The sequence below is a fragment of the Thermodesulfobacteriota bacterium genome (assembly GCA_034189135.1).
GTDB lineage: Bacteria > Desulfobacterota > Desulfobacteria > Desulfobacterales > JAUWMJ01 > JAUWMJ01.
The window spans coordinates 1-100,764 of record JAXHVO010000125.1; the positions used below are offsets into that span (position 1 = coordinate 1).

At 45.3% G+C, this 100,764-nt stretch carries 81 protein-coding genes; 48 read left to right on the forward strand and 33 right to left on the reverse strand.

What is annotated here, in order from left to right; genetic code table 11:
* Positions 1-114: 114 nt before the first annotated feature.
* The 4 genes from SWH54_17735 to yqeC all read right to left on the reverse strand — a co-directional run bounded on the left by SWH54_17735 (position 115) and on the right by yqeC (position 4,833).
* Positions 115-768, reverse strand: a complete 654-nt coding sequence (locus SWH54_17735) for an NAD(P)/FAD-dependent oxidoreductase (GenBank protein ID MDY6793111.1) — start codon at positions 766-768, stop codon at positions 115-117.
* Positions 769-1,004: 236 nt separating this feature from the next.
* Positions 1,005-2,456 (reverse strand): PLP-dependent aminotransferase family protein, encoded by a 1,452-nt coding sequence (locus tag SWH54_17740; GenBank protein MDY6793112.1) that lies wholly within the window; start codon positions 2,454-2,456, stop codon positions 1,005-1,007.
* Positions 2,457-2,972: 516 nt separating this feature from the next.
* Complete coding sequence (locus SWH54_17745) at positions 2,973-4,034, reverse strand: XdhC/CoxI family protein (GenBank protein MDY6793113.1); 1,062 nt, start codon at positions 4,032-4,034, stop codon at positions 2,973-2,975.
* Between the two features lie 10 nt (positions 4,035-4,044).
* Positions 4,045-4,833 (reverse strand): selenium cofactor biosynthesis protein YqeC, encoded by a 789-nt coding sequence (gene yqeC, locus SWH54_17750; protein ID MDY6793114.1) that lies wholly within the window; start codon positions 4,831-4,833, stop codon positions 4,045-4,047.
* A gap of 194 nt (positions 4,834-5,027) precedes the next feature.
* Between yqeC and SWH54_17755 the strand changes: the two genes are divergently transcribed.
* Positions 5,028-5,678 carry a nucleotidyltransferase family protein gene (locus tag SWH54_17755; protein ID MDY6793115.1) on the forward strand — a complete coding sequence of 217 codons (651 nt, stop codon included), beginning with the start codon at positions 5,028-5,030 and terminating at the stop codon, positions 5,676-5,678.
* Between the two features lie 341 nt (positions 5,679-6,019).
* Here the strand turns inward: SWH54_17755 and SWH54_17760 are convergent, their stop codons facing one another.
* The 4 genes from SWH54_17760 to SWH54_17775 form a co-directional block, all read right to left on the reverse strand.
* Positions 6,020-7,324 carry a TRAP transporter large permease gene (locus tag SWH54_17760; GenBank protein MDY6793116.1) on the reverse strand — a complete coding sequence of 435 codons (1,305 nt, stop codon included), beginning with the start codon at positions 7,322-7,324 and terminating at the stop codon, positions 6,020-6,022.
* Positions 7,325-7,813 (reverse strand): TRAP transporter small permease, encoded by a 489-nt coding sequence (locus tag SWH54_17765; GenBank protein MDY6793117.1) that lies wholly within the window; start codon positions 7,811-7,813, stop codon positions 7,325-7,327.
* A gap of 138 nt (positions 7,814-7,951) precedes the next feature.
* On the reverse strand, positions 7,952-8,974 hold the full coding sequence (locus tag SWH54_17770) for a TRAP transporter substrate-binding protein (GenBank protein MDY6793118.1): 1,023 nt from the start codon (positions 8,972-8,974) through the stop codon (positions 7,952-7,954).
* A gap of 365 nt (positions 8,975-9,339) precedes the next feature.
* Positions 9,340-10,632 carry a phenylacetate--CoA ligase gene (locus tag SWH54_17775; protein MDY6793119.1) on the reverse strand — a complete coding sequence of 431 codons (1,293 nt, stop codon included), beginning with the start codon at positions 10,630-10,632 and terminating at the stop codon, positions 9,340-9,342.
* A gap of 31 nt (positions 10,633-10,663) precedes the next feature.
* Here SWH54_17775 and SWH54_17780 point away from each other — a divergent pair, with 31 nt between their 5' ends.
* Positions 10,664-10,864: a hypothetical protein gene (locus SWH54_17780; protein ID MDY6793120.1), complete on the forward strand. Its 201-nt coding sequence runs from the start codon at positions 10,664-10,666 to the stop codon at positions 10,862-10,864.
* A gap of 87 nt (positions 10,865-10,951) precedes the next feature.
* On the opposite strand, the gene SWH54_17785 is transcribed toward SWH54_17780, so the two are convergent.
* Positions 10,952-12,136 (reverse strand): Xaa-Pro peptidase family protein, encoded by a 1,185-nt coding sequence (locus tag SWH54_17785; protein MDY6793121.1) that lies wholly within the window; start codon positions 12,134-12,136, stop codon positions 10,952-10,954.
* Between the two features lie 468 nt (positions 12,137-12,604).
* Here SWH54_17785 and SWH54_17790 point away from each other — a divergent pair, with 468 nt between their 5' ends.
* From SWH54_17790 to SWH54_17900, 23 genes are all read left to right on the forward strand, one after another.
* A complete protein-coding gene (locus tag SWH54_17790; GenBank protein MDY6793122.1) occupies positions 12,605-14,164 on the forward strand; it encodes an acyl-CoA carboxylase subunit beta in 1,560 nt (519 codons plus the stop codon).
* A gap of 362 nt (positions 14,165-14,526) precedes the next feature.
* On the forward strand, positions 14,527-15,672 hold the full coding sequence (locus SWH54_17795; protein ID MDY6793123.1) for an acyl-CoA dehydrogenase family protein: 1,146 nt from the start codon (positions 14,527-14,529) through the stop codon (positions 15,670-15,672).
* A gap of 176 nt (positions 15,673-15,848) precedes the next feature.
* Positions 15,849-17,708 (forward strand): thiamine pyrophosphate-dependent enzyme, encoded by a 1,860-nt coding sequence (locus SWH54_17800; protein ID MDY6793124.1) that lies wholly within the window; start codon positions 15,849-15,851, stop codon positions 17,706-17,708.
* 21 nt (positions 17,709-17,729) lie between these two features.
* A complete protein-coding gene (locus SWH54_17805; protein ID MDY6793125.1) occupies positions 17,730-18,299 on the forward strand; it encodes an indolepyruvate oxidoreductase subunit beta in 570 nt (189 codons plus the stop codon).
* Between the two features lie 40 nt (positions 18,300-18,339).
* Positions 18,340-19,530 (forward strand): CoA transferase, encoded by a 1,191-nt coding sequence (locus tag SWH54_17810; protein MDY6793126.1) that lies wholly within the window; start codon positions 18,340-18,342, stop codon positions 19,528-19,530.
* Entirely contained in the window at positions 19,530-20,216 is a 687-nt protein-coding gene (locus SWH54_17815; protein ID MDY6793127.1) for a GntR family transcriptional regulator, read from the forward strand. The genes SWH54_17810 and SWH54_17815 overlap by 1 nt, the downstream gene beginning before the upstream one ends.
* Positions 20,209-21,192, forward strand: coding sequence for a methylmalonyl Co-A mutase-associated GTPase MeaB (meaB, locus tag SWH54_17820; GenBank protein MDY6793128.1), 984 nt, complete (start codon positions 20,209-20,211; stop codon positions 21,190-21,192). The genes SWH54_17815 and meaB overlap by 8 nt, the downstream gene beginning before the upstream one ends.
* Before the next feature lie 15 nt (positions 21,193-21,207).
* Positions 21,208-21,606, forward strand: coding sequence for a cobalamin B12-binding domain-containing protein (locus SWH54_17825; protein ID MDY6793129.1), 399 nt, complete (start codon positions 21,208-21,210; stop codon positions 21,604-21,606).
* 47 nt (positions 21,607-21,653) lie between these two features.
* On the forward strand, positions 21,654-23,291 hold the full coding sequence (locus SWH54_17830; GenBank protein ID MDY6793130.1) for a methylmalonyl-CoA mutase family protein: 1,638 nt from the start codon (positions 21,654-21,656) through the stop codon (positions 23,289-23,291).
* Positions 23,292-23,449: 158 nt separating this feature from the next.
* Positions 23,450-25,555 (forward strand): hydantoinase/oxoprolinase family protein, encoded by a 2,106-nt coding sequence (locus SWH54_17835; GenBank protein MDY6793131.1) that lies wholly within the window; start codon positions 23,450-23,452, stop codon positions 25,553-25,555.
* Positions 25,552-27,285 (forward strand): hydantoinase B/oxoprolinase family protein, encoded by a 1,734-nt coding sequence (locus SWH54_17840; protein ID MDY6793132.1) that lies wholly within the window; start codon positions 25,552-25,554, stop codon positions 27,283-27,285. Before SWH54_17835 ends, SWH54_17840 begins: the two co-directional genes overlap by 4 nt.
* Before the next feature lie 353 nt (positions 27,286-27,638).
* Positions 27,639-28,520, forward strand: a complete 882-nt coding sequence (locus SWH54_17845) for a xanthine dehydrogenase family protein subunit M (protein ID MDY6793133.1) — start codon at positions 27,639-27,641, stop codon at positions 28,518-28,520.
* A gap of 13 nt (positions 28,521-28,533) precedes the next feature.
* Complete coding sequence (locus tag SWH54_17850) at positions 28,534-29,013, forward strand: (2Fe-2S)-binding protein (protein ID MDY6793134.1); 480 nt, start codon at positions 28,534-28,536, stop codon at positions 29,011-29,013.
* Positions 29,006-31,303, forward strand: a complete 2,298-nt coding sequence (locus tag SWH54_17855; GenBank protein ID MDY6793135.1) for a xanthine dehydrogenase family protein molybdopterin-binding subunit — start codon at positions 29,006-29,008, stop codon at positions 31,301-31,303. The genes SWH54_17850 and SWH54_17855 overlap by 8 nt, the downstream gene beginning before the upstream one ends.
* Positions 31,284-32,288 (forward strand): FAD binding domain-containing protein, encoded by a 1,005-nt coding sequence (locus SWH54_17860; protein ID MDY6793136.1) that lies wholly within the window; start codon positions 31,284-31,286, stop codon positions 32,286-32,288. The genes SWH54_17855 and SWH54_17860 overlap by 20 nt, the downstream gene beginning before the upstream one ends.
* A gap of 24 nt (positions 32,289-32,312) precedes the next feature.
* Positions 32,313-32,810: a (2Fe-2S)-binding protein gene (locus tag SWH54_17865; protein ID MDY6793137.1), complete on the forward strand. Its 498-nt coding sequence runs from the start codon at positions 32,313-32,315 to the stop codon at positions 32,808-32,810.
* Between the two features lie 3 nt (positions 32,811-32,813).
* Positions 32,814-35,129 carry a xanthine dehydrogenase family protein molybdopterin-binding subunit gene (locus SWH54_17870; GenBank protein ID MDY6793138.1) on the forward strand — a complete coding sequence of 772 codons (2,316 nt, stop codon included), beginning with the start codon at positions 32,814-32,816 and terminating at the stop codon, positions 35,127-35,129.
* A 20-nt stretch (positions 35,130-35,149) separates the two neighbouring features.
* Positions 35,150-36,169: a molybdopterin-binding protein gene (locus SWH54_17875; GenBank protein ID MDY6793139.1), complete on the forward strand. Its 1,020-nt coding sequence runs from the start codon at positions 35,150-35,152 to the stop codon at positions 36,167-36,169.
* A 179-nt stretch (positions 36,170-36,348) separates the two neighbouring features.
* Entirely contained in the window at positions 36,349-37,158 is an 810-nt protein-coding gene (gene yqeB / locus SWH54_17880) for a selenium-dependent molybdenum cofactor biosynthesis protein YqeB (protein ID MDY6793140.1), read from the forward strand.
* A gap of 248 nt (positions 37,159-37,406) precedes the next feature.
* Positions 37,407-38,549, forward strand: coding sequence for a saccharopine dehydrogenase NADP-binding domain-containing protein (locus SWH54_17885; protein MDY6793141.1), 1,143 nt, complete (start codon positions 37,407-37,409; stop codon positions 38,547-38,549).
* 20 nt (positions 38,550-38,569) lie between these two features.
* Positions 38,570-39,823, forward strand: a complete 1,254-nt coding sequence (locus tag SWH54_17890) for an aminotransferase class III-fold pyridoxal phosphate-dependent enzyme (protein MDY6793142.1) — start codon at positions 38,570-38,572, stop codon at positions 39,821-39,823.
* Positions 39,824-40,269: 446 nt separating this feature from the next.
* Positions 40,270-41,646, forward strand: a complete 1,377-nt coding sequence (locus SWH54_17895) for a TrpB-like pyridoxal phosphate-dependent enzyme (protein ID MDY6793143.1) — start codon at positions 40,270-40,272, stop codon at positions 41,644-41,646.
* Positions 41,647-41,712: 66 nt separating this feature from the next.
* Entirely contained in the window at positions 41,713-41,988 is a 276-nt protein-coding gene (locus SWH54_17900; protein ID MDY6793144.1) for a hypothetical protein, read from the forward strand.
* Positions 41,989-42,255: 267 nt separating this feature from the next.
* On the opposite strand, the gene SWH54_17905 is transcribed toward SWH54_17900, so the two are convergent.
* The 16 genes from SWH54_17905 to SWH54_17980 form a co-directional block, all read right to left on the reverse strand.
* A complete protein-coding gene (locus SWH54_17905; GenBank protein MDY6793145.1) occupies positions 42,256-42,975 on the reverse strand; it encodes an AAA family ATPase in 720 nt (239 codons plus the stop codon).
* Positions 42,976-43,113: 138 nt separating this feature from the next.
* Complete coding sequence (gene trpD / locus SWH54_17910; GenBank protein MDY6793146.1) at positions 43,114-44,193, reverse strand: anthranilate phosphoribosyltransferase; 1,080 nt, start codon at positions 44,191-44,193, stop codon at positions 43,114-43,116.
* A gap of 677 nt (positions 44,194-44,870) precedes the next feature.
* On the reverse strand, positions 44,871-47,165 hold the full coding sequence (locus tag SWH54_17915; protein MDY6793147.1) for an ATP-binding protein: 2,295 nt from the start codon (positions 47,163-47,165) through the stop codon (positions 44,871-44,873).
* A 20-nt stretch (positions 47,166-47,185) separates the two neighbouring features.
* Positions 47,186-48,355 (reverse strand): amino acid ABC transporter substrate-binding protein, encoded by a 1,170-nt coding sequence (locus tag SWH54_17920; protein MDY6793148.1) that lies wholly within the window; start codon positions 48,353-48,355, stop codon positions 47,186-47,188.
* 132 nt (positions 48,356-48,487) lie between these two features.
* Positions 48,488-48,823, reverse strand: coding sequence for a hypothetical protein (locus SWH54_17925; protein ID MDY6793149.1), 336 nt, complete (start codon positions 48,821-48,823; stop codon positions 48,488-48,490).
* Positions 48,820-49,161: a hypothetical protein gene (locus tag SWH54_17930; protein ID MDY6793150.1), complete on the reverse strand. Its 342-nt coding sequence runs from the start codon at positions 49,159-49,161 to the stop codon at positions 48,820-48,822. The genes SWH54_17925 and SWH54_17930 overlap by 4 nt, the downstream gene beginning before the upstream one ends.
* Before the next feature lie 238 nt (positions 49,162-49,399).
* Positions 49,400-49,972 (reverse strand): isochorismatase family cysteine hydrolase, encoded by a 573-nt coding sequence (locus SWH54_17935; GenBank protein MDY6793151.1) that lies wholly within the window; start codon positions 49,970-49,972, stop codon positions 49,400-49,402.
* 241 nt (positions 49,973-50,213) lie between these two features.
* Positions 50,214-50,432: a hypothetical protein gene (locus tag SWH54_17940; protein ID MDY6793152.1), complete on the reverse strand. Its 219-nt coding sequence runs from the start codon at positions 50,430-50,432 to the stop codon at positions 50,214-50,216.
* A 2-nt stretch (positions 50,433-50,434) separates the two neighbouring features.
* The gene (locus tag SWH54_17945; protein ID MDY6793153.1) at positions 50,435-52,474 is read right to left on the reverse strand and encodes a 3-hydroxyacyl-CoA dehydrogenase NAD-binding domain-containing protein; all 2,040 of its coding nucleotides are present in this window, start codon (positions 52,472-52,474) and stop codon (positions 50,435-50,437) included.
* 193 nt (positions 52,475-52,667) lie between these two features.
* On the reverse strand, positions 52,668-53,438 hold the full coding sequence (locus SWH54_17950) for an enoyl-CoA hydratase/isomerase family protein (protein ID MDY6793154.1): 771 nt from the start codon (positions 53,436-53,438) through the stop codon (positions 52,668-52,670).
* 134 nt (positions 53,439-53,572) lie between these two features.
* Positions 53,573-54,007 (reverse strand): Zn-ribbon domain-containing OB-fold protein, encoded by a 435-nt coding sequence (locus tag SWH54_17955; protein ID MDY6793155.1) that lies wholly within the window; start codon positions 54,005-54,007, stop codon positions 53,573-53,575.
* Between the two features lie 3 nt (positions 54,008-54,010).
* Complete coding sequence (locus SWH54_17960; GenBank protein ID MDY6793156.1) at positions 54,011-55,177, reverse strand: acetyl-CoA acetyltransferase; 1,167 nt, start codon at positions 55,175-55,177, stop codon at positions 54,011-54,013.
* A 202-nt stretch (positions 55,178-55,379) separates the two neighbouring features.
* Positions 55,380-56,129 (reverse strand): SDR family NAD(P)-dependent oxidoreductase, encoded by a 750-nt coding sequence (locus tag SWH54_17965; protein MDY6793157.1) that lies wholly within the window; start codon positions 56,127-56,129, stop codon positions 55,380-55,382.
* Positions 56,130-56,409: 280 nt separating this feature from the next.
* Positions 56,410-57,117 carry a hypothetical protein gene (locus tag SWH54_17970; GenBank protein ID MDY6793158.1) on the reverse strand — a complete coding sequence of 236 codons (708 nt, stop codon included), beginning with the start codon at positions 57,115-57,117 and terminating at the stop codon, positions 56,410-56,412.
* Positions 57,118-57,137: 20 nt separating this feature from the next.
* A complete protein-coding gene (locus SWH54_17975) occupies positions 57,138-58,019 on the reverse strand; it encodes a MurR/RpiR family transcriptional regulator (protein ID MDY6793159.1) in 882 nt (293 codons plus the stop codon).
* A 24-nt stretch (positions 58,020-58,043) separates the two neighbouring features.
* Positions 58,044-59,732 (reverse strand): ASKHA domain-containing protein, encoded by a 1,689-nt coding sequence (locus SWH54_17980; protein MDY6793160.1) that lies wholly within the window; start codon positions 59,730-59,732, stop codon positions 58,044-58,046.
* A 430-nt stretch (positions 59,733-60,162) separates the two neighbouring features.
* Here SWH54_17980 and SWH54_17985 point away from each other — a divergent pair, with 430 nt between their 5' ends.
* Genes SWH54_17985 through SWH54_17995 form a run of 3 tightly spaced genes read left to right on the forward strand, consistent with a single transcriptional unit; the run spans position 60,163 to position 63,093 of the window.
* Positions 60,163-61,614: a trimethylamine methyltransferase family protein gene (locus SWH54_17985; protein ID MDY6793161.1), complete on the forward strand. Its 1,452-nt coding sequence runs from the start codon at positions 60,163-60,165 to the stop codon at positions 61,612-61,614.
* Positions 61,615-61,638: 24 nt separating this feature from the next.
* Positions 61,639-62,271 (forward strand): corrinoid protein, encoded by a 633-nt coding sequence (locus SWH54_17990; GenBank protein ID MDY6793162.1) that lies wholly within the window; start codon positions 61,639-61,641, stop codon positions 62,269-62,271.
* Positions 62,272-62,292: 21 nt separating this feature from the next.
* On the forward strand, positions 62,293-63,093 hold the full coding sequence (locus tag SWH54_17995; GenBank protein ID MDY6793163.1) for a dihydropteroate synthase: 801 nt from the start codon (positions 62,293-62,295) through the stop codon (positions 63,091-63,093).
* Positions 63,094-63,354: 261 nt separating this feature from the next.
* On the opposite strand, the gene SWH54_18000 is transcribed toward SWH54_17995, so the two are convergent.
* On the reverse strand, positions 63,355-64,245 hold the full coding sequence (locus SWH54_18000) for a MurR/RpiR family transcriptional regulator (GenBank protein MDY6793164.1): 891 nt from the start codon (positions 64,243-64,245) through the stop codon (positions 63,355-63,357).
* 353 nt (positions 64,246-64,598) lie between these two features.
* On the opposite strand from SWH54_18000, the gene SWH54_18005 reads away from it, so the two are divergent.
* The 14 genes from SWH54_18005 (at position 64,599) to SWH54_18070 (ending at position 80,782) form a co-directional block, all read left to right on the forward strand.
* A complete protein-coding gene (locus SWH54_18005; protein ID MDY6793165.1) occupies positions 64,599-65,822 on the forward strand; it encodes an FAD-dependent oxidoreductase in 1,224 nt (407 codons plus the stop codon).
* Positions 65,823-66,028: 206 nt separating this feature from the next.
* Positions 66,029-66,286, forward strand: coding sequence for a sarcosine oxidase subunit delta (locus SWH54_18010; GenBank protein ID MDY6793166.1), 258 nt, complete (start codon positions 66,029-66,031; stop codon positions 66,284-66,286).
* 368 nt (positions 66,287-66,654) lie between these two features.
* Complete coding sequence (locus SWH54_18015; protein MDY6793167.1) at positions 66,655-69,579, forward strand: FAD-dependent oxidoreductase; 2,925 nt, start codon at positions 66,655-66,657, stop codon at positions 69,577-69,579.
* A 43-nt stretch (positions 69,580-69,622) separates the two neighbouring features.
* Complete coding sequence (locus SWH54_18020) at positions 69,623-70,261, forward strand: sarcosine oxidase subunit gamma SoxG (protein ID MDY6793168.1); 639 nt, start codon at positions 69,623-69,625, stop codon at positions 70,259-70,261.
* An 80-nt stretch (positions 70,262-70,341) separates the two neighbouring features.
* The gene (locus SWH54_18025) at positions 70,342-71,991 is read left to right on the forward strand and encodes an ABC transporter substrate-binding protein (protein ID MDY6793169.1); all 1,650 of its coding nucleotides are present in this window, start codon (positions 70,342-70,344) and stop codon (positions 71,989-71,991) included.
* 103 nt (positions 71,992-72,094) lie between these two features.
* Positions 72,095-73,036: an ABC transporter permease gene (locus SWH54_18030; protein ID MDY6793170.1), complete on the forward strand. Its 942-nt coding sequence runs from the start codon at positions 72,095-72,097 to the stop codon at positions 73,034-73,036.
* A 50-nt stretch (positions 73,037-73,086) separates the two neighbouring features.
* On the forward strand, positions 73,087-73,911 hold the full coding sequence (locus tag SWH54_18035) for an ABC transporter permease (protein ID MDY6793171.1): 825 nt from the start codon (positions 73,087-73,089) through the stop codon (positions 73,909-73,911).
* 3 nt (positions 73,912-73,914) lie between these two features.
* Entirely contained in the window at positions 73,915-74,178 is a 264-nt protein-coding gene (locus SWH54_18040) for a hypothetical protein (protein ID MDY6793172.1), read from the forward strand.
* 41 nt (positions 74,179-74,219) lie between these two features.
* Positions 74,220-75,227 (forward strand): ABC transporter ATP-binding protein, encoded by a 1,008-nt coding sequence (locus SWH54_18045; GenBank protein ID MDY6793173.1) that lies wholly within the window; start codon positions 74,220-74,222, stop codon positions 75,225-75,227.
* A complete protein-coding gene (locus SWH54_18050; protein ID MDY6793174.1) occupies positions 75,224-76,231 on the forward strand; it encodes an oligopeptide/dipeptide ABC transporter ATP-binding protein in 1,008 nt (335 codons plus the stop codon). Before SWH54_18045 ends, SWH54_18050 begins: the two co-directional genes overlap by 4 nt.
* A gap of 963 nt (positions 76,232-77,194) precedes the next feature.
* Positions 77,195-77,839, forward strand: a complete 645-nt coding sequence (locus tag SWH54_18055; protein ID MDY6793175.1) for an ABC transporter permease — start codon at positions 77,195-77,197, stop codon at positions 77,837-77,839.
* Between the two features lie 75 nt (positions 77,840-77,914).
* A complete protein-coding gene (locus SWH54_18060; GenBank protein MDY6793176.1) occupies positions 77,915-79,024 on the forward strand; it encodes an ABC transporter ATP-binding protein in 1,110 nt (369 codons plus the stop codon).
* Between the two features lie 3 nt (positions 79,025-79,027).
* Positions 79,028-79,792 (forward strand): ABC transporter permease, encoded by a 765-nt coding sequence (locus SWH54_18065; GenBank protein ID MDY6793177.1) that lies wholly within the window; start codon positions 79,028-79,030, stop codon positions 79,790-79,792.
* A gap of 69 nt (positions 79,793-79,861) precedes the next feature.
* A complete protein-coding gene (locus SWH54_18070) occupies positions 79,862-80,782 on the forward strand; it encodes a glycine betaine ABC transporter substrate-binding protein (GenBank protein MDY6793178.1) in 921 nt (306 codons plus the stop codon).
* Between the two features lie 54 nt (positions 80,783-80,836).
* Here SWH54_18070 and SWH54_18075 read toward each other — a convergent pair whose 3' ends face one another.
* Together SWH54_18075 and SWH54_18080 are read right to left on the reverse strand one after the other, a co-directional pair.
* The gene (locus tag SWH54_18075; GenBank protein ID MDY6793179.1) at positions 80,837-81,766 is read right to left on the reverse strand and encodes a hypothetical protein; all 930 of its coding nucleotides are present in this window, start codon (positions 81,764-81,766) and stop codon (positions 80,837-80,839) included.
* A 1-nt stretch (position 81,767) separates the two neighbouring features.
* Entirely contained in the window at positions 81,768-82,370 is a 603-nt protein-coding gene (locus SWH54_18080) for a metallophosphoesterase (GenBank protein ID MDY6793180.1), read from the reverse strand.
* Between the two features lie 466 nt (positions 82,371-82,836).
* Here SWH54_18080 and SWH54_18085 point away from each other — a divergent pair, with 466 nt between their 5' ends.
* The 4 genes from SWH54_18085 (at position 82,837) to oah (ending at position 91,368) form a co-directional block, all read left to right on the forward strand.
* Positions 82,837-84,159, forward strand: coding sequence for an MmgE/PrpD family protein (locus tag SWH54_18085; GenBank protein MDY6793181.1), 1,323 nt, complete (start codon positions 82,837-82,839; stop codon positions 84,157-84,159).
* A gap of 24 nt (positions 84,160-84,183) precedes the next feature.
* Positions 84,184-88,728: a hypothetical protein gene (locus SWH54_18090; GenBank protein MDY6793182.1), complete on the forward strand. Its 4,545-nt coding sequence runs from the start codon at positions 84,184-84,186 to the stop codon at positions 88,726-88,728.
* 332 nt (positions 88,729-89,060) lie between these two features.
* Positions 89,061-90,167 carry a 6-hydroxycyclohex-1-ene-1-carbonyl-CoA dehydrogenase gene (gene had, locus SWH54_18095; protein MDY6793183.1) on the forward strand — a complete coding sequence of 369 codons (1,107 nt, stop codon included), beginning with the start codon at positions 89,061-89,063 and terminating at the stop codon, positions 90,165-90,167.
* 64 nt (positions 90,168-90,231) lie between these two features.
* Positions 90,232-91,368: a 6-oxocyclohex-1-ene-1-carbonyl-CoA hydratase gene (gene oah / locus SWH54_18100; protein MDY6793184.1), complete on the forward strand. Its 1,137-nt coding sequence runs from the start codon at positions 90,232-90,234 to the stop codon at positions 91,366-91,368.
* A 492-nt stretch (positions 91,369-91,860) separates the two neighbouring features.
* On the opposite strand, the gene SWH54_18105 is transcribed toward oah, so the two are convergent.
* Positions 91,861-93,216 carry a DUF362 domain-containing protein gene (locus tag SWH54_18105; protein MDY6793185.1) on the reverse strand — a complete coding sequence of 452 codons (1,356 nt, stop codon included), beginning with the start codon at positions 93,214-93,216 and terminating at the stop codon, positions 91,861-91,863.
* A 619-nt stretch (positions 93,217-93,835) separates the two neighbouring features.
* Here SWH54_18105 and typA point away from each other — a divergent pair.
* Together typA and SWH54_18115 are read left to right on the forward strand one after the other, a co-directional pair.
* Complete coding sequence (gene typA / locus SWH54_18110) at positions 93,836-95,674, forward strand: translational GTPase TypA (GenBank protein ID MDY6793186.1); 1,839 nt, start codon at positions 93,836-93,838, stop codon at positions 95,672-95,674.
* A gap of 101 nt (positions 95,675-95,775) precedes the next feature.
* On the forward strand, positions 95,776-98,076 hold the full coding sequence (locus SWH54_18115; protein ID MDY6793187.1) for a Tex family protein: 2,301 nt from the start codon (positions 95,776-95,778) through the stop codon (positions 98,074-98,076).
* Between the two features lie 21 nt (positions 98,077-98,097).
* On the opposite strand, the gene SWH54_18120 is transcribed toward SWH54_18115, so the two are convergent.
* The 4 genes from SWH54_18120 to SWH54_18135 all read right to left on the reverse strand — a co-directional run bounded on the left by SWH54_18120 (position 98,098) and on the right by SWH54_18135 (position 100,474).
* Positions 98,098-98,688 carry a methyltransferase domain-containing protein gene (locus SWH54_18120; protein MDY6793188.1) on the reverse strand — a complete coding sequence of 197 codons (591 nt, stop codon included), beginning with the start codon at positions 98,686-98,688 and terminating at the stop codon, positions 98,098-98,100.
* A 409-nt stretch (positions 98,689-99,097) separates the two neighbouring features.
* A complete protein-coding gene (locus SWH54_18125; GenBank protein ID MDY6793189.1) occupies positions 99,098-99,643 on the reverse strand; it encodes a DUF2889 domain-containing protein in 546 nt (181 codons plus the stop codon).
* Positions 99,615-100,013, reverse strand: a complete 399-nt coding sequence (locus SWH54_18130) for a DUF4186 domain-containing protein (GenBank protein ID MDY6793190.1) — start codon at positions 100,011-100,013, stop codon at positions 99,615-99,617. Before SWH54_18130 ends, SWH54_18125 begins: the two co-directional genes overlap by 29 nt.
* Positions 100,014-100,030: 17 nt before the next feature.
* Positions 100,031-100,474 carry a secondary thiamine-phosphate synthase enzyme YjbQ gene (locus SWH54_18135; protein ID MDY6793191.1) on the reverse strand — a complete coding sequence of 148 codons (444 nt, stop codon included), beginning with the start codon at positions 100,472-100,474 and terminating at the stop codon, positions 100,031-100,033.
* Positions 100,475-100,764: the final 290 nt, after the last annotated feature.

A 100,764-nucleotide genomic window follows, 5' to 3' on the forward strand; every position in this document is an offset into this window, starting at 1 on the left:
AAGGTAGCCAAGATTTGATTTACTACTGGCTGCCATCATTTTGAACGGTAGTAATTTAATGAACGAACATAACCAACCGGCTGGCTCGTAAAACCATGACTTTTCGTTCAGGCACTAGATAAGAGCCTCCTTTAAGTTTTCAATACCAACTCGATCAACGAACCGCGCCATTCGCTCTTTTCTTTTGGCTTTATCTTGGTAGTACTGCAAACATCGTTTGGTTAGATCAATGACCTCTTCTTCAGCAAGGTCTTCTTTCAATATATCTCCAATCCGGGGGCGCCTGGCAGAGCTTCCCCCAATGATAAAAGTCCAACCCTTTTTTTTCCCGTAAATTCCTATATCCCGAACAAAGCTTTCACCACAGCAAAAGGGACAACCGGAAACACCGATCTTGACTTTGGCCGGCAGATCCATACCCGAAAAAAAAGTTTCTATTTTCATACCGAGTCCTAAAGAGTCCTGAACGCCGAATTTGCACACTGCCGTTCCCGGACACGCCTGCACATAATGCAAACAAAGTTCAACCGCTTTGCCGACATCCATTCCGAGTTCATCCCAGATATTATCCACATCTTCTTTCTGCATACCGACAAGTGCAAACCTCTGACCGGAGGTGATTTTAATTACCGGTATGTTGTATTTTCTGGCAACTCTGGCGATAGATTCTAAATCAGTCGGTGTTAACATGCCGACAGGAATTCTCGGAACAATTGCGTAGGTCTGTTTATCACGCTGAAGGATTGCACCATTTGGATGGTCTGCCATTTCATATCTCCTTTCAATTTTGTTATCTGTTTTTGCCTCAAATTTCACCATATATTGATAAAACTATAACCAAAGATTTTTACCACATGCTTCAATTGTTGTTATTACATAAACCAGGTGAAACCTAACAAAAATTCCTTATACAGAAAAATTAACAAGGGCACGACATGTGGCGCCCTTCATTTTGTTATAAAAATACAGATTCATTAAAAAGGAAACCATTGATGAAATTATGTTCAGGACTTGCCGGTATCACGCCCCATCCCTTTAATGATACCACCAAGTTGTTGTATTGCATGTTCCATGGTTTTATCCCAACGACCACCATAGCCGATCCGTATGTACTGGTCAAAGCTGTCAAAGCTGGTACACAGAAAGCCGGGTAATATTGAAATCCCCTTTTTCTTAGCTTCCAAATAGACCTCACGGCCTTTGATACCGTTGGGAAGTTCTATCCAGATGGATTGCCCGCCCAAAGGGGAGGTCATCTTAATCGTCTCAGGAAAATGCCTGTTCAGGGCCGCCGCACAATAACTGTACTGTAATCTTATATTTTCTCTAAGTTTCCTCAAATGTCGATGATAAGTTCCTTCTTTGAGGTAGCTTGCCACCAGTGCTTGATTTAATGTGGACGATATCAGGGAAAGATTCAATTTCATTCTTTTAATGGGTTTCTTGAACCGGCCGGAAACCACCCATCCGACCCTCAGACCTGGAGCAAGAACTTTTGAAAATGATGAACAGTATAACACATTGTCCTTTGTATCCCATCTCTTTATGGGATTGGGTCTGTATTCTCCGAAATAAATTTCTCCGCAAATATCATTTTCAATGATGGGAATCTCTTTATCACCAAGCAAATCCAGTAATTTCTTTTTATTATCATCAGGCATGATAAATCCGAGGGGATTTTGGCAATTGGGATTAACGACGCAACAGGCGATTTTTTCCTGCTCAATGATCGTTTTTACCGAGTTTAGGTCAATACCGTTATCCGGATCTGTCGGCATCTCCAATGCATACATATCGGAATCTTTGATGGTTTGCCTCAACCACGGATCCGTGGGCGATTCCACCATAACGGTATCTCCGGGATTGGAAACCGCTTTTAAGCTAAGGCTTAGGGCTTCAGTACACCCATTGGTAACAATGATATCTTCCATGGCCACGGATGGAATAATGGGAAACAGCAGGTTAGAGATTTGATAACGGAGTAAAGCATCTCCTTGGGGATGGCCATATCCGGCAATCACATCGGGTATTTGTTTTTGTGGAATTGACTTTAAGTGTTTATGAAGGCGCTTAAAGGGCAAATGATCAGGCGCGACAGCCACGCTGCCAAGTTTTAATATATGGGGGTTACCCATATCTTCTGTCAATTGATGGATCAGATTATCAAGGTTGACTTTCTTGGGGACCATTTCATGATGCTTCATTTCAGGAGGATGTCGCAACCTTTCCAAACGAGGTTTAATAAAATAGCCGGATCGATGACGGGATTCAACCACCCCCCTTTTTTCAAGTTCAACGTAGGCTTGAAATACGGTAGTCATGCTATAACCGGTTCTCTGGCAAAGCGTTCGTAATGATGGCAGCTTTTCAGAAAGCTTAAAAGCACCTTTTTCTATTTGATTCTGGATCCGATCTGCCAGATCCGCGTACAGAAATTTCCCGTTTTTATTTTTCATTTCTGCTCTGGTTTTTTTTTACAGCTTCTGCATCTGTTATTTTGGTAAATTATAGCTATACTATTTTACAAATGAATCCATTTGCTAACAAAAAATTGAAAAGGAGAAAACAAATGTTTAAAGATGCTTTAATGGTCATTCGGTATCTGGTCTCCGCCGAAGAGTCCCGAATAGGGAGAACGGATTATTGGAATAGTGTTTTTCTGGCAGACAAGACACCATTTAATAGAACCTGTTTAGAAATCTCTAAAGTATTCTTTGTAATGATACTGTCCACCTGTATGATGATGGTGCTATCCCAATTATAATATAGAATTTTTCCCAAAAGCGGTTTGTTATTGAACATATGAATGCCTGGCCAGCACTTCGGTTTGGTAAAGACTACTGAATCAAAAAAACACCTTTTCCAAACCCCTTGGCATCGGTGTAGATGGAAGTATCAACAAAATTATTCAGCTATACTGTTCGCCATAAATATGTTCCGTTTTAAATGAGGTCTTTACAATCCGGTATTTTTCAAGGGTCTCGATCAGATGATGCCCTTGCCTGGATCAATTCCGCCACGATGCTGACCGCGATTTCCTCAGGGGTCTCCGCATCGATATCCAACCCGATGGGGGAATGAACCTGCTTCAATCTTTCATCTGAAACCCCTTCTTCCATAAGCGCCTGGTAGATTTTTTCCCTTTTTCGCTTGCTTCCGATCATTCCGATATACCCATCTGACCTTTTCAGCGCTTCCCTAAGGACATTCAGATCCTGGATATGTCCCCGGGTAATGATTACAATGTAAGATGAGGAAGAAATATGTATTTTTTCAAAAACATCTGAAAACGGAAGGACGATCAATTCATCCGCCTGTTTAAATCTTTCTCTATTGGCAAACTCTTTACGATCGTCGATGACAATTACCCGAAACCCCACCATAGACGCCAGTGAAGCGACAAATGTAGATACATGCCCGGCACCGAAGAGGTATAGAATATCATAAGGCCTGATGGGCTCAACAAAAACCGATTCTTTTCCTTTTTCCATTTCTGTTAACTTCGGTGTCTTGATTTTAAGAAATTGTGCCCATCTTTTTTTATCTCCCCCGGGAATGATCCCTATTTCACCCGTGGTTGATCCATCTTCTTCAATCAAAAGGCGGCTTTTATCATCAACCGGCCCAATTCCATCTGAAACCAGGGTCAGGAGTACCCCTTTGCGACCTTCATTTATCAGGCTGCCGATTCTTTTAAATATTTCCCCTGCAACAGCATTACGGGGAAATAAAGGTTCCAGGTAGACATCAGCGCTCCCTCCGCAAAGCATATCGGTTTGGGCCACTTCATCCCCGGTCAGCTCAAAATGCATGACACTCGATTTCTTCTTTTTTAAACACTCCTTCGCCCTTTCCATAACCCTGTATTCCAGAAGCCCCCCACCGATGGTGCCTTTCAGAGAACCATCTTCCAAAACGAGGCATTGGGTTCCGGCAGCCCGCGGAATGGATCCCCTCTGTTTAATAATCCGCGCCAGTATCAACTTTTTTCCCTGCTGCAAATAGTTACTGATTTCTTCAAAATGGTTTTCCATACAGCTCTCCTTAGGGCTCGCTCACATCATGATATTCTACCACAGGTGATTGGTGTAAGGCTCTTCCGATAACCACTCTTTTCACTCTGTCAGGTCGGATTTTGCAAATGATATTGACAATTTTTCTTCCTGACTCCACCAACATTGTATTATCCGCCATATTCAAAAACACAACTTTTTTTGCATGGGAAGGACAGCCTTTCATAATCCCGTTTTTATCAATCAATGCTGCGGCAACCGACTCTTCGCTAACCGGATCTTTATGTTTGAGTCCGGTGAGTTCGGCAAATAATTCGTGCCTGAACACCCACCTTTCCTCCAGGGGTTTGCCAATGCTCTTCAAACCAATAATTCCCACAATCCAACCTGAAGAGTCTGGAATAACCGGCTCATAAAAAGCAGGCGCTTTCAGAGATTTTCGGGCAGCTCCATCTGCTTCCACCAGTATCCATTGAAAAATTCCTGATTTGCTGATTTCATCAATGACTTCAGGCTCGAACCCACTGATTTTTCCCTCAGGAGTATCTGCTCGTTGAGAAGCGGCAGAGATGTGAAGATGATCTTTTATCAGAAATTTTGTTTGATCCAGCACTTCTTTACAAGAGTCAGACAGGATCACATGAGGCGACTGATCTTTGGAAGGCATCATAATTTTAGTGGTGGTGGTGGTCAAAACCGACTCTCCTGCATTGGAAAGCTCATGGGCAATTCTAAACATCAGGCTCGTTTTTCCACCTGCACCGGTAAAACTGACCACACCGCCTTTTTCAAGAGTCAGCGCTTTCCTCAAGGATACCATGGTTTAGATATTTTCCTTATTAGATCTTTAAAATCTGATTAATATACGATGTTTCCTTTTGCCCTGCAATATGTTATAAATTTTAGCGTGTTTGATGTTTAGGGCCCTGTTTTTCCCCATATTTTTTACCGCTTTTCATAAATATGTTCCGAAATATTAAATTGCGATATATTCGGTTTTAAAAAAAACGTTTTTTGACAACCGATATAGAGGAACTTTATCCGGTGACCTGGAAAAAACCGACAGCAGGAATTATCCTGGCAGCTGGGATTTCAGAAAGGTTTGGAACACCCAAACAGTTAGTAAAAATAAAGGGAAGTTACATGATTGAACATGTGATCCGTGCTTCCCTTGATTCGAATCTTCACCGGATCTTTCTTGTTCTCGGCCACCAGCAAAATAGAATCTATAAAGCAGTGGCGAAAAATATTAAGCGTTTTCATAACAGCCGGCTTGAAATTGTCAGCAACCGCCACTACCGGCAGGGAATGAGCAGCTCCATCCGTGCAGGGCTATCTTCAGCCGGCAATGCATTCGGATCGGTTATGTTCCTGCTGGGAGATCAGCCCATGGTAGATTCCCGCTTAATCAATCTCATGCTTAACCGATTTTACCAATCTGATAAGAACATCTGTGCGCCCGTATATAAGGGAAAAAGGGGAAACCCCACTATTTTCAGCAGTAAATTTTTTAATCTTCTGTTACGAATTGAGGGAGACTCCGGCGGCAGAGATATTATTATGGCCAGTCCCGATGACATGCTTACCATAGATACTGATTCGCCTGCCTGCGTTTATGATATTGATACTCTTAGTGATTTAGAAGAATTAAAAACAATTGTTTAGTATAAGATTTTTTCTCCAATTTGATTGCAGGAAAGGATTCGAGGATTCAAGGGTTCAAGCGTTTCTTTTGTTACCATTTCCTACCCGCGCTAAATTTTCTCTTTACTTTATATATATCATCATCCTTAAGAGACTATATATTTTCTTTATTTACGTAATTTAAATCACTGTCTTTACCCTTTTGACCATCCATTCGGCTCTTTTTAATTCTTTAGAATTATTATCCTCCGGTTCTGCGGCAGACCACTCGAGCCCTTGAATCCCTGAATCCTTTAAAAAATCATCAATTCTTTCGAAGATGATTCTATTATAAAAAATTTCACAGATGATTTGCAGTTAATTCAATATGCCATTTTCGGTATGATCAAAACAATTTGCGGAAATACAATCAGGATGATGATGCTGATCATACATGCGATCAGGAAAAAACTGACGCTTTTGAAGATGGTCTCAAGTGGCACATCCGGAACAAGCGCCTTGACCACGTAGATATTTACCCCCACGGGCGGAGTGATCGCCCCCATGGTGGTGACCATGGTAATGATGATTGAAAACCAAACCGGGTCAAAGCCTAAGGCAATCCCCAGGGGGAAAAAAATCGGAATCGTAAGAACGAGAAACCCCAAGGAGTCCATGAAACAACCACCGATCAGGTATATGATCAGAATGAGTGTAAGCACGATGTATGGAGATACCGGCAGTCCTGCGGCAAAATCGGCTATGATGAAGGGCAGGCGGGTAATCGCCAGAAAACGGCCGAAAATGATGGCACCGGTGACTAGGACAAAAACAAAACAGGAAATCTTCAAGGTCTCACGCATGGACTTCACTATTCCAGACCAGGTCAGTTTCCCGGCCACAGCGGTAATAACCAGCGTGAGAAACACCCCTACCGCACCTGCTTCCGTGGGCGTAAAAATACCGATGTAGAGCCCTCCTATGACAAACATGAATATGACCAGGGCTTCTATCACCCCGATGAGTGATTTTAGTTTTTCCTTAAAGGTTGTTTTCGGCCCTGCCGGACCGTATTCAGGATACAGCCTGCACAATACAAAGATGGTCAGGATAAACAGCAGTCCAAGAAGCACGGCCGGAAGTATTCCCGCCAGAAACAGTTTGATGATGGACTGTTCGGTCTGAAGTCCGATGATGATAAGAACAATGCTGGGCGGCATCACCGTGCCCAGCGTTCCGCCGGTTACAACGGTTCCTGTGCTAAGGCTGTCACTATAGGTATACTTTTTCATCTGGGGCATGGCAACGGCTCCCATGGTGGCGGCTGTCGCTGTATTTGACCCGCATATTGCAGCAAAAAGCTCGTCTGCAGTTATGGTTGCAATAGCCAGTCCTCCCCTCCAGTGACCAATCCATTTGTAAGCAGCATCGTAAAGCCTTCCGGCTATTCCGGCATGAAATGCCAGGTACCCCATAAATATAAAAAGAGGTATGACGGTAAGTCCGTATTTAGAAAAAGTCACCCAGATATCGGTACCCACCATGTTTAAGGCAGCCTTAAATGAAATGATATAGCTAAATCCTAAAAACCCTACGATTGCCATGGCAAAGCTGACAGGCATGCCGAGAAGAAACAAAGCGAGGATCAGTATGACTATTCCGATGATTCCGACGATTGCAGCATCCATCTATCCTGCATCCTTTTTATTGGCAAAGTATTTGAGAAATTCGATCAGCATGGCAAATCCCAAGGCAAAACATCCTAAGGCCACGGCAAAGGTAAATGGGTAGTATACGATTCTCAAGGTTTCCGTTGTTTCGCCCGTTTTCAACAGATTTACCCCAATTTTTGCAATTTGCCAGCCGGCAAGGAAAAAGAAAACCAAACAGATGCCTGAATTAATGCAACCGATGATTTTTTGAATCCTTTCGGAAAAACATTTTACCAGGATATCGACCGCAATGTGACCTTTTTTGATTTGGGTATATCCAAGTGCAAAGGCGGTGATCACCGCCCCTGCATATCCCATGAGCTCAAAAGTTCCTTTGACCGGGATCCAGACCATTCGGCAAAAAATGTTGGCGCATGTCAACACGACCATGCCTGCCAGAAAGACGCCCCCCATGACTATCAATATTTTGTTTAGAGCCAGACTGATTTTATCAAGAGTTTCCATATCAATCCTTTTTTTAAAAAAGAATCATGTCGAAATCTACCGAAAAGCTGGAAAGTATGCGGATTCCAGGTGCTTTTTAAAATGATAGAACCCGAAACCCGCATTAACTATTGCGCTCATTCAAATACGCGTATTGATTTATTTGGAGTATTTTGAAACCAACTTTTTTATGTCTTTTACAATTTTTTTCGCCGGCAACCCTTTCTCTTTCGCACCGGCAATCCACTTGTCGTTTAAAAACTGCAGCTTTTTATCCCATTTGGCTTTTTCTTTTTTTGAAAGCGTGATGAATTCAACATTATGGGTCTTTTTGGACCAGCTTACCGATTCTTTTACATGCTCGTCCATATAATTTCCCGTCCATTCCGATTGTTCCACCACCAATTTGTCCATTACCTTCTGAACTTTTTTCGGTAAGGCGTTCCATTTATCCATGTTCATCACCACCGAAAAAGGATAAATCACCGTGTTGGTCATGGTGACATAACCGCACATTTCAGCAAATTTGAAGTCTTTCATTGTTTCCAGAGATGAATACAGCCCCTTCACCACACCTTTTTGCAAGGCTTCCACAGTGGCCGGCATGGGCATACCCACCGGGTTTGCTCCCCATGCACCCAATATCTGGGCAGCCCCACCTGAAGCTCTCAAATCCAGCCCCTGAATGTCTTTTAAAGTCCTGACAGGTACTTTAGACATGATATTGGTAGGAGCGGTGGTAAACATAGCCAGAACTTTGACCTTGGCAAATGCTTTGGGTTTATACTTTTTATAAATATCCAACAGAACAAGGCTACCCGCCCTTGAATTGGGAATTCCCATAGGCAGGCTGGTGGCATTGGTCACCACAAAACGTCCAGGTTGATAAGCCATGCACAGGCATCCGATATCAGCCTGTCCGGCGATAACACCATCCATCATGGCTTTGGCGCCGAGCAATGTGCCTCCCGGAAAGGTTTGAATTGCAACAGCACCGTTGGTCCGTTTTTCCACCTCTTTTTTCCACCTTTCCATCTGAACGCACGGAAATGTGGGTGCAGGCGGAAAGTTGGCGTAGCTTAGTTTAATCGCACCGGCGGTGGCCGATACCGGCATAAAGATGGTCACAGTAAATGCTGCAATAAGAATTCCGGCAACAATCATTCCTGACTTTCGTTTCATTTCGAAGCCCTCCTTTTATAAGTATTCACATTACGATAATCCCCTTAGCCTCCTGAAATTGTTTGAACAAGACCCGGTTATTTTCTTTGAAATACTCTGTTAAACTTTCACCTCCTTCCATACGATTTGCCAGGCTAGTCGACATACAAAAGCGTTCATTTTTGTAACCCTCAGGTGGATAGGCTTAAGGTCTAAGACTGTTAGAAAAAAGAAAAACCACAACGCATTTTGAAGCCATGCTGGTATAACAATCTAATATTCCCGTCGAGTCATGACAATCGCGCTCTTCCATCCCCTTCAGCCTTCAGTCTAAACGCCTTCAGCCTTACTACGTGATTAGTTGCTTATTACTAACTGTTTATGATTTACTGTGGTCTGTTATCAAATATTCTTTTGGATTTCCGTTCCGATCTCGGAAGGCTGCAGTAATCCACCAGCTCTACCTGGCAACCCACCATGATCTGTTTTTTTATTTCTGTTGAGATTTTTTTCTCCAGCTCCGTTCTGCCTAATGGATCCGTAGTGGTGTTGCACTCCACTTTAAGAAGCATGTAATCTTTTCCATCCGCTTTCCTTTCGAGAAGCACTTGATATTCGCAACTGATATCGGGAATACCGGATAGGATTTCATCTATCTGGCCGGGATAGATATTCACTGCACGGAATATGATCATGTCATCGGTTCGACCCATGATACTGTCATGCATCGGCAGGACATTGCCGCACGAGCACGGGTGATCGATTAACCTGCTTAAGTCCCGTGTCCGGTATCTAATCAAAGGAGCGGCTTGTTTGCTGAGGGTGGTAACGACCATTTCCCCGGCTTCACCCTCTGCCACGGGTTCCATGGTTTCCGGGTCCAGTATTTCCAGAATGTAGTAATCCGCCCAGTAGTGGATCCCCTCATGCTTTGGGCAATCTAATCCTGTACCGGGCCCGTAAAGTTCGGTCATTCCGGTGATATCAAATAAGTCCTCGAGTCCGATGAGTTCTTTAATTTTTTTCCTCATGGCCGCAGAACTTCTTTCGGATCCGAAAATCATTTTTTTCAGTGCAATCTTATCTTTCAAACCTCTTCGGTGTATTTCTTCGGCCATCAGCAGTCCCATGGAAGCGGTGCAGCACATCACCGTAGATTGCAGATCAACCAGAAACTGACACTGCATGTCTATATTTCCCGGTCCCACCGGTATTGCCATGGCGCCAAATTTTTCACATCCCAGCTGAAATCCCACGCCCGCTGTCCAGACACCATACCCCACCGCTATCTGAACCCTGTCTTTCTTGGACAGCTCGGCCATTTCGTAACATCTGGCGAAAAATCGGGCCCAGTCGTCTATATCTTTTTGGGTATAGGCAAGAATTTTCTTTTTCCCGGTGGTTCCGGATGAAGCGTGGATTCTTACCACCTCTGCTTCCGGTACGGATAAAAGCGGCAGCGGGTATCCATCTTTGAGATCATTTGCCATGGTAAACGGAAGTTTTTTGATATCTTCAAGGGAGTTGATATCATCAGGACGGACCTTTACCTCATCCAGCCTTTTCCGGTAAAATGGGCAGCCCTGGTATGCGTGTTTAACCGTCCATTTCAGGCCGTTTAACTGGTGGGCTTTCAATTCTTCTAAATCCTTAAACGTTGGCATAAAAGTTTCTGTCATGTCATGTTCTCCGGTTTAGGAACAGTTTCTGGTGGCAGGTTCTGCGGTGGCACCGGTATCTGTTTTAAAAATGGTGGAATCTAAAATCACTCCTTATTCTTCTGTTGCTGTTTCAATACTCACCCATCCATACAGGGCGTCCTTGGGGAAATTTATAGTGCCACTGGTTTCCAAGAAAGTCAAGCCGCTTGGGAAGGTGACAGATGGACCTGATAAGCAAAGGGTTCCATGATTTCTGCTAGCGTTTTTTTCGTTAGTCATCAATTTTCTCATTAATCTTACCAGACTTCACAAAGCCTTTTAAGAAGTACCGGGTGGCTTAGCAAATAAAAACTTCTACCGGCACCTGACTGATCATCCGATGCCCTTCATCTGTGACCACAAAGACACTTTCAATGCTGGCTGAAAATTTGTTTTTAAACACCATCTTGGGTTCTAAGGCAAAGGTCATTCCCGGTTCAAGCTTTTCCTGTTTATTCTCGGCAATAATCGGCCCTTCTATAAGTTCAAGGCCTATACCGTGACCGATAAAAGACACCTTCTCACCCGGTGGTCCGAGATAGGGCTCTTCATATCCCAAACGCCGGGCACAGGATACCGAATAGCGAAAAAGCTCGTCCACGGTCACTCCGGGTTTTACGATTTTAAGCACGTTATCGTGAATTTCCATGGCACCCTGGCATGCCTTCATGGCGCGTTTCGGCATGGCGCCGATACTGAACATCCTTGTCACGTCCATATGATAGCCGTTTAGCTCAAACACAAAATCAATCATGATCGGTTCATTTGCTGCAAGCCGTTTGCTTCCAGCTCCACACGGAAAGGCGGCCGAGGTACCTTCACCGCTGGCAGGTGAGTCTAAGAGGCCCACCATTCCTCCGCTTTTCCCACTGAGAATATGCCAGGGGTATCCTTCGGTATGGATGTCTCGAACCCGAATAAATGCATCGGGGCTGTGATTTCGCGCAAAGGCTTCCATCATACCGGCGAACTCCATTTCCGAAAGCCCGGGCCGAATGGCGGCTTTTGCATATTCAAAGGTTTTTTTGAAAACACGGCCTGTGTTTTCCATTTGCTCAATTTCCCAGTTTGATTTGATTCTTCTGACTTTAAGAATATATACCGAGCCGTCCACACAATTTTGCTCTGTAAATATCCCACGCAAACGGTTAAAGTTATTGACCGGTAGAACATCCAATTCAAAAGCTAAAACCGATGGCAGTCGACCGTAAAAATCTGAAATCAGGTTGGGGATCTCTCCAATCGATTTAAACCCAACCATATTCTTTACGGCAAATTCTTTTTTTTCAACAAAACGCCTTTGTTTTATTAATAAAAGCGGATCTCCCTCGCAAGGGATATAGAGAAATCCGTTTGAGCGGGTACCCGAAAAATAAAGCATATCCACAGACTGGGTAATCAATAGCCCATCAATTCCGGCTTGTTGAAGCTGCGCCTGTATGTTTATTTTCCTATGGTCAAGTTCGCTCTTAGGTACCTTCAAGGATTGCTCCGGAAAAATTCATCATCATATTGTCTCATCTGAAGATAACGCATATTGGATTGAATGGGGGATCTCTTGCCCCATGAATTTACTACGGATTGATGGGTATTTTAAGCAAAATAGTTATTGACATTGAATATTTGTATACCGTATACAGTATACTGGTTGCTATTGCAATACAATTTTATTTGTTTTTTATGGAGAAGTTTATGAAACTTTGCTTAAACAGCAATATTTTATCCGCTAAACATGCAATCGCTTCCCCTCTTCTCGTCCACTGGCCTGCACTGAATGCTGTCTAGCGCAGATTAAATCAATAGCATCCGTCACCATTGACCCTTTTTCTGTATCAGTATGGCAAAGTGAAAATTTTTAACCCTGACCCATGATTCTGCACTAAAACGATATAAAATAGACAATTTCATGCCCTTATTAAAGCGTATATAAATTTACTCAAGGACATTGATCATGACCATAAAAACACACCAAAAAGAAATTGAAAGATTAAAAAGCCTTCAGCAGAAAGCATTCATGGGGGGTGGCCAAAAATCAATCGATCGCCACCATTCAAAAGGGAAGTTGACCGCCAGGGAACGACTTGACCTGTTGTTTGACCCACACAGTTTTGTGGAGTTAAATGACTTGGCCGAAAGCCAGTGCAGGGATTTTGGGATGGAAAAAAGAAAAGTTCCCGGCGATGGCGTGGTCATTGGGTATGGGACCATTGACGGACGGTGCGTGTTTGCATATGCACAGGATGCAACGGTTCTGGGTGGATCGGTGGGAACTATCCATGGCCAGAAAATCTGCAGGATCATTGATGAGGCCCTGAAAGTGAAAGCCCCTTTGATCTCCCTGAATGATTCCGGCGGGGGCCGGCTTCATGAAGGCTTTTTTGCCTCCAAGGGAGTAGCCGGCATGTTTTTTCGGAATACAGCTGCATCCGGGGTCATTCCTCAGATATCATGCATCATGGGGCCCTGTGCCGGCGTATCCGTGTATTCACCTGCATTGATGGATTTTATCATCATGGTTGAAAAACAGAGCCATATGTTCATCACCGGCCCCAAAGTCATCCAGGATGTAACCGGGGAAACCGTAAACTTCGAAGAGCTTGGAGGTGCACACGTTCACAGTCGCGTAACCGGACAGGCACATTTTATCGCCAAAACGGAGCAGGAAAGCATTTCGCTGATCCGCTACTTGTTAAGCTTTCTGCCGTCTAACCATGACGATGCCCCACCTTCATATAGCTGCAACGATGATCCGGAAAGAAAAAATAACAACCTGACTGAGATCGTCCCGCCGGATTTTAAAAAAGGTTACGACATGCATCAGGTGATTACCGAAGTGGTGGACAATAATGAATTCCTAGAAATCTTGCCTGAGTTTGCACCCAATATCATCACCGGGCTGGCACGCCTTGACGGAAACACTCTGGGAATCGTTGGCAACCAGCCCTCCATTATGGCCGGATGCCTGGATTATCATTCTGCAGACAAGGCAGCGAGGTTTATCAGGTTCTGTGACTGCTTTAATATCCCCCTGCTAAACCTGGTGGATGTACCCGGATACTTCCCGGGGGTGGACCAGGAACATGCCGGTATCATTCGGCATGGTGCCAAAATGCTGTATGCTTACGCAGAAGCCACCGTACCCAAGATCACGCTTGCATTGAGAAAAGAATACGGAGGGGCGGTGATGGCCATGTGCTGTGCTGGAATCGGGGTAGACCTGATGCTGGCCTGGCCGATCGCCCAGCTTGTTGTACTTGATACTGCGGCAGCCATCAATATTGTATACCGTAAGGAAATCCTCGCCGCAGATGATTCGGAAGCATTCAGGAATCAGAAAATCGAAGAGTATGATTACAAGTATTCAAACCCGTTTCATGCGGCCTCCAACATGCTGGTGGACCGGATTATCGAGCCTGCTGAAACCCGGACCCAGATCATCAAGGGTCTTAGAATGCTAAAAAACAAAAAGCGGCCGGAGCCTTTCAGAAAACATGGAAATATACCACTATAACCTATACCGTTTCTCATAATTTTTCATGCCCGACTGGAAACAACGAAGCATGAAACCTAAGGTTCGACCGGGGAATTGCCTATGGGCCCGTTAACAGACATAACAATCTTATCTATAAATGAACGTACGGTCTGCCTGAGGCAGACTTCAATTAGATTTGAGCCAGCTCCAGGGGACAGAATCCCACGGCGGCGATGATCGTCTCTGCCTGTATGGGTTTAACTGAGAAGATAGGGGGCGTGTCACACACCGATCTCATTTGTTAAGTCTGGTAACGGGCCCATAGGCAATTCCCCGGTCGAACCGAGCTAAGATGGAAAAACGACTGTTTGTTTTTAATGAATATTACAGGAGAAAGATAAATGGACTTTTTACTGACAAAGGAACAGCAATACATTCAAAAAGCAGCCAGAGAATTTGCTCTGGGAGAAATGGCACCGGTCGGCCGTGAATTTGATTTGAATGAAACCTATCCGGAAGATATTTTAAAAAAAGCAAGAGAACTCGATCTGATAGGGCTTTTCATCCCTGAAAAATTCGGTGGACCGGGGTTGGGTTTTCTTGAACAAGCTTTGGTTTTGGAAGAGTTCTGGAAAGTAGACCCCGGGATCAGTCAGCAGCTTTGCTCGGTCACATTCGGTGCGGAAGAGTTTATCCTTTTCGGTACCGACGAACAGGGTAAAAAATTTCTCGAACCTATTTTTACCGGAGACGCGGTGATGGGGTTTGCCATCACAGAGCCTGATGCAGGTTCCGATACACTGTCCGCTTCCACATTGGCCGTGAAAGAAGGTAACGAATGGGTCATTAACGGATCAAAAGTCATGATTGGAAACGGGTCCAAAGGAACCTTTATGCTGGTTTTCTGCCTGACCGATCCGGATGCCGAATCCAGGTCCAAGCGACACAGCATTCTTATTGTTGAGACAGACCGGCAAGGATACAAATCCGAGCCCATGCACGGTAAAATGGGGCTACGGGCTTCGGACACGGCAGCCATTTATTTTAACAATGTGCGTGTGCCCGAAGAAAACCTTCTGGGAACCCGTGGGAACGGATTTCATCAACTGATGGCCTTTTTTGACAGAAGCCGTGCTTATGTCAGCGCCCATGGAGTCGGACTTGCCCAGGGGGCTCTGGATATGGCTGTCAAGCATGTCAGGGAACGCAAACAGTTTGGAAGACCAATCGGCAGTTTCCAGGGCGTCCAGTTCAAAATCGCTGATATGGCAGTAAAAATTGAACTGGCCAGAAACCTGATGCACAAGACTGCCTGGTTGCTCGATAACGGTACGCCCGATACGCACCTCACTGCAATGGCCAAAATGTACGCCTCGCGCATTGCGGTTGAAGTGGTTGATGAAGCCCTTCAACTCCACGGCGGATATGGATATTTTGATGATTATGATATCGAACGCTTCTACAGGGCGGCAAAAGTTCTTGAAATCTATGAAGGGGCGAAGGAAATCGAAAAAATGATCATCGGGCGGACAATCGTAGGTAGATAGGCTGAAGGTTGAAGACTGTTAGGGAAAAGTTCATTTTAAAACCATGTTTGGCGTAAGAATCACATTCAACCAAACAACGGCAATCGTGATTTTCAGATCCCTTCAGCCTAAACAGCTTCAGCCTGACTACCTATGTAGTTACTAACTTTCCATTAATCTGGTTTGAGGATCTTAAAATGAAAGAAGAGTTTTTACTAGGAAACGGTGCCATGGCCCTTGGAATTTTGGAAGCGGGCTGTCAGGTTATGACCTCATACCCCGGGACCCCGTCTTCAGAAATCCTTCCCGAGGTGGTCCGATTTTCCCAAGTGTTTAACCTGAATACCCGTATGGAATGGTCCATAAACGAAAAGGTGGCCTTTGACAATGCTTTTGCCGCCGCCATATCCGGTAAACGTTCGGCCTGCTGCATGAAAATGGTGGGTCTGAATGTGGCGGCGGATTCCTTTACGTCCGCGGCCTATATCGGCAATATCGGCGGACTGGTGGTTATCTCCTGTGATGACCCCGGGCCCCATTCATCCCAGACCGAACAGGACTCGCGGCTTATGGCACGATTGGGCAAAGTGCCGGTGTTGGATCCGGCAAACCCTGAAGAGGCAAGGGAAATGATCAAGGCCGCCTTTGATCTTTCCGAAGAATTCCAGGTACCGGTGATGGTCAGACCGGCCATCAGAGTCTGCCACGCAAGGCAGAATATCAAATATGACGTTCTGGAGAGTAATTTAACCAAGGCTGATTTTAAACGCGAGCCGACCCGCTGGGCATCCACGCCGAAGTTCAGGTTCATCCAGCATAAAGCCTTGAATGAAAAGCATGTGAGAATCAGCGAAAAATTTGATATCCTCACCCCTTTCAACAGGCATACCCTGGAAAAAGGAAAATCCTATCCTTTCGGGATTGTCACCGGCGGTGTGCCTTCAAGCGTGGTTGAGGATATGTTTGAAGAGTACGAAAGAGATGATATCCCGGTGTTAAAACTGGGTGCGCCCTATCCTTTCCCGGAAAACCTGGCTGACGAGTTCATGGATGCCTGTGACAAGGTACTGGTCATTGAAGAGACCGATACCTTGATTGAATATATGTTAAGGGACAAGCATAAAACCCTGGGACGGCTCTCCGGTCATGTGCCCATGGAAGGCGAGCTGGTTCCGGAAAAAATTGAAGGACTTCTTAACCAAGCTCTATCCGACTGCGGGCTTTCTCCCTTATCAGACCATGACTGCGGACAGGAAGCCTTCGAACTGACGGCAGGTCTCGGACTACCCATCAGAAAACCGACCTTGTGTCCCGGATGCCCTCACCGGGCGTCTTTTTATTCCATCAGAAAGGCATTACCCAAAGCCATCTTCCCCTCTGACATCGGTTGCTACACCCTTGGCACCAATTTAGGCGTGGTGGACACGGTCCTTGACATGGGTGCCGGTATTACCATGGCATCCGGATTCTGGAATGCCTTTATCCAGGATGATGTAAAAAAACCGATTGTGGCGACCATGGGGGATTCCACCTTTTTTCATTCCGGCACCACCGGCCTGATCAACGCCGTTTACAACGATTCCAGGTTTATTTTGGTAATACTGGATAACAGTATTACGGCCATGACCGGTATGCAGCCGGCCATTACCCAGGAAGACCTGGTGGACGGCAGTAAGGGAAATGCCATCTCCCTGGAAACCATCGTCAAAGGATGCGGCGTTGAATACATCAAAGTGGTGGATCCCTATGACACCAAACATATGATCACGGTAATCAAAGAAGCGTATCAGCATATGACTGACCCTGACGGTGGTATTGCGGTGATTATTTCCCGCCACCCCTGTGTAATCGGGTTCAAGGACGAGGCCATTCCGGAAAAATTCGAGGTGTTGGTTACCGATGAATGCGATGACTGCGGTTTCTGCCATACCAGATTTGAATGCCCGGCCATGTACAGGAATGATCAGACTGAAAAGACCGAAATCAATCCGGTACTCTGTGCCCAGTGTGGTGTCTGCCTGCAGATATGTCCCAGGGATGCGATTGAAAAAGTTTAACCAGATATGGAGAGGATCAATATGAAAACGGTAAATTTTGTTCTTAGCGGTCTAGGAGGACAGGGAATTCTTTTTATGACCAGGGTCTTTGCCACGGCTGCTTTAAATAAGGGATATAATATACTGGGTGCGGAAACACACGGCATGGCCCAGCGGGGCGGGTCTGTGGTTTCCCATTTAAGGATAGGAAATGCAAAATCCAGCCTGATCCGTGCTGGCGCCGCAGACTTTCTGTTGTCCATGGATGAAGCCGAAGCTTACCGCTATCTGCCCTATTTGAAAAAAGGAGGGAAACTCTTTGCCAACGCGCCTGCTGATGCATTCCCCGATATTCGGGTAACCGCATATCTTGATAAAATGCAAATTGCGCCCTATGCCATGGAGGCGGGAAAAACCGCCATGGAACTCGGATCCCCTAAATCCACCAATCTTGCCATGATTGCATTTTATTCCGCCTTTGGGGTGGGACCGCTGAATGCGGATGATTTAAGGTCCACTGTGGATACGATCAGCCCCGGGCCCTTTAAGGAAATGAATCTGAAGATTTTTGAAACCTGCCATGAGACAGGCAGAAAAATGGCTAATATTTAGGGTCTGGTAAATTTTACTTCGCTTATATATGGAGGCCTTTATGGAATTTTTTAAAAACCTCACCGTACTATCACTTGAACAGGCAACAGTCGCCCCGTATCTTACATACAGGCTGGCCCAGGACGGGATGAATGTTATTAGACTGGAACATCCGGTATACGGAGACCCTAACCGTTTCATCGGTGAAAACGTCCTTGATGAAAAAAGGATGAACGCCTATTTTTTAACCATCAATGCCGGGAAAAAAGCACTTACCCTGAACCTGGCTGATCCCCAGGGACGTGAGATATTCAACAAACTGATTCGACGCCTTGAAGTCGATATTTTTATCACCAACCAGTTACCTAAGAATTATGAAAAACTTGGCATTGCGTATGAGTTGATAAAAGAAATCAAACCGGATATCATCTGGCTGGGGCTTACCGGGTTCGGCCCGAACTCCAATGAAGGGGCCTATGACCCGATTTTACAAGCAAGATCGGGCTTAATGGAACTTACCGGTGAAGCAGACGGAGATCCCCAGGTCACGGGTATCCCTTTGCCGGACATGGGAACCAGTGAACACGGATATGGACTGTTGATGAAGGCGCTCTTTAAGAGGGCAGTCACAGGGAAAGGCACCCGTATTGACATGTCCATGCTTGAATCCACTGTATCCTGGCTGACCGTACCCATTGCCCTTTCCAAAAGCTTTGGTGCGACCATCTCCAGGAGAGGGAACACCCACGAATTTTTCAGTCCGGTATCGGTTTATAAGACCAGCAACGGGTTTGTTTACCTGGCTGTGGGCAATGATCGTCAGTGGAAATCCATGGTATCCCAGGACATGTTCAAATCTCTGGCAAAGGAAGAATATAACAAGAACCAGGGCAGAATTGCAGACGTAGTAAACCTCAACAAGGCCATTAATGCCATCACGGAAAAGCACACTTCTGAAGAGCTCATTGAGCTGTTCAACTCCATTACCGTTCCCATTTCCAAGATCAAGAGCGTTAATGAAGTGGTTGAAGATCCACTGGTCGCAAGACGGATCCTTACCTGCACCGACCCAAAAACCGGCACAACAGTAACCCTTGCCCCACCGCCCCACATGACACCCTTTCTGGAAAAATGTGACCGGAAGCTCTCCTTTCCGCCGAGATTCGGTCAACAAAACCAGGAAATCTATGGTGATGTTCTGGGGTATGATGAAGCCACCCTTGCAGGATTCAAGGAAAAAGGGATTATCTAATGAAGCTGGATAACAGTTTTAAACAAAGAAAATCCTTGGGTCATGATGTGTTTGAGTATTTGAAAAACGCCATCATTGACCAGACCATTGAGCCGGGCTCAAGACTGGTGGAAAGCAAGATTGCCGACATGCTGGGTATCAGCAGAACACCGTTACGTGAGGCACTGCACAAGCTTGAAAGAGAAGACTGGATTGAAAAAATCCCCTCAGGCGGATTTAAGGTGGTCACCCTGACCCATGACGATATTGAGCAGACCTTTGGTATCCGAAGTGTTCTTGAAGCATATGCGGCAAGGCTTGCTGCGGAAAATTACCAAGATCAAGACCTTGCCCCCTTGGAAAAAAAGATGAATGAATTTATCAAGTGTCTTGAGACAAAAGACAGTGACAGACTTCATAAAATCAACACCCAATTTCATGATCTTCTTTACAGCCTAAGCAAAAGCCCGAAACTAATCAAAATGATCAACCAGCTTCGCGCTCAAATCTCAATGTTCAGGCAGATTATCCTCAAACAGGAAGAATATGCCCGCAAGAGTAGTAACGACCATGTTAAAATGCTTGAGGCCATTAAAAATCGTGATGGCAGGAAGGTGGAAAAACTGGTGCGCCGGCACATTATCAAAGGAAAGAACGTGGTTTTAAGTGAATTAAAACAAGAGGAAAAAGAAAACAAGAGTGGCTGAAATCAAAGACATACTGGAAGGAAGCAAGATTGCCGGTGCAAGGATGATCCGTCTCATTGAGGACTGCGATCCATCGGCATTTGAGATGTTAAAGCGCCTCTATCCCCATTCCGGCAATGCCTTTATCATCGGCATCACCGGATCCCCCGGCGTGGGCAAATCTTCCCTGATTGATGCACTGATCCTTGAATTTCGTAAACTCGGTATCAAGGTCGCCGTTATTGCGGTGGACCCCACCAGCCCGATTTCGGGTGGCGCCATTTTAGGAGACCGGCTGCGCATGCAGCGCCATGCAACAGATGAAAAAGTGTTTATCCGATCCATGGCGTCAAGGGGCCACAAAGGAGGCCTTTCACGAGCCACCAAAGATGCCACCGTGGTCATGGACGCCATGGGTTATGATATCATTATCATTGAAACCGTGGGGGCCGGTCAGGGAGAATTTGATATCACCACCCTGGCCCATTCAACCGGAATTGTCAATATTCCGGGAACAGGGGACGGCATACAGGCGGTGAAAGCAGGTATTCTTGAAACCGGTGATGTCTTTATCGTCAACAAGAGTGACAAACCTGGCGCAGATGAGTTGGTACACCATCTGACAACAATGATTGACATGTCCAACTTATCGAACACGACCCGGGCTAAAACAAACTGGACCCCCAAGGTGCTGAAAACCAACGCCCGGGATGGAACCGGTGTGAATGAACTGGCCGACACCTTTCTGTCCCATTTTGATTTCATGAAAAACAACGACCTGATTGATCGCAAAAGAAAAGAACTAGAATACCTCTATTTCCATTCGCTGTTAAAGGATTTGACCCTGGAAAAACTGCTTTTATTCCTAAAAGGCTCAGAAGAATACAAAAAAACCGAAAAAAAAATTCAATCCGGTTCATTGGACCCGTTAACTGCGGCAGAACTTATGGTCAATAAGATGAATGCGTTTCAACGCAATGAAAAAAGGACAACATAAAAAGGAAAACGACTTATGGAAGCAACCAACAAAATTCGGGTGCTGATCGCGAAACCCGGCCTTGACGGCCACGATAAGGGTGCAAAAATTGTGGCTTTGGCTTTAAGGGATGCGGGTATGGAAGTGATTTATTCCGGGCTCCACCAGACCCTAGACCAGATTATACAGACTGCCACCCAGGAAACAGTGGATGTCATTGGACTAAGCATCATGTCAGGGGCACACCTGCCCATAGCTGAAAAGCTCATCGGTATGATGAAGGAACAGGGGCTCGATGATATCCGCCTGACAGTGGGAGGGGTCATTCCCTACCAGGATATTCCTACACTCAAACAGATGGGGGTGGCAGAAGTTTTTCCCGGAGGAACCCCTTTTGAGGACATTATTACCGGTATAAACAGCCTGTTTGAATAACCGATTTGAACAACGGGATCATTTCCCAAACATGGAGAGGTAAAACAATGGGTGTTGCTAAATATATCAAGGATGAAAGAGGTGCGATACAAGAGGTAACCTACCAGTCCGGCATAAAAGTAAAACCGGTCTATGGCCCCGAAGATCTAAAAAAGGCGGGATATACCTATGACAAAGATCTTGGAAACCCGGGCGAATATCCGTTTACCCGCAGCCTTCACCCTCTAGGCTATCGCAGCCGGGCATGGACCACCAGGCAGTACACCGGATTCGGCACTCCGGAAGAGACCAACAAACGTTTCAAACTCATGATTGCCAACGGTCAAACCGGCCTGAATGTGGCCTTTGACCTGCCAACCCAGATGGGATACGATTCGGATCATCCTCTGGCACAGGGTGAAGTCGGGCGAGTGGGCATGGCCATTGACTCTTTAAAGGATTTTGAAATCGCCTTTGCCGATATTCCCCTGGATCGAATCGGATCCGGTTTGACCATCAATGCCGTGGCCACCATCATGATGGCGATGTATCAGGCGGTGGCGGAAAATTTCGGGTATTCCAAAGAGCAGATTTCCACCACTCCCCAGAATGATATTTTAAAGGAAATGATCGGCCGGGGGGCCTGGATTTTTCCTGTTGAGCACGGTGTGAGACTGGTGGGTGACAGCATTGAATATGCCGTCAAGGAACTGCCAAGATCCAATCCTGTCAGCATTTGCGGATACCATATCCGTGAATCCGGCGCCACCCCCGCCCAGGAAATCGCCTATGCATTTGAAATTGCCAAAGCTTACATTGATAACGTGGTGCAACGGGATATCAGCCCCGAAGAATTTGTGGGGCGGTTTTCCTTTAACTTTAATGTCTACGGTAACCTGTGGGAGCAGATTGCCAAGTTCAGGGCTGCCAGAAAACTGTGGGCAAAGATGCTGAAAAATGAATACGGTGTCACCGAAAAGAAAAAACTTTTTTTACGGGGGCTTTTTGGCGGCGGTGGTTCCGGCCTTACCAAAGAGCAACCGGAAAACAATATCATGAGAGGTGCTTATTATGCGCTCGGTGCAGCCCTGTCCGGTGCCCAGACCACTGCATTGTGCTCTTTTGATGAAGCCTATACCATCCCCACTCCGCGATCTGCCCTGCTCTCGCTACGAACCCTTGAAATGCTCATGGATGAAGTGGGTTTAAGGGATACGGTGGACCCACTTGCAGGGTCATATTTTATTGAAACGCTGACCCTTAACATGGAAGAAAAAATCTTAGAGGAGATGAAAGAGGTTGAGAATCTGGGCGGAATGATCAAATGCATTTCAAACGGCCTTATCCAGAGAAAGGTATCCAGTCAGGCCTATGCATTTGAAAAAGGACTGCAGTTCGGAGAGTACAGCAAGGTCGGCCTCAATCCGGAAGCAAGGGGTACTGAAGCCGACAAAACCGATGTAGAGCTCCATGAATATAATGAAGCATGGGCTGAAAAATCCAAGGCCAATTTAAACGAACTTCGCCGCACCCGGAACAACAGGGATGTGACTGAAAGCCTCAAGGCTTTGGAGAAAGCTGCCAAGACAGATGAGAATGTCATGCCCCATCTGGTAAAGTGCTGTCATGCCTATGCGACGGTTGGAGAAATGGCAGGGGTGTTCAGACAGACCTTTGGGGAGTGGAAAGAGCCTGATTTTTACTAAAGAGATTAACCATCAGATGTCAAAAAGGTCTCCGGATACCATACATCGGTTTTAAACAGACATGAAGTCATACAGTCAGCATGCCGACTGTATGATTAAAGCCTAAAATGCGGCAGGGGCGCCTTTTTAGCACGACATTACAGTTATGGAGGATTCACTTGGAACAGATAGCTTACCGTCTGGGATGTGACATTGGCGGCACTTTTACCGATTTTGTGCTGGTAAATGATCACACAGGAGAGTTTTATACCAATAAATGCCTCACCACCCCTTCTGATCCATCGGATGCCGTGGAACGGGGTATTCGGGAACTTAATGACATAAAACCGGGATTCATGGATAACGTTGATGAGGTAATCCATGGAACCACCTTGGTTATTAATGCCATCATAGAAAGAAAAGGTGCCCAAACTGCTTTGATCACCACCAAGGGTTTCAGGGATGTTTTGGAACTTGGAAGGGAAATCAGATACGATGCCTATGATATTTTCAGCGAATACCCCCAACCCATCGTACCCAGAACCCTTCGAATGGAAATAGATGAACGGCTCACTGCGCAGGGCAAAATCCTTAAGCCGGTGGATGAAAAAGAGGTGTTGAATGTCCTGAAAAAGCTAAAAACAGCGGGAATTGAATCCCTTGCAGTCTGCTTTATCAATTCCTATGAAAACCCGGTGAATGAAAAAAAAATCAAGGAAATCATTGAAAAAGAATCGCCTGACCTTTTTCTTTCCACATCTTTTGAGGTGCTTCCCCAGATCAGGGAGTATGAGCGAACCTGTACCACGGCGGTGAATGCCTATGTCAAACCGATTACTTACCGATATCTAAAAAAACTGACCTCCAGGCTTGAGTCCATCGGGTTCAGCGGAAAACTATTTATCATGCTGTCTTCCGGGGGAATTACCTCTGTAGATACAGCCAGGGAATTTCCTGTCAGGATCATAGAATCGGGTCCCACAGCCGCTGTTATTGCATCCCAGCATTATGGGAAACTGTTTAATATCAAGGATATGTTCTGCTTCGACATGGGGGGCACCACGGCAAAATCATGCCTGATCCAGAAAGGCCATGCAGGGCTGGTATCCACCTTTGAAGTGGGCCGTGTCCAGCGTTTTAAAAAAGGAAGCGGGCTTCCCATCCAGGTGCCGGTGGTGGATCTTATGGAGATCGGAGCCGGAGGCGGAAGTATTGCCAAAATCAGCAAACTGGGTCTGCTTGCGGTCGGTCCTGAAAGCGCCGGTGCGGATCCCGGGCCCGCCTGTTACAAACAGGGTGGAGAATACCCAACGGTGACCGACGCAGACCTTGTATTGGGATATCTTGACCCGAACTTCTTTTTGGGTGGCGCCATGGCCCTTGACATAGAGCTTTCCAAAAAAGCGATAAAAGACAAAATTGCCACACCACTGGGTACAACCATGGTTGAAGCGGCCTTTGGTATCCATGATCTCATCAACGAGACCATGGCTGCGGCGGCCAAAACACATATTGCGGAAAAAGGCGGCAACCCAAACATTGTCACCATGTCGGCTTTCGGCGGTGCGGGTCCTGTCCATTCTTACGGGCTTGCAAAAAAGATCGGTGCGCCGGCCATTCTGGTACCGCCTCTGGCAGGTGTTGGGTCTGCTCTGGGATTCTTTACCGCCCCCGTGGCATTTGATCTTTCACGAAGCCACCGAGTGACCCTTGATGATGCCGATTTCAAGGAAATTGAACAGCTGTTTAACGAACTTGAACAGGAGAGTGCCGGTATCTTGGAGGATTCCGCCACAGGCCGGAACATCATCTACGAACGAACCCTGTTAATGCGCTTTGTGGGCCAGGGCGCTGAAACAGACCTTGTCATTGAGCCAAAACCTTTTGATACCTTTTCCAAAAAGGATATCCGAAGACTCTTTGACCAGGAATACAAACGGCTATACGGCAGAACCTATCATGAAACCCCGGTGGAGTTTGTCACCTTCAAGGTCAGGGCAAGCCTTCCCAAACGGCCGTTTTCAATTCCTAAGCTCTCAAATGACACCTGTGATATGACGATTTGCATTAAAGGTCAACGCCCGGCATTTTCCATCATTCAAAAAGACTATATTCCGTTTACCGTCTATGACCGGTCAAAACTGTTTGCCAATGCAAAAGTTTCCGGACCCGCCATTATCGAAGAACGTGAATCCACCATTGTTATTGGTGAAGATGCCAATGCCCGGGTTGACGAATTCGGCTTTGTATGGATTGAACTGAACCAATTGGGGGTTGAAAAATGATAAAAAACAATAGGGAAACATTCGACCCGATTACCCTTGAAATTCTGTGGCGCAGACTTGTTTCCATTGTGGATGAGGCAGATGCGTCCGTGGCAAGAACCGCTTTTTCCAGCCTGTTAAGGGATGCCCATGATTATACCTGCATGTTCACCGACAGCCGGGGCCAGGAGTTGGTCCAGGGAACGTTTTGTACGCCTGGCCAGGCCGGTGCCATGGCACTGGGTGTAAAAAAGATCATCAACTCTATACCCATTGAAGACTACCGGCAGGGTGATGTTTTCGTCGTCAATGACCCCTGGCTGCTTGCCGGACACCTCAATGATGTCTGTGTGTTAAGCCCGATATTTTTCAAAGAAAGACCGGTGGCATTCACCGCCTGTGTCTTCCATCATTCCGATATCGGCGGCAGGGTCTCTTCCGATAACCGGGAAGTGTTTGAAGAAGGCATCTATATTCCGGTGGTCAAACTATATGATGCGGGAAAACTGAATGAGGATCTGCTGAACATGATCCGGTGGAATGTAAGAACCCCCAAAGAAGTCACCGGAGATCTTCGCTCCCAAGTGGCGGCCAACCATGTCTGCGCCCAAAAAATCATAGAAATGATGGAAGACGAGGGGCTTGAGCATCTGGATGATCTGGCAGATGAAATTATCGGAAGAACGGAAACCTCCATGCGCTCTGCCATTGATAAGATTACCGACGGCACCTATGCCCATGAAGGCATTATTGAAGGGGCGGGGAAAAGACCGGATATTAAAATCAAGCTGACGGTTAAGGTTGACGGGTCAGATATACAGGTGGATTTTGACGGCACCTCTGACCAGGTGGACTGGGGAGTAAATGTGGTTTATAATTTTACCTATGCCTATGTGTTTATGGCCATCAAATCCGCCTTTGACCCGGATATCCCCATAAATGAAGGGGCGATTCGACCGGTGAAGATGACGGCTCCTGAAGGCTCCATCATCAATTGCAAATTCCCGGCAGCTGTGGCGGCCAGAATGCAGGTCGGGCATTTCATGACCGAAATGGTATTTAATGCTCTGTCGGAAGCCACACCGGATAATATCATTGCAGGCTCCGGCGGGACCCCTGCCCAGACCAATATACTTTACGGCAAACGGGCCAACGGAAAACCTTGGCATACCATGATCATCAGAGGAGGAGGCATGGGTGCTTCTTCCAGGTTTGACGGTCACCACTGTGCCATTTTTCCGGCCAACGGGGCCAACACCCCTGTCGAAATACTTGAAAGCGATACACCGCTGATCATTGAAGAACGTGGACTTATCATGGATTCCGGAGGCCCTGGAAAACAGCGCGGCGGCATTGGTCGTCGGATGATCATACGCTCTCCAGATGACCACGAAAATTCTCCCCAAAGAACCACCATTGCCATCCAGGCCGGTCGGTTTATCTATCCACCGGGAGGTATTTTTTCGGGAAAAGACGGATCAAAGGCCAAATTCCTCAAAAATGGTAAGCCTGCGGATCCAAGCGGGCTGACTTTTTGCGATCCCGGAGACCGGATCTCATTTATCAGTGCCGGTGGAGGCGGATACGGCAACCCCGTTGAACGTGACCCAAAAACGGTGGAACGCGATGTACAATATGGTTATGTAAGCATTGAAAAAGCAAAACAAGATTACGGTGTTATCATTGAGCCCGCCTCACTGACTCTTGACCCGGAGGCAACCCGAAAACTCCGTGAAATGTCTGGCGAGTGATCATTGAAGTACAACATAAAAAAGCTAACCACTCAGATGAACAGACTGAAGACTGTTAGGAAAAAGCGCATTTTGAAGCATGTTTGATATAAGAATCATAATTCGCCAAAGTACGGCACCGTGCGCTTATGATACCTTCAGCCTTCATTCTAAACAGCTTCAGACTGACTACTTAAGTAGTTACGAAAAGTTTTCCGTCGGATGTTGACGATGCTGAGCCATTTATTGAAAACACTTCAACCAATGATTATATTAATTGGTGACGCACACATCCGTTTATATGACAAACCGCCACCGCCTGAAGAAAAAGCCCGGTGTGTCATTGATAACTGCAGCTAATGAAAGGAATATGTATGAAACCATTTAAGTATTTATCCCCTGAAACCGTTGAAGAGGCCATTGCCTTTCATACCCAACACAACCAGACGGCCAAATATATTGCCGGTGGAACAGATGTCATTGTTAAAGTCAAAGATGGCTGGCTGAAACCGGATTACCTGATTTCCCTGAAGAAAATCAAGGAGCTGAGTGAGCTGCATAAAAATGAGAAAACCGGCGAACTTTGCATCGGTGCAACGGTCACCCACGCCACTCTTGAAAAATCGGTCATGATCCAAAATGAATATCCCATTATTTATGACGCTGTGTCCAAAATCGGGTCTTTACAGGTAAGAAATGTAGGAACCATCGGTGGAAACTTAATCAATGCCGTGCCGTCAGCTGATGGTGCCATTCCCCTGATCGCTTTAGACGGAGTGGCTTTTCTTCAGGGGAAAGATGGTGAACGGTCTGTGGAAGTAAAAAATCTGTTTATCGAGCCCTATAAAACCGTTTTAAAACCCGGAGAACTCCTGAAAAAAATCATTATCCAACCGCAGGCCTCCCATACCGGAAGCGCTTATATCAAATTCGGCAGGAGGGCTGCCATGGAACTTCCTCTCATCGGTATCGGAGTGTTGTTGGCCCTGGATGAAGATCTGGTTACCTGTACCAAGGCCAGAATCTGCCTCGGCGTGGCCGCGCCAACTCCGATGAGGGCCTTGGATGCTGAAAATTTTCTCACCGGAAAGAAAATTGACGAAAACGTCCTGACAGAAGCCGGTAAAATGGCTGCAGATGAATCTAAGGTCAGAGACAGTGTCCGGGGAAAAGCCTGGCACAGAAAAGAGATGATACGGGTTCAGGTAAGAAGAATGGGCCTTAAATGTCTGCAAATGATAAGAAATAACAGTTAGGAGGAGTTTTGGCATGACGACAAACATATCTTTTACGTTAAATGGTGACCAGATCTCTTGTGGAGTGAAGGACCATTGGACCCTGTTACACCTTTTAAGGGAGGAGATGGGCCTGATGGGAACAAAAGAAGGATGCGGTAATGGTGAATGCGGTGCCTGCACCGTTATTGTGGATAAACTGGCAATCAATTCCTGTCTGTACCTGGCTGTTGAAGCAGACGGAAAAACAATAGAGACCATTGAAGGTCTGGCTTCAACCGACGGAACGCTGCACCCGATCCAGCAGTCTTTTGTGGAAAACGGAGGTATCCAGTGCGGGTTCTGCACACCGGGAATGATTATGTCTTCAAAGGCACTGCTGGATGAAAACCCGGATCCTACTCGCGAGGAAATCCAGCATGCCCTTGCCGGAAATATCTGCCGGTGCACCGGATATATCCAAATCTTTGAATCCGTTGAGGCAGCTAAAGACAAGGGAGGCCAAAATGAATAATTATCATGTGGTGGGAAAACGAATTCCCAAGCTGGATGCTGCGCAAAAGGCCATGGGCAGGGCAGCGTATATCCAGGACATCAAATTGCCGGAAATGCTATATGGGAAAATTCTTTACAGCAAATATGCCCATGCAAAAATTATTAAAATAGATACTTCAAAAGCAAAGGCTTTGCCCGGCGTCCGCGCGGTTCTCACCGGAGAAGATGTTCCTGAAAAAATGGTCATGGGATTTTACAAAGACAATCCCCCGATTAAAAAAGGCAAAGCATGTTCTTTCCGGGATGAGGTCGCGGCTGTGGCAGCCAAAACTCCTGAAATTGCACAAAAAGCTTTGGACTTGATTGAGGTTGAATATGAAGAGCTTGAGGGTATTTTTGATCCTGAAAAAGCCATGGAAAAAGACAGCCCCCTGGTTCATGAGCATCATAAGTCAAATGTACTTAAGCTGCCATGGAAGCTGCATTATGGAGACGTGGACCAGGCCCAAAAAGAAGCCGCCTTTGTGGTTGAAGATCGGTTTTCCACCACCTGGGTCACCCATTGCTGCATGGGGACCAGCGGTGCGGTGGCACTCTTTGATGCTTATGACAACCTGACCATATACTCCAACACGCAAATTCCTTCCCTGGCGCAAAAGGATTTTCTGGAAGCCCTGAAAGCCATGGGACTGCAAAACAAAAGGGTCAGGGTCATCAAACCCGTTATAGGCGGTGCATTTGGCAGCAAGCTGGATACCTATGCCTATGAACACATTGCCATTCTTCTTGCACACAAGTGCAGGAAGCCGGTTAAGATCACTTTTAACCGGGAGGAAGAATTCAAGGCAACCTCTACCCGGCAGCCTGCCATCATGTATATCAAACAGGGCTGTGACAAAAACGGTAAGCTGTTGTTCAGAGATATCAAAATGGTCCTGGATAACGGTGCACATACCTCGTGGGGCGCCACCACACCTTCGGTGATGATGATGCCCATCACATCCCTTTACCGGTTGAAAAATGTAAGATACAGTGCAAAATGTGTCTATACCAATAATACCTATGCCCAGGCCATGAGGGGATACGGAAACCCGCAGGCGACATTTGCCATCGAAAGCAGTATGAATATGCTCGCACAAAAAGCAGGCATTGATCCCATTGAGTTCCGCAGGATTAACCGTAATCATCCTGGAGATATCACTCCCCAGGATTTCAGAATAACCACCTGTGGCCTGGATTTGTGTCTTGATGCAGTTGAAAAGGAATTAAAAAAGAACGGTTCAAAGGAACAGGGGGTTGGGATCGGTGTGGCCTCACTGATCCATGTCGGAGGCGGTGCCCGCATATATAAGTCTGATGGCTGCGGTGCCATTTTAAAAATGGATGATTACGGCAAGGTGAATGTCTTCACCGGCGGTACGGACATGGGCCAGGGGCTAGACAATATCACCGCCCAGATTGTGGCGGAAGAACTGGGGCTTCATGTCGAAGACATCAATGTGGTACATACGGATACGGATGTCTGCCCATGGGATGTGGGTGCCCATGCCAGCCGCAGTACTTTTGTGGCCGGCAATGCAGCCCTCGGCGCCGCCAAAAAAATAAAAAAGAAACTGCTTAAACTCGGTTCGAAAATACTGGATACTCCTGTTGAGGATCTTGTTTTAAGCGACAGACACATAATGGCTTCCCATGACCCGGAAAAAAGCATGCCCATAGACAAACTTTTACGAAAAGCCCATTTTTCACCCGACGGAACCATGATTGTGGCGGATTGTTTTTATGATCCTGACAATGAAAACCTGAGCAAAGAATTCAAGGGAAATATGTCCATGACTTACACCTTCGGGGTACATGGTGTAAAAGTAAAAGTGGATGAAGAAACCGGCAAAGTAGAGGTGCTTGAATACGTGGCTGCCCATGATGTGGGACAGGCCATCAATCCCCTGCTTCTTGAAGGACAGGTTTATGGCGGGGTGATTATGGGTCTTGGCTATGCCCTGACTGAGGAAGTGATGCATAAAAACGGAGAAATCATGAATGCCAATTTCAGGGACTATAAACTTTTTACCGCCAAGGATTCCGTTAAGATCAAAGCACCTGTCCTGGAAACGGCTGATAAAGACGGCCCTTTTGGGGCGAAGGGAATCGGAGAACCCGGTTGCGTTCCCACGGCTCCGGCCGTGGCAAATGCGATCCATGATGCGGTGGGCGTTAGAATTAAAGATCTTCCCATTACACCTGAAAAAGTGCTGGCTGCTTTACAGGAGAAAAAAAAAGGAGAAAAAAGTGCGGTTGCCAAGATTTGACTATTTAGGACCTGATAATCTTGAAGAGGCTCTTGACCTGCTTGACACCCACAGGGATGATGCCAAAATCCTTGCAGGGGGAACCGATCTTTTGGTCAGGATGAAAAAGGGACTGTTAAAACCAAAATTTCTTATCAGCCTCAAAGCCTTGAACGGGTTATCCTATATCAACCAACAAGATCAGCATATTAAAATCGGTGCCAGAACACCCATTGCAGACATTATTGCTTCAGATCTCATTAAAAAAGAATCCCTGGCACTGGTTCAGGCCTGTGAAAAAATCGGGGCCGTTACTATCCAGCATTACCGGGGAACCATCGGGGGTAATATTCTCCAGGACAACCGGTGCCATCATTACAACCAGTCTGATTTTTACCGGTCCGGACGTCAGCCCTGTCACAAGGACGGAGGAAAAATCTGTTATGCGCGAGAAGAAGCAGACCGGTGCAACTCCACCTGCCAGTCAGACGGTGCCACCGCTTTAATGGCTGTTGACGCCAGCATCACCCTGACAACAAAGGGTGGGAAGAGAACGGTAAAGCTGGCGGACTTTTATACCGCGGACGGCATCATGCCCTTTGCCATGGAATCTCATGAACTGCTAGAGGAAATTATAATACCGATACAGGGTGGTAGCAGTGCCTATAAACGTCTTGCCTACCGTTCTGCCATTGACTATCCCATTGTCTGTGCCGGCGTTCTGTTAAAACCATCCGCCAGTCGAAAAAATGAGATAGATGACGCGCGAATCGTGGTCGGTGCCATGGGCAGGTCTCCTTTGCTCCTTGCCCAGGCATCATCCTCTTTAAAAGGAAAAAAACTGACCGATACGGATGCCTTTAAAAAGGCAGCCGATATCGCCATGGACCATGCCTCCACATTTGCGGTTCATAATGTGGGATCTACCCTTGAATACCGTTGCGCCATGGTGTCACCCATGGTATTCGGCGCACTAAAGCAGTCAGCTGAGGCTGCAAAAAGATAACCACAATAACGGAGTTTGCTTAAAATGGAAAAAATAAAAATCACCCTGAATATCAATAATAAACCCCGCGAGGTGATGGTCTATCCAAACGACACCCTGTTGGAGGTGTTGCGGGATGATCTTGACCTGACCGGTTCAAAGGAAAGCTGCGGCGAAGGGGTCTGCGGGTCCTGTACCGTTCACATGGATGGCAAACCCGTCCGGGCCTGTCTGACCCTGGCCTTGGAAGCACAAGGAACCCAGATCAAAACAGTGGAAGGGCTTGCCCATGGGGATGATCTGTCTGATCTACAACAGTCCTTTATTGATCACGGAGCTGTCCAGTGCGGATTCTGTACCCCGGGCATGCTCATGTCAGCAGATGCATTGCTCAATGATAACCCAAAGCCCGATGAAAAAACCATCCGCAAGGCCCTTGCCGGAAATATATGCCGGTGCACGGGCTATGCAAAAATTGTTGCAGCTGTGGCCCATGCGGGTAACCCGCAGGGCCATTGCCCGGATTGTAAACCAAAGGAGTAAAACATGTCTGATTACACCATCATCGGAAAAAGAATGCCCAGGGTTGATTCCCGGGCCAAGGTTATGGGAAAGGCAAAGTATACTGCCGATCTGAAGCTACCCGGCATGCTGGTGGGAAAAATCAAAAGAAGCCCTTATGCCCATGCACGGATTTTAAATATCGATACGTCAAAGGCTGAGGCCCTCCCCGGTGTAACGTCCGTGGTCACAGGAAAAGATACTGAAGGTGTCAAATGGGGAGTATTTCCCTATACCCGAGATCAGCAGTTTATTCAAATAGAAAAAGCCAGATACATTGGCGATGAAGTTGCAGGCGTGGCAGCCGTAGATGAAGAGACTGCCCTTCATGCCCTTGATCTTATTGAGGTGGAATATGAGGAACTGCCGGCCGTGTTTGATCCCATGGAAGCCATGGCATCGGAAACCGAACTCATCCATGAAGATTTTCCCAACAACATTAATATCCATGTGAATATCGATACAGGGAATGTGGATGAAAACTTTGAGAAAGCATACTATATCAGGGAAGACACCTTTGTGGCATCGGAGGAATCCTATTTTCATGCCGAGCCTTATGCAGTTGTGGCAAGGTTTGACCATGAACACTGCCTGGAAATCTGGATGCCCAATGCCGGACCCCATATGAAATCCAAACCGTTGTCCAACGCATTTAAAATTCCCCTTCATAAGGTAAAGGTCAAGAAAATTTCCATTGGCGGTGCATTCGGGGGCCGCTCAGAGATCTGCCCGGCAGACTATATTTGTGCCCTGCTGGCAAAAAAGTCCAACCGACCGGTAAAAATCGAGTTCACCAGGGAAGAAAACACCATTGCCACCCGACAGGGACACGCCATGATTACCACCCATAAAACAGGGGTGGACAAGGATGGAAGGGTTCTGGCAAGAGAAACCACATGTTATATGGACGGTGGCGCATACTCAAGCACCGGCCCCATTGCCACCAGCGTTCCTTTTCTTTCCATGGAACAGGCTTACCGGATGGAAAGCGTACGTTACAACGGCTACCGGGTTTATACCAATAAACCCATCAGGGGTATGATAAGAACCCACGGACGTGGGTTTGCCTGCGGGTTGGACACCCAGCTGGACATGATTGCAGACCATCTTGGCATTGATCCGGTGGAGATGAGATTGAGAAATAGCAGGCAGCCGGGTGATTATACCAGTACAAAATCCTATGTTGACTCCTGTGCCATGGATGAAACCATTTTAAAGGCAGTTGAAAAATCAGGCTTCAAGAAAAAATGGGGTAAACTGCCCCCCTTCCACGGTATCGGTATCGGCACCAATTCGGTGCAGACAGGCTTTCCCATGGGCATCCGGGGCGGATCTCAGTCTTTTATCAAATTCAACGAGGATGGAGAGGCAACGGTCATGTCCGGGGTGGTGGACAATGGTCAGGGCAATGACAACATGCTGGTCCAGATTGCTTCCGAAGAGCTGGGGCTGCTGCCTGAAGACATCCATCTGGTTTCCGCCGATACCGAGACCACGTCTTCTGATCCGGGATCTTACTCTCAGGTTTCCACCTTCGTGGGTGGGCACGCGGTGAAAATCGCGGCACAGAACTGCCGGGAAAAGCTTTTCCAGGTGGCTGCAAAAGTATTAAAGGTGAAACCCGACCAGCTGGCGGCAAAAAATCGTATGATTTTTGTCAAAGATGACCCGGAAAAATCGATTCCCATTAAAAAAGTGGTGAGAACCAGTCTGTTAAACTTCAACTCGGTGAATGCCGAAGGCGGATACTGGCCCAAGGTGGACATGAACCGCGAATGGGTTAAAAACCCCTATGGCCAAATGTGTGAAGCCTTTTCCTTTGGTACCACCATTGTTGAAGTCAAAGTTGACCCTGAAACGGGTCAGGTTGAAGTGTTAGAGGTCACCGCTGCCCAGGACGTTGGATATGCCATAAACCCCATGGTCCTTGAAGGCCAGTTTGAAGGCGCCCTTACCATGGGTGGACAGGGCGGTATGCTCACCGAATACCATGAATGGAATGACGGCAGGTGTATCAATCCCACCATGCTGGATTATAAACTGCCATTGGCCTGTGATATGCCTAAAATTAATAATATCATCGTGGAATCGGTTGATCCCAAAGGACCTTACGGTGCCAAGGAAGCCGGTATGTCCATTGCCATGTCGGCTGCTCAAGGTTACAGTGCGGCAGTCAGCAATGCCATCGGTGTCTATATGGACTCTTTTCCCCTGACCCCGGATAAGATCCTTGCGGCAATTAAGGAGAAAGAAACTCAAAGCCAACAACAGCAAGATTCAACCAAAACACAGGTTAATTGATCACCCCCTGGATGGAACAGATGAAGAAGATCAGAGTTGAAGAGGCAATCGGAACGGTTCTCGCCCATGACATGACACGGATCATCCCGGGAGAATTCAAAGGCGTCGGGTTTAGAAAAGGACACGTTGTACAAAAGGAGGATATCCCGGAACTGTTAAAGATCGGGAAACACTATCTGTACGTCCTTGATCTGGGAAAAGATCAGCTCCATGAAGATGACGCGGCCACAAGGATCTCAAGGTCTATTTCAGATCAAAACCTGGAATTTTCCGAACCCCGGGAAGGTAAAATCAATATCATCACCCCATATGCAGGCCTGCTAAAAATCAATGTGGACGCCCTGCTCCAGGTGAATAAGATGGAGCGTATTATCGTAGCTACCTTGAAGAATAATTTTCCCTGTAAAAAGGGAGAGATCATTGCAGCCACCCGGATCATTCCTCTGACCATCCCTGCAAAATACATCGAAGGACTTGAAGCGCTGGCGAAAAAAAATAAGACCATTGTTTCGGTCAAACCATACAAATCTTTAAAGGTGGGAGCGGTGGTAACCGGTTCTGAAGTCTATAACGGACTGATTTCAGATGATTTTGACCCGTCCGTGGGGAAGAAAATTACAGCAGCCGGATGTACACTCATTAAAAAAATCATTGCACCTGATGATGTAGAAGCTATTTCCCATGCAATTAAGGAGTTAAAGAAACTCGGAAGTGAACTGATCATTACCACCGGAGGGCTTTCGGTAGATCCGGATGATGTGACCCGCCAGGGGGTTATCACGGCAGGCGCCGATGTTGCCTTTTACGGTAGCCCTGTCCTCCCCGGTGCCATGCTCATGGTTTCAGCGCTCGATCATATCCCTGTCATCAGCCTTCCTGCGTGTGTATTTTACTACAAGCGGACCGTGTTTGACCTGATTTTTCCAAGGGTTCTGGCCGGAGAAAAAATCAGTGAAGATGATATTGCGGCCATGGGTCACGGCGGTTTGTGCATGAACTGCAAGGTCTGTCACTATCCGGTCTGTTCATTCGGCAGATAGCAGACGTTCACAGGCATCGCAGCTGCACGCGATCAGGGCGACCAGCATAGCATAAGTATAGCTGGTCGCCCTGATCGTGCACATCTGCGGCAACTGTGAACGCCTACATAACGAAGATTGTGTGACCTTTTTATTCCGAATGTGCGTGAACGGGTACTATAATTTTAAGAGATACTATTATGACAAAAACGATCAAGGAACTTATCATCGCTATAAAAGGGGCAGGAGAAATGGCCACCGGTGTGGCATGGCGTCTTTTTCAGTCAAATTTCAAAAATATTTTCATGATGGAGATTAAAAAACCCATCGCGGTCAGGCGACAGGTCAGCTTCTGTGAAGCTGTTTATGATGAAAAAAGTATGGTGGAGGGTGTTGAGGCCGTCAAGGTCTTTAATTCGGATGACATCCGAAATGCCTGGAATAACCATATCATCCCTGTCATCGTTGACCCGCATTGGAAATCCATTAAAGCCATCCGGCCCCATGTGGTGGTCGATGCGATTATTGCCAAAAAAAACCTGGGCACCAATCTATCCGAAGCCCCTTTGGTTATTGGACTTGGACCCGGATTCGAGGCAGGCAGAGATGTCCATATGGTCATCGAAACCAACCGGGGTCATAACCTTGGAAGGATTATTTTAACCGGTGGTGCCGAACCGAATACCGGAAGCCCCGGTAATATTAACGGCTTCACCAAAGAAAGGGTTCTTCGTTCCCCCTGTTCAGGTATATTCAAGTCTTCTTTGAGCATTGGTGACCTTGTCAAACAAAATGATGTGGTCGGACATGTGCACAGCAAACCGGTCGTTGCCGGAATAGATGGCGTTTTAAGGGGGCAGATCAGAAATAACACCATGGTGACCGAGCACCTTAAAATCGGGGACATTGATCCCAGGGGAAACAGGCAGAACTGCACCACCATCTCGGAGAAAGCCCGGGCCATCGGCGGCAGTGTGCTTGAAGCGATTTTAAGAAAATACAATCAGTGACAAACGGGGAAGTTTTGGCTACCGAGTAATTATTAAACTTATTAGTAGCTACACATATAGTCAGGCTGAAGCTGTTTAGCCTGAAGTCTGAGGGGTTCAGAAAAAAACGCTTGCCGTACTTTGGCAAAATGTAATTCTTGCATCAAACATGGCTTTAAAATGCGTTTTTTCCTAACAGTCTTCAGTCTTCAACCTAAATACCTGAGCAGTTACAAAACTTTTTAATATAGATTACAGGAGGACAAAGCATGCGTGCAATAGTATTAGGCGGAGCAGGCGGTATGGGACAGGGTGTTGCCCGGGACCTGATAAAACAAAAGCAGGTTACAGATGTTATCCTGGCTGACTTGTATCCGGATCCTGAAAGACTGGCACCTAAATTACGTGACAGTGAAAAAACAACCCTTATCAAGATGGATGTAAATGATCACGACGCAATGGTAAGCAGATTCAAAGAGATCGATGTGGTGATTAACTGCGCAGGCCCCTTTTACAAGACTGCCGTGCCGGTGGCAAAGGCTGCTGTTGAAGCTAAAAAAAACTACATCGATATCTGTGATGATTATGAGGGAACCGAAATTCTTTTTAACTCTGACATTGATAAAATGGCCAAAGAAGCCGGCATTACCGTTTTGACCGGTATGGGTTCTGATCCCGGAACCAACAATGTCCTGGTGAAATGGTATGCAGACCGCCTGGACCAAGTTGATGAGATTTATCTCTATTGGGTGGTCAGTATTGCCGAGCTTGCAGGCGCAGCCTGGGATCATAGCCTGCATATGACCCTGGGAAAAATCCCTCAATATATTGATGGAAAACTTGTCTACGTTGAAGGCGGAACCGAAGAAGTGGCTGAACAGTTTTTAGAACCTCTTGGCACCTGCCATGTCCGCTATGTGGGCCACCCCCAACCCCTGACCCTCCCCAGATACATCAAAGGGGTTAAAAATGTGATCATAAAAGGCGCACTCATCCCATTATGGGTAGATGAGCTGATAAAAGAACAGAAAAATACGGGTCTTTTAAGCACAGAGCCCATGGATATCAAGGGAACCAAGGTCACCCCCTATGACCTTGCCCTTAAACTTTGGGAGACGATTCCCCGAGGGAGGGATAACGGTCCCCAGTCCTCGGGTCTTAAGGTCATTGTCAAGGGAGAAAGAGACGGCAAGAAAATTACTTACACCGCTGACATGGTGGGCAGAATGGCTCCGGGAACCGGACTTCCCGCCTCCATTGCAGCGCTTATGATGGATGCCGGTGATGTCACTCAAAAAGGGGTGGTGGCTCCGGAAGGCTGCATCGATCCAGCCAAATTTCTTGGCGCATTTTTAAAAAGAGGCGCCAGAATTCACCAGACAGAAAAAATTTCATCCATGTTTGCAGTTTAACTCATTACAGGAGATTTTTCATGAAAGAAACAGAAAAATTAAATATCACTAAAAGCCGGGAACTGTTTGAGGAGGCAACCACACTTATTCCCGGCGGGGTCCTGGGTGCCAGAAAGCCGGCCGATTTTATTGACGGAGAATACCCCATCTTTCTTGAATCAGGCAAAGGCTGCCGCCTGATCGATGTGGACGGAAATGAATTTATTGATTTTCTCTGCGGTTACGGGCCCATCATCCTGGGTTACCGTGAAGAAGAGGTCGATGAAGCGGTTTTTAAACAGATCAAAGAGAAGGGATTCTGTTTCACTCTGACGCAGAAATTCCAGAACGAACTTGCTAAAAAGCTGACCCAGATTGTGCCCTCTGCTGAAATGAGCATTTTTTTAAAAACCGGGTCCGATGCAACCACCGCCAGCATCCGTATTGCAAGGGCCTATACCAATAAACTCAAAGTAATGCGTTGCGGTTACCATGGCTGGCACGACTGGTGTGTCGAGATGAAAGGCGGAATTCCGTTAAAATTCTACGAAGATGTGTATGAATTTCAATACAACAATCTGGATCAGCTTCAAGACTTAATGGCCACCCATGGTGAAGAAACCGCTGCCATCATCATGACGCCTTTCGGCCACCCCAACCATCAAAAAATGCAGATCCCCAAGCCCGGATTCCTTGAAGGGGTCAGGGAAATTGCCGACAGGTATGGCGCGGTGCTTGTTTATGATGAAATTCGTACCTGTTTCAGGCTTTCAATGGGTGGTGCCCAAAGGCTTTATGGTGTGACCCCCGATCTGACGGTTCTTGGAAAAGCCATGGCCAACGGATACCCCATCTCTGTTGTCACCGGAAAAAAGAATGTCATGATGGCAGCTGAACACAAGCTGTTTATCTCTTCTACTTTTTTCCCCAACAGCGAAGCTTTTGTAGCCGCGCTTAAAACCATTGAAATCCTTGAACGGGATAATGTGCTGGACGATATCTGGGAAAAAGGTGAACGGTTGATGAAAAATATTCAGCAGGTGATTGATAAGCATGATATAGGCGCTGAGCTGACCGGTGTGGCCCCCATGTTCTATATCACCTTCAAAAAGGACCAAGCAGATGCCTACAAGGGCAAGCGCAAGGATTTTTACACTCAGCTCATCCGAAGGGGATTCTTTTTTACCCCTTTTCATCATGCGTATATCTGTTACCGACACACTCAAGAAGACCTGGATCAGACGGTAAACGCCATTGATGAATCCCTGAATTTTATAAAAGAGAAATATGCATAACACAGCCTGCCGCGGTTAATCCCCCAGAGCAGGATAAAAATGCGCGTTGCGCCTCGTAAGAAATGAAACAGATCTGTTGCCATATATGGTCGAGTATGAACTGTTTGCGTTTGAGTGGTAACCGGAATGCCTTTGCCTTAAGCCATTAGAGCAATTTTTCCATGCTCATGCTATGATTATAGACTTGACAAGTCATTCGCCTCCGTATAATAACTTGGACATGATTATTGTTGTATACTGTATACCAAGCGTTGGATCAGGCAGTCCCCCTGTTTATTAATAAGGCACGCTTATTTAGCATAAGCAGTTTTGTAAAAAACCCAGATTATAGGCATTCCTGGATATGGGTTTTTAAATCGATAACTATCTTATTTATTGGATAAATGGCGGTCCGTGGCTGATGACGCCGCAGGCTAAAACAGTAACCACACAGAAAAGGAGGACGTATGCAAACCAAAAAAATCTTTTTGCCTGAATCTGAGTTGCCTCGCCAATGGTACAATGTCGCTGCTGATATGCCCACGCCGATGGAACCGCCACTCCATCCAGGGACCGGCCAGCCCGTCGGCCCGGAGGATCTTGCTCCCATCTTTCCCATGCCGCTCATTGAACAGGAAGTGAGCCAGGAAAGGTTTATTGATATTCCGGAAGAAGTACTGGAAAAATACCTCATCTGGAGGCCGTCACCCCTGTACCGGGCCTATGGCCTGGAAAAATTTCTCGATACACCGGCCAAAATTTATTTTAAGAATGAAGGGGTCAGCCCTGCCGGAAGCCATAAACCCAACACGGCCATTGCCCAGGCCTATTACAATAAGATATCGGGAACCAAACGAATTCTTACCGAAACCGGTGCGGGACAGTGGGGAAGCGCCCTCTCTTACTGTTGTGCTCTTTTTGGCTTGGAATGCAAGGTCTACATGGTTAAGGTGAGCTACCAGCAAAAGCCTTACCGTCGCATGATGATGGAAACCTGGGGGGGAACCTGTGTGGCCAGTCCCAGCACCGAGACTGAGGCCGGTCGTAAAATCCTGGCACAAAACCCCGATTCACCGGGAAGTCTTGGTATTGCGATCAGCGAAGCCGTTGAAATGGCGGTCCAGGATGATAAAGCCAAATATTCGCTGGGCAGCGTGTTGAACCACGTGATGCTGCACCAGACCGTAAACGGCCTGGAGTGTCAGAAACAGATGAAAATTGCCGGTGATTATCCCGACATCATTATCGGATGCGCCGGTGGTGGCAGCAATTTCGCCGGACTGTGTTTTCCCTATGTCAGAGACAAGGTCAACGGAAAGGATATCGACATTATCGGGGTTGAGCCGACTGCCTGCCCCACCATGACCCGCGGGCCATTTGCCTACGACTTCGGCGACAACAACCAGATGACCCCGCTCCTTCCCATGCACACTCTGGGGCACACCTTTGTCCCCGAAGGGATTCATGCCGGTGGGCTCAGATACCATGGTATGGCGCCTCTCATCAGCCAGCTGATCCTGGACAACATTATCCGCCCCGTGGCCATTCCACAGCTTGAAACCTTTGAGGCCGGCATCACATTCGCCAGGACGGAAGGATTCATCAGTGCGCCGGAAACCACTCACGCCATTGCTGAGGTAATCCGACAAGCCATTCAGGCAAAAGAGGAAGGCAAAGAAAAGGTGATCCTCTTCAACTGGAGTGGCCACGGTTTGGTGGACATGGCCGCCTACGATGCTTACTTGAGCGGGAAACTTGCCGATCATGAGCTGGCCCAGGAAGAAATTCAACGGGCTCTTGATGACATCGAACCGCTTCCCAAACCCAAACAGTATACAGGCTGATCTTTGCTAAACTCATAATTTCTGCCGGAGGCCACTGCGCCTCCGGCAATATTTATATTTCTGCCCATGAAACAAAAACACACACCCCCCGGAGACGAATTTCAGATCCGCTGCCCCAGATTGGGACATCAAATCTCTTTCTCTTACTGCCGCATAGAAAACAACGGCCAGCCCTGCTTTAAAACATTTGACTGCTGGTACCAACACTTTCAGGTGGAAGACTTTCTTAAAAAAGAACTGTCTGAAGAAGAGTTTAATAAGATTTCCAGAAAGCAGGTTAAACCCAAAGTACTTTCTCTGTTGGAAATGATCGAGCAGGCCAAGAAATCAAAGCAAAAATAGGATTGTCAGCGGTTCATCCGGGGAATAGGCTTTCGCCCGTTGCGATTTTTAACAATTTTATCTGAGAACCAACGTACGGCAGCTATCTCGCTGAGATTAAATTTGAACCAGCCCCAGCAGACAGAATTCCACAGCAACGATGATCGTCTCTGCCTGTATAGACTTAACTCAAATGATAGAGGGCGGCTGCGGTGGTTTGAATTTATTTGTTAAAGATCGCAACGGGCGAAAGCCTATTCCCCGGATGAAAGAAAATTAATAAACTCCTCAATCCCTCAAATATTTATTTCTGTCCGCCATAAAATCCCTGTAGATCCTGTAATGTTCCGTCTTCTCATAATCGATTGACTTTACAGGTATTTTATCGAAGCTGTAAATGGTCGCCTCCGGGCATGCCATCAGAATAGGTGAATGAGTTGCAATGACAAACTGGGCATGTCCTGCCTCGCTGTTATCCTTGAGTACCTGAAGCAATTCAAGCTGGCTCCTTGGTGAAAGTGCTGTTTCCGGTTCATCCAGAAAATATAGCCCCCTGAACCTGTATCTTGCTTTGAAAAACGACATGAGGGATTGCCCATGGGACTGTGTCATCAGTGATTTCCCACCAAAGTATTCCAAAATTCCCGGGTCGGAAGCCGCCCATTCATCCAGGCACTGGGCAAAGTTTTTAGATATTTCTGAATCAAAATAAGATCCGGGCACTGTACCGTCACGCCAGCTGACTGAAATGAATTTAAAAAGCATTCCTTCATATGGATTCGACTCAAACCGGGTCCTCTCTATGCCTTCCCATATGTGAATACGGCATTTTTGTGCCAGCGCCTGTAAAAGGCTTGATTTTCCGGTACCATTTTCCCCGGTAAAAAACGTGACAGGTGTGATAAAATCCAGTTGACATTCTTGCTGAAATATATCCAGGTTAAAGGGATAGTATTCACGGGTCGGACATTTCTCCACAGACAGTGCAATGCTTTTAAGATGTATCATAGGGCCTTGTGTATTTTTAATTTTTCACAGTGGTCGGTTCACGGTTCTCCGTATTCAGGTACTGACACCACAAGCAGAGGCAACATTAGTTAAAATGACTCATGGTGTCAAGTGTCAAAACCAGCGAAGTTTTGCCCATCACAGCTCCTTGCGAATAAAAGGTCTGCAGCGGCTGGAAAATTCAACCAGTTGATTCAGTTTTTTTCTGGCAGTTCCGGAGTCAATAATGCTGGCTGCCCGCAGAATACCGTCTTCTAAAATGCTGTCAACACCTGCTGCGACAAACGCAGCCGCCGCATTGAGCACCACCACATCCCTTCTTGGACCTGTTTCGCCATCAAGAACATCATTTATGATCTGTGCATTTTTTCGTGCATCTCCGCCTTTAATTGATTCACGATCCGCTCTCTTCATCCCGTAATTTTCAGGTTCTATAATAAATGATTCCACCTCGCCATTTTTCAAGCGAGAGACAAAAGTCGGGCCGCATATACTTATTTCATCGATGGTTCCCTCACCGTAAACGACAAAAGCCTCTCTGGCGCCCAGGTTCAGCAAAACTTGAGCCATTTTTTCCGTCAAGGATGATTCATATACACCCAGCACATGAGCAGAAGCACCGGTGGGATTTGCCAGCGGTCCGATCAGATTAAAAATGGTACGAATTCCCATTTCTTCTCTAAGGTGTGCCACATTTCGCATCGCCCCTTGGGAAAGCGGTGTAAAAAGAAAACCGATACCCACTTCACTGACACATCTTTCAACATCGGAAACAGGAATATCCAAATTCACCCCCAGGTTTGCCAGCACATCTGCAGCGCCGAAATACATGGAAGCCGCCCGATTTCCATGCCGGGCGACTTTTATTCCTGCCCCGGCAACCACAAATATAGTGGCAGTAGAAATATTAAATGTGCTTGTACCCTCTTGATCTGTATCGGTTGTATTCAGTAAGGTTTCTCCTTCAACGTTGATATCATCCCGATCCAGATTTAACAGATGGTTGCCCAGTTTCAGTTTCAACGCCCTTGATCTCAATGCCTTGGCAGCCCCTGTTATTTCTTCAACGGTTTCTCTTTTCATTCTCAAAGCGGTGACAAACGATCCTATCTGAGATGACGAAACCTTACCGTCAAACACCTCTGCCATTGCCTGTTCCATATCAGCTTCGGATAAATTGTCTCCCCCAATTACCTTTGTTATCAAGTCTTTAATCATTCTGCCCTCCTTTTGTTATTTTCCAAACTTTCATTTTCTAACCGGATTCACCTCCATAAAAAAAGCCGTGGATTTTTGGTTTCCACGGCCTTTTGTAATAATTTGAAAAGAAAAAACCGCGGAACCTCAATAAAAGCGGCCCACGGTTTTTTTAATCCATCATACCTTTTTTTATATTTAAACGGGTGGGCACACCTTTAACACCATGCTGCGCCAACACCAGTTACAATGAAATTTGATGTTTCTTTTTTCTATAAAATTAAACATAGCTTTTCTTAAACCTTACTATAAGCTAAATGTCAACCCATAATCACAAGTTGCACACCTTGAATGCTTTTTGGTTTTAAAAAACGCTCTTTTCAAAAAATAACTCAAGTTTCGCACCCTTGATTTCCGTCATTGTCAGACGGAAAGGGGTAAAAATAATATTTTTAAAGCGAAATCATTTTCTGTTATTTTGCAGCCGGCACCCAGTGGTTTATACCATATGATCAGGCGCAAACAAGATATCACTTATTGGATTGAATAAGGGATTAAGCGTCAATTTTATATTTATGGATGGGCGCCGTCCTTAAAATCACCGGTATTATATTTCACTTTTAAAATTTATTTTTGCCCCTTACCGTCCATTGCTTTAGATAATATTGAGGGTGCGAAACTTGAGTAATAAATTAATCCTATTTTTCCAATTCTTCCTTAACCGCAAGACCCATTTTCCCCAGGGTATACGGCTTCTTGATGTATTTTCCAGCACCCAATTTTTGAGCCTCTTTGACCCGATGTGTTTCAGAAAATCCACTGGCGATGATTGCCCTCTGGTCAGGATGTAACTTAATGATTCTTTTATACGTCTCAAGTCCGTCAATCCCCGGATCCATAATCATATCTAAAACCAATAAATCTGCCGCATTCTTCATCATGTAATCAAGGGCTTCCTCACCGCTTGATACAGTCACCACTGAATAATGCAATTTGTTCAACAAGGTAGATGCAAGTTTTCTTTGCTCTTTGATATCATCCACCACCAATATTGACTCTCCCTTACCGAGATAATCTTCAATGGAAATATCGGATTTATCTGACACGACCTCTTCCCTGGTTACCGGGAAGTAGAGTGTAAATGTGGTTCCTTTCCCTGTAGTGCTTTCAACATTAATATAGCCTTTATGATCCTTCACCGTTCCCCACACCACAGCCATTCCCAATCCGGTTCCGCTCTTTCCCATGACCTTTTTGGTATAGAAGGGTTCAAATATCTTTTCCATATCCTCTTTGGAGATACCTGTTCCGATATCAACGATCTTCAGGGTCACATAATCCCCCTCCTCCACATGGTCACACCCCTTGATGGGTCTATCAATATATTGGTTCTCAGTCGATATAAAAATCTTTCCGCCATTCGACATTGCCTCAGCTGCATTCGAAAGCAGATTCATGACAGTTTTGGACAGATGGGTGGTAGAACCCTTGATATTTAGAAGATCTTTTTCAAAATGGGTCTCCACCATTACGTTAGAGTGAAATGTTGTTAGTTTTTGGAATTCAGCGCTTGTCAATTGATTCGCAACAATATCATTCAAATTCACCACTTCTTCGACAGAAACCCCTCTTCGTGCGAGGGTGAGCAAATCCTGTACGATAATGGCAGCTCTTTCTCCAGAGCTTTGTATGGTTAAGATGGATTCCCTCAAAGGGCTGTCTTCAGGCAGGTCCATTAAGATTAGCTCGGGGTAACTGACAATGCCTGACAGGATATTGTTAAGGTCATGCGCCACCCCCCCTGCCAATGTACCAATGGCTTCCATTTTTTGCGCACGCTGGAGTTCGGCTTCAAGTTTTTTCTTCTCGCTGAGGTCCACAAAACTCTCCAGAAAATATTCCTTACCGCCCAATATGATAGGAACAACCGTCTTTAAGATAGGAATTTTTTCACCATCTGCCTTAAGCAGTATATGCTCTGAGTTATCCACCTTTTGCCCTAAATCGGCGATCGGACATTTTCCCTTTTCCGCAGGGCAGATATGCTTATGACACACGTGACCGATAATATGCTCTTTAAGATCTCCTATCATTTGGGTGGCAGCGGTATTCACCTCAACAATCTTTTTTGTTTCAGCATCGATGGTAATAATTCCTGTTTGTACCGAATCCATTATGGTCTTTTGGCGCTCATCGCTCTTTTTTAAAGCCGCGATCAGCTTGTTGACTTCATCATTCTTTTTGTTGAGGTTTTCTATCATGGAGTTAAAAGAGAGAACCAGCTGTCCGATTTCATCTTTTCGACCGATATCCACCTTACTAAACTTGCCTTCAGCAACCCCCTCGGTTGCCTGTATAATTCTTTTAAGGGGTAAATTGACAAAAATATTGAAGACGATAAACAGTGTGAAAAGCACCAGAATCAGCACCCCAAAGGTACCCAAATACACAATTTTTTTGGCCAAAAAAATGGGTGCCATATAATCTTCTTCGGAAATACAGCTTACCACATGCCAATTCCAGAAAGGAAAGTACTGGTAGTGCATCCTCACCAAAGTATTCCTGAATTTTTGTGTGGTAATCTCGCTTTTACCCTTGGAAAACTTTGGAGGTACCAGGGTTTCGTTTTTTATATCCAAAGATGAACCCAGCACCGTCAGGTTGTCTTCGATAATAAACATATTAATTTTATGTAATTGTTTGCTGATTTCCTTTATTTCTTTGATCGCCTCATTCTTTAAAGCAACGATCATTTCCCTGTCATCTTCCAACCTGAGATCCATCAGATAGTTAAGGTGGTTTTCACAAACTGTGAGCCCAATATTCGAGGCCAATTTAAGCTCCGCATCCGTCCTGTTTTGTATGAAAGCAACTAGAGGAGGGGTAAGGTAGGAAGCGCATATGATAGACAAGAGAAGACCGGCTCCCAGTACAGGAAGCAAAATTGATAAGAGAATCCTGTTTTTAAGAAACTGCAGTCCGTCTTTTCTCATGGGGTTCCTCTTTCCATGAATTAAAACCGGGGTGATGCGGTCTGCATCTTTCTGGGGTATACAATCTCTTTTTTACCATCTTGCCATTGAATGATGATCGGATTATGTCCGATCTGTTTGCCTTTATGATCCACCTTGAAGCGACCGATAACCGTAATTGTATCTAGTGACAGAATAAAATCTCTTATCCTGTCATGATTCAACGACCGGCTATGGTTGATCGCCTTTTCCAGAATCTGGCAGCTGGCATATGCTGATCCGGCATGGTATGAAGGAAGTTTCCGGGAAAATGCCGTAAAGTCACTGATAAACTTTTCGGTTCCCGGGAAAGGAATTCGTTCATCCGGTTCCCACTGGGAAGGTCCAAACACTCCTTCGGACATATCCCCCGCTCGGTGGTAAAAATCAGGGAGGGCCGGTGCAATGGTAAAACCCAGTACTTTTGGTCGGTATTTTGCCTCCTTCATCAAGCGAAGCAGTTCGAAGCAATCAGCGGGATAAGCACACAAAATGATTCCGTCTGGACCCATATCTTTGACCTCTTTTAAGAGTCCCGGAAGTTCTGCCTTTCCTGATTCATAACTCTTTTTATAACAAACCTTTAGGCCAAAGCGCTTGGCCCAGTCTTGGGCACCTTTTGCGGCATAAACATTGAAAGACGTTTTTTCATAAAGAATGGCCGCAGATTCTAAACCGTTGCGGGCCATAAGGTCCATCAGTCCAATGAAATAACGTCCGGCCGGTGAATAAACACCAAAAATGTATTTGTACTGGCGTTCCCATATAATTTCGCCCGATGCACCGGAGGCCAGCATGACAAATTGATGGCGCTCACTGACCTCAGAAGCCACCAGGGTTAATGATGTGGAATAAGGAGAAAATACCAGATCCACCTTGTCCTCAGTAATCAGTTTTTCATAATAATGGCGCACAAGCTCCTTCTTGCTTTTGTCATCGTACAAAATCAGCTTGACCGGTCGTCCCAGGAGCCCGCCCCGCTGGTTGATCTCCTTTTCCCAGAGCCTTATCCCATTTCGAATCATAAAAGAAGCTTCTTTATACTTCCCTTCTAAAGATACTGTTGCTCCAATGAGCACCGGCTTATTTTCCGCGCTAAGAACAGCAAAAGACATGAAATGGATCCATATGAATAAAGAAATAAACACACCCTTGATAAATATACGCCACATGTAGCATCCTCCTTTGGAAAAATCTCCCAGTTCTGCAAGGTGGAATATACAAAACCATCACTATTACTATCGACAGATAGTAAAAAAACTTTAGAAATATAGCAACTATATTGATTTATTTCTGGTTTAAGATCAGGGGGAAAGAAGTACCTGTTCTCCGAATCGATCTGACAGGACTTTTGAAAGGGTGTCTGCAGCGGCTTGATCCTCAAACTCGACCATGAGTTCACCGTTGTCTCCGACAACGGGCTTTCCGTGTGTTTCAACAATCTCTAAAACTTCGGTGGGTTCAACCGTCCACCAGCCACGCGTTCTTAAAAGCAGTTCTTTTCCTTTAAAACGCCTTGGCGTTACCAGGTCGATATCTCTGAACCATGAATCCCAGCCGATTTGTGCCGGTGCTTTTAAGACCGGGCTCACCGGATCGTGGTAGATACGGCAGCGTCCAAACAGTCTTAGTCGGATCATGACAGCGCCTCAGTGATTATTTTTTCCAGCGCCTTGTTATTTGGCAGAACATGATCCGGCACATCAATGCCGACCGGCCTGAGTGCCTGCGCCAGGCAGAAAGCATACAACATCGCAGAGGCTTGTACATCCAGTGTCATGCCCTTTGAGGCAGCAAGCGGAAAAGACTTTCCAAACAGTTCCAGTGCTGTTTTACGGATATTTCGCAGTCTTTGGTCAAAGTGAGTTATTTTCAATTTTTCCAGCATATCCCACTGGCATTTTTCCATGGCTGAAAATATTTTTCGCATCCTTTGAACGGATGGGTCGTGGCCAAAATCGTCGCTTTGAATTACCATAGTGTTTTTTCTTTTGTCGTTAAAAATTTAAGCTGGAAAAATCAGCTCCTTCAATTACTTAATTGCCAGGCATTGAGGCACGCAATTTCGTAACCTGAGGAGCGGACTGATGTCCTTGATAAGCGGCTCTTTGGTTTTTAAAGATTGGCCTTCGGCTTTGTGTTTTTGCCTCGAGCGAAGCGCTCCTCAAACGTTGTGTTCTTCAAGCGAAGCGATCGGTTTTACCGGCTTTTCAGCGTTATGCGTTTAATTCTTCCAAAAGCTCGGTTGATGTGCTGATTTTCAATAACGGGTAAAGCGGATTTCGTCGGTAAATATCCAATGTCTGGTCATGAAGGCTTTGGGTGAAAGCAGTCGAACAGTCTTCAACAATGACTGCCTTGAAATCATGACAGATGGCGTCCATGACCGTGGTCAGGACACAGTAGTTTGTCGCTATTCCACCAACCGCACAAAGGGTAATTCCCCTTTCACGCAGCCAGTCTTCAAGTCCTGTTTTAAAAAATGCGGAAAACCTCGGTTTGGGAAGCCACAGATCTCCATCTTTGCGATCAAGTTCGTCAATCACTTCCGCTCCCTTTGTTCCAGCCAGGGAGTGGGGCGTCATTTTGCTTTTAAATATGAAATCCTGTTTATTAAAGGCATCGGTGGAAAAAACCACCGGCCACCCCCTGCTTCTAAAAGAACTGGTTAGACCGTTAATGGGATCAACAATCTGCCGGGCAAGGGGTGTAATGGGCAAATTCCGTTCATCGATAAAGTTATCTTTGACCATATCGATGATCAAGAGAGCCGGCTTTTCATGATGCATTATTTCGAATGAATCCTTGTTTCATCTGCTTAGAAATTGTTTCAAAACCCATTTTGAGTATCTTTTTTGCCGGCTTTTGCTGCAAATTCTTAGTGAAGCAGAGCGTAAAAATGAAAGCTGTCTGAGTCCCGAGCGAAGCGAGGTCGAGTTCTTTCATTTTAGCAAAGCGAACTTAGAATTTGCCGAAAGCGGCAAACAAATCGAAAAAGGGTTTTTAAACAGCTTCTAAGCACGATACTGCTTAATCAGTTGCCTTCTTCCTGGTATATATCGTTTTATATTTATCCGGCATTGCTTTCATACACGCGATGCAGCCGGACTCTTCATCAGGATTAAACGGTTCAAGGTGAACCTCAAAATCCATTTCCTCATACATTTCAACCACATCTGATAGACGCGGCTCATCATGTGTGGTCTGTTTTTCCCATCCCTGACTAATGAGCTTTTCTTCCCGGGTCAATTTTATTTGCCTTTGAATTCAGGTCGCTTTCTGCCGGCGGAAGAAAGTCCCTCAAGTGCGTCGGCGGTGGAAAATATTTCGCTCAATCTTCCAAGTTCGATTTTCACGGCTTCAGCCATTGTTTTCCCCATCTGCTGGTCGATGATTTCATTTGCAAGTTTCAGCGCAAGGGGCGCCTTGTAACCGACAATCTTGGCTGTTCTGGCACCAAGTTCTTCCGGTACACCTCCCGGGGATTTTCCTGAAAGCAGCTTCTCAACGTTTTCTTTGTTGCATAACTGTGTCATCACTTGAAATTTTTCAGGAATTTCACGCTCAGCATACTTGTCTATCTTCCCTGCGGAAACGAGTTCTTTGATTGCCGATTCAACTTCGGCGGGTTCGACTAATTTGCTAACCACACCCAAATCAAAGGCATCTTTAGCCCCAACGGGGGCTCCGGTGAATGTATAGTATTTAGCCAGTTCAGGCCCTGTGTGTCGGGTAAAACGCAGCATGCCTCCTAAGCCCGGATATATGCCGATTCCGGTTTCGGGAAATGCCATGGATCCTGCAGGGGTGGCAACGATGGCCTGACAGGATAGGGCCAGCTCGCTTCCACCACCAAGGGAAAGTCCGTCTAAAAGTGCGATGGTCAGCTTTTGGGAGTTTTCAATCCTGAGGAAAAGTTCATGCCCTTTTCTGGTAAATTCAACGATGTCAGAAACTTTATCGGCCTTTATGTTTTTAACAAAATAACGGATGTCCGCCCCTGCAACAAATGCCTTTCCTGCACCCTCAAAAACAATGGCATCTACCGCCGGATTTTTCTCCGCTTCGGAAAAACGCGCCTCAAGCTGGGAAACGACCGCCTCGTTTAAAGCATTCATTGCCTCTGGACGGTTTAAGGTGATATATGCGATGTTGTCTTTTATATTGAGATCGACAAAGTTAAAGGCAAACGCCTGCCCCAGCTTCTTTTGTTTTACCAGGATTTGCGGCATGTTAAAATCTGGATAAATTTTGCTAATGGCTTCCACATTTTCATAGGTTTTGTCAATGCCGATCCTGTTCATCAGTTCGAATGGGCCGAAAATCCATCGCAATCCGATTTTTGCCCCACGGTCTGTATCTTCTATGGAGGCAACACCTTCATCCACCAGGGCTGCCGCTACGCCAAGACACACACCGTTGAACCGGTCCACAGCCGTCTGGATCCTGGATTCGTCCACTTCGCCTTCGATATCCCAGTTTTCTCCTTTTTCCATCTGTTTTTTAAGGATTTCACATGGGGCATAAAAAGGGCCAAGCTCATCACCAAGGGTGGTTGCGGTATGCACTGCGATTGGGATACCGGTGACATTCATAAGCAAAAAGGGACCCATGTCTATCTTAAAGGCACGCTTGGCGGCTTCTTCGATAGTGGGGATACCAGCCACACCTTCTTCAAGCATACGGGCCGCTTCATTTAAAAATGGTACAAAAAAGCGATTGACCGCAAATCCCGGTGCGTCTTTTACAAGAATGGAAGTTTTGCCGTGAAGCTTTGCTGCAAGAAGTGATTTCTCAATGGTTTCATCGCTTGTGGTTTGGTGAGGGATGACTTCAAGGAGGCGATTTTTGGCCGGATGAAAGAAATAGTGGAGCCCGATAAAACGATCCGGACGGGAGGTCAGCTCGGCAAAGTCACGCACAAAAAAACTTGAAGTGTTGGTGGCAAGGATCGTCTTGTCCGAGCAAATTTCATCGAGCTTTTTAAAAAGATCGGATTTTACCTTTTTATCTTCAAACACCGCTTCGATCACAAGATCTGCATCGGCAACTTCCTTAAAGTCGATTGTTCCTTTGATTCGAGAGAGTGTGTCTTCAACCTGTTGAGGCTTAAAAATCTTCCGTTCCACCCCTTCCTCGAGCAGGCCTTTAATAATTCCTAGACCGCGCTGAACAAACTCGTCCTTCATGTCTACCATTACCACATTTATGCCTTCCTGAGCTATTTTTTGAGCAATACCGCTTCCCATATTGCCCGCACCTATGACGCCTATTTTGTTAATTTGAGCCATGTGGCCTCCTCTTTTATGTGACTTGTTCCATGTTGCGTGTTACGAGTTTGGAGTTGTGGGTAATGAGTTGAAAATCTATTTGAATATTTTCTGGGCAACCCGAAACGCGTGGACCGTAACGATTTATAAGATACAAAAATAAGTTGTTGCAAAACAAAGCTGATAAGTTAGCTTGTAGGGCTGTTCAACTGTATTATTTGTTTTTCCAGTCAGGCCTGCGTTTTTCTTCAAAACTCATTATACCCTCAAGCGTATCTTCGGTTTTCATCAGAGTATTGAGGAAAAGGTCACTTACCTGCTGCACTGATACTTTAAAGTCCAATCCAAGATTTTCCCTGACTGCAAGTTTGTTCAGGCGGAGAATAAGCGGACTGTTGGTTTTTATTTCGCCAATCAGTTTTTCAAGGTCTTCGGTGAATTGGTCATCATCGACCACCTGGGTAACAAAACCGATGGCGCGGGCTTCATCCGCAGAATAAATCCTTCCTGTGGTACAGACTTCAATGGCCTTTGCCGGGCCCACAAGTTGGGGCAGTCGTATAGCCGCATAAGGGGGAAGGAAACCAATTTTAACTTCCGGCTGCCCGAACTTGGCACTTTTACCGGCAAGAACCATATCACACGCAATGGCATACTCCATTCCCCCGCCAAGGCAGGCGCCATGAACCGCGGCAATGGTCGGTACTTCAATTGCATGGATCAGTTCAAAAGAGCGGTTAAATGTGGCTATCATGTCATGCACCATGTCCGGTTTATGATCACCAACTTCCACACCTGCACACCAGCTTCTTCCCTCGCCAAGAAAAACAACACATTTAAGATCATTGTCATTGGCAAGCTCTTTTAGCATGGCGTTGAACTCATTCATCATTTCAATATTAAATACATTGTGCTTCGGTCTGGCAAAAGTGATTCGCGCAACACCATCAGCGATTTCGACCTTTAAATATTTAGATTCAGACATAATCAATTTCCTTTGAATAAATTATTCCGTAATTTATTGGTTCATGGCTGATAGCTGACAGTCAATCGCCTGTCCGCCGCAGGCGGATTACTATAAGCTATGAGCTAAGAGCTCTTTGCTTTCTGCCTTTCTTTTTAAGCCTTTTGAAAAACATAATTCAACTGCTCATTGGATGTCTTATTCACCACCGTTTTCATTTCCATACCGATTTCGATTTCACTTTCAGCCACTTCTTTAGCAATTCTCCCGAATACTTTATACTTTCCGTAATCCAGCAGTGCAATGTTATAGGGCACGTCATCTTGAAAACCGACCGGTGCAAATTTCAGTTCACTGTAAGTTAATAGTTTTCCTGTTCCTGAAACTTCAAACCATTCCACGTTGCTTGCCAGACACTGATAACAATCTGACCTGGGCGGAAAGAAAACAAGACCGCAGTCCTTGCACCGGGTACCCATAACCTTGCCGCCCTCCAGAAAGTCAATAAAATCATTTGTTTTCGTGATGGAGGTAAAACTTACCGTGCCAAATTTCTTAAACCGATCGTCCACCTCTTTTTTTTTCCCCATTTTCTACCTCCCTAATATGGAAACATTTCCGTAAAGACCCACACCGCCAATATTATGAACCAGTCCGATTTCCGGGTTTTTGACCTGGATATCTCCGGCTTCGTCTCTAAGTTGTAGCACAATGGTTCTGATCTGTGAACCGCCTGTAGCGCCTATGGGATGCCCCTTGGATAAAAGCCCACCATCGACATTCACCGGTATGCTGCCTTCTTTGTATGTTTCTTTACCCTTAATCAGTTCTTTTCCTTCTCCTGGTTTGGCAAACCCAAGATTTTCATAGGCCATCATTTCCGCAATGGTAAAACAATCGTGTACCTCTGCCACGTCAACATCTTTTGGCGAAATCCCTGCCATTTTGTAAGCCTGATCTGCTGCATGCTGAGCGGCAGAAAGACCGGTAAACAAATCCCTTCCCGCTAAATTTACACTGGTGGTCGCCGCACCTAAACCCAGTATCCAGACCGGTTTTTTACAAAGGGCTTTGGCTTTTTCTTCGCTTGCGACGATGACGCATGAACTTCCGTCTGCATTTGCGCAGCAGTCTCCTACCCGAAGCGGACTGGCCACAGGTCCGGCCATCCTGTTTTCAGGATCTGAAAACATTTCAAAGGTTACCGGCTTGCGGTAAACGGCCTTTTCATTAAGCTGGCCGTAAGTGGCTGCTTTTACCCTTATACGAGCCAGATCATCCAGCGTTGTCCCGTATTTTTCCATGTGCGCCTTTGCATACATGGCATAATAGGCAGGCATCATCGTCCCAAACGGGCTTTCCCACTGGATATCAGCGCCACGCCCCATCCGCTCCTGAGATTCAGACGATGATATTTCCGACATTTTCTGAAACCCGATCACCGCCACCACATCATGAAGGCCTGATTTGACAAGGGAATAAGCAAGCTTTAAACCCATACTACTTGATGAACACAGGCTTTCCACATAAAAAGTGGGCTGGGGGTTAAGTCCCAAGTATTCAGCAAAAACTCCCGCAGGTGACCGCTGTTTGTCATACTCAGGAGCGCTGCAGATAACAGATGCATCTATATTCTCTGTTTTTATCTGTGCATCCTTCATTGATTCTTTAAATCCCTCAAAGGCCAGCTCCCTGATTGACCCCGGATAACTCCGGACAAAGCTGCTTTGACCCACACCTATGATTGCTACTTTTCCCATAGATCACCTCTTTTTGTTAACTCAAGTCTTGCACCCTGGACTTCCGTGACTATCAAGACGGTAATGGCTAAAAATAATATTTTTAGTTATTACCGTCTAACGTTTTTGATAAATGAAAGAGTGTGAAACTTGAGTTATAAAATTAAATTTCATAGCTGATTGCTAACAGCAAAAACAAGAAACACTTCTTGCTCTTAATTGATTAAATATATTGTCCTCCATCAACCTTGATCACTTCACCGGTAACATGTTTGGCCTTATCCGATGCCAGGAAAACGACTACATTTGCAAGATCCTCCGGTTGGCCGACACGCTTTAACACGATTTCGTTCATCGCCATATCGATGATTTTGTCACGGGAGTCTGATTCTTTCAGCATGGTGGTCTCAATCAGTCCCGGTGCCACCGCATTGACGTTTACGTTGAATGCGCCCAGCTCTTTTGCTACGGCCTTGGTAAAACCAATGATTCCGGCCTTGGAAGCGGAGTAGTTGGATTGCCCGAATTTACCTCGCAGGCCGTTTATGGATGTAATGTTGATAATTTTCCCGTATTTCCGATTTTTGAAAATCGGGGCGACCTGGCGGGTAAAATTAAAATAGCCTTTTAGGTTGACCTCGATCACGCGGTCCCACTGTTCTTCTGACATTTTCCAGGATACGCCGTCCCAGTTCATTCCCGCGTTGTTTACCAGGATGTCAATTCCGCCAAACTCGTCGATGGCTGTTTTAACAACGCTTTCGGCTTCAGAAAATGAGGAAATGTCGCATTTGACTGCAAGGGCTTTTCTGCCCATTTGGCGTATTTCCTCGGCATATTTTTTAGCCTCGGTATCGTGCTTACGATAGGTCAGGCATACATTTGCGCCTTCGCGGGCAAGTTCTAAAGAAGCAGCGGCCCCAATCCCTTGTGAGCCTCCGGTGACCAACGCATTTTTACCTTCTAAAAGCATTTTTTTCTCCTTGTTTTATCTCTATTTGCCGGTTTTGTTAAAGTTAAATTGAAGCTACATTACAGCTACTTTTTAACTTAGTCAAGAAAAATAGTATTTGACGATTTTAAAGAATTCATTTCTTCGGTTTCTTCTTCAAAACCATCCCATATTATAGCTATGCATTGATGTCTGACGGTCAGACGAAAAAAGCAAAGAAGGTTTTAACGCAGCGCATCGAAGGAAACCCGCAAGATAAAATTACAATAAACAGATTGAAAGTAATACAACATAACGGTTTTTACTTTTTTTTCATTCCATAGCAGTATTGATTGCAAATATCAGCATTGGAACAATATTGGCACATGGTTCCAACTTTATGATCAGGATACTCATGACCCATCCCTATTATGGATGTTACTGATTTAAAAGGCTTTAAAACAGAAGCCTCATTGATTTGAACACCTATTAAACCTGGGTCAAGTATTTTTGTTATCTGTTTTTGACCCAAAAGAGACCAGCCTTTTAAAGAACCAGGACTTAAAATGCCACCCACGCCCCATGATCTTTGCGCGGCTTCTTTCTCTACAATTTTATTTATAATATCTCCTGTTTTCCCAAGCATTAAAACACCGATAGAATCAAGAAGATAAGATTGTAAATAATTACCGGCCTTGTTATTTTTATCACTTTCTTTATCAATGGCTCCACCAATTGTATACAGAAATACAAAAATCATTTGTGCAGGTTTTAGAAGATTGACATTTGAACCTATATTTAAAACATATTCTTCCTTGGAGTTGCTCCCTTTAACCTGTAAATTTGTATGATTTATTTCTTCCACCTGCATTAACTTGTAGACAATTGCCGGGGTGCAAAGTTTACATGCTTTACTAAAAGCTTTTATCGCCTCTTTTTTTACCGCATAAGTTATGTTGGTATCCTTTTTAAGAAAATTTAATAGTTCGTCAATGGAAAAATCAATTTTTATGTTATCTAAAACAGGCATGAAGAATTTTGTTCATGGAGTTATGGGGTCATGTTATCATCTTTTTCAAAATTGAAAAGTATATCATTTTCCAAATAAAGCTGTTCCAGTTTTTCCTGATGTTGTTTCAGCTTATCTCCTCTTTTTTTGGCAAGTGCATGTACAATATAATTTATAAGAAATGTCAAAGATGTAAGATCTCCTAAAAATGGTATTTGACTGGTAGATGCTATAAGGCTGTGGTTGCAAAACTGCATTAAAGGGCATGATCTGCTGTCAGTTAAAAGTATCAGCTTATACCCCAGCCTTCGTACAATTTTACCGGTTTTAATAAGCTCGTTAGGATATCTTGAGGTTGCAATAGTTACAACTACAGCTTTAGGATGTGCAATTGAAAGCCAGTCAAGTGATGTCCTGTCACTCCCCTTAAGAATATTTATATTATTCCTGATTTTTGTCATTGTCCATCCCATATAATAAGCAGGGGCATATGACAGCCGTGAGCCAATAATATAAACAGCACCGGAACTGTCAAGCAAAGAGACAATTTTTTCAAGTTCATCCATATCAATGTTGCACAGGCTTTCAAGGTTGTTGATTTCCCGCATTATAGATTTTTTAAAATCCCTGGGTCCTTTATATCCATCCAATTCTGAAAGCTTACTTCTTTCAGTCAGGGTCAGCTCTGTGTCAATATGACTTTTTAAACCTTTGAGAAACTGGCTGTAACTTTTATACCCAATTTTGCGAACAAACCTTACTACAGTTGCTTCGCTGGCATTGACCTGTTTTCCAAGTTTTCTTGTGGTCATAAATACAGCATCCCCGGGATTTGCAAGAATAAACTTCGCAAGCTGTTTTCCCTTGGATGTAAGTATTGCTTCTCTTATTTTATGCTTTAAGCTTTTTGCTGATTTGTTCATATGATACCACCAACCAATTAATATTTATGGAAAACTGAGGTTTTTAATAAAACTATCCATAAATTCAGGTGAGTTTGCTAGTTCCAGATGTTCCATGGTTTTTAGATTTTTTTCAAGAAAGTAGCGTTGATTAACGTCTGTTAAAAGGGTTATGCTCCCGTCTATAGACGCATTTCCAATAAAAACCAGTTTTTCTGCTGTGTGTTCAGGGATAATACCTATTCTTTCCATATTATAAGGATTTAAATATTTCCCAAAGCCTCCTGCAAGATATAGTTTATCAATCTTGTCAGGGCTTATATTCCCCTTTTTAAGAATAATATCAATGCCGCTTCTGATTGCTCCTTTTGCCATCTGAATCTGGCGGATATCTTTCTGGGTAAGATAAATACCCTTTCCATATAAAAAAGATTTTTTATTATTAACCTGTACAACCCGAGCCTTATTCTCTTGCTTTGGGGAATCAGTATCTTTATTTAACAATAATTTTCCTGATGAATCAAGAGCACCTGTCTTTAAAAGTGCTGCAATAAAGTCAACAATGCCGCTTCCACATACGCCCCTGATTTCACTATTCCCAATTGTCTGAAATTTAAAATGTGAATTTACTATTTCAACATGCTCGATTGCTCCATATTCCGCTCTCATGCCTGAAGATATACTCATACCTTCAAAAGCAGGGCCTGTTGCAGTTGCTGTAGTATAACGTCTACCGCGGGCATTGAGACATATTTCACCATTAGTCCCAAGGTCAATATAAATAATGACTTTATCGTCATTAAAAAAATCAGAACAGGAAAGCAAACCTGCACTGATGTCGGAACCGACATATGCATGAATCACAGGTGGAAGATAGACTCGTGCGGAGTTATTTACTTTAAGGCCAAAATCTTTAGCTGGATATGATTTCCCTCCAATAATATCAAATTTAAAAGGCACTACTCCCAACGGAGAGGGATCAATTCCTGCTGCCAGTTGAAGCATGGTTGTATTGCCTCCAATGGTGACATCAATTACTTCATTTTTTTTGAATTTTAATGTTCTGCATGTTGTATCAAGAAGCCTGTTAAGTTCATTTTGAACCAGCTTTGTCATCTCTTTAAGCCCGGCCGGAGTTGAGGCATGCTGGATCCTGGTGATAACATCATGCCCGAGGGCAGTCTGAGGATTTAGACTTGAATCTGATGCAAGTATCTTTCCGGTTTTCAAAGAGACAAGAGAGACTGCAATGGTTGTTGTACCAATATCAATAGCAAATCCTGTGGGCTCATACTCAGACTCCCAGGAAAAAGGTTTTGATGTATCAGCTTCCCTGTCATATTTTAGTTTGAAATCGCCATTCCGTGAAATTATTTCAATGGCCGGGTCAAGTATATCCCGAAAAATTTTTTGCGCTTCAAGAATTTTACCTTTTGGAGCAGTATCCTGTTGATAAGAAAAATTCTCTCCAAGTTTTACAGATATATCCTGTTCAGGGACAAGCTGACATGCCAGCCTTAATCCCTGGGCAGCTTCTTCTTTGGTAATATCTTTATGTGGAGTGAAAGGAACTTTGTCGGAATTTTGAACCCAGACCCTGCATTTACCGCAAACACCTTTGCCGCCACAGGGTGTCTCTATTTTTATTCCTGCTTTTTCAATAGCTTGATACAAATTCATTCCCTTTTCAATTTCAATATTTATATCTAATTCTTTTATATAAACATTAATCATACAATTCTCCTTTAAATAAAGGTAACTACTCAGGTGGATAGGCTGAAGACTGAAGACTGTTAGGAAAAAGCGTATTTTGAAGCCATGTTTGGTTCAACAATCACATTCCGTCTAAATAAGACAATCGTGTTCTTCTGACCCCTTCAGCCTTCAGTCTAAACAGCTTTAGCCTGACTACGTTAGTAGTTACAAATAAGGTTCGTTTAAATCAGATAAAATGTAATACTAACATGCAATATTAATGTTTTAGAAGTCAATAGATATCTTTTTTCTATTAATTTTATATTTATTGATAGGTTTTGTTACATTTTTCTTGACACGTAATAAAATAGATGCCATTTCGATAAATAATAGCAGTTATAATTAACGCTTCAGACCTCGTTTAGTAGTTAAGTTGCCGAGGTCTAAAATCAAAGCAAAGGAGAAAATTATGGAATTAAAAGGTTTGCAGGGTGGACAATACCGCCCTCTTTCTGAAGAACAGGTAAAAACAATACATAATGCATCTCTGACTATTCTGGAAAAAACAGGAATAAGCTACGAGGAAGGTCTTGGCAGCACTGCTGAAATGCTTGAAAAAAATGGTGCTTTACTAGACAGAGATAAAAGAAAAATCAAATTTTCAAAAGATCTACTCATGGATCAGGCGGCAAAGGCTCCTGAGCAGGTTATTCTCTATGGGCAGGATAGCAAAAATGATCTTAATCTTTCTGAAGATCGTGTTTACCTGGGAACCGGGGGAGCCGCCATCAAAATAATTGATCCTGAAACTGATGAAGTAAGATCCACGACTCTGGCAGACCTTTATAATGTTTCAAGGCTTGTGGGTCAGTTGGATAATATTCATTTTCTGGTAAGACCCTGTATTCCAACTGATATACCTGAAAATGCCTACGACATAAACATGTATTACGCATGCCTTAAGGCAACAACCAAGCATGTTATGTCAGGAGTTAATAATGTAGAAGGTTTCCATAAAGTGCTTGATCTTGCTTCAATGATTGCAGGCGGAAAGGACAAATTCAAAAAAAGACCTTTTATTTCGATAATAACTTCTTTTGCAATAAGTCCCTTAAAACTCTGTACCCAGTCCACGCATATAATGCAGGAAGCCAACCGTCATAATATTCCTGTTGCCTTGTCCTGCGCTCCCATGGCAGGCTCCACATCTCCTCTTACCATGGCGGGAACACTTGCTCAGATCCATGCTGAACAGCTTGTTGGAATAACTATCTGCCAGCTTACAAATCCCGGAGCACCGATTCTTTATGGGGGAATTCCAGGCATGGCAAATCTTAAAACCATGGGATATTTAGGCGGAGCTGTTGAATGCGGCATGATGAATGCTGCAATCCATCAGCTTTCACGCTTTGTCAAAGTTCCAAATTATAATTCATCAGGACTTACCGATTCCAAGGTTCCGGATGCTCAGGCCGGATGGGAAAAAGCATTAACAGCTGCTCTTGCCTCCATGGGTGGCTCCAATTATATTCATCACAGTGCAGGAATGCTTGAATCAATGCTTACTATTGCGCATGAGCAGTTTGTGATTGATGATGAAATCATTGGAAACTGCTGCAAGATTTTAAAGGGAATTGATGTTGACCCTGAACATCTTGCAATAGAAGTTATAGAATCCGTCGGTCCCGGTGGAAATTTCATGGTATCACCCCATACAATGACCCATATGAGAACAGAATATTTTAATGGTATTGGAGTCACAGATAATAAAAGTCGTGCCAAATGGGAAAAGGAAGGTTCTCTTGATGCCAGGGCAAGGGCAAAAAAAATTGCAAAAGAACTTCTTGAAAAAAGTGAAACTTCATATATTCCGGATGAAATTGATAAAGCAATCAGGGAAAAATATGAAATATTACTATAAAAATTTATAAAAGGGGAAAATATAATGACTGATTTTAATGAAATTAAAGAATCTCTGGTAGGGTGTGATGAACCAAAACTTGTTCAACTGGTAAATGATGCCCTGGAACAAAAAATTCCTGCGGTGGATATCCTGAATAAAGGGCTTATTGCAGGTATGGATATTGTTGGTGATAAAATGGAAAATGAAGAGATGTTTATCCCTGAGGTTCTTATGGCAGCCCAGGCAATGAGCAGCTGCGTTACGGTTTTAAAACCCCTTCTTGGTGATGAGGACAGTGTGGGAGGAGGGACTGTTGTCATTGGAACTGTTAAAGGGGATCTCCACGATATCGGGAAAAACCTTGTTGCTATGATGATTGAAAGTGGTGGAATGACTGTTCATAATCTTGGAGTTGATGTTTCACCGGAACAATTTGTTGAACAGGCCAAAGAAAAGAATGCAAATATTATCTGTCTTTCCGCACTTCTTACCACAACAATGCCAATGATGAAACAGACCATTGATGCTGTTGCTGAAAGCGGTTTAAGGCAACAAGTTAAAATAATGATAGGCGGTGCCCCTGTAACCCAGGCATTTGCCGATGAAATTGGAGCAGATGGTTTTGCAGCTGATGCAGGTTCTGCTGTAAAAGCTGCTAAAGCTTTTATGCTATAGTAACAAGGAGGGATATCGGATATGTTTGAAGTCATAGGCGAACGAATAAATACTTCGAGAAAAAATGTACAAACCGCTGTTGCCGATAGAAATGCTTCCTATATTCAGGATGACGTAAAAAAGCAGCTTGATGCAGGATCAAATTATATTGATGTTAACGCAGGTGCCAGAATTGGTCGTGAAAAGGAGGATATGAAGTGGCTTCTTGATACAATTCTACCCATTGCCACCGTGCCTCTCTGCCTTGACAGTCCTGATCCGGCTATTCTTGAGATGGCTTTTAAAATGGTTGATAAAACTCCCATGATAAATTCTATCAGTCTTGAAAAAGACCGGTTTGAAGCCATGATTCCATTTTTAAAAAACAACGATTGTAAAATTATTGGACTTTGTATGGATGATGCAGGCATGCCGTCTTCATCCGAAGATATAATAGCAAGGGCTGAAAAACTTGTTAAAGAGCTTGAAAATATTGGATCTAATCAGGATTCCATCTACCTTGATCCTCTTGTCCAGCCCATTAGTACAGACAGCACAAAAGGAACAATGGTGCTCAATGCTGTGAGAAGCATAAAAAACAAATTCCCTAAAGTACATATTACAGGCGGACTTTCAAATATTTCATATGGACTCCCGCAAAGAAAAATTATTAACAGAACCTTCGTGGCTCTTATGATGGAAGCCGGCATGGATTCTGCCATAATTGATCCTCTGGATTCGGCAATTATGGCAACAATAAAAACAGCAGATATGCTTCTTGGAAATGATAATTTTTGCGGGAATTATCTCAAAGGAGTTCGAGCTGGTGCAATTCTGAGTTAAACGGGTGGTTTGATGAAGACCCTTCGAATGCTTCTAAAAGGCTATGAACGTCGAACATCGAACATCCAACGTCGAATTCTGAATAAGGTATTCTGACTATTTATAAGCTGGCGGAGCGAAGCGATTTCATTCATTAGATTTTCAACGTTCGCTGTTCTGCAAACACTTTACTCTACCGTATTTTTCTTATTGATACTATTGAGTATTTTTATTCTCGCCGTAACGATAAAACCGATTAGGATCGCTCGGGCATAACGGGTGCTACCTTTTTCCGGGGATTTCGGTTTCTAAGTTGAAAAGAACATCATTTTCCCAATAGGCCTGTTCAAGCTTTTCCTGATGCCCAATAAGTGCTTCCCCACGCTGGCTGGCCAATTCCTGAATGAGATAATTAGTCAGGCATGAGATGGTCGTCGGACTGCCGATGTAAGGAATATGTCGCGAAGGAGCAATCAATGCGGTGTTGGCAAACTGAATAAGCGGGCAGGTGGAGCTGTCTGTGATGACCAGCAGCTTTTGTTCCAATCGGCGTGCGAGCTTGCCGATGCGTATTAACTCGTTAGGATACCGTGTAGTGGCAATAATGACCGCCAGGCTGTCTTCAGGCGCAATGGTCAGCCAGTCTATGGTGGTGCGATCACTTCCTTTTAATATATGAATATTCTGACGGACTTTAGTCAGGGACCATCCCATATAATACGAAAGAGTGTAGGAAAGGCGTGATCCAATCACATAAATATGGCTTGATTTAAGCAGCAGGTCCACCGCTTCGCCAATCAGCGTCATATCTATGGTTTCAAACAATTGCCTCAGGTTGTCCATCTCTTCAGATACTACCCGACGAAAGCGTTCGGAACCCGGGCTTTTCATGTCGGTAAAGTTCAAACGTTCCAGCATCGTCAGCTCGGTATCAACAAAATCCCTTAAAATTTGCTGAAACTCGCCATACCCGTAAAATCCGAGTTGGTTTACAAAACGAACCACTGTTGCTTCGCTGACGTTGCATGCTTCGGACAGCTCTTTTGTAGTCATAAATACAGCTTTACGGGCGTTTTCAGTAATATAATCTCCGAGAATACGTGCTTTGGGCGTTAATTCTGAGTAGTAATCATAAATTTTTTGAATCAGCGGATGTAGTTGTGTACCTGCCATGGCAATTCCCCTTTAATGAAATGATATTTTTTATTCCAAAGATAGGTTTCATTTTTTTTATTTCAACTCTTTTTCTGTCTTCAAAACGATATTTAACATAGTTGGCAGAAAATTACAATAAGTAGCATAAAATTTTATATGACTATAAAACTTTTAAATATAGCCATTTATGATATGTTAAAGTTTTCTTTAGCTTGATAAAACATAACTGAACAGGTTTTTATTTCGGACGTTGCAAAATAATATCAATGAAAGATATTTTTATTCTTGACATTAAATCTTTCGTATGGCAATGCTTTCTTTCATTGTAGAAACCTTATCTCATATTCCTTATTTAATTGGAATTAAACCATATGTTTTATAAATACAAACGGTTATGGGCTCTACCCACGAGCCTTCGCTCTAATTATGACGCTGTAATTATTGGCGGTGGCCTGCACGGTTTAGCAACCGCCTATTTTTTAGCGCGTAATCATGGAATGCGCCGTGTAGCGGTTATTGAAAAACGATACATTGGTTTTGGCGGCTCCGGTCGCAATACAGCCATTGTCCGTGCCAACCAGCGAACCCAGGAAAATCTCCCCCTTTATAAAGAAGCCCTTGAACTCTGGCCGGTATTGACCCGCGAGCTTGACTTTAATCTTATGTTTTATAACTGCGGAAATCTGAACCTGGCCCACAGCGAAGCCGCACTTAAAGCCATGCGAATGCAAGTGGCCTCGGCCCAGTTCCACGGGATTGAAAGCCGGCTTGTCGATCCCATGCAATGCAAGGAACTTATTCCTGCCCTGGATATTTCCGACAGACCTCGATATCCGATTTTCGGAGGAATGTACCATCCGCCCGGCGGAATTGTTCGCCATGATGCCCTGGTTTGGGGACTGGCCAAAGGAGCCGCTAAACAAGGTATCCACATTCATCAGGGAACAGAAGTCACCGGTATCGGTATGGAAAACGGAAAAATTGTTTCCGTGGATACAGACAAAGGTAAAGTGCATACACCGTGCGTACTTAACGCAGCCGGGGCTTATACAGCCGCTCTTTCTTATCAAATGCTCAGGATACGCCTGCCAATCAGTGCGCTCACCATTCAGGCCATGGTTACACAACCGTTAAAGCCCTTGTTAAACCATGTGGTTTCTTCCGGTTCGTACCATTGTTACGCCAACCAGACGCTCAAAGGTGAAATCGCGACCGGCGCCCATATGGATCCCTGGCCTAATTACACAACCCAGAACACGGCTCATTATATCAAGCATCAGGCAGAAGCCCTTACTGAAATGATGCCATGCCTGAAAGGTATTAAATTTATGAGGATTTGGGGAGGTATAGCTGATATGACACCGGATATGGCACCGATCATGGATGGCAACAACCCTGTTAAAGGCTATTTTATGGACTGTGGCTGGGGCTACTTTGGGTTCAAATCATCCACAGTCACCGGCAAATATATGGCTCAGTTCATGGCCACCGGCGAATGTCCGGAAATTCTCAAACCCTTTACCCTGCGGCGGTTTGAACAGCATCGTCTGATGGGAGAAACAGCAGCGCTGGTTAACTACAGCCCGGACAATTAAGATGGCGTCATAAAAAGTCCGCTTTAGACTGTTTCGTAAAATTTTTTGAATAAACGCCGGATGGCTAAGTAAAAAGGCTCATATACAAGGCGTAGCGATTTTTCAGGGACGAGACTATACATTCAGTATGTCGAGTTCCTGAAAAATCGCTACAACGCAGTAGATGAGACTTTTCACGACGTCATCAATTAAAAGGAAATAGATTTATGGCATTAACCATCACATGCCCGATCTGTGGTAAACGCAATGGATATGAATTTCGCTTCGGTGGCGAAGACAAAGGGCCACGACCTGATGAAGCTGGAATGACGCCGGAGACCTGGTGCGACTATACCCATATGAATAACTGCATCGCCGGCATTCAAAAAGAATGGTGGTATCACCGGGACGGGTGCAGCTCCTGGTTTACCATCTATCGGGACACACGCATTAATTTGGAAGTATCTTCACCCGATTTGGATTAATGAGGGGTCAGGGAGTTTTTCAATCTCTACTCAGTTCGTCCGGGGAAGCGCCTATTTGCCCGTATCAGCCTTAACAATAATTTTGAGAAACTGGCGTTCGGCAGATATCTTGCTGAAATTCGATTCGAACCAGCCCCAAGGGCCAGAACCCCACGGCAGCGTTTATCGTCTCTGCCTGTATGGATTTAACTGAAAAGATAGGGGGCGTGTACATAGTGCTGGACTTTTTTGTTAAGGCTGATACAGGCAAATAGGCGCTTCCCCGGACGAACCACTAACAATCATTAAAGATCAAACGGTTTGCAAAAAAGCCCATTGACAAGAAACTCCCCGATCCCCCGATTAATAAAACATTGGAGTGGTCAATAATGAACAGACTCGATCATTTGCCGACATTGCGAGTAAACCCTGAAAAAAAGGTTTCCATAAGTTTCCTGGGCAAAACCTATCAAGGGGCGGAAGGCGACACAATTGCCACGGCTCTTTATGCCGGTGGCGTTCGTATTTTTGCACGAAGCCTGAAATATCACCGCCCCAGGGGGCTTTACAGTCTGGACGGAGAGTGCAGCAACACCTTGATGGAAGTTGACGGCATTCCCAATGTGCGTACGGAAAATACTATTGCCGAAAAAGGCATGACCGTAAAAGCACAAAATGTGGTTGGAAAAAGCCCTGAATTAGACCTAATGGGCTTTATGGACAAATTAAGTTGGGCCATGCCTGCCGGATTTTACTATCGTACCATGCACAAACCGGCACAAATTTGGCCTGTTGCCATTAAGCAGGTCAGGAAACTTGCCGGGCTTGGTGTGCTTTCACCAAATTTTACGATGAAGCGCAACTGCGATGAAGTCTATTTAAAAGCCGATGTATGTATTATCGGAGGCGGTCCTGCAGGCATGTTAGCGGCTCTCGCAGCATCCGAACAAGGGTTACGTGTGACCTTGCTGGAAAATCGGCCCTGGCTTGGCGGCTTTTTTGAATATCGCCCTGCAACATACAAACAAGACGTTCCCCTTTACAAAAGAGCAAGAGAGCTTGCTCAAAAAGTAGAGCAGGCCACAAATATCCGGGTTTTTAAACACACAGCCATGATAGGTGCCTATAACAACAACCTGATTACCGCCTTTCAGAGAGGAAGCGAAACGGATTCCTTTGACCAGCGCTATGTTGAAATCAGAGCCGAAAGTGTGGTGGTAGCCACAGGCTGCATCGAACGTCCTCTTTTGTTCGAAAATAATGAACGACCCGGCGTGATGCAGATCGGATGCGCCCATCGTTTGGCGCGAACCTATGGACTGCTTCCAGGCAAATCATCGGTTTTCAGTATTGGAGACGACCTGGGACTCGAAGCTGCAATCGATCTTTTTGATCTGGGGATTAGAATTCCCTGTGTGGCGGACATCCGTGAAGACGGTCAGGATTCTGCTATGGTTGTCGAACTTTCAAAAAGAAAAATTCCTTTTTTCAGTGGTTGGGCGGCTAACAAAGTTCATGGTAAAAAAGGAGTAAAAAAAGTTACTTTAAGCGACATCACCGGAAAAAAACATCGTGAATTTCCCTGCGATATACTGATTGCTTCAGCCGGTTTGACGCCGGTGACCGGACCACTCAGCCTTTCAGGAGCGAAACTGGCTTTTGACAGCCATACCGGATTCTTTCTACCCAAACAATTACCTGAAAAAATGCATGTTGCGGGAAGAATGCTCGGTTTGAACGATCCAATGGCCATAGAAATTTCCGGCAGCCTTGCCGGGCTCGAAGCAGTTGCTGACTGTGGAATTACTATGGACAAACACATCAGCACGGCCGCAGCATCCCTGAAGGCACTGCCCGGACCGGTTAGAGGTACAAAAATAGCCACAGTACCGGGGAAAGGCCATAAGACCTTCATTTGTTTTGACGAAGACACAACCCTTAAAAATGTTGACCAGGCCATAACCATGGGATTTGATGTCCCGGAGCTGATTAAGCGCTTCGCTTCCGCAGGAACAGGCCCTGGCCAGGGAGCGATTCCAGGACACAATCTGGCTTTGTATGTCAGCCGGACCCATCTTTCACCGGACAGCAATCCCAAACCGACCACGGTCAGGCCACCTATTGTACCGACTTACCTGGCAACTTATGCAGGCACCAACCATGATATGAGTAAGAGCACGCCGGTTCATAAATCTCAGGTTGAATCAGGCGGTATAATGGAACGGTTAGGCGTCTGGAACCGCGCACGCCGTTTTTCCGACGACAATACCGCAAAGGAAGAAATCGAAAATGTCCGTGATAATGTAGGAATGCTGGACGCCACCACCCTTGGCAAATTTCGGGTATTCGGCCCGGATGCGTTGAAAGCGCTTCAACGGGTGTATGTCAGCAACATGGAAAAGTTAGTCCCCGGTCGCATCAAGTACACTGCCATGTGCAACGAGGATGGCTGCCTGATTGATGACGGTGTTGTTATCAAGCGGGCGGAAAACGATTATTACCTCACCACTTCAACCGGTCGGGCCGGTGGCACGGTGGAATGGTTTCGGTATCATACCCGTTACGACAACTGGGATTTTCACATAGTCAACCTGACGGATGCATTCGGTGTGATTAACCTGGCCGGACCAAATTCACGAAAATTACTTGAGAAAGTAATCGATGCGAATGTTTCAAATAACGCCTTTCCCTTTGCAGGTTATGGTGAGTTTTTAATTAAAGACGCCATTTCCGTTCGCGCCATGCGTCTTGGGTTTGTGGGTGAGCTTTCATATGAATTCCATGTACCTGCATCATATATGCAGACTCTTTGGGATATTCTGGAAGACGCGGGAAAGGAATTTGGCATTAAAAAATTCGGTCTGGAAGCCCAGAATACGTTGCGGATGGAAAAAGGACATGTAATCATTGGATCGGAATCCGAGCAACGCACCACCTTGCATGATGTAGGGCTTGGTTTTTTGTGGGATCGTCACAAGCCCGATGCCAAAACGGTGGGTGCTGTGGCCCTGCAACAGACAGAAGATCAGAAAGGACGCCTGAAACTTGTGGGTTTTAAGATGGAAAATCCTTCATCCAGAGCACCCAAAGATGGTTCTCTGGTTGTGGATAGCAAGATCCGTGGATATGTCTGCATGGCGCGTTACAGCCACACATTGGAAGAACCAGTCGGCATGGCCCTGGTCGAGGAGCCCCTTTCAAAGGTAGGCACTCGGCTTGAAATTTTCGAGGATGATTGTAATGACGAGCATCTTTATGCCAAGGTGGTTCAAATGCCGCTTTACGATCCTGACGGAAAACGAATGAAAATGTAAAATCGCATATTCGGTAGATTTCAAAAAAATGGAGTAAAATAAAATGACCATCTATCAACGCCGTTCTCCTGTTTCATTTTCAGCCACTCCTGTAAAAACAGAAAAGCGGGATAACTGGACAGTGGTATTGGAATATGAAGGTGAAGGAAGAGGTCCCTGGCTGATCGATTTAAGCCACAGGGCCAAATGGGACTTGCAGGACGGTAATATTGATGCGGTTAAATCCTGGGGTCTTTCCATACCGAAAGTACCAGGGGAATCTGTTTTTAAAAATGGACTGCTTATTAATCGCATGAACCGCACACAGGCATCGATCTGGCATTTATCCGGAGACCACCTGCAAGCTCCTGACGGCTCAGCGTACACCGATACTACCGACACAACGTTGTTTCTTACTCTTGCAGGGAATCAAGTTTTTTCAATAACTGAAAAATTAACCTCCCTGGATCTCATCGATCCTGAAAAAAAAGCGCCTTTTCTGCTCCAGGGACCGTTATCCCATGTTCCCTGTCAGGTAGTAGTACTGGAAATAAATGGGGAAAGCGGCATAGTCCTTTTGACCTGTTCCAGGGGATACGCTCATGATATGGTCCATGCAATCCTTGAGGCAGGAAAGGAATTCAGACTCCGCCCTGCCGGGGAGAATGCATTCCAGAGTCAGCTTAAAAAATTGTTGGTTTAAACCCAGAGGTCACTGTCTTCAAAATCATTCTTCAAAAAAAGAGGGGTATTTAATAACCAAAAACAAAAAGGAGGGGTATTATGAAAAAACGTTTATTTGCTATTGTGTTTATCTCTGTCCTGGCGTTGTTTTTCGCCAGCGCCACAGGCTTGTTGGCCGCAAAACTGGCCAAAAAGCAGGTTTTAACCATCGCCTTTGATGCCGGTGACACTAAGAGTCTGGACCCTCACCGGGCCGCAACTACGGTCGACAGGAGTACCGTGGATACGATTTTCAACGGTTTGGTTCGATATCCTCCCGGCGACCAGGTAAAGCCCGAACCCGATATAGCCAAATCCTGGAAAGTCTCGAAGGATAAAAAAGTCTGGACTTTTAAATTAAGGAAAAACGTCTTTTTCCATCCTTTTCCTGGTCATCCCGATGGTTATAAGCTGACATCCGAGGATGTGGTTTATTCCCTGAAGCGGGCCGCAGACTCAAAGCATTCAGCCTATGCCGGTGAATACAAGGGTGTCAGCATCTCGGCTCCTGATGCTTATACAGTGGTGATTACCCTGGATAATCCGATATCCGAGACTCTTTTTCTGGCCAAGTTTGCGTCTTATGCCGGAGGTTTTATCGTATCAAAGAAAGTATTGGAGGCCAAAGGTGATGAATGGTTTAAAATTCATCCTGTGGGCACCGGCCCCTTCATGTTTAAATCCTATGCCCCGCGCGAAAAGACAGTGCTGGTTCGAAACCCAAAATATTTTCGGGGCGCCCCCGTTTTAGAAAAACTTGTGATTCGATACATGCCTTCCGTCAGTTCCCGTGAGCTGGGCCTCAGAACCGGGGAACTGGACATCATTGAAGGGCAGAATGAAGAAAAATGGGTTGGTAAGATTTCCCAACTTCCCGAAGTAAAAGTACAGGCTTTTGGTCCCTGTGAGACCCAGATGGTTCATTTGAATATGACCAAAAAACCCTTTGACAACCTAAAAGTTCGCCAGGCAGTGGCCTATGCCATTTCCCGCGGTGAAGTAGCTGCATTCATGGGAAGCAGCCTTGCCGTGCCCATTTATTCTTCGGCTATGGCTCCGCCTGCAGCCGGCGCTTTAACAAAGAAAGAAGCTAAAAAGGCGGGTGTTTTATTCGAGGGTAATACAAAAAAAGCCAAATCCCTGTTGGCCGAGGCTGGTTTCCCTAACGGCTTTAAAGCTGAGGTTATCATTTCAGAACTGGCTACCAGCTACCGTAAACCAATGGTCGGCATTCAGGCCCAGTTGAAGAAGGCAGGTATTGATATAACTCTGAAAGTCGTGGACCATTCTTCTTTTCATAGCCTGATACGTGATGATGCCAGCCCAATGGTACTTTATGCCTGCTGGAGACCCAACGCAGACGTATTTCTCACCCGGTTCTATCATTCCGATTCCGTTGTGGTCAGCGGTAAAAAACCGGACACCAACTTCTCTCATTACGGTACAGTGGATGCAAATGGAGATGGCAAAGTAGACAGTATTAATGGTTTGATCGAAAAAGCTCGTTTGGAGTTGAACGCCAAAAAGCAGAGCGCAATGTGGCGGAAGGCCCAGATACAACTCCTGAAACATGCGGCCGTAGTACCGATTATCCGCCTGATGTACGCATTTCCCATGAAATCATACGTGGACCTCGGACATCCCCTGGTGTTTAGCTGGAGTACTTATTCCCCCCAGATCACTGAAAAAACCAAGATTCTTGCCCATTAAGCTGTGTTGAACTCTGCGGCCCCTGTAATGGAGTTACCTCCAGGGGGCCGCTACACATAATATTCCGGGAGATAACACCCGGACTGAATGATAATTTAAGCCTATGTTTAATTATATAATACGCAGAATCCTTCAGAGCATACCCATTCTGTTCGTAGTCTTGACACTAGTTTTTGTGTTCGTAAGGGTGTTGCCGGGCGATCCTGCCGTGGCCGCCTTGGGCGACTACGCCAGCAAAGAAGCGGTGCAGGCTTTGCGCGAAAAACTTGGACTCGATGCGTCTTTGTGGGTGCAATATTTCAGATTTTTAGGCGATCTGGCCAAAGGTGATTTAGGCACATCCCTTATTACGGGCTACCCGGTGGCCAGGCAGATCATCAAAGTTCTGCCTTACACTTTGGAGCTAACCATATGCGCCATCTTGTTCGGTTATATATTCGGCATTCCCCTCGGGATATCCGCAGCGGTCAAGCGCAACAGTTTCATCGATTATTTCAACCGTGTTTTCTCTCTATTGGGGCTATCGGTCCCCGCTTTCTACCTGGGTATTTTATTAATGTATCTGTTTTCCATTAAACTCATGTTGTTTCCGGTGGTGGGCGGCGGCGATTTGTCCGATCCGCTGGATAACTTGCGTCATCTCTTTTTACCGGGTCTCACACTTGGCCTGATCATGACGGCTTACATCACCCGCATGACCAGATCCTCCCTGCTGGAGGTTCTGCAGGAGGATTACGTACGCACCGCACGCTCAAAGGGTGTAACCGACCGGCGGGTCCTTTATAGGCACGCTCTGCGAAACTCCCTGATCCCCATCGTGGCCCTGGGCGGCCTTTACGCAGTTGTATTGATCGGCTCCTCGGTAATGGTGGAAATCGTCTTTTCCCGTCCAGGTCTGGGTAGCCTCATGGTGGGAGCAATCAAACAAAGAGACTATAATACGCTGCAATCGGTCATGGTGATTTATGCCGGCCTGGTAGTCGTTATCAATCTCATGACCGACCTGGTCTACGGCTTGGTGGACCCGCGAATCACATACAAATAGCACTTGGATCAAAGGATATCATGTATAGGGAACTATCTGTACAACAAAAGATGTGGCTTACATTCCGAAGGAACAGACCAGCATTAATAGGGGCGGTGGTCACGATCCTCATCATGCTGATAGCCATTTTTGCACCATGGATTGCGCCCTATGATCCTCTTGTGCAGGACCCTGCCATCCGGCTTGAAGGCATAACATCCGACCATGTGCTGGGCACCGATGATTTCGGTCGCGACGTGCTGTCGCGGATTATCCATGGCAGCCGGGTTTCACTGGTTATCGGCCTTGCCTCGGTTTTATTAGGCATGGTTGCCGGTACTATGTTGGGCATGATTGCAGGGTACTACCGGGGGAAGGTCGAAACTCTGATCATGCGGAGCATCGACGTGATGATGTGTTTTCCGGACTTAATCCTGGCTATTGTCATTACCGCTGTACTTGGGGCCAATTTGGTCAATCTGGTAATCACTCTCGGTCTGGTCATGATGCCCAGATTTGCCCGCCTGGCCCATGGACAGCTTCTCACGCTTAGCGAAAGTGAATACGTTCTGGCAGCTCGCTCCATCGGCTTTCATGTGCCCCGCATTCTGGGCCGTCACATTTTTCCCAACATCTTCGGTGAGCTATTTGTGGCTGCGACTCTTTGGGTTGGTGTGGCTATCCGTTTGGAAGCCAATCTGGCATTTGTGGGGCTGGGGATAGCGCCTCCCACGCCCACCTGGGGTAATATGATCCGGGAGGGGGTAGATGTCATGATCAACGCACCGTGGATTTCGATTTATTCCGGTTTGGCCATTCTAATAACCATTCTGGCCTTCAATATGCTTGGAGACGGATTGCGTGATATTGCCGACCCGAAATTGAGGGGGGTTTGATCTGTGCCTTATTTTAAAGAAGAAAATCACCATACAGTGGAGTTCATCCATGGTGTGCGCCTGGTGACTATGCCTGATGAAGTTGTGGAGCAGGCTATCTGCCTGTTGGACCTGATAGGGGCTTGTCTGGCCGGGCGTAAGGCCAGAAGGGCGGCCATTCTGATGGACTTGACCCAAAAACAATTCAGCGGAGTGGAGGAGTCAACCATAATCGGCGCCAGAAGGAAGGCTTCCTGGATTTTGAAAATCATCGGGTCAGCGATCTGATCCCGTATCTGACATGATCTTAAACTGTGGGAGCTAATATTTTGAGTGATGCGCTTCTTGAAATAAAAAACCTTAAGACCTACTTCTACATCGACGAAGGTATATCCAAGGCCGTGGGTGGAGTAGACCTGGTGATTAACCGTGGTGAGATCCTGGGTGTAATCGGCGAATCAGGCAGCGGCAAAAGCGTCACCGCTCTGTCCGTGATTCAATTGGTGGCCATCCCACCCGGAAAAATCGTTTCAGGGGAGATCTGGTTTGAGGGCAAAAACCTGCTTAAAATGAGTCTGGATGAAATTCGTCGAATCCGGGGTAACAAAATTTCCATGATTTTCCAGGAACCCATGACATCGTTGAACCCTGTTCTAACCATCGGCAATCAGATCATTGAGAATATCGTAACCCACCAGAAACTGGACAAACCTCTGGCGCGGGAGCGCGCTATCGATATGCTCAGCCTCGTGGGCATCCCCTCTCCGGGAAAGCGTATTGACGAGTATCCACACCAACTTAGCGGCGGAATGCGTCAGAGAGCCATGATTGCCATGGCACTTTCCTGCCGGCCTAAATTGCTGATTACAGATGAGCCTACCACTGCATTGGATGTTACCATTCAAGCACAAATTCTGGAACTGATAAGAAAAATGCGCAAAGAGATCGGCATGGCTGTTATGATGATAACTCATGACCTGGCCGTTATCGCTGAAGTTGCGGATAATGTGGTGGTGGCCTATGGTGGAAAGGTGATGGAATACGGTGATGTGATAAGTATTTTCAAGGACCCACTTCATCCATATACTAAAGCCCTCTATAATTCCATCCCAAGAATTACTGACAGCAAGAAAAGGAGGTTGGAAGTAATCGACGGCTTAGTGCCCAACCCCCTGGAACTGCCCGAAGGTTGCAGCTTCCACCCTCGATGTAAATTCGCCAGGCGGATATGCAAACAGATTGAGCCGGAACTGGTTGCCCTGGGCGCACGCAGAGTGCGCTGCCTGATGTATGATCCGGCATACCAAGACTCGTTTAAGACGGAGTCCGGTCCATGATCTCAAGAATTACTGAAGATAAGGATGTTATGGTTTCTAAAAACATACTGCTGGAAGTCAAAAGACTTAAGAAATACTTTCCCATTCGCTCCGGTATCTTTTCCCGAATCACCGGGAATGTACACGCAGTGGACGATGTCAGCTTTTATTTAAGTGAAGGTGAGAACCTGGGTCTGGTGGGTGAGTCCGGATGCGGCAAGACGACCACCGGCAGGGTTGTTCTGGGCCTGCAAAAACCCACATCAGGCGAGGCCCTTTTTTATGGGGAGAATATATTTGAATACAGTAAGACACGGCGCAGGGCCGAGCGGCGCAACATGCAGATTATCTTCCAGGATCCCTATGCTTCATTGAATCCGGGCATGACCGTTGAAAAAATTATAGGCGAGCCAATGGAGTTCCATGGCATTGCTAAAGGCAAAGAAAAGCGGGACCGGGTATCCGAACTTTTAGAGACAGTGGGTTTGTCCCCTCGATACAAGAGCCGTTATCCTCACGAATTCAGCGGTGGACAGCGTCAGCGCATCGGCATTGCCCGAGCACTGAGTCTTAACCCCAAATTGATTATCTGTGACGAGCCGGTATCCGCTCTGGACGTCTCCATTCAAGCCCAGGTGATTAACCTACTGGAGGACCTTCAGTCAAAATTCGGTTTTTCTTATCTATTCATTGCTCATGACCTAAGCGTGATTAAACATATCTCCAATCGCGTCGCGGTTATGTATCTTGGCAAAATAGTTGAAACGGCAGAAACAGAAGAACTTTTCCGCCATCCGCAACATCCGTATACGGAAGCACTCATGTCTGCTGTGCCGGTTCCGGATCCAACCCTTAAACGTGAGCAGATCATATTGGAAGGAGACGTGCCCAGTCCCATAAACCCTCCATCGGGCTGCTATTTCAGAACAAGATGCCGGTACGTCAAACCGATCTGCTCCGAAAAAGAGCCTCTTCTTACAGATCTTGGTGGAGCACATTACGCTGCCTGTCATTTGAGATGTTAATTACCGGACAAATTTGTTTAAGGTTTTTCTGCCGGCGCAAAATATAGAAAAATTTTAAAATTATTGACAAAAATTGCCGTTTGAGATTTAAAAATGATAGAAAAAGCTTGGAGAATCAGAAAAAACAGGGAGTAAAATATGGAAATAGCAATATGCCCGAATTGCAAAAAAGAAATTCCGGAAGATGCCAAGTTCTGTAACCATTGTTCAAGCCCGATTATCTCGGTAAGCTATAAAAGTGTCTTTAGCTGGCAATGGTCTGACCGTGTTTTTCTTTTTACCGTTATTCTTATTTTTATTGGTTTTTTTCAACCCTGGTTTCCCGGCAGCATTCTTATGCAGGAAAAATCCGTATCCGCATTTCACATGTTAATCAATATAAATGATGTAGATATTGATTTTTTAGAAAGTTATAATATTTTGCGCATGGTACTCATCGTACCCTTCTTTTCCCTGCTGTTTTATATATTGGTATATTTAAAACGCATCTTGCATCATTCAGAGTTTCTACCGCTGTTTCTTTTCATTATCATTTGTTCTTCAATTATACCCCTCTTATTTCAGCTAACAGGCATTGTTTTCGGAATCATACTTTCACTGATCCTGCTTGCCGCAGTGGCTTTATACTACCTAAACGCTTCTCGCAAAGGCAGGCTTGGTACGACCTGCCACTTTCTTCTGCTCCTGTTCATGAGTATGTCGGTCTTTATCTATCTGCTCGATCTCGCCCAGCAATTCTACTTTAAACTGACTGAACTCAGCATCATCGAAACTTATGGATTCTGGGCGTCATGGCTATTTTCAGGTATATTGATCTTAACCATCGTACTGGCCTTTCTTAAAACTGTGGAAGACTTTTGGCTGATCCTTATCGGGACAGTTTTTTCAATTGTTGCATATGCTACATTTATCGATCCCTTATTTCTTTCAGGCCCGTTTGCTTTTTTTGCAGACAATTTTAGGTTGGTCGGCATTCATACAGCCACACATATCAAGATTGTTTCAATTGCCCTGGTTATTGCTATATTTACCGGTGTCCCCATCGGCATTTACATTACCCGTCATAAAACCGCGGCAGACATCGTGTTATATTTGGCCAGCATTATGATTACCATCCCGAGTATTGCCCTGTTCGGTTTTATGATGCCGATTTTGTCTACCATTGATCGGGCATGGGACGCGGTCAGCGGTATCGGAATTGGGGTGGTGCCTGCCGTGATCGCCCTGGCGCTTTATTCCCAGTTGCCCATCATTCGAAATACGTATATTGCTATTAAAAACGTTGATCCTGCCACCATTGAGGCGGGTCGCGGTATGGGCATGACAAATTTTCAGCTCCTCAAGCAGTTGCAGCTACCCCTTGCCGCTCCGGTTATTATGGCAGGTGTCAGAACTGCGGTAGTCATGAGTATCGCCATTGCGGCAATTGCCGCCTATATTGGTGCCGGTGGCCTGGGGTTGTTCGTAAGCGAGGGCCTGCAAATGGCAACCAATGATTCGGTTATTGCAGGTGCGGTTAGCATGGGTTTGCTGGCTATTTTAGCGGATATCTTTTTAGCAAAGGTGGAAGATTGGATTACTCCGGCAGGTTTGAAAATTAAAAGGTAATGCTTTGTTAAATACAAAATCCTTATAAAAGATGAGGTTATAAATTTACAATATTTTTAGATAGAGGAGTAAATCATGGGCATTATGCTAAGCTTACAGGAAGTAACAAAGATCTACCCGGGCGCTGAACATATTAAAGCGGTGGATAGCCTGTCATTTGACCTGGAAGAAGGAGAAATTTGTACATTGGTCGGCCCATCCGGTTGTGGCAAGACCACGGCAATGAAAATGGTAAACCGGCTGATACCTATCACCAGCGGTAAAATCCTGATTGATGATCAGAATGTCAACCGAATGGATACCATCGAATTGAGGCGCAATATCGGCTATGTGATCCAAAATATTGGTCTGTTTCCCAACATGACTATTGGGGAAAATATTGCCACCATACCGAAGTTAAAGGGCTGGGATCACGACCGAATTACTGAAAAAACAGAAAGCCTGTTGGAGCTGATTAACCTTCCTCCGAAAGAATTTATTGATCGCTATCCCAAGGAGCTTTCAGGCGGACAACAACAGCGCATCGGAGTTGCGCGTGCTATGGCTGCTGATCCACCGATCATGTTAATGGATGAGCCCTTTGGAGCCATTGATCCAATCAACAGAGAACATCTTCAGGATGAATTTCTAAAAATTCAGGAAAAAGTAAAAAAGACCATTGTGTTTGTCACCCACGATATTGATGAGGCCATTAAGATGGGTGATAAAATATGCCTTTTAAAAGCCGGAAAACTTGTTCAGTTTGCTTCTCCTGAAGTGTTGCTCACCGAACCGGCAAATGATTTTGTTCGAGATTTTGTAGGGGGAGACCGCACGTTAAAACGGCTCAACCTACTTACAATTAAGGCCGCCATGAGCCCGGCCCCTGCGGTAATCATGAAAGATGATTCACCGGAAAAGGCAAAATCAATGCTTGACGAACTCAAAACTGACCACCTGATTGTGGTCGACAATGACAATCGTTTGATCGGTTATGTAAATCAGGAAGCCCTGAGCAAAAAGGCGAACGAGGTGGAAGAGATCACCCGACCCACCGATGCCTTTTTGCCGGCATCTTCCAGTCTAAAGGATGGTCTTTCCGAGATATTCACCTATGAACTGGGGTATATTATAGTGGTGGATGAAGATAAAAAGGTTCTCGGTATATTGACCGAAGATGGCATAAAAAATATTTTGAGGAAATAGATTATGCAAATCAGATTGTTTCTTTCATTTTTAAAAAAATTTGGACTTATGGCAGTAACGGCCATTATTGTTCTTTTGCTATACCAATATTACGGTGCCTTAGAATACACCATCAAAAATCTGGCTGAGTTTTTCCGGCTGACCCTTGAGCATTTTTTCCTGGTTATTGTCAGTATGGCAACCGCGGCATCTATTGGTATCAGTCTTGGAATAATTATGACAAGAAAGGGCTTTGAGCGATTCGGCTCTGCCATTATGGTAATCGTGAATGTCTGGCAAAGCGTTCCTTCTTTGGGGGTGATTGCGCTGGCATATGGTATTTTGCCTTTGTTGGGACTTTCCGGAATCGGTGTGGTTCCTGCCCTGATTGCCCTTTTCTTTCATGCCGTCGCTCCCATTGTAAGAAATACGGTTGCAGGCATCCAGTCCGTAAGCAAGGATGTTATTGAGGCGGCAACCGGTATGGGAATGACGCCCAATCAAATTCTGTTTAAAATAGAAATTCCCAACGCATTGCCGGTCATCATGGGGGGAATCAGGACAGCGACAGCCATTATTGTGGGCACCGCTCCCCTGGCATTTCTTATTGGGGGGGGAGGTCTTGGGTTTTGGATCTTTACCGGTATCGCTTTAATGGATATGGGTATTATGATGGCCGGTGCGGTTCCGGTGGCCCTGATCGCCATGTTGTTTGATGCCCTGCTCGCCAGGCTGGAAAGAATCGTGGTCAGTGAAGGTATTCAGACCGGGCAGTATCAGGAAGTCTGATTCGACTGTTTTCTTCGTTTATCGCTGTCTGCTTTTCTATTAATCACCATCAAAAAAGGAGGTATTCTTATGAAAAAGTATTTGGTTGTTCTGGTGGCACTATGTTTTTTGATTTTGCCTCTAACTGTTTTAGCCGGCGGTCCGGTGAATGTTGCATCTAAAGGTTTTACCGAGCAGGTTATTCTGGGACAAATTATGGTCAACCTCTTAAAAAACAGAGGAATACCGGTTAAAGACCGCACCTCTCTTGGAGGAACCAAGGTCAACCGTGAAGCCCTGGAACAGGGACAGATTGATGTTTACATGGAATATACCGGAACCGCATGGATGAATTTTTTTAAAAAGAAGGAAACTGTACGTGATTCCATGGGGCTTTACAAAAAAGTCAAAGCGATCGATGCCAAAAAGGGCCTGGTATGGCTGGCACCGGCGAAATTCAACAACACCTATGCAATCGTCATGCAGGCGAAGAAGGCGGATCAACTGGGAATTAAAACCTTGTCTGATTGGGCGGCCTGGATAAAAAAGAACCCCGGAAAAATGACGGTGGCAGTAAACACCGAATTCTACTCAAGAGCGGATGGTTTCAAAGGGATGATGGGATTTTACGGACTTAAATTCGGTAAAGACATCCCTGATGCCGACGTTAAAAAAATGGAAACACCTCTTTGCAAAAAGGCGGTGCGGGATGGACAGGCGATGTGCGGAATGGCCTTTGCAACCGACGGAGAAATCAAGGCGTATAACCAGATTGTCTTACAGGATGACAAAAGCTATTTTCCGATTTACAATCCGGCTCCGGTGATTCGGCAGGCCGTATTAAAGCAATATCCTGAGATTAAATTTATCCTGGGAGAAATTGGCGCATCACTGGATACGGCAACCATGACCAGGCTTAATTACAGGGTAAATGTCAACGGAGAAAAACCTGCATATGTGGCAAAAAGCTGGCTGCAGGGTGTGGGTTTGATTATTAAGAAGAAAAAATAACAACTTAACATTAAAAAAGCACGGCATGACACCGCTTATTTTCGCCGTGCTTTTTTAGTACCTGACCAGACCGAAATACCGCCTGAATGCACCCATTATTTTTCGGAAAATACTGTCATATCTTTTTGCATATGCCTCCACCGCGTCTGCCGGATTGTCATCATCCGGCACACCTTTTCTTAGCTTGCACCTGTGCTTAAACACCCAGATATAAAAATCCGTTTCCGTTCTGTGGGGAAACTGCTTCATTATGCGGTTGTCGCGTATGATTTCCGCCAGCGGGGAATAAATGCTATCCAACCATGAGGCAGCGGCATCCTGAAAGGTAATATTCTTTTGCCCCTTTTTCTCAAGATAGTATTTGTGGGTCTGTATGTGCTCCATCAATATGGAATAACCGCCGAGCCTTGTCATCTGAAGGTTATAGCCGGAACGGCTTTTATTTATGCCCGTCTCTTTCAGGAAACGATGATAGTTTTCCTGTATGGCCAGCTTTTCCAGATCGGTCTCCTTATCCAGCGGGACATCGCACTGATATTGGTACACCCTGGCCTCAATATATTTATTGCCTTTGGCCCGAGCCACTGAAATTCGGTGATGACCGTCTTTAACAAAATAGGCATTGCTTACCTTATAAAGTTCCACCGGTGGGAGATCCTGTCCGGATTCCCTGATCTGGTCAATATTTTTCCATCGTTCACGCAGATCTTCCTGAAGAGGCAAAAAGCTTCGCGTAAAGGCGTGGTATCGTCCCTCGCTTCCGACAATGCTTTCCAGGGGAACATTTATTACGCCAAGATCGTCGGCAAACCATATTTCAAGTTTGTGTTTAACTTCCTCAAAGGGAAGAAGCCTGGGGGATTTTCGTTTTACAAACCCCTTTAAATCCTCCATAATTGCTTGGTGCATCGCTCGGGTAAAATTATCATCAAATTGATGTTTCCGCGTGGCGCGTCTGGTTGTTTGGTCATCAAATAACGTCATTTTATATGTCCCAAATCCACCAATTATTTGTATTTAAGACAGTCGTTGATTGATAACGGGTTATATGTTGTCCGTTTCTTGGCATGGTATGACCGTGGACAAAATAAGCCGGTTTGTATGTTTCGATAAACTGCAAAAAAGCTTTAAATCCCTGATGGGGAAGGTCGCTTCCGTCATGGATGCCAAAAGGCGGCGAGTGCGTAATCAAAATATCGATATAGCGTCCGAAATTTCTTTTATTAAGGAGCAATCGAGTCGCCATACCTTTTACCTTTCTTTTCATCTGCAGTTCGCTGAAAAGATATCTTCCCTTTTTATACCGCATCGAACCACCCATTCCCCCTATAAGAAGCCCCTGATATTCAATAATTTTGCAGTGGAGATCGCGACATCCACGGGCAAAAGGCTTTTTCTGATCAAGCAGGTTTTGCGGCCTTTCATCATGATTTCCCGGTACATAAAAAAGGGGAACATTAAGTCCGTTCAGCAGATATTCAAGATAATAAGGAGGAAGGTCTCCGCAGGCAAGAATTAAATCTATGTTCCGGCACTTTTCTCTGAACAAGTGTTCTTTGAAAAAAGATTTTTCGATTTTATCACTCACAGTTAGAATTTTCATGAATTGCCAATTTGAAGACCAAAAGGCCTTTTGAACATCGAACATCGAACGTCGAACGCTCAACATCGAACGTCGAATAAGGATATCGCTTCGCTCCATTAGATCATATAATTGAAACACCGAAGGTGTGCAGTCATTCGACGTTGGAAGTTGAATGTTCGATGTCAGACGTTCATTTTTTATTTTACTTCATGGTTCAGTGTTTAATAGAAAATATTGCATTGAGATTTACGCCAGTTCAGGGCCCCTGAAATTGCTACGACAAAGACTTAACATGGAGCGTAAATAATTACAAGTTAGAGATGTTATCCTATTGATTTCATTATAGCAAAATATTTATTTGAATAGTATAGTTTTCGTTTGACATAGACTATATTTCAGTTCAATAGATATATAAATATTAAAATCAAACTGCCTCTAATAAGCATGTCAGAGAGGCAAAAACCTGGCTATGAATTTTACCGAATATGCCATTAAATTTATACTTGAGATAGATTGGTGTGATCTTCCTGCAGAGGTTCAGCATCAGTCTAAGCGGTGCCTGATGGATACAATGGGGGCACTGTTGGCCGGCACCAAAACACCGGTAGGCGCAATCATGTCCCGAGTTGCTACCGAACAGTTCAGCGGAAACCAGGCCACCATTTTAGTTGACGGCAAACAGGCTTCTGCTTCAGGCGCTGCCCTGGCCAACGGATTTTCCTGCAATGCTTTAGATATTGATGACGGCTATCGCATGATCAAGGGGCATCCCGGCGCCTGTATTCTTCCTGTCATACTGGCTGCCAGTGAAATGGTTTCCAGCTGCTCAGGAAGCCAATTTTTAACCGCACTGATGATTGGTTACGAAATCGGTATTCGGGCCGGTTTGATCCGTCATGCCCTTTATCAAACCTATCACTCTTCCGGAAGTTGGGGTGCAGTTTCCGGTGCGGCCGCAGCAGGTAAAATTCTCGGATTGAACGCCAAAACCCTGCACCATGCCATGGGAACGGCGGAATATCATGCCCCCATTGCACCCATGATGAAAGGTATCGCAAAACCTTCCATGGGAAAAGACAGCATCGGCTGGGGAGCGATGGTGGCCATCACATCTGTCTTAATGGCCGATAACGGATTCACCGGTATCCAACCCCTGTTTAGCGATACACCCAATCAAGAATGGATTGAGAACCTGGGGCAACGATACGAAGTAATGAATCTTTATTTCAAGCCCTATACCGCCTGTCGGTGGGCACAACCGGCCGTTGCCGGAGCTTTGAAAATAAGCCGGAAAAACCCCATCTTGCCTCAAGACATTTCTCGAATCTGTGTTCGAACCTTCAAAGCAGCAACGGAACTTTCCTGCCGCCGTCCCCAAAATACCGAAGAGGCGCAGTACAATATGGCTTTTCCAGTGGCGGCAGCATTAATTGACGGCGAGGTGGGGCCCAGGCAGGTTCAGCCTCCCCGGATTCACAACAGTCAGATTCTGAATTTGGCAGACAAAATAGAAACAGAAATATCAGAAGAGTCTGAGCAGATGTTTCCGGAAAAGGCCTGTGCCGAAGTAATCATTTATACCCATAATAATAAACATTTTTCCTCCGGTCTTATGGAAGCAAAGTGGGAACCGCCGGACTCCCTTCCCACCGATGATGAACTGGAAAAAAAATTTGAATGGCTGGTCGAACCTGTTTTGGGTAAAGAAAATACCGGGAAACTGGTGTCCATGATATGGGAATTTGAAAAGCTTGAACAGGTGAAAGATTTCATAAGCAGTTGTATTATCTGACAGGCTCTAACAAGGAGGTGTCGAATGTGCGGGATTGTGGGATATTTTGGAGGAGCGGGAAACAATCTGACCCGACTGCTGACAGGCATGTCGGCCATTATTTACCGGGCGCCTGACAGTACCGGTCTGGCCATATTCGGTGACGAAACCGAACCGATTAGAACAAGAAAATCGGTGGGTTCCGTTGAAAAACTGGTCGAGGAATTATTAGCCAATGAAGTATACCAAAACTATGAAAATGAGCTTATATCTGTCTGGTCTGACGGAACGGACGATATAAAAATGCTTGAGCACCAAAGGCGTTTGATCGCTTTTGAAGGCTTACCCTCTGACCTGTTTGAAACTGCGGTTAAAGCCGAATTCTCCTATCCCACCTATGACGATCTGGTCGATTTGAATACAGACCGACCCTTCAGATTAACACCGGGGCAGCCCGGCCGACCATACTTTAACCCCTCCCATTTTATCCGCTCAAGGAAAGATCTTAAAAAATTTGTCATCCGCCTCATCAAAGAATACGATCTTTCACCGGTTGTGATACGGGAAATTATCAGAAAACCTCTCATGAATATGATCGAATCCCAAAAAGCAGATGGTCGAATTCATACAAAACCCGCAGATATCATCGCCACCTTTGACAGGGTATTTGAATCGATCCTTTCTCAAAAAGAGACCATTACTCCCGGTCCGACCGGTTTGAAACGTTTTTTAGAAAACCCACTTGCGCTGAAGTCATTGTGGCGCTGTCTGCCTGAAACAGCTATTGAAATCTCCCAGGATTACAACAGGGATGCGGTCTGTTGCATGTTCCGCCTCCTGGATTCAACCCTCCTTACCAAGATGGCATACCGAACTGATGTGATTGAATCACTTGAAAAAATACTGGATTATTCCTGGCCTCGCTATGATCGGCCCAATATGGTGGACTGGAAAAGCCTTTACAGAGCTGAAAAGGGAGTAAACGTTTACGGGTGGGCGGCGGCCTCAGCTTTGACATACATGCAGAAGGAAGATTTTCTGGCTGAAATGTTATCCGGGCTTTCCGGCAGTGATATCATGACGGAAACCTCGACTGTGCCCGGACAAACCGATCCTGTCAGCCTAAGATATTTTACGCAACCGGTCATATCCCACGGACGATGGGCCGTTCAGTCCGCAGTTAACATGAAAAACGCCCATCCGTTTCTTGATGAAAAGCGATACCGAAGTGTGGTCATAAACGGCCAGTTTGACGGAAAAACCGAAGACAGTCTCAGAAAATTTATTTCCAAGGTTGGAAAACTTTCCTTCAGAAGTGAAAATTCTGCCGAGTATTTCCCCCTTCTCTGGGGCTATTATTTTAAGCAACTGTCCGAGGCGAAACAAAGATACAGTGCCGTGTTAACACAGGTGGAAAATGACCTTCAAGAGTACGGTATCGGAAGCGATACCATAGATTATTCGATTCACAGTTCCGTTATGAATAAAAACACTGCGGCGCTGGATGAAGCAGCGTTTATCGAAGCCGCCAAACAGATCGCAAAAAACGAGGGGCAGGTGGCCGCATGTGGGATGAGTATTTTATCCCCTAGAAGGCTTTATGTGGCCGCTCACAATCGGCCCGTTTTTGTTGTCCGCAGACTGGAAAACGATGATTTTATGGTTGTTTCAGACATCAATGCCGCCTTGGGACTTTTTCCCCAGCAGTTGATATTTGACCAACGCAATGAACTCAATAGAATGAAACATGACTATAATATAAAGGCTGCCCTGTTAACAGGTAGCGACACCGGCTGGAAAAATTTAAAGGCGCTTAAGGAGTCGTTTAAAAAAGATAAAGCACATATTTTAGAGGCATTTTCAGTGGAAGTTTTTACCCTTGACGGAGAAGAGATATTTGCCCGGATAGAAACACAAATTGCCGATGGAAACGTCTGCCGAGGCATTGAGATTACCGATTTTGCTGGTACCCCTTTACCGGAAATAGAACCTTTCAAAACTTTTTTAAATCCCGTTCAGGTTAAAAAAGATCTGGATAAGTCTTTTTATGAAACCCATCTCCGCGAAATACCGGATCGGCTAAGCGAAATTTTAAAAACCTACGCACCCCGGGAAGACAGAGCTCCGGATTTCGAAATAAAAAAATCCATTCTGCGCCGAAGATTCGGCTCTGATTTAAAGAACCTCAAACGGATTGTGCTGGCAGGAACCGGAAGCGCCTTTTATATGTGCGAAATTGCAAAAAACTTTATCCATTCATTAATGCCCGAACTGGATGTGCTTGCAGTGAGACCCGGTGAAATCGAAAATCCAGAAAACCTATTTGTTCCGGAAAAAGATCTGGTTATCCTGTTAAGCTGGTCTTCGACCACCGCGGACATGGTTTTTTTGGCTAAAAAATTGTTGTCCCTCAAGGTGGTTATGATTTGTATTACGGAGAAGACTTATGCCGACATGGCCATTGTGGTGGCAAAAAGCGGTGGTGTTATCCCCTGCCTGAGTGAAGAAGAAGTGACCGTTTCCGGTGTGAAAAGCACCGTCTGCATGCTCTTTTGCCTGAAGCTTTTCTGCCTGTGGGTGGCATCGTATATCGGAAGAAAAGAGGAAGCCCTTTCGTATTTAAAAAAAATGTACAGAGTGCCGCATATCATTTCCAATCTTCTTCAAGACGAAGATGTAAAAGCGTTTTCAAAAGATCTGGCCGATGAAAAGACAAAAAGCAGCGCCAGTATAGTCATCAGTGCCATTAACACCAACGGAGTTGGGAGAGAGGCCGCCCTGAAACTTGAAGAAAGCACCTGGTCGGCAGTAGGAAAGGCGCTTGACTACCAGGAGGTGCTCAACACAGGTTTTCCGGACACTAAGGAAAATATTCTTGTCATGGTCGATGCCACCTGTATGAAACGACTTGATGAGGCCATAGAGGTTATGGAACTGCTTTACCATAAAAAAATAAAATTTACAGCGGTGTGCCTGGCTTGGAAAGCAGAGGAACAAATCAGGCGGCTGAGCGATGGGAAGTGCATCTTTCTTCCAGGCCTGAAAAAAGATACATTGCACCCTCTCCTTGCTCTGATTTTTTACTATCAGTTTGCGTTTTATTATGGTCGGTCTCACGGAATAGGCCTGGGTGTTGCCCCAAGAAACCGTGCCAAATCCGTGACTGCCGGGCGGAGCCTGTTTAAAAAGAAAGACTCACCGGCCAAAGAACTTATTAAAATAAAAAATCTGAATGAAAGATTGAAAACTGCAGCAGTCCTTCCCCATGACGTTGAGAAAATAAGCATCTGGGAAAAAAATGCACTTACCAAGAATTCAGAGCTATACTACCGGGAGATGCGCAGGCTGGCCAAAATAATTATAACAAATGACATGCCTGGTAAAATATGCAGCGGCTTTGATGAAAACGCCGAAAGGCTTGCATCTCATCTTTTCGATACCAATTCGGATATAGATGAAATCGTATTTGCGCCTATGGACAGGAGGTCGCAATCCACGGTAAAAAACACTGTAAATGTCTGGAGCCGCTTTATGGAATATCCGGCAAGAATCATTTCACCTCAAGCACCACTCTCAGCATTTGGCTCAAATGTTCTTCTGTTTGCCATCGCATCTTCAGCCCCAGCGCAGAAACGCCTGGCAAAACGACTGGAGACAGCCTCATGTCCTGTGTTTCGCCTGGAACCGGAAAAAAGCTTTTGTGAATGCCATTTAACTGCAAACAATGGTGGAAAGTTTCTGTTGAAAAACGGCTTTGAATATTCCCACAGCGATTCCCTGTACACCGCAATCAACTTTATTTTTATAGATACGTGGCGCAAGTTTTTCCCTGATAAGGCTCAAATTATTGACGATCATTTCAAAAGAAGCGGTGAAACTGTGCTTGAGTTGCTGGAAAATTCGGCTCTTAAAACAAATTTAAAAAACTGCTTGGTCGCCAACAGGAAATATAAAACCATGTTCTATGTAGGGCCTCCTGTGGGAACAGGCTTGGCGTGGGTGAACAAGTTTGACCGGAGCGGCGTTATGCTAATTGAGCAGCATTTGTTTGGAGAAAGTGCTCACGGCCCGATTGTAACCATCGATTCCAGGGTAGACAGTAAATTCGTTAGACTCGAAAACAGGAAAGAAATGGTTTTAAAATTCGGCGAAAAAAAAGTGGTATCATGGGAAAACAAATACCTTTCCGGAAGAAAGATGGATGAATTTATTAAAACACCGCCCATCGATCTGTCCTACGAAGAAAAAACCCCTTTTTTTGTAGACGATATCTGGTATTTACCGGAACTTCAAACAGATTATGATGCAGCAAATGACAACCTCATTGTGATGGATGCTTGCTGGGAACGATATTTTGACCTGGCACTGGACGAGATATCCACCTTCGGTTGCAGGTATCCTAGGATGATTTTGATGACACAGCAGGCATTTCTGAACCAAAAGTCAAAAGATGCTCTTTACCGGTTTCCGTTAAGCAACACGATCCTTCTTCCCGAAACGCCCTCCGGCCCGATCCCGGAAATGCAACTCCCATTTGTGATGAATATAATCGGCGAGGAGTTGGCCGCTTGCGCTCACGTGCAAAAATAGGTGCTGTTTTATTATTCAAATTTTTTTTAAAATATTCCAAAAATGATTGACACGCATTATTATTTTAGTTACATTATAGCTACATTATAGTTTTAATTTAAATTATAACATAAATATCAATATGTTGTATAGAATTCATTTTCAGCATCAAAGGGCACATACACAATTAATCCCATGGTCATGACAAACAGCCGATAGTCTAAAACTCAGGACTAAAAAGCTCAACAGCAAAAACTTCGCATCATCTCATAAGCTTACCGGCTTAATATATAATCTGACAATAGAGAGTCACACGTTTAATAAATTAACAATAAAAAGCAAGGAGGTATAAAATGGCAGAAGTACCGGAAAAGATTATGACCTGGCAGATGGTTCAGCCGACATCTCGTGACAGGGAAACCAAAGAAGTCACCCCCGGAAAAATCGAAAAAACGGAAATACCCGTACCGGAATTAAAGCAAGGCGAAGTTCTGGTGGAAGTTGCCGGATGTGGTGTGTGTCACACCGACCTGGGGTACTTTTATGATGGCGTTCCCACTGTTTCAAAACCGCCCCTGACACTGGGCCATGAAATTTCAGGAACCGTGGTGGCAGGCGATGAAAAGTGGATGGGAAAAGAGGTGATCATTCCTGCAGTGATGCCATGCAGGCAGTGCATTTTTTGCAAAACAGGACGGGGCAACAGATGCCTTGCTCAAAAAATGCCAGGCAACAGCCTGGGGCTTTATGGCGGATTCTCCAGCCATATTCCGGTGCCGAGCGTTGATCTTTGCGAAGTCAAAAACAGAGGTGATGTACCGCTGTCTCACCTCGCAGTTGTTGCCGATGCTGCCACCACCCCTTACCAGGCAGCCAAAAGAGCCGATTTACAGCCCGGAGACAATGTGATTGTAGTGGGTATCACCGGCGGCGTGGGTCAATACATGGGGCAGGTCGCCAAAGCACTGGGCGCAAAAACCGTTATCGGAATCGCAAGAAATCAGGAGAAACTGGACAAGGCACTTAATTTTGGAGCAGATTTTTGCATCAACTCCACCGACAAAGATGCAAGAGCGGTATCCAAAGAGTTTAAAGGCTATTGTAAAGAGAACGGCCTGCCCGGTTTCGGCTGGAAGATCTTTGAGGTCACCGGCGCCAAAGGCGGTCAGGAAATTGCATTGAGCCTGCTTAGTTTTATCGGAAAGTTGATCATGGTGGGTTTCGGCATGGCAAAAACAGAATACATGATGGGCAAGCTGATGGCATTTGATGCGGATATTCTGGGAACCTGGGGATGCCTGCCCGAATACTATCCCATCGTTTTGGATATGGTGCTGACTAAGAAAATCGATATGGAAGCATTTGTTCAGACACGCCCGATGAGCACCATAGTGGAGACATTCGAAGAGGCCCATCGATCGTCACCCGACAAACGAATCGTGCTGACCCCTGATTTTTAGATGCGGTCCGTTGATAATGGACCAAAATCATTAACAAATAAAATTAAAAAAAGGAGATTAAAACATGTCTTTAGAATGGATGCCAAGAGATAACGAAAAAAAAGATCACGCATTGCATACCGATGTGCACTGGGGAACGGAGGCTCCCACTGTTGTTTATGAAAAGCGCCCTTTAACTGATCCTAAAGGAAACGTGGTGGAAGGGCTGTATGTATCATGGATTCGTCTGAACAATCCCAAACAGTATAACTCTTATACCACAGAGATGGTAAAAGGGGTGATTGCCGGTTTTGAGAATGCGTCCTTAGACAGAAGTGTAGTCGCAGCCGTATTTACCGGTACCGGTCCTTATGCATTCTGCACCGGAGGCAATACCAAAGAGTACAGTGAGTTTTACAGCTTGAGATCCGACGAATACGGCCAGTATATGGAGCTTTTTAACCATATGGTTGACAGTATTCTCGCCTGTAAAAAACCGGTGATTTGTCGTGTCAATGGAATGAGGGTGGCCGGCGGTCAGGAAATCGGAATGGCCTGTGACCTTGCGATTTCATCTGACCTGGCTATTTTCGGTCAGGCCGGTCCCAGACACGGGTCTGCCCCTGACGGCGGCTCGTCAGATTTCCTTCCCTGGTATCTGGGTATTGAAGATGCCATGTGGAACTGTGTGTCCTGCGAAATGTGGTCTGCCTATAAAATGAAAATGAAAAACCTGATCAGCAAATGTGTACCAGTGCTGAAAATAGACGGTAAATGGGTACGAAATCCCATGATCGAAACAGACAAGTATATCGAAGACGGAGAAATCGTTTACGGTGAGTACAAAACAGGGGATGCATTTAAAGAAGCCCGGGCTATTATCAAAGAGCATCAGCCCAATGCGGATTTTGAACTTCTGGACAAAGAAGTGGATAAAGTCGTCTGGACCTTTGCCAATCTTTTTCCCGGATGCCTGATCAAGTCCATCGACAGCATTCGCGCCAAGAAGAAATTCTTCTGGGATTACTCCAAGAATTACAACCGGCACTGGCTGGCTGCTAACATGGGCGGCGAGGCCTTCCTTGGCTTTGGTGCTTTCAATACCAAGAGAATTACCGGTCAGGATAAAATCGATTTTCTTAAGTTCCGTCAAAATATTGCCGAATGCAAAACATGGGATATGGATATGTTTGCGGACGTTTTGGGAAAACCGAAAGAATAGCTTCTCGTTAAACTATTTAGCAATACATATGGCGGGTTTGGTCTCCACTAACGGAGGCCGCCTGCCATTTTTTTTATCTTAAAAAATCGCTTGGTTGGGTCAAGCTGGAGATACTGGGCGATGACTGAACAACCTTAAAAGGTATTGTAGTTTTTGAACGTCGAACATCGAACGTTGAACATCGAATACTGAAATCGTTTCGCTCCGCCAATTTATACCGTTTCTCATAAATATATTCCGTTTTAAACGATGAAAAACTCGTATATAAGAAATCGTAAAGAAAGAACTAACTGTCTTTATAATAATTAATTTCGGTATTACAACTACTTCAAATAATAAACAATATTTCACTTAAGTTCTTTCTTAACGATTTCTAATACACTCAGACAGTTTCCTCATTTAAAACGGAACATATTTATGAGAATTACTATATACATTGGCAGAATACCTTATTCAAAATTCGATGTTGGGCGTTCGATGTTGAATGTTCATTTATTTGCCCTTATTTAATTTTAAACTTTCTATCTTAAAAAAAGATTCATCAAACTCAGGCCTGTCTTTATATCGGGCCATAAAAAATCCGGGCAGTTGTTCCAGGGTCTCTTTTTCAAACATTTTGGGATCTGCATCAATCCCTGCTTTTCGAAGCGCGTTCAGGATGTCCTTTGGCTTAGGCGGGCACCCTTTTACTTCTATCGCTTCCCCTATGTCCGGGTGATTCCGGTTCGCCTTGCACATACATTTTCCCAAAAGAATGGTCTTTTTTCTTTTTGAAGGTTTCATGATCTTCCCGGTAAGAATCTCCACATCATCCCAGGGGGTTCCCTTCCATGCAAAACGTATGGCAGACAGAACCAGGCCATTTATGCCGGAACAGTATGTACACATGGTTGAATCATATTTCCGGTAAAAGATGCCTGAAATACCCTGTTTCGCAAGGGGAACCGGCAGTGTGCAATCTTCATTCTCTGCATATTTAAAATCATACTCATGATAAGAGACAAGAGGGTCTATTTCTTCTCCCGCAATGTCAATATCCGAAAGGTCTGTGGGCCGGCTGCGTTTTTTTGCTGCATGGACAATATGCGGGATATCCGCCGGTTCATACCCCAGTAACCTAGTTCCGACCATATCAGCAGAAAGAATATCTGAAGAAGCCACCAGTAGATTGCTGCGCCTCATTTTTCCGTCAAACCCGGGTCCTCGTTCAAGGGAGTATATGCCATCAATCAGGGTAAAAATCGGTGGAAGCTTATCCGAAAGCCTGGATACATGATAGTGCAGGTCCTTTTCAGGATCCGTGCCGTGACATTTTTTCCTGGAAGAGATATCAATGATTCCTTTAAGATTTTTTATACCCAGGCTCACCATCGTCTGGTTATGGGCTTTCATTACCGGAAGATCCACAATAAAATCGCTATGTAAAATGTCCTTATTATAATTCAAAGTAAGCCCTTCTTCAATTTCGACTTTCTCAAAGGGTCGTTCAAATATATTGATATACTTTATGCCGTAACGGTTTTTCAATTTTTCATACCCGAGTGATTTAAATGCATGCGCCGGAGTATCTTTGTCACCCGGAGTCATGGTTACCATACCTTCACCAATGGTAATGTCTTTTATTCCGTGCTCCTTTAAAAGCACCACCATATCCTCAACAACCCTTGAAGTTGTGATGACCCCCCACTTGGGAAATTGAACGGCTTTAGCCCAAAAGACAATATTGGGTTTTATAAACACCCGTGCATTTGAAGATAAATCCTCCAAACCACCTGAAAGCTCTACCGCCTTACGTACAGATTCAAGTGGCGATTCATAGCGTACCACTGCAACCCGTGATTTTCTCATACTGTGACTCCTAAATTCGTAAAAAATTGATCTGTCTACGTGGTATGTTAAAGATGCTTCTCTTCTATATTGGTTGATATAAAGGGCTCAATCTTATAACTCGAGTTTCGCACCCCGGTTTGGCGGAAAGTAATGCTCTGACGGCACGTGAAACATAAAATCATATGTGAATCTAAACAGTTATGTTTTTTTCTGTAAGGGGATATGTGGGTCATCTGTTCCCCCTTTTCGCAGTGTCCGGATATTTGGGATAGACCGTCCCTTTTATATTGTTTAGCAACGGATAAACTTTATCCAAAATATCCGGACACGCTGCAACCGATTTAATTCATATCCCCTGGAAGAAAATAATATAACTGTCTCGATTCACAGCCTTTTCACCAATCGGCGCTCTAACAATTCCTGCTCCACCGTTGATAAGGGGTGCAACACTTGAGCTATAATTCTAACAACTCTTTTGAAGATAATCCATAAATATTTTTAAAATATCAACCGGTAAAAAAGTACGAGTAAAGCACTATTTTGCCAATACACCCATTTCTGCTTGTAATCTCGGTTAAAATGGTTATATTGCCCTATTCTCACTTTCCGGAATAATATGTACTATTAGGATTTTTAAATGTCGAATGTAATTCGAAACGATCACTTGAGAAACATTGCCATTATCGCCCACGTCGATCACGGCAAGACCACACTGGTAGACGCCATGTTCCGTCAAAGCGGCCTGTTCAGGGTCAACCAGGAAATCGACGAGCGGCTGATGGACACCATGGATCTGGAACGGGAGCGTGGAATCACCATTGCGGCAAAAAACTGTTCGGTGCTATGGAAAGATGTCCGGATCAATATCATCGACACTCCGGGTCATGCAGATTTCGGTGGAGAAGTTGAGCGCGCCCTTTCCATGGCCGACGGAGCCATTCTTCTGGTGGATGCTTCGGAAGGCCCCCTGCCCCAAACCCGGTTCGTTCTCAAGAAGGCTCTGGAAGCCGATTTAAAAATCATTGTGGTTATCAATAAGATTGACCGCCATGACGCCCGTCCGGACGATGTCTTGGACGAAATATACGATCTTTTAATCGACCTGGATGCATCGGACGATCAGCTTGAATTCCCTCTGCTTTACGCCATCGGCCGGGACGGTATCGCAATGGAAAACCTTAACGAGGAAGGGGTAAACCTGCATGTTCTGCTGGATACCATCCTGGAAAAAATCCCCGGCCCGTCCCATGATCCTGACGCGCCCTTTCAGATGCTTGTATCTGACCTCAGCTACTCGGATTACCTGGGTCGACTGGCCGTGGGAAAAATATTTAACGGAACCGCCCATTCCAGAGACAGCCTGGTATGCATCGGCAACAATGGTAACAACATACCGCTCAAGGTATCTAAGCTCCAGGTCCATGACGGCATGAAGTTAAAAGACGTAAATGAGGTCCAACCCGGGGATATTGCGGTGATGGCCGGTATTGAAGATGTTAAAATCGGCGACACCATCTGCAACAGGCAGGCTCCGAAAGCCCTGCCCCGAATCAGCGTTGACGAACCCACGGTGTCTATGGAATTTACCATCAACAACTCGCCCTTTGCGGGAAAAGAGGGAAAGTACGTCCAGTCGAGCCGAATCCGTGAACGCCTGTTGAAGGAGACCCTTCTCAATGTGGCCATCCAGGTGGAAAATACCCAAGACCGGGAAAGAATCCGCGTCAAGGGTCGCGGAGAGTTTCAACTGGCCATCCTTATTGAAACCATGCGACGGGAAGGCTATGAATTCAGCGTGGGACGGCCGGAAGTCATCTGCCGTTATGATCATGGCAGCAAGCTCGAACCCATGGAACGTCTGCTGGTCGACTGTGAGGAACGTTTTCTCGGTGTGGTAACGGAAAAACTCTCCCTTCGCAAGGGAAAAATGACCAACCTGGTTAACAATGGCAAAGGACGGGTACGAATCGAGTTTTCCGTGCCCACCCGAACGCTGATCGGGTACCGGGATGAGTTTCTTACCGACACTCGCGGCACAGGTATTATGTATTCCCTGTTCGACGGCTACGAAGAATTCAGAGGGGATTGCCCCAGCCGTTTTACCGGCTCTATTGTGGCCGACCGCACCGGAAATGCGGTACCCTATGCCCTGTTCAACCTGGAACCCCGGGGGCGGCTCTTCGTTGTTCCGGGTGATCCGGTTTACGAAGGTATGATTATAGGCGAACACAACCGGGGCCAGGATATCGCCGTGAATCCATGTAAGGAAAAAAAGCTGAGCAATATGCGGGCATCGGGAAAAGACGATAACGTCATTCTCTCTCCCATCAAACCGATCACTCTGGAACAGGCTATCAGTTTTATCCGTGAAGATGAGCTGTTGGAGATCACCCCATTGTCCATACGCATGCGAAAAGCGGTACTCTCCGGCCAAAAACGCCATACCCTTCGCGCCGCCTCGTTAAAAAAGAAGTAAGCGTTTGCCGGCTCGGATCTTACAAAAATTTTGAGTCATATTCTCCGATCAAGGGTTACCAATAAAATGATAAGATCACCTCACTTAAACCCAAGGAAACCATGAACAACGAAACCTTATTAGTAAAAATCGCCAAAGAGCAGGATCTAGATCTCAAGCAGGTTCAGGCCATCGTTTCCCTTCTCGGGGAAGGCGCCACCGTCCCCTTTATTGCACGTTACAGAAAAGAATCCACCGGAAGCCTTGATGAAGTCGCTGTTACGGCTGTCAGGGACAGGTTGAACCAACTGAATGAACTGAACAACCGGAAGGAAACCGTTCTCAAATCCCTTGAAAAACACGGTCACCTGACTGATGAACTTCATCAAAAGGTTCTGACCGCCGAATCCATGGCAGTACTAGAGGATATTTATCTGCCCTACAAGCCGAAACGGAGGACAAAGGCGGTTATCGCAAAGGAAAAAGGCCTTGAGCCGCTGGCTTTGATGATTTTTGAGCAGAAAGGTGTGGATCCGCTCACAGAGGCGAAAGCTTTCATCGATTCCGAAAAAGGAGTGGATTCGGTGGAAGATGCCCTGGCTGGAGCCAGAGACATCATGGCTGAAATGATAAGTGAAAATGACAAAGCCAGAGCATCTCTGAGAAATCTCTTTTTTACCAAAGCAGTGATTAAAAGCCGGATGGCTTCAGGCATGGAGGAAAAGGGAGCCAAATTCAGCGACTATTTTGAATGGGATGAACCGGTTGCCGGCATCCCTTCTCACAGGATGCTGGCTATGAGAAGAGGTGAAAAAGAAGACTGTTTAAACATTGATATACTTCCTGATGAAAAGGAGGCCGTCGTCATACTTGAGAAGTTGTTCGTTAAAGGTGAAAAGGAAGATTCGCTCCAGGTAAAACTGGCCGTAACAGACTGCTACAAGCGCCTTCTGTCTCGGTCCATGGAAACCGAAGCCAGGGTTCATGCAAAAGAAAAAGCAGACAATAAGGCGATTAAAGTGTTCGCCGAAAACCTTCGCCAGCTCCTTCTTTCACCGCCACTGGGAGCAAAACGTGTCATGGGAATAGATCCCGGATTCAGAACCGGATGCAAGGTGGTCTGCCTTGACCGACAGGGGAAACTGCTCCACTATGACACTGTTTTTCCTCACCTGTCTGAAAAAAAAGCTCTTACGGAAAAAGAGAAAATAAAGTCCCTGTGTGAACAGTTTAACATTGAAGCCATAGCAGTGGGAAACGGCACCGCAGGTAGAGAAACAGTAGCTTTTATTAAAACGATCCCTTTTTCAACCCCTGTGCAGGTGATCATGGTCAATGAAAGCGGTGCGTCCATATATTCCGCCTCCGAAGCGGCAAGGGAAGAGTTTCCGAATCATGATCTGACTGTTCGTGGTGCGGTTTCCATCGGAAGACGCCTGATGGACCCCCTGGCAGAGCTTGTTAAAATCGATCCGAAATCAATCGGTGTCGGCCAGTACCAGCATGATGTCGATCAAAAAGCCCTGAAACAGGCCCTTGACGATGTGGTCATGAGCTGCGTGAACGGGGTCGGTGTTGATTTGAACAGGGCAAGCTCCCAGCTTCTTTCCTACGTTTCAGGTCTGAACACAACCACCGCAAAAAACATTGTAGCGTACCGTGAGGAAAACGGACCCTTTCTGTGCAGAAAACAGATCGCAGATGTGCCTCGGCTGGGTCCGAAGGCATTTGAACAGTCTGCCGGTTTTTTACGAATCCCCGGAGGCGAAAATCCACTGGATGCCAGTGCGGTGCACCCTGAAAGTTATCCCATTGTGGATGCCATGGCCAAGGACCTTGGAGCAACGGTGGTGGATATGATGGAAAATCCTCAAATCAGGGATCAAATCGATGTGGCGAAATATGTGACCGATTCAGTGGGAATACCCACCTTAAATGACATTCTGGATGAGCTGGTAAAACCCGGGCGTGATCCTAGAAATAAGTTTGAAGAATTCTCCTTTGCTGACGGTATTGAAAAAATCGAAGATCTGAAACCGGGAATGAAAGTTCCCGGAATCGTTACCAATATCACCGCATTCGGTGCTTTTGTGGATATCGGTGTCCATCAGGACGGCCTGGTTCATATCAGTCAGATGGCAGACCGGTTTGTGAAAAATCCTGCGGATATCGTAAAGGTCCAGCAAAAGATAAGCGTTTCTGTGCTTGAAGTTGACCTTGCCAGAAAGCGGATTTCCCTTTCAATGAAATCCCGAGCAGGTCATTTTTCTGCCGGCGTAAAAAAACCTAGCTTAAAAAAAGTTCAAACCAATGCTCCGAAACCAAATAAAAAACAACATCATAACAAAAAACAAAAAATCAAGAATAGGCCGATGAACAATCCCCTGGCTGACGCATTGATAAAAAGCGGGTTTAAACATTGAGGGTGTCTTAAAAAGTCTCAACTAGTGCGCCGGTGGAGCTTTTTTCCCAAGCACATATCCCAGCCAGATTTCACCTGATCCGGTTTTTGAGCTGGACCTTGAAAAATCACAAACCCTATACCCATGGCTGTCAAATAAGACCCTGGCTTTTTGATCCTGCCACAGATAAAAAATTCTGCCTACCTCATCTGTTCTGGCCCCGATGCCCTCTTTTAATGTAATCAAAATTTTTCCAAAATCAGTCAGCGACTGTATTATATTTTTGAAAATATCAGAAAATCGATCGTGTGGAACATGAACCAGAGCACCGATAAGCATGATGGCATCAGCGGATATGACAGAAAAATCGTATGTTGCAAAATCTCCCTCAATTACCTCACATCCGGTGTTTTGCCTGGCAATTTTTACCAAACCGGAAGCGCGATCCAAACCGATCACATAAAATCCCTTGTTTTTCATCCACAGCAAATCCCGGCCTGACCCGCATCCCACATCAAGGACAGTCGCCCCTGCAATCAGTCTTTCTGCCAGAGGTTCCAAAAAGGCAGACGGATCCACCGCAAAGGTCTTTTCATGGTAGAGCCTATAGTTTTTCTGGTAGTAATCTGTCATACGCGTCAGGAACATCCTACATGCTTATAGCAGCTATACTATTTCTCATAAATTTTCATGCCAGGCTGGGCACAACGATTCATGAAACCTAAGGTTCGTCCGGGGGATTGCCTATTGGCCCATTACAAAACTTAACAATCTGATCTAGAAATTAACCTACGGCAGCTATCTCGCTTCAATTAGATCTGAGCCAGCCCCAGAGGACATAATCCCACGGCGACGTTGATCGTCTCTGCCTGTATGGGTTGAACTGAGAAGATAGGGGGCATGTAAGACACCGATCTCATTTGTTAAGTTTTGTAATGGGCCAATAGGCAATCCCCCGGATGAACCGACCTAAGATTGAAAAACTGCTGTTTTTTTAATGAATATGTTCCGTCTTCAGCCTTCAGTCTATCCACCTCAGCAGTTACACATTTTGTTTTAACTCCTTTACCAGGGGGCCGTCTTTTCTCCATACCCAGCAGGTACCAATAAGATAATTGTTTAAAATTTCGGGAGAAATCTCATTGTCCCCTTTTTCTTTATTTCGATAAACCCAATAGCCCTGGATAATTGCAGGCGCCATGGAAAGAACAAGCGTTGTCAGATGGAGACAACCTTTAATCCCACCCAAAGTTTTTTTGACTTTCGATGTAAAACCCGGTGCAATGCACATGCCTTTTAGCTTTTGCAGGCTGTCAGACATTTGAATGCAGTCCTCATGTGGAGTCCCTGGCATATCCACCTTTATTTCCTTTATGGTTAGTGATAAAGACTCAATTAGCATCTGTACGATCATATGGTGTACCGTCTGGGGAGGATGCTTTTTCCCGGAATTTTGATAAAAAGGTATCAGACGATCCTCTTTTAATATTCCCTCAACGATTATGTTTTCGCCGTCTGATTCATATGTGGAAATTTCAATATTTCTGTGGTGAATTTTTCTACCCTTGCTGCTGTCCAATGCGCTCATCTCTCCCTCCGTCAGTTTGGTTTTCTATCCATTTCATGATCAGATTCACAATAAATTCAACTTCATGATCAGTTAACGTCCTGCCTTTTAGTATTTTATGCCACTTCTGCAGGCAGCCCCGGCAGCATGTTGCGGTTGCATGCTGTGCTATAAAAACCGGATGCCCCTTCATGGGTGTCTGTTTGCCATCATTCTTTGGAAACTGAAGTGCCAATCTTGAATTGATAAAATCAAATGCATGACCCTTAATGGTGGCAAGCCCTTTATGCTGAATATATTGTCGGTCCCTGTCGGTGAGTGTAAATTTTGCTCGAAAAGATGACCGTTTCAGCCATTCAAGTGCACGGTCAATCTTTCCAGATGGATAAATTTGATGTGTTTGATTTTTCAAGCCGGCAGGCCTATGATGGTCACTTCAATAGATCGTGTCCTGGGGCCGTTGTCATGGTTGATCGCAACCAGTTGCTGCCATGTTCCCAGTTTCAATTGACCGCTTCGAACCGGCACTGCAATGGAAGGTCCCATAAGTGCTGCCTGGACATGGCTGTGACCGTTACCGTCATGCCAGGCTTTTTCATGTTCGTATTCAAGACCGGGCGGGGCCAGCCGGTTTATGGCCATTTTCAGGTCCTCAACCACACCGGGTTCAAATTCAATGGTGGTAAGAGACCCGGTTGAGCCTATCATGGTGGCGGTAAGATTTCCGTTTTCAATCTGTGACTCTTTTATCAGTTGACGAATTTCCGGTGTGATATCAAAAATATCAGGCCCGGCTTTCAAACTGATTTCAATTGATTTTATAAATACGGATAGTTGTTTCATATATTCCATTTTATTTCCTGTTCCCATAGAGATCGTTTGATTTAAAAACTATGTAAAATTAGCTGTTCAGTCAAGCACTTTTGCCTTTCTGTTTAACGGTCACCAATGGCTAAATATTTGAGGGGTCGGGGAGCTTTTCAATTTCTACTCAGTTTATCCGGAGAAGCGCTAACAAATAAAGCCTGTTCAACACTTATTTAAATTAATAATAACAAGATGTTAAACGGGGACTAAGACTACAGTTACCCCCACTTTAATGCGTTTGGGAGTAGGGGGTTTCTATTAAAGCCAGTATTTTA

Coding starts and splice junctions, on each gene's coding strand:
- SWH54_17790 (MDY6793122.1), top strand. CDS start 12,605: ATGACCATAAAAACACACCAAAAAGAAATTGAAAGATTAAAAAGCCTT.
- yqeC (MDY6793114.1), bottom strand. CDS start 4,833: ATGGTATCCTTGAGGAAAGCGCTGACTCTTGAAAAAGGCGGTGTGGTC.
- SWH54_17975 (MDY6793159.1), bottom strand. CDS start 58,019: ATGAACAAATCAGCAAAAAGCTTAAAGCATAAAATAAGAGAAGCAATA.
- SWH54_17840 (MDY6793132.1), top strand. CDS start 25,552: ATGATAAAAAACAATAGGGAAACATTCGACCCGATTACCCTTGAAATT.
- SWH54_17965 (MDY6793157.1), bottom strand. CDS start 56,129: ATGCTTTTAGAAGGTAAAAATGCGTTGGTCACCGGAGGCTCACAAGGG.
- SWH54_17960 (MDY6793156.1), bottom strand. CDS start 55,177: ATGGGAAAAGTAGCAATCATAGGTGTGGGTCAAAGCAGCTTTGTCCGG.
- SWH54_17865 (MDY6793137.1), top strand. CDS start 32,313: ATGGAAAAAATAAAAATCACCCTGAATATCAATAATAAACCCCGCGAG.
- SWH54_17845 (MDY6793133.1), top strand. CDS start 27,639: ATGAAACCATTTAAGTATTTATCCCCTGAAACCGTTGAAGAGGCCATT.
- SWH54_17920 (MDY6793148.1), bottom strand. CDS start 48,355: ATGTGGCGTATATTTATCAAGGGTGTGTTTATTTCTTTATTCATATGG.
- yqeB (MDY6793140.1), top strand. CDS start 36,349: ATGACAAAAACGATCAAGGAACTTATCATCGCTATAAAAGGGGCAGGA.
- SWH54_17775 (MDY6793119.1), bottom strand. CDS start 10,632: ATGACAGAAACTTTTATGCCAACGTTTAAGGATTTAGAAGAATTGAAA.
- SWH54_17855 (MDY6793135.1), top strand. CDS start 29,006: ATGAATAATTATCATGTGGTGGGAAAACGAATTCCCAAGCTGGATGCT.
- SWH54_18020 (MDY6793168.1), top strand. CDS start 69,623: ATGACCATCTATCAACGCCGTTCTCCTGTTTCATTTTCAGCCACTCCT.
- had (MDY6793183.1), top strand. CDS start 89,061: ATGGCAGAAGTACCGGAAAAGATTATGACCTGGCAGATGGTTCAGCCG.
- SWH54_18010 (MDY6793166.1), top strand. CDS start 66,029: ATGGCATTAACCATCACATGCCCGATCTGTGGTAAACGCAATGGATAT.
- SWH54_17795 (MDY6793123.1), top strand. CDS start 14,527: ATGGACTTTTTACTGACAAAGGAACAGCAATACATTCAAAAAGCAGCC.
- SWH54_17825 (MDY6793129.1), top strand. CDS start 21,208: ATGGAAGCAACCAACAAAATTCGGGTGCTGATCGCGAAACCCGGCCTT.
- SWH54_18030 (MDY6793170.1), top strand. CDS start 72,095: ATGTTTAATTATATAATACGCAGAATCCTTCAGAGCATACCCATTCTG.
- SWH54_17935 (MDY6793151.1), bottom strand. CDS start 49,972: ATGCATCATGAAAAGCCGGCTCTCTTGATCATCGATATGGTCAAAGAT.
- SWH54_18120 (MDY6793188.1), bottom strand. CDS start 98,688: ATGACAGATTACTACCAGAAAAACTATAGGCTCTACCATGAAAAGACC.
- SWH54_17980 (MDY6793160.1), bottom strand. CDS start 59,732: ATGATTAATGTTTATATAAAAGAATTAGATATAAATATTGAAATTGAA.
- SWH54_17895 (MDY6793143.1), top strand. CDS start 40,270: ATGCAAACCAAAAAAATCTTTTTGCCTGAATCTGAGTTGCCTCGCCAA.
- SWH54_17955 (MDY6793155.1), bottom strand. CDS start 54,007: ATGGGGAAAAAAAAAGAGGTGGACGATCGGTTTAAGAAATTTGGCACG.
- SWH54_17915 (MDY6793147.1), bottom strand. CDS start 47,165: ATGAGAAAAGACGGACTGCAGTTTCTTAAAAACAGGATTCTCTTATCA.
- SWH54_17900 (MDY6793144.1), top strand. CDS start 41,713: ATGAAACAAAAACACACACCCCCCGGAGACGAATTTCAGATCCGCTGC.
- SWH54_17950 (MDY6793154.1), bottom strand. CDS start 53,438: ATGTCTGAATCTAAATATTTAAAGGTCGAAATCGCTGATGGTGTTGCG.
- SWH54_18105 (MDY6793185.1), bottom strand. CDS start 93,216: ATGAGAAAATCACGGGTTGCAGTGGTACGCTATGAATCGCCACTTGAA.
- SWH54_18075 (MDY6793179.1), bottom strand. CDS start 81,766: ATGACGTTATTTGATGACCAAACAACCAGACGCGCCACGCGGAAACAT.
- SWH54_17995 (MDY6793163.1), top strand. CDS start 62,293: ATGTTTGAAGTCATAGGCGAACGAATAAATACTTCGAGAAAAAATGTA.
- SWH54_17765 (MDY6793117.1), bottom strand. CDS start 7,813: ATGGAAACTCTTGATAAAATCAGTCTGGCTCTAAACAAAATATTGATA.
- SWH54_17760 (MDY6793116.1), bottom strand. CDS start 7,324: ATGGATGCTGCAATCGTCGGAATCATCGGAATAGTCATACTGATCCTC.
- SWH54_17890 (MDY6793142.1), top strand. CDS start 38,570: ATGAAAGAAACAGAAAAATTAAATATCACTAAAAGCCGGGAACTGTTT.
- SWH54_17870 (MDY6793138.1), top strand. CDS start 32,814: ATGTCTGATTACACCATCATCGGAAAAAGAATGCCCAGGGTTGATTCC.
- SWH54_18005 (MDY6793165.1), top strand. CDS start 64,599: ATGTTTTATAAATACAAACGGTTATGGGCTCTACCCACGAGCCTTCGC.
- SWH54_17905 (MDY6793145.1), bottom strand. CDS start 42,975: ATGATACATCTTAAAAGCATTGCACTGTCTGTGGAGAAATGTCCGACC.
- SWH54_17770 (MDY6793118.1), bottom strand. CDS start 8,974: ATGAAACGAAAGTCAGGAATGATTGTTGCCGGAATTCTTATTGCAGCA.
- SWH54_18000 (MDY6793164.1), bottom strand. CDS start 64,245: ATGGCAGGTACACAACTACATCCGCTGATTCAAAAAATTTATGATTAC.
- SWH54_17850 (MDY6793134.1), top strand. CDS start 28,534: ATGACGACAAACATATCTTTTACGTTAAATGGTGACCAGATCTCTTGT.
- SWH54_17970 (MDY6793158.1), bottom strand. CDS start 57,117: ATGCCTGTTTTAGATAACATAAAAATTGATTTTTCCATTGACGAACTA.
- SWH54_18025 (MDY6793169.1), top strand. CDS start 70,342: ATGAAAAAACGTTTATTTGCTATTGTGTTTATCTCTGTCCTGGCGTTG.
- SWH54_17830 (MDY6793130.1), top strand. CDS start 21,654: ATGGGTGTTGCTAAATATATCAAGGATGAAAGAGGTGCGATACAAGAG.
- SWH54_18115 (MDY6793187.1), top strand. CDS start 95,776: ATGAACAACGAAACCTTATTAGTAAAAATCGCCAAAGAGCAGGATCTA.
- SWH54_17925 (MDY6793149.1), bottom strand. CDS start 48,823: ATGATCCGACTAAGACTGTTTGGACGCTGCCGTATCTACCACGATCCG.
- SWH54_18050 (MDY6793174.1), top strand. CDS start 75,224: ATGATCTCAAGAATTACTGAAGATAAGGATGTTATGGTTTCTAAAAAC.
- SWH54_18060 (MDY6793176.1), top strand. CDS start 77,915: ATGGGCATTATGCTAAGCTTACAGGAAGTAACAAAGATCTACCCGGGC.
- SWH54_17735 (MDY6793111.1), bottom strand. CDS start 768: ATGGCAGACCATCCAAATGGTGCAATCCTTCAGCGTGATAAACAGACC.
- SWH54_18085 (MDY6793181.1), top strand. CDS start 82,837: ATGAATTTTACCGAATATGCCATTAAATTTATACTTGAGATAGATTGG.
- SWH54_18065 (MDY6793177.1), top strand. CDS start 79,028: ATGCAAATCAGATTGTTTCTTTCATTTTTAAAAAAATTTGGACTTATG.
- trpD (MDY6793146.1), bottom strand. CDS start 44,193: ATGATTAAAGACTTGATAACAAAGGTAATTGGGGGAGACAATTTATCC.
- SWH54_17805 (MDY6793125.1), top strand. CDS start 17,730: ATGAAAACGGTAAATTTTGTTCTTAGCGGTCTAGGAGGACAGGGAATT.
- SWH54_17985 (MDY6793161.1), top strand. CDS start 60,163: ATGGAATTAAAAGGTTTGCAGGGTGGACAATACCGCCCTCTTTCTGAA.
- SWH54_18125 (MDY6793189.1), bottom strand. CDS start 99,643: ATGAGCGCATTGGACAGCAGCAAGGGTAGAAAAATTCACCACAGAAAT.
- SWH54_18090 (MDY6793182.1), top strand. CDS start 84,184: ATGTGCGGGATTGTGGGATATTTTGGAGGAGCGGGAAACAATCTGACC.
- SWH54_17810 (MDY6793126.1), top strand. CDS start 18,340: ATGGAATTTTTTAAAAACCTCACCGTACTATCACTTGAACAGGCAACA.
- SWH54_18135 (MDY6793191.1), bottom strand. CDS start 100,474: ATGGAATATATGAAACAACTATCCGTATTTATAAAATCAATTGAAATC.
- SWH54_17815 (MDY6793127.1), top strand. CDS start 19,530: ATGAAGCTGGATAACAGTTTTAAACAAAGAAAATCCTTGGGTCATGAT.
- SWH54_18035 (MDY6793171.1), top strand. CDS start 73,087: ATGTGGCTTACATTCCGAAGGAACAGACCAGCATTAATAGGGGCGGTG.
- SWH54_17945 (MDY6793153.1), bottom strand. CDS start 52,474: ATGGCTCAAATTAACAAAATAGGCGTCATAGGTGCGGGCAATATGGGA.
- SWH54_17885 (MDY6793141.1), top strand. CDS start 37,407: ATGCGTGCAATAGTATTAGGCGGAGCAGGCGGTATGGGACAGGGTGTT.
- SWH54_17875 (MDY6793139.1), top strand. CDS start 35,150: ATGAAGAAGATCAGAGTTGAAGAGGCAATCGGAACGGTTCTCGCCCAT.
- SWH54_17930 (MDY6793150.1), bottom strand. CDS start 49,161: ATGGTAATTCAAAGCGACGATTTTGGCCACGACCCATCCGTTCAAAGG.
- SWH54_18070 (MDY6793178.1), top strand. CDS start 79,862: ATGAAAAAGTATTTGGTTGTTCTGGTGGCACTATGTTTTTTGATTTTG.
- SWH54_17990 (MDY6793162.1), top strand. CDS start 61,639: ATGACTGATTTTAATGAAATTAAAGAATCTCTGGTAGGGTGTGATGAA.
- SWH54_18015 (MDY6793167.1), top strand. CDS start 66,655: ATGAACAGACTCGATCATTTGCCGACATTGCGAGTAAACCCTGAAAAA.
- SWH54_17745 (MDY6793113.1), bottom strand. CDS start 4,034: ATGGAAAACCATTTTGAAGAAATCAGTAACTATTTGCAGCAGGGAAAA.
- SWH54_17740 (MDY6793112.1), bottom strand. CDS start 2,456: ATGAAAAATAAAAACGGGAAATTTCTGTACGCGGATCTGGCAGATCGG.
- oah (MDY6793184.1), top strand. CDS start 90,232: ATGTCTTTAGAATGGATGCCAAGAGATAACGAAAAAAAAGATCACGCA.
- typA (MDY6793186.1), top strand. CDS start 93,836: ATGTCGAATGTAATTCGAAACGATCACTTGAGAAACATTGCCATTATC.
- SWH54_17800 (MDY6793124.1), top strand. CDS start 15,849: ATGAAAGAAGAGTTTTTACTAGGAAACGGTGCCATGGCCCTTGGAATT.